Here is a 115,343-nt window from a genome sequence, read left to right as displayed (position 1 = left end):
CATATCTTAAACCTCCTTGTATAATCTAGTTGTAACATTTGATAGAAAACTATTTATCTTTCTAACGAACATTACACCTCTTATTATTTTTAATATTCTAATTTATTACTTTGCCTACGCCCCGATAGGGAATATGCATTTCATATCTTAAATAGTTTTTTATTTAAATTCCTTAAAGGAATCTAACCAAGTTTTATATAGTCTAGTATAATACTCCTGAATAGAAGATAGATGTAAACCTCCTGGGAGGTCTTTTAGAACCTATCCCCGTAAAAAAGCGTATCATTTCATCAGGTAGAATTCTATGTTTAGCTGGTTGGGTTTCCCTTCGGGAATTACCCGTGTCACAAACAAGGTTATAAGCTATCTGACAGAGTGGAAGTTCTATTCTATATCTAAAATTTAATTTAAGGAGATATATACAATGTCTAATTTTTTTTATAGTCCTGTAATAGGAATTGATGTTTCAGCTGATTTTTCATATACTGCAATACTCGCACCGAATGGTGATATTTATAAGAAGTCATTTAAAATAAAGCATGATCTCAATGGCTTCAACCACTTAGTTAATGAAATAAAAAAAGTGGAAGAAGAGTTTAACATGAAAACTGCAATTTTCATGGAGTCCACTGGCGTGTACCATTTATCTCTTTTCCACTATCTTAATAAATATTTCGATAACACATTTGTTATCAATCCACTCGTTACTAAGTCTAACAAAAATGGTGACATAAGAAAAGTGAAAAATGATAAAAAAGACGCTTTATCTATTGCAACAATAGGAAAATTTCAAAACATTAAGTTATCACAACAACTTAGCCTTGATATTTTTCTTCTGAAAAATCTTGTAAGAGAGTATTACAAACTTACAGATACTAGCTCTACTTTTAAGAAAAAATTATCCGCTGATTTAAGAGTTATTTTTCCTGGCTATAATACTATATTTTCAGATTCAACATCTAAAAGTTCAATTGAGCTTTTAAGTCAATATCCAACGCCACAATCAATTTTAGAGGCACCTAAGGAAAATATAATTAAGATTTTCCTTAATAGCTCTAAAAAGGGCATTATCTGGTCGGAAAATACATATTCCAAATTATTTAAGGTTGCTAATGAAGCTAAAATAATTGGCTTACCGTTAGACGGTTTAACCGTCAAAATAGCCAGCTCTATAACATTAATAAAAACTATTCAATCAGAGATTGATACATTGCTACAGAAAATTAACAATTTTATACAGTCTGAAACTTTTCCTGAATCTATTAGAGCTAATATTGAACTAATTGATTCAATTCCTGGCATAGGGCAATTAACTGCTATTACTATAATAGCTGAAATAGGTGATATTGATGGTTTTCTTAAGCCCAAACATCTTGTAGCTTTCTTTGGTATTGATAGCTCAGTTAATCAATCAGGTAATTTTAAAGGCGATGATAATAAAATTTCAAAAAGAGGAACTCGAATCGGTCGAAGAGCATTATATTCTGTTGCACTAGCTTCAATCCGTAACAATCGTAATGGAGTTCCTATAAATAAAGTCCTATTAGATTATTATCAAATAAACCTTAAAGGCAAAAAGCCTAAAATCGCCTTAGTCGCTATAATGCATAAAATTATAAACTACATTTTTGCTGTTCTCCGAAATCAAACTCCGTTTGAGCAAAGAGATCCCAAAATACATAAGCAAATGTTCCTGGAAAATAACTCTTTAAACAAAGTCGCTTAATTTTATTCCAATTTCTGTAACCGTTCGTGTTTTGAAACGGTTTGTTTGCCATACTCTTTTTCCAAAAACTATTTTTTTGAAAATTAACTTGACTATTATTAGCTGGTCTTATTTATTAATTTATCTAAAATAATGTTATTATTTATATTCTTGAATTTATAATTATTATTAATTGATAATTATTATCGTTATATTAATATTAGCACTTATTTCTATTGTTGTAAAGAAAGTATTTTGTTAGTTAATGGATAAATATGTGGTATATTACCAGTGTAATATATTTGAGAATTTACTGAAAATGAGCAACTTTCATGAAATTAATAATGATTAATGGAAACAGGTTATTTGCTTTGAACTGGACTAATTTATGTTGAAGAAGAGTATGAGAAATTTGAAATAGCACATAATCTGGGTAAAAAAGCGTGGGCTTTGGCTACACAACAGAAGCAATGCAGGAATGGTGTCAAGTGCAATAGTTATGCATTTTATGTCAAATAGACTTGATGATGATAAGAATAATAATGGAAAGCTTTTGGTAGGTATAAATATATTTTATATATTATTTATGTTTATATTTGCTATTACAAAAAACTTTAGATTAATGTTAATGGCGTATTTAGCGACAAATACCTTTAGAACTATAAATGAACCTATATTTAGTGTATGGCTTAATGGACATATAGACGATAAGGCTAGAGCCACTGTACTTTCTATAAATGGACAAATAAATGCCTTGGGTCAAATTTTAGGCGGTCCAATTATAGGAATTGTTGCACACGTGGATGCTGGAAAAACAACTTATGATCCATTGAACAAAAAAGAGTATCTCCTTCATAAATTAAACACAATTAGATTAAATTCTTATATAAGATTTAAATATAAGAGTATAGAAGTCTTAAATGATTATTACAAATAAATGAAATTATTTATTAAGTAAATTGGATTATGTTAAAATATAACGAACTAAATTAGAATAAAAAATATATGTTGCAAAAATAATTCTTCATAATAATTATTAAAGAATTGTAAGGATTTTAGACGCAATTGTGTATTGTGAATTGCAATATATATATTAATAATCTTGTGAAAAATGAATACTTAGAGAGATAAAAGCTTTGAGTATTCATTTTCTACTTTAAGGGGGTAATTATGATTAAACGAGAACGGATCAAAACATTCTTTTTATATGGTGTTTTCATTTGCTACATACTTTTATTAATTAAAATATTGTTTTTATCAAGAATCTCTAATTTGGATCATAGGTCAATCAATCTCATTCCTTTTTATAGTATAAAGGAATATCTATTTAGTAGCTCTGCCTCTATAAAAAAATTCGCTTTTGGTAATGTGGGTGGAAATATAGCTATATTTATTCCTCTTGGTGCATATTTGCTATTATTCAAAAATAATAAAAGAGTAATAACCAATTTATTATTTGTATTTATAGTAAGTTTGTTTGTTGAAATCATTCAGGGGATCTTTGGAATTGGAGCATCAGACATTGATGACATAATTCTAAATTGTTTGGGTGGATTAATTGGCATTTTAGGATATAAGTTTTTCTTGTTTATATTACCAGATGAGAAAAAAGTACATACTGCGATTGCAATACTATCTGCTATTGCATTGCCACGTATATTATTTTATTTATTCATAATGAAAATGAGATTCTAGATATCGTTATTAGATATTCAATAATATGCTCTATAAAAAAGAAACCCAGGAATTAACACAATCTGTAACATATATATGTTGCAAAAATAATTATTCATCATAATTCTGAAAATATTGCAAGAATTTTAGTCGTAATTGTAAATTGTGAAATGTGCATTGTGAATTGCAACATACATGACATTCTTATATTGTTAAGAAGATATATTCTTAACAATATTTATTCTTCAGAATACTAGAATATATATTCTAATATTCTGAAGAATATGCTTGTATAATACGGGTTTGAAGGCATGGAATTAAAAAAGTTATTAAGATATGATTAATATGGCAAAAAAGGTTATAGGCTAAAAAATAGGACTGTTCTCAAAAAATAATGAGAACAGTCCTATCATATTTATCAATTCAAATAACTATATCAATTTCACACTAAGTCCAAGAAACTCCCAATTAAAAAAGTCAATTATATATTGGAATCTAATAAACTTGTCCACTTATTTTGTTTGTTATTTCTTTCCACCATAGTTTTTATATGTTTTATATACTGCGTTTGCATATTGATCAGCTAGGATTGGTCGACCATATGAGTCTGTGCAACCTGGATACCAGTTTGGACCTCCATTATAATGCAATAAACCATTATATACACCACCAAATTGATCAACCATCTCCTTTATAATCAATCCACCTAATGCTACCTGATCTTGAAGATTTCCATGATCATAAGTTCGTCCATATGTTGATTTAAACTTTGCTGCATATGCATTTCTTGTACTTGGTTCCACTTGCATTAATCCATCACCAGATGAGGGACTGCCAGATAAGCCTGCACCAAAATTACTCTCTTTTTTTATAACTGCACATAATAATAATGCAAAATCTCCATTCTTACTAAATTTCTTATCTACATTATATGCATATTTCCATATGTTACTTGGAACTTCACTAGGCTTTGATACTGATGTCTCCGTTAGATTCGCAAGTTTTGCTGGATTTGTAGTTATTGTTGAATTTGTTGTTGCTGCCTTAGCAAGCATCGGCATTTCAGTTAATGTAAGTCCAATTACTAAAGTGAGAGCAACTAGTTTTTTTAATTTCTCGTGTTTCATAATACATCACTCCTTTAAATTTTAATGAAAATCCATAAGACACATTCACCCCATAGGGGAGAGTGCAACTCACAGGTATTTATTTCATGACTCTTTAGAGCCAAAAAATCATGTTAATACACTTACTTGGAATATAAAGATTTAATTTTGAAATTATTTTGATTAATAACCTCAAATTAAAACCTATATTATATAAATTCGAAAAGAGTAATTTTTTTCAGTGGGATAAATTTAGTTATTTTGCAATAAAATGTTTTTAGAGTCTAGATTAGTTTCGCATAATGTCTAGAATGGGTAGTTGATGTAATAGGATAAAAAGAATTAATATTAGAAGATGATTTAGGATAATGAATGGTGAACCTCATCATAAGTAAAAGATAGCATGTAAAAAAAGAAATATTATAAATATAAAAATAATTATAAGAAATAAATATTGACACTTGAAGGTCTAATTGTTAAACTATAAATAGTTAGAATTCTAAGTAAAGTTTAGGAGGAATTTGAATGACTAATTCTGGATACTCTGTAGAAACACCATATTCACAATTAATTAGAAGTATTGCGATAAAAATGAAACTCAGTTCTGATGAAAAAGTCAAAAAGTTAGGATTGAATTCTCAACAAGGACGTATGATAGGTTATATTTATGAACATCAAGACAGTGGTATTATTCAAAAAGATTTGGCAAAAGTCTTTCAACGTACAGAAGCAAGTATTACAAGTATGCTGCAAGGATTAGAGAAAAAAGGATATATTGAAAGAAGAATTCCTAAAGAAAATGAGAGACAAAAATATATATATGTACTGCCTAAAGGTGCTGAACTCATAGAAGATTTTAATAAATTGGTAGCTGAGGCAGAGGAAAATATTATTGCAAACTTGACGGAACAAGAGAAGGAAACTTTGTTAGCTTTGTTATTGAAAGTAGATAGAAATCTATAAGTTATTAATATAATAACTTATAACTAAAAACTTAGAATTCTAAGAATACGAATTCTAATAATACTTATTATGGAGGCTGAAATTATGAAACAAAAATTTTCAAACGAATATTATTTAGAAAGTGCACCGATTACTAAGGCAATTGCACATTTATCTATTCCCATGATGATCGGTATGTCAGTAGGTACAATATATAACGTTATTAATGCTTTTTTTATTGGACTATTAAACAATACAGATATGTTAACTGCTATCACTTTAGGACTACCAATCTTCACTATACTAATGGCTTTTGGAAATATGTTAGGGGCTGGAGGCGGAACATTTATAACTCGTCTTATTGCTAAACAAGATAAAGAGAAAGCTAAGAAGATAGCTGGATATTCTTTTTATAGCAGTATTATCATAGGAATTTTGCTTGGAATAATTGCTATAATAGCACTTAATCCTATTGTTAAGATTTTGGGGGCAGATACTTCTGCTATTATTAATTATACAAAAAGTTATTCTTTAACTATGTTTATTGGTGGTTTTGCAATTATAATGAACTTCGCATTGGAGCAAGTTGTGAGAGCAGAAGGAGCATCAAAAGAATCAATGTTCGGAATGGTTGTAAGTACAATTTTTGGTCTTATATTTGACCCATTATTTATACTAGTATTTAAATTTAATGTTATTGGAGTAGCAGTATCAATGATTTTGGCTAATATAGCTTCATCAATTTATTATATTTACTACTTGGAAACAAAAAGCGAGAATTTAAAAGGATTTATTAAGAATTTTAATATTTCCCTTAAAGATAAAATAGAGATATATAAAGTTGGGGTTTCTGAATTGTTCCTAGCTGGTTTTCTAATTATTACAACACTTCTTTTGAATAATTATTCAATTAGATATGGAGAAAGTGTAGTAGCTAGTTTTGGTATTGCCTTGAGACTTGTACAAGTACCAGAATTCCTTGCAATGGGACTCGCATTAGGAATTATCCCTTTAATTGCATATAATTTTTCTAATGAAAACTTTAAGAGATTAAAAGACAGTATAAAACAATCAGCTTTATGGATTTTAGGATTATCAGGTGGATTTGTTACTTTAGTTTTTATTTTTAGAAATGTAATTATTCGTCTGTTTTCTAATGATTCAGCAGTATTAAGTGTCGGAGTTTATATCATGGCAGCCATGCTTATTTCCGCACTTTTCAATGGATTTACTACATTATTTACAGGAATCTTTCAAGCATCAGGTCAAGGAATACCATCAACAATTATGGGAATTACACAAGGAATTCTTTTTATTCCTGTCATAATAGTATTGAATAATTTCTATGGATTGCATGGTGTTATATGGTCTATGACCATTACAGAAATAATTACCTTTTTAACTGGAGCAATACTATATATTATTTTTAATAATAAAATAAAAAATAATCAAGTAGTAGCAAACTAGGATTAATAAATATTGTGCCTAAATATAATAAGAGAGTAAGGAAAATGGAGTATCGCTTATTGCTGATACGGTGAACCATATCAGTAATAAGTGAGGTTTTTCCCGATCATTTGCTTTAAATATATAATAAGATGGGGCTGTTGCAAAACTAACATAGTTAGTTTTGTAGCGGCTCATTTTTTTAGATATAAAAAATGTGAATTCCGAAGAACTCACATTCATTGTATAATTTACTTATGCTAAAAACCAAATTACACAATAAAGATTATACTGAGATTAATGATAATTTTCAACTTATATTACCATTAAATCTAGAAAATTTAATACCATCAGATGATTCAGTCCGCTTGCTAAGCCATGTATTGGAGGGATTAGATTACACGAAGTTGTATAAGGCGTACTCTTCCGTTGGAAGAAAACCGGCAGTGGAACCTAAAATTATGTTCAAAATAATATCATATGCTTATTCTCAAAATATTTATTCAAGCAGGAAAATCGAAAAAGCATGCAAAAGAGATATAAATTTTAAGTGGTTACTTCAATGTTATAAGGCACCGGATCATGCTACAATCAGTAGATTTCGTAAAGACTATATTTCAAATGAGGTAATTGAAGATTTATTTTATCAACAAGTTAATTATTTAGCAAATCAAAATGAAATACTATTTGAAAATGCATTTATTGATGGTACTAAAATCGAAGCGAATGCTAATCGTTATACATTTGTTTGGAAAAAAACTATTTTAAAAAATGAAGAAAAAATGTTTGATAAAATTCTTGTTCTTTTAGAAAATATTAACCTTGGAGAATTAAAAAAATTTACTGTTCAGAAAGAAACATTAATAGATGATATTGATAAAATTCTTCAATGGCTTGAATATGAAAAAAAGAAAAGAAACATAGAGTTTGTTCATGGAATTGGTAAAAGAAAAACCAAAATTCAAAAGTGGACAGAGCAACTATCTGAATATAAAGAGAGAGAAGAAAAATATAATTTGAGTAAAAAAATATTTTCAAAAAGAAATAGTTATTCTAAAACTGATCCAGACGCAACTTTCATGCATATGAAAGATGATCATATGAGAAATAGTCAATTAAAACCTGCATATAATGTGCAAATCGCAGTTGAAAGTGAATACGTAACCGGCGTCGGAATATTTGATGATAGAAATGATATAGCAACATTAATACCTATGCTTAATAATATGAAAGAAAAAAATTGGTCGTAAATATCTTAATATAATTGCAGACTCAGGTTATGAAAGCGAAGAAAACTATTTATTCTTAGAATCAAATAAGCAAACTCCTTATATAAAACCACAAACTTATGAGAAGTGGAAAAAAAGAAGTTTTAAAAATGATATAAGTAAGCGCGAAAATATGAAATATGATGCTGAATCGGATTTTTATATTTGTCATAACAATAGAAAATTAATACCTACCTCTATTATTTATAGAAAATCCGCAAGTGGATACAAATCAGAAGTAACTGTGTATGAATGCGAAAACTGTGATAATTGCGATTACAAAGTAAAATGCACAAAAGCAAAAGGAAATAGAAAAATGCAGGTTTCAAAAACTTTTGTGGAAAAGCGTGAAATATCCTATAAAAATATTACAACTGAATTTGGAACTAAATTAAGAATGAATAGATCTATTCAGGTCGAAGGAGCATTTGGAGTTCTAAAAAGTGATTATGAATTCAATAGATTTTTAACACGTGGAAAAAATAGCGTTCAAACTGAATTTATTTTGCTTTGTTTTGGTTATAATATTAACAAATTACATTCAAAAATACAAAATGAAAAAACTCAGAATCATCTTCATGAATTGAAACCTACTGCCTAATTATGGAATAAATTAACTAGGCTTATTTTAGTGTGCTTAAAAATCAGAATTCTTTAAATAATTAATATTGTATTTCAAATATTTGGAGATTTGCTGGCTTAAACCGAAAAGGAGCATCGCTCCTGATTAAAATTTAATCATTTTGCGACACTCCCATTATGCTGTATAAGGAATTTTATGGTATAATACTTAATAATACGCTGAATTATTGAGTTAGTTTATGGTGTTAATTTATTGATTAAACGCGTATATAAACATACGTGGAATAAATAAGATAAAACGGTGGAAGGCGAAATATATGAAGTCTATTTTTGATTTTTTAATAAGAAAATTTGTTAAAGACCACAAAAATGTAAGTTCCCAATCAGTAAGGCAATCCTACGGGACTCTTGGAGGAAATGTTGGGATAATAATAAATTCTTCTATTCTTATTCTAGAAATTGTTATTGGTTTATTTCTAAACAGTATAGCCATTACGGCAGATGCTTTTCATAATCTAACAGATGCATTATCTTCGTTAGTTACAATATTTAGTTTTAAACTTGCAAATCGTCCGGCAGATGATAAACATCCTTTTGGCTATGGAAGAATAGAGTATATAACTGCACTTTTATTTTCTGGTGCCATACTTGTAGTAGGATTTGAATTTCTAAGAAGCTCGTTTTTACGTGTTTTACATCCTGTAACTATACCTTTTGATAAAGTAAGTTTTATTTGCATGCTGTGTGCAATACCATTGCAAATTTTTCTTAATAGATTTACAAATTATATAGGTAATGTTATTGATTCCTCTGCACTCAAAGCATCAGCATTAGAATCATTTACTGATATCTTAGTTCTATCTATGGTTACATTTTCTTTACTTATTACAAAGTTTACAACTTTTCCTATTGATGGATATATAGGATTAATTGTATCTCTCTTTATTCTCCATTCAGGTATAGAACTTGGAAGAGAAATGCTTGGTACTATAATTGGAAAAGCACCAGAAAAGGAATTTGTAGAAGAGCTAAAAAGCAGCGTAATAAGTTATAAATATATATGCGGAGTACATGATCTTGTAATTCATAATTATGGACCAGGTAGATATATGGCTTCTTTGCATGCTGAGGTTCCAAGTAATATATCGATTATGGAACTGCATGATATTATAGATAAGGCCGAGAAGGAAATTGGTAAACGAATGAATGTATATCTTTCAATTCATATGGATCCAATTAATACAGACAGCCCTGAGATTACAGCCTTAAAAGAAGTAGTTTATGAAAAGATTAAAGTAATAAAAGGTATATTATCTATGCATGATTTTAGAGTTGTTGGAAAAAGTGAAGAAAAAACTATATTATTTGATGTGGTATTGGACAAGACTAGTTTTAAAGATAGTGAAAAAAAGGAGCTACAAGCTCAAATACAAGATATCATATATAGTATTAATCCTTCTTATAGGAGTATCATTACTTTCGATAGAGAGTTTTACTAAATGATATATAAAATAAATGCTATAGATAGCCTTAAACATTGATATAAAATGTTTAAGGCTATTTATAATTCTTTGGAGACGATGCTTCTACTCCTCAATGGAGATTATATCGACATACTCTTTATAAAAAACTACCTACTCCATTAAAAAGAGCACATAAATGAGTATTGCTTGAAATATGACTTCTGATGCTGACGTTAAGTGTATCAATTTATTGTTATACATATTAAAAGTATTTTGGCAAATAATAATTTTATTATAATTTAGTTAAAACTTAAGGGAGTAGATAGTTATTATGAATATACAGTATGTGCAGGGAGATTGTTTCTTTAGAAGAATTAATAAACTTAACATTGAATATTTCATCTATTATAATTTTTATGAAGAATTATAATAGATTTACATATGAATCATTTTATAACTTATTATATGTTTATAGGAGAATAGTTTCAAATATAAATATGTACTATTAAAACTGTTTTATAGTACATATGTAAATATTTAGAGGAAGCAAGAGGTTTAAGTGGAACAAGTTTGATTACTATAACAAGTTATTTTTACGTTTTTCATCATAAAATTTTTTCCTTTCTTCGTTAATAATTTGGACTGAGTCAGGAGATGAATACCTTTCTATTTTAAAATGAATAAGGTCTAAATTTTCATTGAGTTCATTTATTTGATTTAAAATTACTTCTTGATGTTCTAAAAGTAATTCTTTTCGTGAATCTATGGTGCTAGTACCTTCCATGCAGAAATCAATATACTTTTTTATATCCTTAAGTTGCATGCCAGTATTCTTTAGACAGCAAATTGTTCTAAACAGACTTACGTCTGATTCAGTAAAAACTCTGTTTCCAGACTTATTTCTCATGACAAATGGTAGAAGTCCTTCTTTGTCATAAAAACGAATTGTATATATAGAAATTCCAAACATTTTTGATATATCTTTTATTGTATAAGTCAATTTTAAAATCCCCTTTAAAATTTATTGAAAAAAGCTTGACCTAGAGATATCTCTAGGTATTAACATGAGTATAAATCATAGGAAATTAAATTTCAAGTAACTTATACCTTCTTGGATTAATATTAAAACTGATGACTAAGGAAATACTGTCTTTGAAATATAAGTAGCGGTATAAATAATGAGATATTAATTTCTAAATGGTTAATAAATATTTAAAGGAGAGGTTTTTATGAACCCAAATAATAAAATTGCATTAGTTACAGGTGGAAGTCGTGGAATTGGCAGAAATTCTGCAATATCATTATCTAAAAAAGGAATAGATGTAATTATCACTTACAATAATCAAAAAGAAAAAGCAGATGAAGTTGTAAAAGAAATTGAAGCAAATGGTGGTAAAGCTGCTGCTATTCAGCTTGATGTAAGTAATATATCTTCCTTTGATTCCTTTGCATATAAGTTATCAGATGTTTTAAAGGATAAATGGAATAGAGAGCAGTTTGATTTTTTAATTAATAATGCTGGGATCTCAAATCACACTCCTATTTTAGAAGTTACAGAAGAGGAATTTGACAAAATAGTTAATATACACTTTAAAGGAGTTTTCTTTTTGACACAAAAACTAATTCCGCTTATTGCTGACAAAGGTGGAATTGTGAACACTTCAACAGGATTAACTCGCTTTACATTCCCAGGTTCTGGACTTTATGCTTCTGCAAAAGGTGCAGTAGAAGTTTTTTCTAGATATTTAGCTGTAGAATTAGGAGCTAGAGGTATAAGAGTGAATACTATAGCGCCTGGAGCTGTTAACACTGAATTTAGTGGAGATACTTATATTAAAAATCCAGGTTTGAAAGATATTGTTGGTTCTCATGCTGCACTAGGAAGAATTGGAGAAGCTTCTGATATTGGAGGTGTTGTCGCTAGTCTATGCACGGATGAAATGGGATGGGTTACAGGTCAACGTATTGAAGCATCTGGCGGTACTTTACTATAATTAAAAGATACTATTCTTGATCAACAAGAGATTATAAGCTTGCGTTGATTAAGAGTGTATATATGGATTCTAGAAATCCATAGTTACTCCGTTGGCATCTGTTTCGCTAAATACCGATGTAAAAGCTACAGATAATAATACTCTGATTGGACTAAAATCTATATTATGAGATTTTAGATAAAAGGAGTAATATGCGTTGACTAATTTGAAAAGTAAAGTGGCGCTGGTAACCTTTCGACACTTGATATTACGGAAGAACAATTTGGCAAATAAACATGCGGAAATATGTTTTAAAACCATATAATATATAATTCTAGTTGCTTAGGCAACTGGTATCACTATAATTTTATAATAGTTAAAAAATTAGTAGCTATCCATGAGTAATCATTGGGCTACTATTTTTTTGTTTGGAGTGATGAAGTCCAATTTGGGCTAATAACTTGATTGATAGTCATTGTTATAGATGGTAAATTCGTGAATTAACAGTAGATTGGATATACTCTAATTTCATTACTACATTTGATAAATAGCATGGGGTTTAATTAAATTTATGGTATTATATAGTATATGAGAAAATATTGGAGGAAATAAAATTGAAAAATATTATTATCATCGCCAAAGTAATAGTAGGGGCTAGACCAAATCCCTTTGGAATGGATGGAGGATTAAATATTTTTAAAAAATCTCTTTCTGAAACTCTGAAAGAAAAGTTAAATCAAAAATTGAAAGAAAAAAATATGGATTATAAAGTTCATGTTGATTCTACATATGATGACCTAAAAAATTTAATTCAGGATGAAGATACATTACTCTTAATATCTCCATATATAAAAGACAAGGTTGATATAGATGGTATAAATAAAAACAATTATTATATATTAAGAGAGACAGAGTTTAATGATGGATATGTAGAAGATATTATCACCTACCTAGAAAATAAAAAACGTTGAATGGTAAATTAGGTAGACTATTAATAATGATAGGCTCAATTTAGGGGAGTTATCCCAAGGATCTAAATATATAGTAGAAGAAAAATACAAAATTTGTAAGAATAAAAAATTGACGTATAGCTTAAGCATAACGTAAGTGATAAAATGAACCTACCAGAAAAGTCATATATTCTGGTGGGTAAAATTTTATATAGAAATATAGATATCCAATTCAATAATCAGACTTATTAGATGAATATATTTACGAATTTTCTAAAACTTTGAGTTCATATCTTCACTAGAAATCATAAATATATTTGTGGAGAAAACATTTGAAAATGAGCTGTTAAAGGTTCTTAGCTGTAGGTTGTTCCATTTTAGCTTGTCAAACTGAAAGTTGGAGCATGCTAAAGTGGATACAACCTGCTGCTTAGAACTTTCAGCGATATTTTCATAGCTTTTCGGAATCAAAATATTTATGATTTCGGTAAGTTACCACATAAATTTAGTTTTAAAGCTGTATATCTATAGTTATTGAATATTAAAATCTTTTCTCACCAATTCAATAAATAAAGACATTGCAGGGCTGATCCACTTATTCTTGTGATAAGCATAAATTGCCGTGATTTTAGCATTTAAGTCGCCTGCTTTGAGTTCTTTTAATTTACCATTTTCAAGCTCCTCCTCTATTGTAAAACGAGGCAAAAACGAAATTCCAAGATTACTCGCAACACATTTTTTTATCGCTTCAATGCTGCCAAGTTCGATTGTATTATCTAGGAATATATTTTTATCAAAAAAATAACTTTCAAGTATTTTTCGATAAATGGATTCAACTTCGTTGATGATAAGGCTTGTATTTATTTTTTGGTTAGGTGTGCTGAAATCTAATTTTTCTTGTTCAAATTGCGGTGAGCATACTAAAGCTACATCGAAATCAGAAAGCTTCACAGCATTTAAACTTTCATTTTTACTTCCCACATTATACATCAAGCCAAGGTCTATTTCACCACTAGCTAACATATTTTTTATGTCATAGCAATTGAGCGCAACCATAGAAAGTCTTACATTAGGAGCTTTTTCTTTAAACATAGCTAATACATTCTGTAATTTATAAGACATTAAAGATTCTGCAACAGCAATTTTTAATTCTCCTGTAATGTTATCGCCATATTTACCAATGCTTTCAATTTTTTTCACTGTATTAAGCAATTCATCGGCGTATGGTATTAATTCTTTTCCTAAAGGAGTTAGTACCATATTACGTCCAATTTTTTCGAATAATTTTATTGAGAGTTCCTGCTCTAACTGCTGAATTTGTGAGGTAACAGTAGATTGAGTATACCCTAATTTCATTGCTGCATTTGAAAAATTACCTTCTTCTATAATACTTTTAAAAGTTTTTAAATGTCTTATATCCATTAATTTCACTCCGATCTTTATGTTAATTCAATAATATATTGAAAAAATCGAATTGTCAATTCGAATATATTAATTTTACAAATATATAATCATCTGATAATATAAAGTCATAGAGCAGCTGCAAATCAACTTAGTAAATTTTAAGTTTTATGAAAAAAACTCTTAAATAATTAATGCGAATAAATTTTTTATATCAAAATTTGTTAAAAAAATAACAAGTAAATTTTTCAATATGGGAGGAATAAGAAATGAAAGATGTAGTAATAGTAAGTGCAGTAAGAACTGCAATAGGAGCTTATGGAAAGGCTTTAAAAGATGTACCTGCAGTTGAATTAGGTGCAATAGTAATAAAAGAAGCTGTTAAAAGAGCAAATATTAAACCAGAGGAAATTAATGAAGTTATCTTTGGAAATGTGCTTCAAGCAGGCCTTGGACAAAACCCAGCAAGGCAAGCCGCTGTGAAAGCTGGACTACCTGTAGAAATACCTGCATTTACAATTAATAAGGTTTGTGGTTCAGGATTAAGAGCTATAAGTTTAGCAGCACAAATTATAAAAGCTGGTGATGCTGATGCTATCGCAGTAGGTGGTATGGAAAACATGTCTAGTGCACCATTTTTACTTGATAATGCAAGATGGGGACAAAGAATGGGACATGGAGAATTCATTGATGAAATGATAAAAGATGGTTTATGGGATGCATTCAATGATTATCATATGGGAGTAACTGCAGAAAACGTGGCTGAGAAATGGAATGTAACAAGAGAAGAACAAGATGAATTTTCACTTTTATCACAACAAAAAGCTGAAAAAGCGATAAAGAGTGGAGAATTCAAAGATGAAATAATTCCAGTAGTAATTAAAACTAAAAAAGGTGAAATAATATTTGATCAAGATGAATTCCCTAGGTTTGGCAATACTATAGAAGCATTAAAAAAACTTAAACCTATTTTTAAGGAAAATGGTACAGTTACAGCAGGAAATGCATCTGGATTAAATGATGGAGCAGCAGCATTAGTAATTATGAGTGCAGATAAAGCTAAAGCTCTAGGAATAAAGCCACTTGCTAAAATCACTTCTTATGGATCAGCAGGATTAGACCCAGCAATAATGGGATATGGTGCATTTTATGCAACAAAAGCTGCCTTAGATAAAATCAATTTAAAAGCTGAGGATTTAGATTTAATCGAAGCAAATGAAGCCTATGCATCACAAAGTATAGCAATAGCTAGAGATTTAAACTTAGATATGAATAAAGTAAATGTTAATGGGGGAGCCATAGCTCTTGGACATCCTATTGGTGCATCTGGAGCACGTATTTTAGTAACTTTGCTACATGCTATGGAAAAAAGAGATGCGAAAAAAGGACTTGCAACATTATGCATTGGTGGAGGTCAAGGGACTGCCTTAATAGTTGAAAGAGAATAATTATAATCATTAACTAATATATGTGAAATAAATAACAAACAAGCATACTATATATGTTGCAATAATAAACTTACATTTATTATTCTAGTAAACACAGAGTTCAATAAAGGGTTAAATACAGAAATTCAATTGCAACATATATAGTTTATTATCTTTTTACCTAACCTAAGAAAGGGTGTAGAGAAAATGACTTTATTAGCAGATAAAATAAAAAGTGCAGCATTAAATTTAGGATATGAAAAGTGTGGAATCATTAAAATATCTGATATAGATGGCTATAAAGAAAGACTTGATGAACGTGTTGAACGTGTTCCAGAGTCTAAAGGTTTTTATCAAGGTCAATATCGTTTTACACAATTGCAGGAGACTTATCCTTGGGCAAAATCAATTGTAATATGTGTGAGAAGATATGGCAAATATCATATTCCAGAACATTTAAAAGGCATGATTGCAAAATACTATTTGGTTGATGCAAGAAAAGATAAGAATTCTAAAGATTTTCAAGATAGCGTAAAATTTGAAGAATATATGCAAGAGTTAGGGCTTAGAGCAGAAACTGAAAGAGGTTTTGGTCTTGTACCACTACGCTTTGCAGCTATGAAAGCTGGACTTGGAATAGTTCGAAAGAATAATTTCTTTTATACTGAAAATGGCTCATCAGTGTATTTGGATGCATGGCTTATTGATAAGGAATTAGAAGCAGTAGAAATACCAAATGTAAGACCTTGTTCTGATAAATGCAATTTATGCATGAAGGCATGCCCTTCAGCTTCATTATCAAAACCATATACAATGAATCCTATAGCATGTGTATCTTGCATAACTACATTTATGGGAAGAGATATGATTAATGAAAAATATAGAGAAGAAATAGGAAATTGGGTTTATGGGTGTGATGCTTGCCAAGATGCATGCCCTATGAATAAAAATCGTTGGCAGGAAACAGAAGAATTTCCTAATCTGCAGGAGTTAAGTGAACATATATCTCTAGAAAAAATAATCAAAATGGATTATAAATTTTTAGAAGAAGTTATGCAGCCTAAGTTTTGGTATATAGATAAATCAAGTGTTTGGAAATGGAAAGTTAATGCTATCAATGTAATGGTAAATGACTATAAAGAGCAATATAAAGAACATATACTGTATGCTTGTAATGATAGTAATCCAAAGGTACGAGAAATGGCAGAGTGGGCAATTGAAAAATTGAACTTAAAATAATTTTTTAAAACCAAAGAAGTTATTTAATGATGGTCGCTTACGCTGTGACTACTCAATAAGTGTGCACAAGTTAAGTTTACTTTATAAATTGCAATTTAATAATATATTTAAGTAATGGAGGAGAATCAAGTCCAGATTATGGATGTGGTTCTCCTTCTTATTATTTTGTTTATGCAAGAAAATTTATGATAAATGTTGTGAATATAAAGATTTATATATTGCAAAACTAATTCTTTATCATAATTCTAAGAATATTACAAGAATTTTAGCCGTAATTGTAAAATGTGCATCGTGAATTGCATTATATATAAATTTTACTAAATTGTAGTTGAGAAAAGGCAATAATGTAGTGAGATTTTTATATTATGGTTCAATAAAGTGCAACAAAGTATAGCAAAATACAATAAAATACTTGACATAAGTAAAAAGAATTATTATAATTTGACCATAGATCAATTTTGAAAGGGTAGATTTTTTATGGAGAATCAATTTTATACAATAGATAAAGTAGCAGAAATATTAGGCATGCATCATAAAACTATTAGAAAGTTTATAACAGAAGGAAAACTTGCTGCAAGTAAAGTGGGAAAGCAATGGAGAATTTCTGGTCATGATTTAAGTCTTTTTATGGAAAAGAATAATGTTAATATAAATAATAAAAAAGCAAGTGATGAATCAAGTATTGATTTTCTTACTAATGGAGAAGTTAAAGAAACCGAAAAACAAAAAATAAATGTATCTACTGTTGTTGATATAAATGATGTGGATAAAGAACAATACTTTAGAATATCAAATACTCTTATAGCAGTAATGAATTGTAAAGACCCTAAAATGGGAAAATCAACAATTAATATGAAATATGATGAAAAAGAAAACAGGCTAAGGGTTTTATTATGGGGGAATGTAAGCTTCATTGAAGAAATGCTAAATTCCATTTCTATGCTTGTGGAACAAACTAATATATAGAGGAGAGTGAATGTTTTGAATTATAAAGTGGTAAATAAAAATAATGTTAAATATATAGAATTTGCTTCTGAAGTATGGAAACTTTCTTCAGAGCAAGATGCGGTGGATTGTATATCTATTTGTATGGAAAATGACGTTTATACAATTATGTTTCATTCAAATGTATTATCTGAAGATTTTTTCAATCTTAAGACTAGGATTGCGGGTATGGCGTTGCAAAAATTTATAAATTATCACGTGAAAGTCGCAGTTATTATAGAAAATGAAGAAAAACTTAATGATAGATTTAAAGAAATGATCATGGAATCTAACAAAGGAAACAATTTTAGAACTTTTAAGGACACTGCAGAAGCTGAAAGTTGGATTTCGAAATTATGAGACTAAGGAGAAAATAGATGGAGATGGGCAAAGTATTTAAAACAAATGAAGGAAAAAATGATGTTATAAAATTTTATGATAAATTCCTTCAAAAATTGGCACTATCATATGAAAAGTTTTATGTAGATACGAAATATGGAAAGACGTTTATTATAGCTAGCGGTGAAAAAAGTAATCCACCTCTTATATTACTGCATGGCAGTGGCATGAATTCTGTAATGTGGTTAAGAGATATAAAGGAGTATTCTAAAACTTACAGAGTGTATGCTATAGATATGTTGGGTGAGCCTGGGAAAAGTGATGAAAACCGTCCTTCATTAAGTGGGTCTTCTTATGCAGAATGGCTTAAGGAGGTTTTTGAAAATTTATCAGTTGAAAGAGCAAATATTATTGGGATTTCATTAGGGGCATGGCTGGCAATAAAGTTTTCAGTAAGTTATCCAGAAATGGCATCTAAACTTGTATTGCTTTGCCCCTCTGGCGTAGGCCCACAAAAGAAATCTTTCATTTTTAAAGCTATTGCTTATGGGATTTTAGGAGAAAAAGGCATAGATAAATTATATTATAAAGTTAATGGAAATCAGCCGATACCAGAAGAAATGTTAAAATATCAAAAGCTTATAGGAAAGAGCTTCAATTATAGAAAAGAGACAATTCCTGTATTTTCTGATAATGAATTAAAGCTATTAACCATGCCAACAGTGTTATTTGTGGGAGCAAAGGATATAATGTTACATTCAGATAAGACTGCAAGGCGTTTAGGTAATTTACTTCCACATGCGCAAATAAATATTTTACCTAAGGCTGGACATTCAAATGTTAATGATGTAAATAAGATAGTAGAATGGTTTAATTTTAGTGATCAATAAATATTTTATTACATTAAAAATGAAGCAGGTGTATTTATATATATAATAATAATGAATATAAGAATACAAGTAGTATAAAAAACTTAAATTAAATTGAAAAAGTAAAGATAAACAAAAAGGCTCAGGGATTTAATAAAATGGAACCTATGAAATAGACACTAAAAAAAGACTATTTCAATAGGTTCTTTTTTTGTACAATAAAAGATAAGAAGAAATATAGTAAGGTTGTGAAAAGAATGAGTAAAAAATTATTTTCAGATGAAGAAATTAAAAGTTTATCAAAAAATAGATATGTTAAATCTGTAAGTAAACGTGGAATTACATATACAGATGAATTTAAAATATTGTTTATCGCTGAGCGTAGCAAGGGAAAACTACCTATTCATATTTTTCAAGATGCTGAATTTGATATAGATGTTATTGGAAATAATAGAATTTGGTGTGCAAGTAAAAGATGGCGTAATGCTTATAATGAATCAGGAGAGCTTGGTCTAAGAGATTCTAGAAAATTAAACAGTGGTCGTCCACTTAAACGTGAACTAACCGTTGAAGAAATAATAGCCAAAAAGGATGCAGAAATTGCTTATTGGAAAGCTGAGGCAGAACTATTAAAAAAAATCGAGCTGCAAGAAAGGCAGGTGAAAAATAGTAAACTAAGTGCATCATCAATCTTTGTAATAATACAACATATAATTTTGACATATAACTATAAAAATATGGTTTCACATTTATGCGAAGTAGCTTTAGTATCTAGATCAGGCTATTATAATTATTTAAAATCAACAGGCAAACGTAATCGTAGAGAAGAAAAGGATTTAGAATTGAAGGATATCATTCTTAAAGCATTTAATCATAGGGGCTACAAGAAAGGTTCTCGTTCTATAAAAATGGTGTTAGAGAATGAATTTAATCTTATAATAAATCGAAAATGTATACAACGAATCATGAGAAAATATAATATTGAGTGCCCAATTAGAAAAGCTAACCCTTATCGTAGAATGATGAAAGCTACTCATGAGCATACTGTTGTACCTAATATTTTAAATAGAGAATTCAAGCAAGATTTGGTCGGAAAAGTTTTATTAACAGATATAACTTATTTAACATATGGAGCATCCAATAGGGCTTATTTGTCAACTATTAAAGATGCTTCAACAAATGAAATTCTTTCATATCAGCTTTCCAATAGCCTTACATTAGATATAGCTACCGAAACTATTAAAAAGTTGATGAAAAATCACAAAAATTTACTAAATAAAGATGCCTTTATTCATTCGGATCAAGGAGTTCATTATACTAGTCCTAGATTTCAAAAACTTCTTAAAAAATATAAAATTGGTCAGTCTATGTCTAGGCGCGGAAATTGTTGGGATAATGCCCCGCAGGAATCATTTTTTGGTCATATGAAAGATGAAATTGACTTAAAAAGTTGTTCAACATTTGAAGAATTAGAAGCTTCAATTGATAACTATATGGAGTATTATAATAATTATAGATATCAGTGGGGACTTAAAAAGCTGGCTCCTGTACAATACAGAAACCAGCTCATAGCTGCCTAGCCTTTTTCAAAATGTCCTTGACATAGGAACCATTTTATAAATCTGGAGTCTTTTTTTTTACCCTATAATAATCAAAATTTATTATAGAGTTGAGCTAATAATAGTTGTTATGTTTTTATGAACATAAAATTTTATATAGAAATAAGATTATTAAATAACAAATACAAATTGATGAATAAGGTTTGGAATTAAATGGAAGTAGTGATGATGAATTTTATTAAAAGATAATAGGAAATCTTAGGCTGGCTACGGAATACTTAAAGAAATATGACTTATGGGAGCAAATTCGACCATGTATAGAGATGCTTTTCCAATAATATAGAGAATAGCTTTAAAATAGCAAAATATTTCATGAAAACCAATGATAATAATAATACGAATTTTGATGAAAAGATGGTATAATAATATTATTAGGTCAAAAAATGTATAAAATATGAATTTGGGATTGATATTAAAGAGGATTAATCATCTTGAGTCCAAGTATTAATTATATTAAAGGGGGATATTATGAGAAGTATAAAAACAAAATTAACGGTATTTTTTGGGCTGATAATAGGAATTGCATGTATTGGATTAGGCATAGTTTCGGTTATAAGCTCATTAAATGGATTAAAGTCAAATTTAAATAAGACTTTACCTAAAATTGCAGAGCAAACCGCAAATAATATTCAAGGAAGAATTGAGGGAGAATTAAATTCACTAGAGGCTATTGCCGCAAGACCAGATATAAATGATCCTAATAGCTTATTACAAGACAAATTATCGATTCTTTTAGGTGAAGTTAAGAGGATTGGTTGCAGTAGACTAAGTTATATAGATAAAGAGGGAAATCTTACAAATACATTGGGAGCAACTTCTAATGTAAAAGATAGAGAATATTTTAAGAAAGCTATGAATGGTGTAAGCAGCGTATCAGATCCGTTAATAAATAAAACTGATGGAAGTCTTCTAGTTATATATGCAGTTCCTATTAAATACAATAATGAGATTGTAGGAGTATTAGCAGAATCACAGGATGGTAATGACTTAAGCGATTTTACAGATCAGGTTAAGTTTGGACAAACAGGTGCTGCATTTATGATAAATAACAGTGGAGTAGTAATAGCCCATAAAAATAGGGACTTAGTTACTCAAATGTATAATGGGATTGAGGCGGCAGAAAAGGATACCAATTTGCAGGGGTTAGCAAATGTTGAAAAGAAAATGATTTCTGGAGAGACAGGATTGGGTGAATATCAATATGAAGGGGTAGATAAATTTATAAGCTATGCTCCAGTAAAAGAAACTAATTGGTCTGTAGGAGTTACAATAGCAAGAAATGAAATATTATCAGAATTAAGCACTTTGGAAATTTCAGTTGCATTATCATCTATAGTATTCATATTAATTGGACTTGGGATAATATACATAATTTCAAATAGTATATCTAAAGGAATAAAGTCTACATCAAAGCACTTGGAATTACTAGCAGAAGGTAATTTATGTGAAGAAGTTTCTACTAGGTATTTGAATTCAAAAGATGAAATCGGTGTTATGACTAATGCAATGAAATCAATGCAAGAATCTTTAGGAACAATGATTAAAAAAATGAAAGAAAATTCTTCAAATATTAATTCACAATCAGAAAATCTAGCATCGATATCAGAAGAGATAGCAAGCGTATCACATAATGTTGCAGAAGCAATATCTGAAGTTGCGAAAGGGACAAGCAATCAATCTGAAGAGTTAATAAATATAACAGATATTCTTGATGAATTTAGTAATAAGTTATCGAGAATGGTTAAAGAGATACAAGTTGTAGATTCGAATTCTAGAGAAATAAGTTTAATGGCAAATGATAGCAGTAGCGAAATGAAAGGATTAAATCAATCAGTAATAAATGTAAGTAATTCATTTAAAGAGTTTTATAGTAAAGTTATATCGCTTGGAAAAGACATAAACGAAATAAATGAGATTACAAGCCTTATAAATAGTATTGCAGAACAAACAGATTTATTGGCACTAAATGCGGCTATTGAAGCGGCTAGGGCAGGAGAAGCAGGAAGAGGATTTTCAGTAGTTGCTGATGAAATAAGAAAGCTTGCTGAACAATCAAAAGAATCATCTGAAAATATTAGTAAATTAATAAGTTTAATATCTAACAATGCTGATATTATAGTTCAGGAATCGACTACTATGGATGATGAAATGAGAAATCAAGGTAAAATTATAGATAATTCAATAGCATCTTTCAAGAAAATAATACAAGCAGTGGATGAAGTGATTCCTAAAATTGAAACAGTTAAAAGTTCTGCTGATAACATAGAAAATGATAAGAATGCCATTTTGAATAGAATAAATGGATTATCTTCAATTTCAGTAGAAGTCTCGGCATCAGCAGAAGAAATTTCAGCATCATCAGAGGAAGTGAATGCTTCAACAGAAGAAGTAGCATCTTCTGCACAAATGCTTAGTGATATGACTAATGAAATGATAGAAGAAGCAAATAAATTTAAAGTTTAGAATAAAGAATTCTAATAGTATATAATAGAATCTGAATTTGAGAAATCTATCTCTAAAGTTTTAAACACTTTGTTCATAGAATGAATCATTAAGATGTTCTTGAGTCTCTTAAATTAATAGACGCAAGAAATTATATATTTGATAATAATTTAATATTCTTAATAAAATGAAGCCTCACTATAATTTGGATACTATAGTGAGGCTTCATTTGTTTCAGTAATTATTATATGCTTAGATTTAGATTATAGATTTGATATATTTACTTGGATAATTGGATTTCATCTCCAACAGTAAATGCATTAATTAAACTTATGGTTGGGTCATAGTTTATTTGAGTATTTACATCTTTTTTTACATTACTAAATTCTACAATATAACCTAAAGAATCACTTGAGTCTCTGTAGAAAGTAGTGCGTTCGTTACCGTCGTAATAATCATGATCATAATAATCTTTTTTACTATTCTCATCTTTATAATCCATAAACAAACTACTTGCAAGTAATAAACTTTCTTTTTCATTTACTCCTTTTAGATAAACTTTTACGCTATTATCGTCTCTTTGAATATTATAGATTTCGCCTTTACTTCCATCAGAAAAATCAAAAGTCTTGGCATAACTTACATTATTGATAGTTTGCATGTCTTTATCATTATGTTCTTCTTTATATAAGTTTTTTTGATCCTTTGAGTTAATAGTAAAGCTTATAGGTATTAAGCTTATAGATGTTTGATCTTTTATTTTTTCATAAGTTGCTCCTTCTGCTTGATAAGTAGTTACTATTGACCTGTCATTTTCATCACTGCTAGATGAATAGCTGTTAGAATGTCTCAACGAATACATTTTATCTCCAGCTTTTAAGATAAAGGAATGTTCGGTTAATACATCATTATTTCGCATTAAAGAAGTTTCTTCCGGTTCAGTGAAAGAAAGATGAGTGCCCAAAATATCGGATTCTAACTTATTAAATGTAGAATCAAATTGAGGAATTTTAATTGAATAATCCTTTTCCATTGAATTTTTTAATGAGTCTGAAAAATCAACGTTTGCATCTAATCCAACATTAACCTTGTATTTTTGCATTACGACATCAATTCTTAAAGGACCTTTTTCAGGTAATGCAGATTTATTAAATCTATCTTCAATGGTTATAACTAATGTCTTGTCATCTGGATGCCTAAATGACGTACTTCCACCATTAAATTTATTTTCGCCATAGTTTAATAAAACATTTGCTGTTTCTCTGTCATCTTTATCAAAAGGCGTTGGGGTCTGTATTGTGATTGTAGCTTTGAGTTTATTTTTTGTCCCAACAACACTATTTAGAGTTATTTTGACTCCATTTTGCTCAACAGAATTGTTATTTCCAATTAATCCAGAGTTAACTGCATAGGACGATTGGGCTTGTACATTATCAACAGCAAAGGCAGGCATTTGAATAAGTCCGATCATTAAAGCAGCTCCAATCATGGAACTTAATAACTTATTTGTTTTTTTGTTTATCATAAAATCTCCTCACTTTAATAATTTTTTGTATTGATATAATTTTCCATAAATTCAATATAGAGTTCATTAATTTGATGTTTTTATTTCATCACTCATTTTGTACGTACTAATTTCTTTTAGCATATAACTAATATTTAAAGCAGCAGCTTTATCTTTTTCAACATTATCAAATTCTACAATGTAGCCAAGGGAATCTTTTGGATCTTTATAAAAGCTTGCAAACTTATTGTAATTATAAATAGTAGTATACTTTTGTCCCTTAACATGATTGTAGTTTAAAGAAATATTGCTTGCTATAATTAAACTTTCTAACTCAGACTGTCCTTTGCAATATACCTTTACACTATTATCATTTCTTTCAACATTATATATTGTACCTTTCAATCCGCTAGAAGAGCTGAACTCTTTTTCATAACTTAAGTTGTTTGCAGAATCATTGGTAATGTTTTTATTACTACTATCGGATATCATATCAGAGTCATCCATTGATACTTTATAAAGTATTGGAATTATACTTATATCCTTTCCGTTTTTTACAATATCATAAACTGGCAATTTAGATGTATAATGCCCAATAATTGTTCCGTCGTCTCTAATGCTATCGCCTTTAGAGCCTAATTTATAAAAATTATTATCAACTTTTAATAATATTTGTGAATCCCAAAAATCATTATTGTTATCAATATCAGCCTCATTTTGTTTAGGCTCAGTATAACTTATGGTTGTCCCCATGGAATCTGAATCTAATTGTTTCAAAGTATAATTAATTTCAGGTATTGTGCCTGAAATATTTTTAGTAAATACTTTATTAATAGAATTAGTGAAATCTACAGGTATATCCATGCCAATATTAACTTTGTAATTTGAAAGAACTACATCAACTCTTAAGTTTCCACTTTCAGGATATTCACCTTCATAATTAGTTTTTTCTAAGGTTAAAAACATAGTTTTATCATCTGCATATTGTCTAGAAGAGGTAGAGTTAAAGCCGTAATCTTTGTCACCATATGATACTTCAAAAAGCGAATTATTATGTTCAATTGCTTTAGGATCAGTGATTCCTTCAATTTTAAGAGTTACTTTTAAATTATGTTTTGTAGATAGTGCACTATTAACAGTCACCTTAATCCCATTTTCTTCTGAACTTTTATTTATAGTTATAGAATAATCTTTAATTGATGTAGCTGTATTATCTGTATAAGTAGCACTCGCGCTAGTGGTTGTAGCAGTAGCGGGTGCCGTTGTTGCTATAGTATCATCAGCAAAAGCTGACGTATAAGTTATACCGGAAGCTAACATAAATGTCATGATTCCAAATATATGACCAAGGGTTTTGATCAATTTTTTATTTATCATAAATATCTATCTCCTTTACTATAGTTTGTATGTAAAACTTTGTAAGAAATTTTGTCTTCAATGGTATTGTATACCATTTCTTCAAAATTTTCATCTTAAATTTACCATAATTCTCATAGTGAGCAACTAGAAAATAATAGATCAATATGCTACTCTATTTATTATTTATAGATAGATGTTAATTTAGATAAAATTACGGATATCACTGGTATAAATTGAAGGGATAAAAATTTTTTCTAAAAATGAACCAATTAATAACTTAATGTCTCTAATATATAGATGCATCGATAAGAATCGAAGGGAGAGAGCAAAGTGTCTGAAGAAGAACTTGTCATAAAAATCCAGTCTGGTGATATGAACGCATTAGGTGAATTGTTTGAAATATATAAAAATGAATCATTCAAATACTCATATCTTATTACAGGTAGCAAGTATACAAGTGAAGATATTGTACAAGAAGCATTTATAAGCTGTTATAAAAATATAAAAAGTCTTAAAAATCCTGAATTTTTTAAATCATGGTTTTTTAAAATGCTTACGAGAATTGCGTGGAGATATGCGAAAAAAGATAAAAAATCACTGCCAGTTGATAACATTTTTGAAAAATTAGATGAAAAAAATATTGATACTTCTATAGAGCAATATTTAAGAAAAGAGCAAAATAATAATCTTTATGCAGAAATTGAAAAGCTTGATTTAAAACAAAAAACAGTAATAGTTCTATATTATTTTAATGGTCTTACAGTTAGCGAAATTGCAAAAGTAATGGGCTGCTTTGAAGGAACGGTCAAATCCAGGCTTCATAGTGCAAGAAAAAAATTAAAAAGCAGTTTAATTAAATGTAACGATGAATATAATCATAGAAATTTAAAGAGGGTGGGACTTGATGGATAAAAATTTTGATGAAAATATAGATCAAAAAATTAGAGGAGCCTTAATTCATAAAGCAGATGATGCTTCAATATCTGAAAATATGTTTTTCAGAATTAGAAATGAAATATTAAAAGATAAAGATAATAAAGGAGTTTTTACTATGAAACATAAATTATTAAATCCAAAGACATTCATAATTGCAGGAATGGTCATTATTGCAACAACCGTAACATGTGTTGCAGCAACTAATCTTTCTGGAATATTTGGTTCATCATCTCATCTAACTGAAATTAGAACTTTTCCAAGTAAAGATAAAGTAAACGAGACTGTTGGATTTACCCCTAAATATGTTGAATCCTTTAATAATGGATTTAAATTTGATACATTTAATTATGTAAACAATGAAGTCCGTAATGAAAAAGGAGATGCTACTGAAAAATACAAAAGCGCAGATTTTGATTATAAAAAAGATGGTTCTAAAAAGGGCCAAATTTTATCCATGTCAGCTGAAAAAACAGATGACAAATCTTTTTATGGAAACATGCCAAAAAATGCTTCTGAAGTAGAATATAATGGAGTTAAAATCATATATACTAGTAGTCAATACAAATCAGTTCCAGAAGGATATAAACCAACAGACGAAGAAAAAGATTTACAAGATAAAGGGCTTCTTGAAATTGGATATGGAAGTGAAAAAGATGAAATAAAGGTTAGTCAAAATCAATCAGTTATGTGGTATGAAGATGGACTATCTTATTGCATTATTAATATGGATTATACTGAACTAAGCAAGGATGACATGATCAATATGGCAAAGGAAGTTATAGGATAAAAATAAGATCTGAGGAATTACACGACGGGCTTTGCTTAGTGAATGTGTAAAGATAGGCTACATTGTGGATATAAATTCCAAAATGTAGCCTGGTTTATTTCAATATATTATTTTGAAATTTCTTTATTCTTTATATAATCCTCCCACCAAATAGTTAATTCATAAAGTAATGGTAACAGATTTCTTCCTTTATCAGTTAAGGTGTATTCTACTCTTACAGGCATTTCATTATATTGATTTCTAATAATTAATTCATCATTCTCGAGTTCACGTAATGAATTTGCTAGCATTGTATTTGTTATTCCTGATACGTCTCTTTTTAATTGATTAAAGCGACATACGTCTTTTCTTAGTAACTGCCCTAATATATTCAGTTTCCATTTGCCTCCGATTACTTCCAATGCATCTTTTATAGGGCATTTTTCATTAAAATCTGATTCTCTCACTATATTTAAATATTTCTCTAATTCTTGTTTGCTTGCCATATCTAATCCTCCTAGGTAAGAAAAATAATACCTAATCATTAAATTCTGCGTTCTTGTTAATATAAATTTATTTAAGTACAATAATTATACCAAGTACTTTTATTTGAGTAAATATCAAATGAAGGAGAATAAATATGGTAAGTAGATAGTTAATCTAATTTAAGAAATATTTGTATTTAAAAGGAGAGATATTAAATGTCAAAAGTAGTTATTTTTAATGCTAGTCCAAGAAAGAATGGGTATAATTCAAAATTATTAGAACAAGTAGCAAAAGGTGCTGAGTCTAAAGGTGCTGAGATTATAGAATTTAATTTAAACGATGCTGGAATTCGTGGATGTCAAAGCTGCTTCTATTGTCGTACCCATGATGGTTGTGCTATTAATGATTATCTTAAACCAATGTATGAGGCTATTAATGAAGCAGATGCCATTGTATTTGGTTCTCCAATCTACTACTATCAAATTACAGGTCAAGCAAAAGTTTGGTTAGACCGTACATTTCCATTGATTGACCATGATGGAAACACCATTACACCTAGACAGCCAGGTAAAAAGGTAGTAACAATATTTACTCAAGCTAATTCAAATCCTGAAGTAGGTGCAGAAGGTATTAAATATGTTACTAATATCTTCAACACATATGGCTGGAAATCAGAGGATAATATTCATGTTTGTGGAGCTGAACTTGTTCCTGATTTAACAGCGTTAGAGGAGTTATCTTTAAGAGCATTTAAGGCTGGGGAAAATCTAGTTGGATAAAATCCTAGAAAAATATTATAGATAATATAGGAAATCAATATAAAATTTATAAAAAATAAAGCGTAATGAAGATAGAACATTTAGAGATAATTGTTCTATCTTTTTTTAATATTTAAACATAAATATTAAAAAGTCTTTTTTAATGTATCAAATTGCTTAAAGAATTCCATTATTTCTTGGAGCGGTTTTTGCTGTCCACTTAGAAACCATTTTCGCCAAACAGCATAAACGCCTGCTGACATGAAAGTTGTCCAGTATTCACCACTATCAGGAGCATAAAATTTGTTTATTTCTTCTATAAAAATCTGCTGAATAATTGGTTCATATCCACGGTCAACAGATGAAAGTAAATCATCACTAAAGGTACTGAAAAACTTTAATTGGATATCAAATTTATCAGAGAAGGATGGATTTTGATGAATCGTATAAAATACAGCTGCAATCTTTGGTTGATAATACTCATACAAAATCTGCTCGAGATCGTTAAAATTTCGGTAAAAAGCCATGCGGCTTACACCTGCCCGTTTACAAACTTGTGAAACTGTTAATTCTGATAATTTTTCTGTTGCAAGCAACTGCAGCATAGCTATTGTTATAAAATCCTTTGTATCTTTTTTGATTGCTTGTGAGTGATTTGTTGCTGCCATTACAATACCTCCCTTATTGTCACATATGATCGTCTATGTGTTGATTTCATCTTGATAATAGTATATTCTAATTGCGCAGAGGTTACAAGTGAAACTTTAGTGAGGGGGATTTATTATGGAAAAAGAATTAGTTTTAGTAACAGGCGGAAGTGGCTTCATTGCCGTACACATAATATTAAAGCTTTTGAAACGGGGATATCGAGTTCGTACAACACTTCGTACATTGTCACGCCAAGATGAGGTTAAGTCAATGCTTGCAAAAGGCGGAGCAGTTGATTTTGAAAATCTTGAGTTTATACAGACAGATTTGACAAGTGATATAAACTGGATAGAGGCTGTAACTGATGCAAATTATGTTATTCATGTGGCATCACCAACACCAGCCACACGTCCTGATGATGGTGATGAAATGGTGAAAATGGCAGTTGATGGTACACTGCGAGTAATGAAGGCAGCGAAAGCGGCAGGTGTTAAACGTGTAGTCCTAACTTCTGCTTCAGGGGCAGTGCTTTCAGGCCATAAATCTCATCCGGAAATTTTCACAGAGGAAGATTGGACTGACTTGTCAGGCAATATTGATGCATACCAACGTTCAAAAACTATGGCAGAGCTTGCAGCTTGGGAATTTGCAAAGAAAGAGAATATGGAACTCTCAGCTGTTAATCCTGTGGCGGTCATGGGACCTGTACTTGGACAGGATTTTTCCCACTCTAATCAGATTATTCGTGCGATGCTAAAGGGGGATATGCCATTCCTCTTAAATATTGGATTTGATTACGTTGATGTGAGAGATGTTGCAGAATTACATTTGCTTGCGATGACATGTCCAGAAGCAGCTGGGGAGCGATTTATTGCTACTACAGGTGAAAATCTGACATATAAAGAAGAAGCGAAAATTTTGCAGAGATATTTAGGAAGTACAGCAAAAAAAGTATCTACTAAGGCACTGCCGGATTTTATGATTAAATTTATGGCAATTTTTAAAAAGGATTTACGTATGCCAGCAACGTTTTTAGGACAAAACACAGCTTGTAGCAATGCAAAAGCTAAGAAGTTACTTGGGTGGCAGCCAAGACCAGCAGAAGAAGCAATCGTGGCAACTGCAAAAAGTATGATTGAACTTGGATTAATTGATAAATAGACATTAAAATTATACTAAGTTTCTCTATATATCAGGCAATCATTAAGTATCTTCCCTTAGGCAAAAATAGCACTTGACAGCGATGCGGTGAACAGTATCGTAAATAAAGGCGAAAAAACAGCCCAGAAGCAATATATTACAATGCTTCTGGGCTGCTTTATATTAAGGAATATTGGTGATAAGCAGAAAGGACCGACACTTGAGTTACAAAAAAGAGCATCAAGCTTTTCAGGCAGGTTTTATTACAAGTATAATATTCATGGTGATAGGAATTATTCCAGCTTTGTTTCTAACCAACAAGGTGATGGAGGACAACAAAATATCAGCAATGACCGACAATGAATCAGAATAAAAAAGATGAGTAGTTCTATTATTTGCTGATGTTACGGAGAAATTCATCATAAGCAAATAATAAGGCAGAGAATATTTGGTATTAGAATTACTTTTTTATTAAATGCAACTTTTAGTTGTCAACTGTGTTATATTTAGGTGGTAGAAATATGATAATATTGTAAGTATACTAATACCAGGAGGGGTTAAACTATGAGTTTTCAGGAACAATTGCAAACACTTAGAAAAGCAAAAGGTCTATCGCAAGAAAAATTAGCTGAATTCTTAGGCATATCAAGACAATCAGTTGCAAAATGGGAAGTAGGACAGTCCTATCCAGATATAGCTAGATTAATTGCATTAAGTGAGTTCTTTAAAGTAAGCATTGATAAATTAGTCAATGATTATGAAGAAAATTGTAGGTTATCAATAGAAGAAAATAAAGTTAATAATATAAATAGAAATATAATTGATTTTCTATGTAGGGCTAAAAAAGCTACGTATGCTGGAAATGGTGGAGAGTGTAAATCTTCAAGACCAAATTCGCATGATTTAGAATATGTAGAAGGAAACTTAAAATATATTGATACCTATTTAGGTGGAGAAAGATTTTCAGGGGAAGAAGGTTTGTGGCAAGATGATATTCCATTTTGGTCAATGAATTATACTGGAAGAGTTTTGGATGAAAGATTTTCAGGTAGTTTTTTAAAGGAAGCTTTGAGTTTAGTAACTGAAGAGAATCCATATAGAGGTCCTATTATTTATCAAAATGGACAGTATAAATATCATTGCATTATAAATGGTGAATTTAAGTGGTTTCAAGGGCATGAGGAAATATATTTTGGTAATATTAAAGTTTATGAATGTTATTTTCATGGAGGATCAATTAAATAGTTAAAACAAGGAGTAATATTATGATATTAAACAGAAATGATTTATGTTGGTGTAAAAGTGGAGTGAAGTATAAAAATTGTCATTTAGAATTTGATAAGAAATTAAGTGACTTAAAAAGAAAAGGACATATAGTACCAACAAGAGATCTTATAAAAACAAAAGAGCAAATTGAAGGAATAAGAAAGAGTGCAGAGGTTAATAATGGTCTTTTAGATTTGATTAGTGAAAACATCAAAGAAGGCATGACAACAGAGCAGATAGATAAATTAGCATATGATTATACTATATCAAAGGGTGGAATTCCAGCAGACCTTAATTATGATGGATTTCCTAAAAGTATTTGTATATCAATAAATAATGAAGTATGTCATGGAATACCAAGTGACGATGTTGTCCTTAAAAATGGGGATATTGTAAATGTGGATGCTACTACTATATTAAATGGATATTATTCAGATGCATCAAGAATGTTTATGATTGGTGAAGTAAGTGAAGAAGCTAGGAAATTGGTTCAAGTAACTAAAGAATGCGTAAATAAAGGACTGGAAGCAGTTAAACCTTGGGCATTTTTAGGAGATATTGGAGCAGCGATTCAGGAACATGCAGAAAATAATGGCTATTCAGTAGTTAGAGAATTTGGAGGACATGGAGTTGGTTTAGATATTCATGAAGATCCATTTGTTTTCCATTTTGGAAAAAGAGGAACAGATATGGTTTTGGCGCCTGGAATGGTGTTCACAATTGAACCAATGATAAATGCTGGAAGTCATGAAATATTTATAGATGAGGATAATGGATGGACTGCATTGACAGCTGATGGTTCTCTTTCAGCACAATGGGAACACACAGTTCTTGTAACAGAAGATGGGGTAGAAGTTATTTCAAAATAATTATGTAATTTGATTTATTAGTGGGGTTGTCTACAGTTTCAAAGTAGTAACCAATCATGAAGGAAATTTGCTATTTAGATAAGCTAATAGATGAGTTAGCAAAAGAAAAAGCAGCAGATAAACCATTTAAAGTATATACTTTCCCAGTAAATATGAGCGGATTTTCAGGGCTCCCTTGTAGGGTGATTGCTGAAATAGAGTGGTGTGAGAGGATGGAAACAAAATAATTGTTTTCATCCTACTCGATTTACTATAATTTATTGGCTATAGCTTATTTTTAGGTTATAGTAATTAACTTGATTGATTATTTTCAGTAGCTTTCATTTCTTTATTAAGGATTTTAAGAATCTTTTTAATATCCAATACTGCACCTCCTTTAATAAAATACAGTTTACCCGTAAACACCATATTATAAACCAATTCCAAACCTCTTATTTCTCATACATTGAATAATTGTTACTTTAATCTCTCATCAAAACATAATTGAATTTTAATACCAAATGGGTCTTCAACAATACCATATGCTTTACTAAATATATTACTGGCTAATGGTACAATTATTCTAACTCTTTCATCTGCAATTAAGCTATTGTAGAATTGTTGGATTTCCTCCAAATCAGCACTTTGAATACATAGAGAAGTATTATTACCAGCTTGGTACTTTTCATTAGCATCCATTGGATTTTCATTAAGCATAATTTTAGTCTTACCTATTTTTAAAACAGAGTGAGAGATGTGATTTTTATTTTCGTCATTAATTTCTATTGATTTATCCCCCATCTTTACCAGGTCTGAATATGTTATAATCATTAACTGTTCTGCATTAAAGTGTTTCTTGTAAAAATTAATAGCATCTTGTGCTTTTCCATTCATTGAAAGGAAAATAGCAATTTCTAGCGTTGTACTCATAATATTAATCTCCTTTGTATAATAAATTAGATATCAATGACTATATTATTGATATAATTAGAGTATAATACTCAAAGGTGTCAAAATATGAAACCTTTATTCAGGAAAATTTTAAAACGGAGGATATATGAAAAAATCAGAAAGATTAAACCATATGATGATGTATTTGAATGACTTAGATTACTTTAATTTAAGTGATTTAACAAATAAATATAACATTTCAAGAAGTACAGCTTTACATGACATTGCTTCATTAGAAGAATTGGGAATGCCTATTTATGCAGAGCAAGGTAGGTACGGAAGATATGTTATATTGAAAAATAGATTATTGTCACCTATTATATTTACCATAGATGAAGTATACGCTTTATATTTTGCAATGCTCACACTGAAAGCCTATGAGTCTACGCCTTTTCATTTAAGTATAGAAAAATTAAATGAAAAATTTGAAAACTGCCTATCAGGAGAACAAATAAAAGAAATTAATAAGATTAAAAAGGTCTTAAAATTTATAAGGAAAACTATCCTTCTATGAAAATAGAATTAGGTACAAAGACAATTATAAAGGGATTTTTTAATGTGGGTGAAGAAGAATTCATATCTAATTATTTCCTTAGGTACGGTACGTCTATTAAGTCAGTGAAACCACAATCATTAAAATCTATTATTTATGAAAAAATCAAAAAGATTCTAAATCATTATGAAGAAATTTAAGACTTATATATACTAAAATATTAATTTGATTAAAGCCCTAATTTATAAGTTTTATATTGAGGATATTAAAAAATTATGGGCGATAATTCAGATTTCTCATTAAGGTAATTTACAATCTGTAGATTTGACGTAGTAAATTATAAAAATGTTCTTTGAAAATTGAGTGATATAGCTTTTACAAGATATGTTATAATCGATTTGTAATGGTAAATTATTGCAATAAAACAAAATTTATATTTCGAATTGATTTAGAGGTGATACATATGGATATTACTATTGAATTTGGGGAAGTAAATGATATTGATGAATTAGAAAATTTTTATAATGATTTAAATGATTATTTGGCAGATGAAGTAAATTATCCGGGATGGATAAAGGGTATATATCCTGTAAGGCAAAATGCAATTGATGGCATTAAAAACGGAAATCTTTATGTAGCAAAGCATAATGGAACAAGCATTGGTTCTATTATTTTAAGCCATGAGCCTGAACCGGCATATTATAATGTTAAATGGGGATTTGAGTATGACTATTCAGATGTTTTTGTTATACATACATTTGCTGTTCAGCCAAGATTTATGAAATGTGGTGTAGGTAAAGCACTAATGGACTTTGCTGATAAGCATAGTGTTAAGTCAAAAGTTAAATCAATTAGATTGGATGTTTTTGAAGGTAATATGCCTGCCATTAGGCTTTATGAAAAATGTGGATTTGAATATATTGATACTGTTGATTTGGGCCTTGGAAACTACGGATTGGATTGGTTTAAACTGTATGAAAAATTAATATGAAATAATATGTATAGTCCTATATAGTATTTGTTGAATATTTTCCATATAGTTATGAATCAGTAAAATTAAATAGCAAATTTTAAAATCGTATTATTCAACATTGGATTTACGATTTTTTTTACACAATTCTAAAAAAAGAAGTAATAAAGGTTTTATTACTTTCTGACTATGGGAGGATCATATTATAAGTAGAAAGTGATTTTATTGAATATTTGAAAGTAATTGGTATATAATTAGATTAATGTGAATAAATGCAAATAAACTCGCTATGGATTTTGAGGGGATAATTATGTATTATAATACTAAATTCAAAATTATTAATATAACAATATCAATAATAACTATTTTAACAGCAATATTTTCTATTTTGAAACCTAATCTAAGAATGATTATTATGCCAATTGTGCTTATGTTATTAGGAATACAACAATTAATAATGGGTATTAATTATTTCAAGTTAAATAAGAAAAAAGAATATACCTTATTAATAGGAGTTAGTATATTTTTGTTCTTATGTTCAATAGTTTCAATTAAACTTATAAATTCCTAATATTATTAGGAGGGGTTTTTAGTGAAAATTTCAGAGAAATGCTTTAAATATTATAAATAAAGAAAATTACATAAGTGAGGATGTATTATGACAAAACATAAGATTTATACAATGAGTGTAGCAAGTGTCTACCCCCTTTATGTTATGAAGGCAGAGAAAAAGGGACGTACAAAAACAGAGGTTGATGAAATAATCCTATGGTTGACAGGATATAGCAAAGAAGAGCTAGAAGCTGAGCTGGAAAAACAGGCTGATTTTGAGACTTTCTTTGCAGAAGCTCCTAAAATGAATCCTTTACGAACTTTGATTAAAGGAGTTGTCTGTGGTGTTCGAGTGGAAGACATTGAAGAACCAACTATGAAGGAAATTCGCTATTTGGATAAGCTAATAGATGAGCTAGCAAAAGGAAAAGCGATGGATAAAATTTTAAGAAAATAATTATTAAAAGCGAAGAAACACTGATTTTATATGAGAAATATAAATAATTGGTGTTTTTTGTTGACCTGATTAATTTTGAAACATCATGTAATGTATTTTTAGTTAGTATAAAGGTTAGTGAGGTTATGTGAAATAAGTTATATAAAAATGTTAAGAAGAAGATTTTGCATATAAATTATTTCTTTTGTAGAAATAATGTGCCATCACTTTGAAGTTCTCCATATATTATATCCGCTAAATTAGATATATTTTGAATTTTAAGTTGAGAATATAACCAATCTTCGCTTAAATTTAATTCTTTCAAATTATGTTTAACTATTTTTCCGTCAGAAATTATTTCAGATGGTAAGTATTTTGGTGTAGGAATATTAATGTTCATATCAGATTTAGTAATTTGCTGATCTTGTGGCTTTTTCATTACACTTAAGTTTCCATTGGGCTCTAATATAGCATATTCTACTTCTTTAATAGAGAATATATTTTGTTTCCTAAGTAGCATTAATAAGTCATCTAAATTAACACGATTAGATGTTAAAGAAGCTTTTAAAATTACCCCTCTTTTTATAATTATTGTAGATTGACCATCAATTATTTGTCTTAATTTACTGAATTTTAAGCCAATGTATTCAACTAAAAGAGTTAATACACACCAAAAAATTAACCCTATAAAATCATCCCAAAAAGGTTCTTCGGTTTCACGAATCATATTAGCTGCTATTGAGCCAATTGTGATTCCAGTAAAGTAATTAAAAAAAGTTAGATGACTCATTTGTTTTTTCCCTAATATTCTGGTTAAAACTAGTAATGTTATAAAAAGTATAAATGTTCTTAGTAAGACGTCAGGTGTGTTTGTTGGGATCATTGGTATTACCTCCTAAAGTTATAGTGAAAATAATATTTATGCAAACAAAATATTGAAGTATAAAAAGTAATAAATATAAATGGATTATTGACTATTAATAACGTTTATATTCAAATAAATAGTCAATTATAATGATTAATGCATAAATTGTCCACATATTAAAAAAATGTATATAGAAAATTGATATTATTAGATGTGTGTAATATTGAGCCATATGTAGATTTTGCATAGCAATTAATAAAAATAGATTTTTGAAAATTGAATAATAGGATATTCAAAAGATATGTTATAATTATCCATAAATAAATTAAAATCATAAGTGGGTTTAATTTTTTATAGACTAGAATACTATATTGCTTGGGCAAGATATTTATCGAATCCTAGAGTTAACTGTTTTCGAGGTGAGAAAATAACAACACATGAGGAGGCTATATCAGAGGCTAAAAAGAAAAGTGAAGATGACTCTCATATTGCTGTTTTATTGAATGATGACGAGAATTTAATTGGAGAATTATTTTATTTTTATGAAGAACCAGACACCTATTCCATAGGATGGAATTTTAATGAACAATATGAGGGAAGAGGATATGCTGGCGAGAGTGCGAAAGCTTTATTTCAATACCTTTTCAACGAAAAAAGAGCTAGAAGATTATATGCATATGTTGAAGATGATAACTATCGATCACAAAAACTGTGTGAAAAATTAGGGATGCGTAAAGAGGGATGTTTTTTAGAATTTATTTCGTTTATAAAAGATGAAAATGGAATTCCTAAATATGAAAATACGTTTCAGTACGCATTACTGAAAAAAGAATGGGAGAAACAACAAATTTAATTCTGTTACAATTAATGTAATTTGAAACATAAAACTAAAAATGATATAATTAAAAATAAAATAAGAAAGCGGTGATAAATTTGGATAAAATATCGCTAGATAAAGAAACGATCCTTAATGCAACAGAAGAAATAATTCGCCGTTTCGGACCAGATAAAGCGAATATAACTGACGTGGCAAAATTATTAAAAGTAAGTCATGCTGCAATTTATAGATATTATAATGGAAAAACAGATCTATGGAACGCTGTTACCGAGCGTTGGCTTACACGTTTGCATGCTCCGTCAAATAACATATTAAAAGAAGATAGTCCTGCAGATGTTAAACTTAGTAATTTACTCGAAAGTTTTGTTGAAGCTAAGCATAACAGTGCTATTAATGATCCGGAAATGTTTGCGAACTACATAAAACTAGCTCAGAGATCAATGGAAGTAATAAAAAATGGTATAGAAGAGGGAATTAATTCTATTGAGAAGGTTATAGTGCAAGGAATTACAGAAGGTATATTCTTTACAGAATCTCCTTATCAAGAGGCGAGATCTGTATATCTTGCAACCAGCGTTTTTATTCATCCAAACACATTTGAAGATCCTGACAGAAAACAAAACATAGAATCTGTTATAAATCTTTTAATAAAAGGACTTAAGAATTCCAATAAGTAAATATTTTATATAAGAAATGGCCGACTATTATCGGCCATTTCTTATATGGTTATCTAAATCACAGTCACATTAAAATGTAAATTAATGCAAATCATACAATTTATTTCTTATTATTTTCCCCAGGTAACCTGCAATGGATTTCTATCTACCAAACGTTTATACGTGTATTTTGGAAAGCCGACCATAAGTCCTGCTGTAACCTTCATATTTTCTGGCAAATTCAAAATATCAAGTAATGGCTTATAACCAGAAGCAGCACAAGCGTCAAAAAATCCAGTAATGCAACTTCCAAGTCCCATTGAAGTCGCATAAAGTTCAGCATATGCTAGAGAAAAAAGCGTACTGTCATGTCCCATTGATGAAGAATTTTTATGAACTATTGGTATTACTAGACAAGGAGCATTACGTAATACAACATCCTCACCAGTCTCACGATAGTGTCTTACATGATTGGTAAATGGTGCTTCTAATGGTGATCCAGCATAAGGTGGGTGTTTCAATGCCTCTTCTAACCAATCAATTGCAACCGATGTGATTTTGCGTAATGTATCAGGATTATCAATTACATGATAGGAAACTCCTTGTGAATTACCACTTGTTGGCGCAAATCTGGCAATATTTAAAAGCTGTTCTATCTTTTCTCTAGGAACTGGTTTATTTTGAAATTCCCTAATAGAACGTCTGCTGCGGAGAAAGCGAGATGCAGTATCTTCGTCAAGAACTGGTGTTTTTTCTAGTTCTACTTGATTTGCTAAAGGCGTTTTTACATTGTCAAGTGCTGCCCAGTGACAAACAGCAACACAGTGACCACATGCGATACAAAACTGTCCTACTACCTTTGGTCCATTTTCATCCATACCTATAACACCAGTTGGACAGACTTTGGAGCAGCTTCCACACTTAGTACATTTAGATTGATCAACCTGTATCAAATTTCTATTATCCTTTTCCATATTATAATTCCTCCCCTTGAGATGATTATATAATTTAATCACGAGTTACAAGTACTTGATGATGTAACTTGTAATTGAATTTTATCATATAATAAAGCTAATTACAAGTTTATAAATATGTAACTTATAATTAGTTATGCCAGCTCCACATATAATTTGAATATATAAAACACCATCAGCCCTGTCTTTACTAATAAGGTAATTTTCATAATAGTAGATTTCTTATTTTTTGCGATAATCAAAAATTTAAAAATAATTTTTTAAAGTAGTTTTACTTTGAAAATTGAACAATGTGATGTTTACCAAATGTGTTATAATTGTTTTGCTGAAGTAAATTTATGTAAAACAATGATACAATAAAGCTTCATTGGAGTAGCATATAAATTTTATTTATTGGAGGAATAGAAAAAGATGAAAATAGGTTTTTTTGATTCAGGTATTGGCGGTATCACTGTATTATATGATACGTTAAAAGTGTTACCTAATGAAGATTATATATATTATGCAGATACATCAAATGTTCCATATGGACCAAAACCAAAAGATGAAGTTAAAAAGTATATTTTAAATGCTATAGATTTTATTGTTGAACAAGGAGTTAAGGCAGTAGTTATTGCTTGCAATACTGCTACAAGTGTAGCAATAGAGGCGTTGAGAAGTAAATATAGCATTCCGATTATTGGTATGGAGCCTGCAGTAAAGCCTGCCATTGAAAAAAACAAAGATATGAATAAACGAGTATTGGTAACTGCCACTGCTTTGACGTTAAAGGAAGAAAAATTACATAATCTTATTTATAAATTAGATAACGAACATGTTGTTGACTTACTTCCTCTTCCAGGATTAGTTCAATTCTCAGAAAGACTTGAGTTTGATGAACAAATAGTATTACCGTATCTTAAAGAGGAGTTATTTAAATTTGATTTAAATAATTATGAGGCTATTGTTTTAGGGTGTACCCATTTTTCTTACTATAAGGATATGGTTAGAAAATTAGTGCCTTCAAATGTTAGTATAATCGATGGAAACATTGGCACTGCAAAAAATCTTAAAAGAATTTTGAAAGAAATGAATTTATTAAATGAAGGGCATGGCAACATCACTTTCTATAATTCAGGAATTAGAGTCGAGGATAAAGCAGCATTAGATAGATATAACAGACTATTTGAAAGAATGGATAATATCAACCAATATAATTAACTTACCTATGCAAAGGTTCATACCTGTGATTTTGGAGATGAATGCAGATTAACAGCCAGTGATGATTTTTATGTTGCCGATTTAGGCACTTCCCAAGGTAATGTAAAAATAGGTGCAATGATTTGCTATGACAGGGAATTTCCAGAAAGCGCAAGAATTCTTATGCTAAGAGGCACTGAGATTATTTTAGTACCAAACGCTTGCCCTATGGAGATAAACCGCATTTCACAGTTGAGATCAAGAGCATATGAAAATATGGTTGGTATTGCAACTGTAAATTATCCAAAAGGTAAACCTGACTGCAATGGCCATTATTCTGCATTTGATGGGATTGCGTACAGACCTTCCGACTTTGGTTCAAGAGACACGCTTATTTAAAATGAATGGTGTGTTTTTTTATGCTCAAAGTTTTTAGGAAATGAGGGGGGACAATTTGTAAAGTCCAAGTTAAAACCGCCACCCCATATTATATAGTAAATAACTCATAAAATAAATCCTAAAATTTTATGTTAATGTTTTATTACTTAAATAAAAATAACATCTACAAATGAATTTATTAAATCAGTCGGATCATCTAATCCTTTTTCTGGTTCTAGATGCCCAGTAGAGTTAAGCTCAACAAGACCAAGAATAAATGAAGATACCATTGCGGTTAATTGTTTCGGCGATTTATTAACAGTACATTTTTGTTCATGAGCTTTTTCCAAACATTCATACAAGAGTGCAAATACTTCAATGGCTGAAATGTGCAGGGTAGGATATTGCTCCTTATTCCATTGCTTGCGGAACATTAATGGATAATGCTCTTGATTCTTTATACCAAAATCATAAAATGCATATAAGACTTCATAAACAAGTTTTTTTGGATCATTTATTTCTCCAATTAATTTTGAAATACGGTTTTTTAGCGTATCAAAATTTTCAATTACAATGGCTGCAAGTAAATCATCTTTATTTTTAAAATATACATAAACTGCACTTCTAGATAAATTCGTTTCTTTTCCAAGGTCACGCATACTAACCGAATCAACACCACCTGTATCAATCATTTGCCTTGTGACATCAATCAATTTTTGTTTTGTATCATTACTATTTTTCATATGAACCTCTTTTACCAATATATTTATAAATAATTTTACAACACTATATTGACACCGTCAATGTTAGGGATTATAATAAATTCAAGTTGACAGTGTCAATGATAAAATATGTTAACGTTACTTGCAAAGAAGGAGTGTTATTATGTTAAATGAAATTAATTTAAATAAAAAAACAATTATTATAACTGGGGGGAACTCAGGATTAGGTTATGAATGTGCTAAAAACATTGCTAAAGCTAATATTAATAATCATGTTATACTAGCTTGCCGTAATGCAGCTAAAGCAAATGATGCAGTTAATTCACTAATTAAAGAAACAAACAATAACAACATAACTTCTTTGGAACTTGACCTTGCATCCTTAGAATCAGTAAGAAATTTTGTGAGCAAATTTTCAAAATCAAATTATCCACCACTATATGCTTTAGTTTGCAATGCAGGATTAATTATGGTTGATAAAACTCATTATACTAAAGATGGCTTTGAAAGTACCTTTGGAATAAATCATCTTGGACATTTTCTACTATCCAATATGCTGCTAGAAAAGATGACTGATTCAGGTAGAATAGTCTTTGTTAGTAGTGGAACTCATGATCCATTACAAAAAACAGGGATAGCTGAGCCTGTATATAAAAATGCAAGATTATTAGCTTATCCTAAGGATGCTCATGAAAGTAAAAATATGATGACAATTGGTCAACGTCGCTACACAACTTCAAAATTATGCAATATATACTGCGCATATGAGTTATCCGAAAGAATAAAAGAACAAACTAATAAAAATATTACAGTAAATGCTTTTGATCCTGGACAGATGCCAGGTACAGAGTTTTCACGCACTTTTCCTCCTTTAATGAAATTTGTTTGTGATTATATTCTCCCTATTTTTACTTTAGTTCGTCCAAGTGCTAATACTGCTAGCAAATCAGGTAAAGCATTAGCATTACTCATAATTAATCCTGAGCTTAATGAAATTACAGGTAAATATTTTAAAGGCACAAAGGAGATAAAAACTTCGAAGCTTTCCTATAATAAAGAAAATAGAAAAGATTTATGGAGGACAAGCATTGAATTATCAAAACTAAATAAAGATGAAACAATATTAAACTTAGACTAAGAATAATTCATAGATTTCAGCTTATATATGTAAGATGAGGAAAATATCATGGAGAAAAAAGGACGTACAAAAAAAGAAGTTGATGAAATCATTCGCTGGTTGACAGGATATAGACAGGAAGAGCTAGAAGCACAAATGTAAAAACAGACAGATTTTGAGACTTTCTTTAGGGAAGCTCCCACAATGAACCCTTTAAGGATCTTGAGTAAAGGGGTTGTCTGCGGTGTCCGAGTGGAAGATATTGAAGAACCAATTATGAAGGAAATTCGCTATTTGGATAAGCTAATAGATGAGTTAGCAAAGGGAAAAGCGATGGATAAGATTTTAAGAAAATAATGATTAAAAACGAAGAAACACTGATTTTATATGTAAAATATAAAATCAGCGTTTTTTTGCCAGATTAATACTCAAATAAGAAATAATTATGTATATATTCAAAGATGTTGAATAACACATATATTTATGTTGACTTATTATTGGTATCTTTATAACGAAGTCCATCGATAACAATGGACATTAATTTATTGAATCGTTCGATATCCAAATCACCTTTACGCTGCTCTATAGCAAACAGAAGACTCATCATAAGGGTAATTAAATCCTTTATATCTATATCTTCACGTACAGCCTTGGTTTGCTGAGCACTGGTGAGGAGAGTAGCAAATGTTGACTGAAAATCCTGTAGCACATCAAAATCTGTCATTCCGGTATTTAAAGCATCTTTTAACGCCTTGTTAGTAAATCCATCTTCTATGATATGTATAAAGAAATTAAAAAAAGCTTCACCTGGATCAATATTATTAATTAGAGACTTAGCTCTTTTTGTAAGCTGCTGTTTATAATTAATATTTACTGCCTCAAATAGTGCTTCTTTGTTTGGAAAATGGCGGTATACTGTACCAATGCCTACACCAGCCTGACGAGCAATTTCACTTATAGGAATTGACGTCCCTTTTTCAGAAAAAATCTTATATGCCGCATCAAGTATCTGCTCTCTATTTTGTTTTGCATCCGCTCGCAAGGATTTTGAATTATTATCATCAGGCTGCGGAATATTCTCTGTCTTGTGTACAGAGCACTCTTTATTTGTCATCCAGATAACCACCTTTCTTTTTTATTTTACTTCAAAGTTTGAATATTGACAACGGAATCACCATTCCGTATAATATTTAACATAAGCGGAATGTGAGTTCCGTTTAGTTAATATTAAAAGGCGGTGTGTATTATGAATGAAGAAAATAAAAATATCAGAAGTCCAAGGGAAATATTTGAACTTGCCCAAACTATGTTTCTAAATAAGGACTTGAGCAGTTTTTCTGACTTATTTGCAAGTGATGGTATATTGGAATTGCCGTTTCATATTCAAAAATCAATGAGGTTAATTCAGGGACGTGAGAATATTCGTAATTATCTTGCGATGATGCCAGCTGCACTTTTAAAACCAATAGGATATAAATCCATGACAATACATGAGACAAGCAATCCTGAAATTATTATAGCTGAGTATGATATGTACGGTGAAGTTACGGCTAATAACAAGCCTTTTCAGAGGAGGTATCTTCAAGTTGTTGAGGTTCGTAATGGCGAAATTATAACTTTACGCGACTATTGGAATCCAATTGATACATTCGAAATACTTGATCGTTTGCCTGAGCTTTGTACTATTCTTACACAAAAGTAAAAGTGATTATTATAAGGAGAGATGTAAAATGTCAAAGGTTGTTATTTTCAACGGTAGTCCAAGAAAAAATGGGTATACCACAAAATTGTTAGAACAAGTAGCAAAAGGAGCGAAATCTAAAGGGGCCGAAATAATTGAATTTGATTTAAATGATTCTGGAATTCGTGGTTGTCAAGGATGTTTTTACTGCCGTACACATGATGGTTGCGCGGTTAAGGATTATCTACAGCCAATGTATAAGGCTATTACTGAGGCAGATGCTATTGTATTTGGTTCTCCAATCTATTATTACCAAATTACAGGTCAAGCAAAAATTTGGTTAGATCGTACATTTCCAATGGTTGGAGATAATTTTGCACCGAGACATTCTGGTAAAAAGTTAATAACGATATTCACTCAAGGTAGCCAAAATCCTGAAATGGGTGCGGAAGGCATTAAATTTGTTAATAATATGCTTGCAGCATATGGTTGGAAATTAGAGGATAGTATTCTTTGCTGTGGAACTACTAATTTTCATTCAGAAAAGCTTGGAAGGTATGATTCTAATTTAGAGCAGTTTGAGGAACTATCTTTGAGAGCATTTAAGGATGGAGAAAATCTAGTTAGGTAAATTTCAAACACACAATATCATTATTAATCAATAAAAATAAAGAATAGATTTTAAAGTCGCATTATTCAAATGAATTTGCGATTTTTTATTCTTTAGTCGCTTGCGATTTTGTTCACTCTTTTTCAAATTCAAGTTTTATATTTTGAATAAAAGCAAATAATAAATCAAGACCAAGTATAAATGCTAAGAAAAAAGTTATAGTTGACAATTAGTCTAATTAGACTATAATATGTAGTGATGTTAGTCTAATTAGACTGATGATAAATAGAAATGTATTGTCAATATCCGTTAATATATTAAATAAGTAAGTATTTAACATTTATTGAGAACTGTAAGCATTTCATAATAAAGATTAAACAAAAGAAAGGATGAAAAAAATGATTAAATCGTTTTTAATGATAGGACAGTCAAATATGGCTGGGCGTGGATTTATTCATGAGGTACCCCCAATTTATAATGAAAGAATACAAATGTTGCGTAATGGTAGATGGCAGATGATGACGGAGCCAATTAATTATGACAGGCCTGTTTCAGGAATAAGTCTTGCCGGTTCATTTGCAGATGCATGGAGTCGTCAAAATCAAGAAGATACTATTGGTTTAATTCCTTGTGCTGAAGGTGGAAGCACACTGGATGAGTGGGCTGTAGACGGAGTACTTTTTAGATATGCTGTAACTGAAGCTAAATTTGCTATGGAAAGTAGTGAACTCACAGGAATTCTATGGCATCAAGGAGAAAGTGATAGTGTTAATGGTAACTATAAAGTATATTATAATAAATTACTTTTAATTATTGAGGCTTTTAGAAAAGAGTTGAATGCTCCAGATATTCCAATTATTATTGGTGGATTAGGAGAATTTTTAGGTAAAGAAGGATTTGGGAAAAGTTGCACTGAATATAAATTCATTAATGAAGAGTTACAAAAGTTTGCTTTTGAACAAGATAATTGTTTCTTTGTTACAGGATCAGGTTTAACTTCTAATCCTGATGGTATTCATATTGATGCAATTTCTCAAAGAAAATTTGGTTTACGTTATTTTGAGGCCTTTTCTAATAGACAACATGTATTGAAGCCATTAATTAATGAAAATGAGCTGCTGAATTTAAATAATGCTAGAACACATACTAAAAATGAAAAGATATATATAAAAAGTATGGAGTTTGCATTAGGAAAAATATCATATGAGGAATTTGTATCTCAATTCATGCAAACCAACAATGATTAAATCTTATAATTATGAAATAACAGTTAATATAATTTTGATGAAGAGCATAAAGAAGGTGTTTTTTTGATACCATTACTAATTTTAGGTTTATTAAAACAAAACCCTGGTTCTTATGGATACGAATTATTAGCCTTAATGGAAGAGAGACACTATAAATATATAGCAAATTTCACCAAAGGTTCATTCTACTACAATCTTCAACAATTAGAAGAAAAAAAATATATTAAAAAAGTTAACAAATTAGATAATACTAGAGAGACTAATAATTACATTATAACTGAACTAGGAGATAAGGAATTTGAAAAATTAATGTATAAGTATGGATCTAAGACAGATTATATAAACTTATCGTTTTATGCAGCAATGTTGTTTGCTGATGAATATAAAAGCGAGGATCTAACAAAACTAATAGAAATACAAATTGAACAAACTAAAAAGAAAATTTCCTTATTAGAACAATCTCTTGAGCATGATGAAACTATTCCTACATATTTTAGAAAAATGTTGGAAAATTCACGTTCTCATCATTTAGTAAATGTAAAGTGGTTTGAAGGACTATTAGAAGATATAAGAAATGAAAATTAATATAAAATCATAATTTATTTATTCTTTAGAATACTAGAATATATATTCTGATATTCTAAAGAATATGCTGGAATAATGCGGCTTTTAAAGTTACAGCCTTTATCCCATTCATAATAAAGCTAATCGTTTTTTCAATATTATATTCTTTATCATTCTTACTAAAATAGCAATATTGAGCACAACTATATACTGATGAGGAAATTAGTTTGACTAATATATTTGTGTCTTTAGAATCTAACTCATTTCTAGCTACCATACTATTTAATATTTTTTCGATAAGATTGTCTATTTTATATTTTAATAAATTATCTACAGTAGAAGCTATAGATGTAGAATCAATTTTACGCTTTTGATAAAATGAAATATTGTATTCATAAAGGAAGAAAATAAGTTCCTTTATAATCTCTTCATTTAAATCTGTAGCATTTAAAATTTCTATTGGTAACATTTCTTCAAAACAATCTATAACAAGTTCTTCCAATAAAATATACTTATCTAAATAGTGAGCGTAAAAAGTTGCTCTATTTATAGTTGCCTTTGTTGTAATATCTTTAATTGTTATGTATTTAAAGTCTTTTTCCTCAAGTAATTGAATAAACGACTCTTTAATCAAATTTTTAGTTCTTACTGCTCTTGGATCTTTTTCATTCATAATTTATCATTAATCTCCTTTGACAAAACAACAGATTTAATAAAATGTTGTTTATACAACATAGCTAAAAATCTATTGGTTGTAGCTTTATGAGTAATCAAATATTATATTAACATACACTTATATTTTAAACAACACATGTTTAATAGGAGGAAATATAATGAAAATTTTAATGATAGGTAGAGGCGTAATTTCAACACAATATGGATGGGCTTTAGAAAAAGCAGGTAATGATGTGACATTTTATGTGCGCCAAGGAAGAATCAATCAGTATGGTGATATAGTGAATTTAAAAATATTAGATGGCAGAAAGAACAAAAAAGGTGATTTAGTAAATACCGCTTGGAAAATTAAAATGATAGAAGAATTGTCATCTAACCATGATTTTGATTTGATTATGATAAGCGTAAATCATAATCAATTAAGTACTATAATAAATTGGTTAGAACCACTTGTTAAAAATTCAACTGTTCTAATATTTAATAATATTATTAATGAGCCTTTAAACTCAATTGGATCAATTCCTAAAGAACAAGTTGTTTGGGGATTCCCAGGAGCTGGCGGATCTTTTATAAATAAAAACACGTTAGATGGTGGGTTCATGAAAAACATATTTATGGGCTTCATTGACAATACTACTAATAAAGCTAGATATGATATGGTAACTCGACTATTTAAAAATGCAGGTTTTGGTATTTCTGAACAGAAAGATATGCGTAATTGGCTATGGTTTCATGTAATTACTAACGCAAGCATGATGGCAGCAGCCTCAAAAGTAGGTTCGCTTAATAATCTATTTGATTCTGCAAATGCCCTTAAAGATTTTGCTTTAATATTAAGGGAACTTACACCATTGATGGCAGCTAAGGGCTCTAAGGTTAGTACAATAATAAATATCGCAGTGAATTTACCTGCAGGTATTGTGGCTTTTGTAATGAAATTAGCATTAGCTGAAGGTAAGCTGCCAAGAGAAATAATGAGAAGTGCTAGTGGGAGTGAAAATCTAAAAGCTGAAAGTAATGTAATATTTGTGCGCGATACTCTTGCTGAAGCACGTAGACTTGGGATATCACTTCCTAGGCTTGAATCTTTAGAGTCACCTATTTATAAATAATTTTAGTGCTTTTTAAACAAAAATAACTAGACAGTTTTTTGGTTCATGTAAATTTTAAATTGAGGTATAAAATGTTTGAAGGATATGACGAAACTAAAATACCTGAATACTATAAATCTGGTAATCCTAATCAAGAATTAGATACGGCCGATTTTCCGTATTATATACTTGAATATAAATACGTATTAATAGAAAACACTGGAACTATTAAAGAAAAGAGCCTCTAATTGGTATGATTCATCTATATTACTTATTTATAAATTCAGAAATTGTCTTTGCCATATAGTCATCACTTTGCCTCATCCCACCTTTAGCCCATTCGATTAATACATTATATAATCCACCGGCCATATAATCAATCCAAAATTTATGCTGATCTGGAAGAAGTGAATCTTTGCAGAGAATCCTTTGGGATAGTTCATAAAAAGATTCAATACATTTTTCAAGAAGTATGTTAATTAAATTGGAATTAATTAAATTAGAAATTAACTTCTCATGTTTTCTAAAATAGGAAAAGTATAAGCGTAAATTCTCATAATTGTCTAGTTTTTCTTTCTGCATTACTTCCTTAGAATATTCTTTTAAGAGTTCATCAATGTATGTGGTAATAATATCTTCCTTTATATTATAATTTCTATAAAAAGCCATTCGAGAAACTCCAGCTTTTTTTGCTATTTCTGTAATAGAGATTTCTTTAAAATTCTTTTTTTCCATTAAAATCATAAGTGCAGTGAAAATACTTTCTTTTGTTATTATATTTTGTATATTAGCGGCTTTATTTACCATAACAATATCCTTTCTTTTGTAACGTTTGCTCTATCTTCTATTGAAATATTCTTTTGCCCCAATTATACTATACTCAAATAAGCGTTACAATTGTAACGGTGAAATTTGAGGAGGATATTATGAAAATTTTATATTTCACAGCAACAGGAAATAGTCTATATATAGCAAAAAGCCTTGGAAGCGATTATTATTCAATTCCTAAATTAATAAAAGAAGGTAAATATGATTTTGAAGATGAAAAAATTGGGATTGTATTTCCAATTTATAATAGCGGAGTTCCTAAAATAGTTGAAGAATTTTTAAATAAAGCAAAATTTAAGGGTAAATATATTTTTGGAATAGCAACTTATGGAATGTATGCTGGTGCAGCAACAAGACACCTTTTGGAAATTGGTAATAGAAATAGAATTGAATTTTCTTATATTAATGAGATAGTTATGATTGATAACTACCTTCCAGGATTTGATATAAATAAGGAGCTAGAAAAAGAACCTAAGAAAAAGATAGAAGAGAACTTAGAAAAAATAATTAAAGATATTAATGAAGAAAAGAAATATATTAAAAAGCATTCTTTTATTTCTAGTGGTCTTAGAATACTAAGTGAAAAAATATTTTATGATGATGAATTTGAAAAGAATTTTACTGTAGAAAATACTTGTACTGGCTGCAAAACTTGTGAAAAAGTGTGCCCTGTAAATAATATAAAAGTAGATAAGAAACCCGTATTTATGAACAATTGTCAGAGATGTTTGGCATGTACTAATAATTGTCCACATAATGCAATAAGAGTTAAAAAGGAAAAAAGTAAAACTAGATTTATTAATCAAAATGTTACATTGAAGGAAATAATAAATGCAAACAATTAATTTGTATTCTTCCATTATTTCCTTTCTAATATATTATATGTCATGACAATTATTATGACTTATAATTAATTATATATCAAACAATAATAACAATAAAACAGGTGAAAATCAAAATGTCTTAGACAATTAGGGAGGCTTTAATGTGAAAAGAAAGATAATTTTAAATCTGGCAATAAGTCTTGATGGATATATAGCTTCAGAAGATGGTGGATATGATTGGATAGCTGGACATGGAGATAATACATTAAATACTGAAAATAAATTTGATTTTGACAAATTCCTAGAAGGTATAGATATAGTAGTTATGGGTAAAAATTGCTATGACCAAGATATGCATAATGATTATAAAAGTAAAAAAGTATATGTAGCAACATCTCAAAAACTTCAAAATCAAGATAATCTTCATTTTATTAGCGGAGATATTGTTAAAATAATACAAGAAGAAAAAGAAAGGGACGGTAAGGATATATTCCTATTTGGAGGTGGAGGTCTTGTAGACAATTTTATCAAAGCCGATATTATTGATGAATTTATAGTGGGAATAATTCCAATTATACTGGGCAAAGGAAGACCTTTGTTTTTAGAAAATAATCCAACAATAAAGCTGCATTTAGATGAAGTTTTCGTAGAGGATGGTATCACCATTTTAAAATATATAAAAAGAAAAACAGAAGATTGTTAATTGAAGATAAAAAACTATGAAGAGAGTTTTTAGATGTTATATTTACAAAAACAGCTTTTTATTGTAAAATGTATTAAAAGCAATGAAAAGAAGAGTAGATAAAATAATTCGTTTTCAGAGAGCTCTAGATGGTGGGATTGAGCAATGGATTTTTATTGAAGAAGGTCTTGGAGCTGCACACTGAGTCTATTTTATCCGATAGCTAGTAATCCGTAATACTCTCTCACATATAGGTGGAAGATAACGGCTACGTGCTCTTGGACAGGGTACCCATTGAGGGTATAAATTAAACTAGAATTCAGATGGGGATAAAAACCCAGCATGAATCAAGTTTTACTTAATAGAGGTAGGATGTGACGGAATACCCCGTTATAGGTATAGAGTATCTCATTTTTGATGTACTTGAAGAGGTGTATACGGCAACGCATACATAAACTGAGGTGGTACCACGAATTTATAACTTTCGTCCTCAAGATTAGAAATCTTGGAGGTGAAGGTTTTTTTTATTTGTATTAAGGCAATATCAGAAGAATAACAAGTAAATCCGCTTTCTTGCCTGATAAAAAACTTAAGGCAAAATTGAAAGTGATATTTTCTTTTATATGCCTAAATTAATCAATAAATAAGTAAAGGTGGTAACAAAAATGTATGAGCAATATGAAAATTTAAATGAATTAGAAAATATAATGACAAATGCAAATGAATTTATAGTGGAGAGAATAAAAAAGTTAAATAAACTTAGTGAGTTAGGAATAAATCCATATCCTTATAATTACGATTTTAACAAAAAAACTTATACAAAAGAGATATGTGATAATTTTGATACTATTGATGAAAGTAAAGTATTTTCTTTAGCAGGAAGAATAATGTTTCTTAGAAGAATGGGAAATGCAACTTTTGCTAACATAGTAGATGAAAGAGGAAATATACAAATATTTTTTAGTAAAAAGTTAATTGGAAATGAAAATTATAATGTTTTAAAATTAATAGATGTCGGCGATATTATTGGGGTAGAGGGAAGTGTATTTAAGACTCAGACGGGAGAAATAACTATTAGAGCAAACAAATTTGAATTGTTATCTAAATCAATAAGAACCCTTCCTGAAAAATATCATGGAATTCAAGATTCAGATTTAAGACAAAGACATAGATCTTTAGATATGATAATGAATTCAGACGTTAAGGAAAGATTCATAAAACGTTCTAAAGCAATTACTGCAATTAGAGAATATTTGAATGATATGAATTTTATTGAATGCGATACTCCTGTACTTGATACTAAATATGGTGGAGGAGAAGCAAAACCATTTAAAACTTTTGTTAATGATTTAGATTGTGAAGTATATATGAATGTCTCTCCAGAATTATATTTGAAAAGACTTATTGTTGGAGGAATAGAAAGGGTTTATACATTTGCAAGATCTTTTAGAAATGAAGGAATTGATAGAACACATTATCCAGAATTTACTCTAATGGAATGTTATATGTCTTATGCAGACTATGAAGATATGATGAGAATTATGGAAGGAATATATGAATATGTGTTTATGTCTGTTAATGGCTCTACTAAAATAAAATATGGTGAAGAAGAAATTGATTTTAAAGCTCCATGGAAGAGAGAAACTATGTGTAATCTTGTAAAACAAGATACAGGTATTGATGTAGAGAATTTAACTAAAGAAGAAATTATAAGTAAAATAAAAGAGAATTCTCTTTTGATTGAAGAGCAAAATGAAGGTTTAAATATAAATGAAGTTTCTAAAGGAGAATTAATAACAAATCTTTTTGAAGCATATAGCGAGAAGAAATTAATACAACCTACTTTTGTTATAGACTTTCCAAAAGAATCATCACCACTTTGTAAAGTTCATAGGGAAAATCCAGATCTAATTGAAAGATTTGAACCATATGCCTATGGAGTAGAGCTTGGAAATGCTTATTCAGAATTAAATGATCCATTAAGGCAGCGTATATTATTACATGACCAAGCTGAAAAATTAAGAGGAGGACTAGAAACAGCAAGTCCAATGGATGAAGAATTTGCTATAGCTATTGATACAGCAATGCCACCAACTGGAGGTCTAGGTATCGGTATTGATAGAATGATAATGTTTCTAACTGGATCAAATACAATAAAGGATGTTATTGCATTTCCTTTAGTTAAAAGATAAAAATAAAAATAGAATGACTAGATAAATATTATTAAAAGGAATACTTAGAGCAATAAGAGCTTTGGGTATTCCTTTTTTATTTTTATGAATGTACTAAGCTACTAAGTAATAGGGCACAAGAATTTTCATAAGGCTTTGTAAAATTTAGAGAGATATTTAAAACAAGCTCAAAACATTTATTCAATATTCTTATATGGTAAAGAATATATATTCTCCACCATATTTATTCTTCAGAATACTAGAATATATATTCTAGTATTCTGAAGAATATGCTGGAATAATGCGGGCTTGAAGGTTGTTGGCTTAAAAAAGTTCGATTTTTATATGATTTAAGATAGGAAAATACGTCTTAAATATTAGTAGAGAAAAATTTTAATAGAGTAATAAAATTATGGAATGCATTTGTTAAATGATTAGGGGTGAAATAAAAATTGAATTAAAAAGAGAAAAGACTTTTGTAAAAAGCAGATGGCTCTGTAATTTTTATTATAAAGTTGGATTGATAGCAATGGTTATTTTTTCAATAAACGTAGGTAGCGTCCTATCTTTGCATTACATTTTATGGGTATAGGTTTAAGATAGTGGAAACAGTTTGTGAATTTTATTAGCATTGATATTATGAAAAAAGTAAATTATTGTATCAACGCATTAAGATATTCGTAGTTATTTGGAGATATTGTCCGTTGTTAGTGGGCTCATCTATTTTTATTTTTAAAAATAACTTTGCATGAATTGGGAGTACAAAAAAGAAACCGCCATTTCTGGCGGAAGAGTATCTATCGATTCTGGTTTCTACATTTAGCTGGGAGTTTACCTTACCATAGCAGGATACTATCAAAGAAACCAGATTAGAGTTTTATTTTACTATATTAAAAGTTCCTTCTTTTCTAGGTGCTGCTTTAGTTTCTTCTTTACTGTTATAGCCCAAAACAGCAGTACCAAACACCGCATAATCTTCAGGAACACCTAGTTCTGTAAGTACGCTTTTAACTTTAGGATCTTCTCCAGTAATAGCTAATATATGAATCCAGCAAGATCCAATATTAAGTGAATGAGCAGCTAAAAGCATGTTTTGAAGTGCAGCAGCACAATCAGATTCCTTTGTAGGTAAAGTTTTATCATAAGATGTAATGACTATTGTAGGTGCATTATAAAATGGATTAAAATTAGGATTTTCACCCATTTTTCTATATTGTTCTATAGACGACTTTAACATAGCTTCTTTTATTGCAGAAATTAGTTTTTCAATCTTTTCTTTATTTTGAACTGCTGTGAAATGCCAGCCTTGTTTGCCCATAGCTGTTGGAGCAAATTGGGCAGCATCTAAAACAGTATTTAAGTCTGCATCAGAAATTTGATTTTCTTTATAAGTTCTTATACTTCTTCTTGTTAAGATATTTTGAATTATTTCATTCATAGTTTTTCTCCTTTCAATTTAAAAGACATTTTAATTTAATCTTTATATTTACTAAATGGTAATAAATATATAAGATTTTTGCTTAATAAAAAAACATCATCACCTTTGACTAATACATAAATTAAATTTATAATTAATCTATCAAAATTTAAATGTAATTTATAAAGTAATATAATGATATCAATATGTATATCATATGTCTAATTAATATTTTTCATTGAATCAATAACTAAAAGTTATAGATTGTTATTAATGCTTTATAACTTAAAATATTATAAATTAAGGAGTGCATTTATGAACTGGCAGCAATTAGAATATTTTAAAACTGTAGCGGAAACACAGAATTTCACATCAGCAGCTAATTTGCTTTCCGTAACACAGCCAGCCTTGAGTAAAGCTATTTCAAAATTAGAAGAAGAGCTAAATGTACCATTATTTGAAAAAAATGGCCGCAATATAAAATTAACTCGTTTTGGCAGTATGTTTTTAATACATGCTAACGCTGCAATAAATGAGATTAGTAAAGGAATTCAGGAATTACAGGATATAATTAATCCTATGGCAGGCACAGTTTCCATGTCTTCACTTTACACTATTGGAACACATTTTATTCCTTCGATTATAAGTGAATTTTTGAAGGAAAGTCCAAATACAAAATTTGAATTTGGGATTCAATCAACTTTTAATATTTTAAAAGGCCTTAAGGATGGTAAGTTTGATTTTGGTTTTTATGATGAATTTGAAGATATTAAAAGGTATGAAGAAATAGAGTCAGTTCCTATAAAAAATGAGGAGCTTGTTCTCATAGTCCCTAAAAATCATCATCTTGCTGATAAAACAGAAGTATTTCTAAAAGGCTTAAAAGAAGAATCGTTTGTGTTTTTTTCAGAAGGAATCAAAGGAAAAATGTGTTCTATTTTCGAAAGCATTGGTTTTGTTCCAAAAACATCTATAGAATATAATGAAAGCAGTATGGTGGTAACAGGTTTTGTTAGTGCAGGTCTTGGTATTTCTATAGTTCCTAACACCCCAAATTTAATAACAGAAGAAGTATCAGTATTAAAAATAAAAGAACCCAACTGCTATAGAACTGTGCATATGGGATGGTTGAAGAATGGATATATGACTCCTTCAGCTAAAATATTTAAAGATTTTGTTATTGAGGCCTCCTCAAAAATCGATATTTAATAAGATTTGCATTAAAGTATAGTTATTAGACGTACGGTGAGCCATGTCATAAATAAAATACAATTTTTAATTATTCATATAATTGGATGTGCTTTAGTGGCTCCAAATTAGGCTGGTAATAATTGGATTGCAATATTGTTAAGGGGGAGGAGAATTTCTTATGGAAATACACAATCATAATTTAAATATTCATTATTCATCACCAGATTATATATGGGATAAATTAGCTGAATTATATTCTGAAATGCCAGGATGGAGTGGTTTTATTGATGGAATTCCTCATTGGTATGCACAAGATAATGGCAAAAGAATAATTACTGCTTCAGTTGAACCTAGTGGGCTGCAATTCTATGCTGAAATGCAACAAGAAGAATGGGATAAATGGCTTGAACTATTTAAGATGAATGGTTCAGCAACATTAGGTTTTGAAATAGGGGAACCAGAAGATGGATTTGAGTTTCATAGCTATAGTTAATCAGTTTTGAAAAAGAGTGCAACGAAGGAAGTATTGGAGATATTAATGATAGTGATTGGACAGTAAATGCAGGTGCTTTTACGATGTTGAGTCCAATAGAAAAAGTATAAAATACGGGATAAATAGTATCAAAGAGATTATAGTACAAGATAAATGAATCTAAAACCCAAATATGATGAGTTAAAATTTTTAGTCCTTGACTTTCTGAGAAGAATTGTTGAGGACTTTATTTATTTGCAGTCTAATACTTTGACTATACTTTATAAAAGAATGGTTAAACTTAAAGAAGAAAAACATTCCTAGTATAAAATTTATAACAAGTTACATATTTAGTACATTGTAATTTATGGTGGAGTGTGGTGTATTGACATCATAAGTTACAGAAATATATTAATGTAACTTGTAATGCTTGATCAGAACTTTAACAGAGTTTGAGCAAGTAATTACGATTAGCCATAACTATATTGGACATAGTTTGGGTGATTGGACATGATTTTTTGTTTAAAATGAAGCAACCATTAAAAGGTTTATATCTAAGATAAATAAAAAATATGATATGACAATGGATAAATTAAGTGAGGAGAATATGAAAGCTCCTTCAAGGAATAGCTAATAATAGTGATTTTTGATAATAACTATACAAAATAATTATATGGATCATATTGATTATAACAAATAAGGAGGTAATTGAAATTGAAAAGTGTTATTTATTATTTTACAGGAACAGGAAACAACTTACAGGTAGCTAAAAAAATAGCTGAGGCATTACCGGATTGCAAGTTGGTATCCATGGGTAAAGGTGAACATGACAGCAATGAAGTGTATGATTATATCGGTTTTGTATATCCTACATATGCCTTGAATTTGCCACGAAGAGTAACACAATTTATAAGCGAAATGTCGCTTGAAAAAAGTAAAAACGCATATTTTTTTGCTGTGACTGGATGCGGCAATATAAGTGGTGTTGCGTCAACTGTCCCTGCCAAAATTTTAGCAAAAAAAGGTGTGACACTTAATTTTGCAGAGAAAATTATTATGGTTGAAAATTATGTCGCGATGTATGAAATGAACGAGAGAAATCCAGAGAAATATCAAATTGCTACTGATAATATACCTGCATTAGTACAAAAGATAGTAGCTAAAACACAGCAGCCAGTGGGTAAGGTGAACGAGCCCCTTAATATATCGACTGCTATTGGTCAAAAATTAATATATGCTAGAAAAGACAAAGGTTTTAATGTTTCCGATGCTTGCACAGGCTGTAGAACATGTGAGGCAGTTTGTCCTGTTTCCAACATAGTAATGAAAAACAAAAAGCCTAGTTTTAAGCACAATTGCGAACAATGTATGGCGTGCGTTCAATGGTGCCCAAAGCAGGCTATTAACTATAAGAATAAGACACAAAGCAGGGGACGTTATACTAATCCTAGTATTAGTCTGAAAGAATTAATAGACGGCAATAAATAGACAAGTAAGAATTAAAACTGAGATATATTTTGAAAAATTAAGATTAAAATATGATTGAATATTTACTTATAAAAATCTAATAAGAAATATATTGATATCGATTTTTGATATATAATAATTCGCGGTAACTTAATGAGTTACCGCGAATTTTAAAATACACTAATATTCCTATTCCAAACCAGTACAGTTGGACTTAGACAGTAAAATCAGTGGAAAAAGCAAGCTCTTTTTGTGCTTCAAGTTCTTTAAGACGATCAGATAGTGCTTGATGAATTGAATCATAGGCATCACTACCGAGAGTAATTCTTTTTGGAGCCTCTTGCTGGTCTACACTGTCAATCATAGCTTTGACCATTTTGGCTGGATCGCCAATAGAAACAATTGATTCATCTTAAAGGATACGCGTTTTTAATATAAATAATAAGAAACTTTATTTAGGAGCATTTGTAGGAAAAGCAGGCTGATGGAATAGGTAAAGTAATAGAATGGATTAAAAAAATTATACTAGTGCCTTTGCAATGGAAGAGTTAGGAGAATCAAATAATATGAGTGTTTCAAGTCTTCATCATAAGTTCAAAGAAGTGACTACCATGGGACCATTACAATATCAGAAAGAGCTTCGTCTTCATGAGGCAAGACGTTTTATGTTAAGAGAATCTTTGGATATAACGAGTGCAGCAATGGTAGTTGGTTATGAAAGCTCATCTCAATTTTCTAGAGAGAATATAAGCGGCTTTTTAGAAAGCCACCACTTAGAGATATAAGAGATTTGAGAAAAGGTCTTGGAACTGACATATTAGAAAATGGTATATGAATGCAAGATAATTAGTAAAAATAGTGTTTTTTGAAAATTGAACAATAGGATACTTGTAATATATGTTATAATTAGGAATACATTTGTTGGAATTGGGTTACGAGAATATTTTTTGAACTACTGGGGGGATTTGTATGCAAATTAATTCTACAGCAATTAATTTTATATCAATACTTATTAAGTTTATTTGTATCGCAGTGGTAGTAGCGATAGTAATAGCAATGATTAAAGGTGTAAAAGAGCTTCGGAAATCTATAAGTAGAAATAAACAAATGGATAAAGAGCTAGGTCATATTTTAAATGAAGTAGATAAAGAAAAGAATGGGAATATAATTATTAAGATTATAACAATAATTATTAATATGATATTTTGTTTGATATTTCCATTAAGTTTGCTTGGAGCAATGGTTTCACCTATGGCATTTGATTCACCAGGTTCGACGGAAAGCATATATACATGGATGTTTTTCCTATCCACCCTCTCACTTCCAGCAGTCATATTAATATCAGTAATAATATCATTCTTTCTTTTATTCAAATCAAAATTATATAATAAAGCAATTATAGTTAGCTTAGCACCAATAATTTATTTTGCTGCTATGTTTCTTCTTTTTAACACATAAAATTTTTTGGTTAAATTCTTTTTATATTGTGAATTTGTACAAATTGACGCAATATAAGAAATTGTTATGGAGAAAATATATGAAAAAGAAAAATATTCAAAGAGTAAGTGCTTTAATTATATTAGCTCTTATTATATTTTTATTTAGACCTGCATATACACCAAGTATAAATAGAAGTAAAAGTATTAGTAAATTAGTTAGTATTAGAGTTGGAGGTCAAAATTAGACATTTTATATTATATTAGATTACATATTAACGTAATTGAGGTGAAAGTTATGTTTAAATGCCCGCATTGTAAATTTAAAACCATTACTTTTTGGAAAAAAGTTGGTGGTGATTCTCGTTTCACAGAACGTATCACATGTCCATATTGTTTTCGTAAAAGTAAACTGCCATGGTGGAGCTTTTTTGCACAAATGATATTCTTTGCTTCTGCCATACCTATTTTTGAAGATAGTAACTTTCGTTTAATAAGTGCTTTTGGGATTGTGATTTACTCAATGATTGTTATTGTCGTAATACCTGCATTTTTTCCATTAAAAAAGTTAAAATGATTAAGTAAGTTTCAATATTATAATCATACTAATAACAAAAAGTTACTTAAAAAGTGCTGCAATTGTAAATTTTAAATTACCAATCATAAAGGGAGTGGGGTAAAAAATGAATCGAAAAAGTATAGAAAAATTAATTATCAAGGGATTGATATTAGTTGGAGTTCTAGCTATATTTCCAATGGGTGCAGATGCTGAATGGAAAAAAGATAATAACGGATGGTGGTATACAGAAGGAAGCTCATGGTCAAGTGGCTGGAAGTTTATTAATAATAACTGGTACTATTTTGATAGCAACGGATATATGAAAACAGGTTGGGTAAAAGATAAAAACAATTGGTATTATTTGTATGATAGCGGAGAAATGGCTAAAAATACTAGTGTTGGCGGTTATGAAGTGAATGCTGATGGAGCATGGATTCAAATGAAAGAAAACAATTCGTCCAGCAATATTGTAAATTCAACAGATGTTAACAATAACAACACTACTGAAAATATTGATCAAGCTGTAAGCAAAGCCATAAAAAGTAGAGGGACAAATTATCTAAGGGGAGAAGCGGCTACAGAAGGGCACATAGTTTTAGATGTTGAAGAAAAAGATAATATCGCGAAAGTTTACACTATTTCAAGTTTTGGTTATTTTGGCTTTGAAAATGGGATTTTCACAGAAATAAGTGGAAGTGGAGCTATTCCTACGGTAATGATATTTTCTAAAAATTCAAATGGTGGTTATTCATTAATCGAATATAAAGAACCTGAAGATGGAGAAGAATGTGAAAATTCTATAAAACAGATGTTTCCAGAGAAGTTATGGGACAAGGTTTTAAAAGGTCAGGAAAGCTATTCGCAGCTTGCAGAATCAAAAGAGAATGATGCTAAAGAATACCTGAAACAAATTGGTAGAATTGCTGATGTGAGCTCAAAATATGTTGAAAAGAAACGTCCTAATATTAATGTTACAGCAGAAAATAAACTATTTGTATACTGGGGGAAGAATGATTCATTTCTAAATCACTGTCCTTATTGGATAGGAACAAAAGAGCGTATTGAAAATGGTGTAAGGCTAATTTATGAAACATCTCAAAGTAAAAGCGCTGATGGATATGATGTAATCACTTTTAAAGAAACGAAATCAGATGGAACAGTTGTTGAAGAACGTAGCTATAAAATAGTAGGAGATGAACCAGAGCTTCAATAGAAATTGTAGGATTCTCTAGTAAATAATAAGCTTGTAACACTATATAATAATTTTTAAAGCAGAAATTAAAAGTGGATTTTACAGAAATATTCTATAACTTACTCGTTATAGTAAATTAATGGTCTTAATATAGAGTATTGGGGTGTATTATATGAGTAAAGCTTTACTCTTTAACAAAGTTATTTATTCAATATTTTTTATATGTACAATAATTACATGTATTATTGTTTATAGCAACATAGATAATGGTATGGCTTCAAAATTTGTGATTGGCTATGCTGTGTTTGCTCTATTTATGTTATTGTATGTGCCTATAATTACTTTATTTAATGCAAGAAAACTGAAATGGGATCATCTTAGAAAAGTATTAATTAAATTTGTCATTATGTTTGCAACATTTTTTGCACTTAATTGCGTTTTCGATTACATCTTTAAAAGTCCTAATGTGGACCTACTTAATGCTGCTTCTCATGCAGTGGGTTTATCTTTTGGTTTAGCTTTTGTAGATGTTACATTTTTAGAAAGAAGAAAAAAATAAGGATATGCACTTTTCTGTTTCGATTGCTACATATACCTATGATTGCATTAAAGATAATTGTCATGAGAAACTGCTAAAATATAATCCCTAATGTATTTATTGCATATATATTGCAAAAATAATTCTTCATCATAATTCTAAAAATATTGAAAGAATTTTAGCCGTAATTTTGAAATGTGCATTGTGAATTGCAACATATATATATAAATTTAATGAGCTATTATCGGACTCATTAATCTTTTGAAAAATGTTTATGGGAAAGTTGTTTGCTTCTCCGCGATGCTTCGGGAGAAACAAACATTTCCTGCAAGAATAAGGTGCTGCCTGTTTTAAACGTGGCTAGAAGTTTCACCGTACCTGGATGGTATAGTGATTTTCTTTTGTTTTACAACAATTAGTTTAGTTTTTGTCCTATTTCCTCAGCTTGGTTAAAAATTTCTTGTTGACTAAGAATATCATCCTTACTGTGCAAGTTTCCTGCGATGATATTACCTGAATTCACCATTTGACTATAGTCGCCAAAAATTTGACTAAGATATTCTGTAACATTTTTAAATGCTTCAGCAGGTGCACCGCTACATGTAACAGTTATATACTTTTTTCCTGGTAAAAGTCTTGTGGTATGATTGGATTCCACAAAAAACGTAAATAGTCTATCTAGGAAATTTTTTGTATAACCGCTCACGTGCACCATATAGACTGGTGTTCCAACTATAATGCAATCAGCATCAGCTATCTTAGGTAAAAGTTCAGTCATCTTGTCGTTAATAGAACAATATTCCACTTTATTTGCTTGACATAAACCACAAGCCCTGCAGCCTTTATTATCAAGTTCTGCTAAATTATAAGTTTCAACTTCATGTCCATTTTTCTTAATGCCCGAACAAATGGCATCAACTATTTTTGAAGTATTTCCGTCCTTTCTTGCACTGCCTACAAAAGCCATAACTTTCATTTTTATTACCTCCTAATATCAATTCAAAATTAAAAGAGTATTCGAACCAGCATGACATGCCAAGATGATAGGCTAGTACCGGTTCAAAGACTAAATTAATTATAAATGTTACATAACAAGAATATTTGCCTTTTTCAATTATCTTTTTGCCTTATTCTCCAGATCTTTATTATTTCTCAGCCACATTAGAAAACTGAGGGTGTTAAACCAGCAGTATATTCTTCATTAATATAAGGAAAGCCCGCAAGCTCATAGGCAGCAGGCATGATAAAGCAGTGATTGGAGTCTCTTTTTTGTGGATCAAAAATCATATCAATCACTATAAACTCAAAGCTATATTTTAGATTAATATATTTTTGGGCTTCGTCTGTATAGTCTTCCTATATCTTTTCTAGGGGGAGCTCCATAAAAAGCGCTGTAATCTCGGCTAAATTGAGAATTACTAACATAACCTACCATTCCGCTGGCAGTGGTCACATCCATGCGTTGGGACAGCATTAGACTCCTCGCTTCATGTAGACGCAGAGCTTTTTGATATTGCATAGGGGACATCGAAGTGACCGCTTTAAAATGATTATAGAAAGAGGATTCACTCATATGTGTCAGTTTGGCTAAGTCTGAAACTTTAACTGCCTGAGAAAAATTTTTACGAAGCCAAGCTATTGCTTCTGACACTTGATGTACTCCTGAGTCTGCAAATCCCATGGCTGCAACATGAACTCCAGCAGAACTGCGAAGTAGGCGAATTAGAATTTCATCCATAATCAGTGGTGCAATGAATTCTACATCTCCTGGTTTCTGCAAGCACTCCAAAAGCCTTATCATTGCATCAATAATGCTTATATCTGCATTCATAACATGTCCAGCACGCCACTGTTTTATTTCAGGCAGACCATGAGAATATACTTTCGGAACAATCTCAGCAATCCTCTCGGGATTAAGATCCAGCCTTATAATAAGGAGAGGCTCAGATTTAGTTGCCTTCATAGTTTGCAGAGAAATTGGCAGAGTGATTGGATTCATTAACATTTGTGATTTATCAAGCTTGTATGTCTCGTGACCTATTGAGATAGACCTTGCTCCTTGGGCAACAATACTTAAAGAAGGTAAATAGAAAGTCTTTGGACAATCTATCTCTGTTCCTGAATAGCGAACGATAGACAGACCAGAGATTGGCAGATCTAAAACACCATCCTGTGGAGCAAAGGTATATAGCAGGTGTGCTAATCGAGTCATTTTTGTTTTGAGTAATCTTTCAATGTCATCCGATTCTGGAATTACATACTCACGATATACATTCATGATTTGAAAACGCTCCTTATTATATAAATTTCATTATCATATTTCTAATTTAGATTATAAATATTTAGTTATCTATTTAAATATAATAGCAGTTTATCATTGAAATTTATATAGAATGTTTGGGACATCTTCGAATGAAAAATATCGAATTAATTAGTAAGATTCATTTATACTGAAAGTATACGTATCAAGCTAAAACGTATACTTTCAGTTTACATTTAGTAAAATATTGATTTGTGCTTAATTTAACGATTGGGAATGAGTTCGCTTACATTTATTTGAGGATTGTGATAGCGACCTCTCTTAACAGTAGCTTTTTTATATTGTATAGATTTTTGCGGGCACCATTGCATACAAGCAAGACATGATTCACATTGATGCTCCCATTTTGGTTTTCTATCGTGCATAACTATATTATTTGCGGGGCAGATCTGAGAACATAAACCGCATCCTATACATTTTTCATCAGTCCAGAAATTTTTTCCCATACCTTTTGGCCTAAAGGTAGCAGTGTATAGTAAGTTGTAAACAGAACTCATAATAGCATTAGACTTATATTTAATATGTTGCTTGCTTTTTATAGCAAGAGCTATTGTACTTATCTGTTTTTCTTCATCGTTGAAAAGTTTATTTTGCTCCTCTTCAGAAACGGTAGGAAACATCAGCTGATCACTGCCAGGCATAAATACACAAAAAGATGAAGCTAAATTAATGTCTTTTTTGTTTAGTATTTTTTTTATTTGATTAAGAGCAGCACCTACCATTCCTCCACAAGTTGCTATAGCAAAAACATAGGTATGTTTACCAATAGGCAAGGTTTCTATAAAATTTTTTACAATCACAGGTAGTCCAAAATTATATACTGGAAATACAAAACCTATTTTATCTGATTGAGTGTCTTTTGATGTTGGAATGCTTTTTTTAGAGATTTGTATTATCTTAGTATCAGTTAATTGTTCGCTTAAATTCTTTGTTACTTTTAAACTATTTCCTGTAGCGGAAAAATAATAAATTGTTGTACTCATAGTTGTATCACTCCTTGATTTTCTTTGGTACGTTTATTATACTTAGATCATATATATAGCACAAGTACGCAGAATATACAGACTAAGTATATTTAAGCGTACTGACTTTTTAAAACCAAAGGAGAATAAAATAAATGATAGACATAACATTTAAGGAGTATCAAGAACAAATAAAAGATGTAAGAATTGATAAAAGTTGTGGGACATATAAAACATTAGAGATTTTCCAAGGAAAATGGAATATTCGAGTGCTCTTTGAGTTAATGAAATGTGATTCTATTCGTTTTGGTGATTTAAAAAAACAAATAGGAGAAATAACTAATACAATGCTCACATCTACACTTCGAGATCTAGAAAACAAGGGCTTAGTTGATAGAACCCAATTTAACGAAATTCCACCACATGTTGAATACTCACTATCTCAGGCAGGAAAAGATTTATACCTTATTTTTGTTGAAATGATGCGATGGAATAATAAGCATCAGTAAGCACATATTTATAACAACGTTTAATTAAAGATTGTCAAATTGGGTACATATTATTGTAAACGGGAATGCATACCGTTAAAGTATGATCATTCCACCAATTTAGGCAACTTATCGATGTTTTTATGCAATATCTTCATATTTACGAAAGCAAATATAATTCCTATTGTTACCCAGATAGAAATTTCAATAACAGAGTATCCCAAGATATTCTGAGCAAGTTTTAAAATATAGCAACATGGAATAACTGTTAGCCATGCTGTTATTTCACCAGGGACATAATGACGGTAGGATAATGGTAATAATATAATATGAAATAAGATCAGATGAACGATATTTGCTACAAGTAAACCGTACCACAAACCATAAGATCCACTAATATTGCCAATCATAGTAGCTATAATCCACAAAATCAATTCTTCAAATACACCTATTGCGAATCCAGCTGTATTTTTTGTGCCTCCAAAGGGAGTTATAGCTAGAGATATATATTGTTTTAAATTCTTTTTGCACCAGTGCTTTGCCATAATAATCTCTTCCATATCGTGTACAATAAATAATAAAGGAAAAACCCATACAAACCATTTTAATTCATTCATTTTTCATTCCCCCTTTGTTATTTATTTTACTCATTTACTTTAATGCTTCAAACATCAATATCTAAGTTTTTATGCACTTAAACTACAAAAATTATACAAAGTGTTGTTTATCTATATAAACTTCTTTAAAATAATGGTATGGAGGAACTGCATATGAATGAAAATGATTTGCGTGTTATAAAGACAAAAAGAAACATAGAAGAATCTTTTATTTATCTACTTGGGCAAAAAGACTTTTACAAAATAACAGTACAAGATATATTGGACAAGGCTTTGATTAATCGCTCTACATTTTACAAGCATTATACAGATAAATACAAACTAGCTGAAACTCTTTGCAATGAAATATTTGACTTGCTAAAAACTGGTGTAAAAGATCGATTTGACTGTGATAATGTAGAAGATGCAATTATGGTTATAAAACCTTTATATCATATATTATCTGTTAGACGAGAAGAAATTTTAGCTCTTTTTACAATTCATACAGATACGATTCATCTGTATGATGATATGTCTGATTTTTTAAAGAGAAGTTTTTATGACCAATATAAAACAAAAAATAAAAAGTCGCCTAAAATTTTAGATTATTTATCAGAATTATATGCAGCACTTGTTATGACTGCAATTAAGTGGTGCCTACAAAATGATGGATATGAAGAATTGACTAGTCATGCTCAGCTTGTTTTAAAATTAGGAGAAGTGTTTGATTATCCATGTAAATGAATAGTGCTATATAGAAAAAACAGATAATCTATTAAAGTAGATAAGTTACGAGGAAAAATAGATGATTAGATATAAAATTGACGCTGGCAATAAGCAGAAGAAGCTTTTGTCAGCGTTATAATTTTATTTTACTATATTAATATGGACTTCCTTTTTAGTAATAGATTTATATTTTTTCTTCAACTTTATTTCTAAATAAAAACGATTTACAAGCACCACTGTATTCTAATATTCTTTAGAATATGCATTGAATAATGCAGGTTTTAAGGCTATAAACTTCAAAAAAACATAGATTTTTACGTTAATTAAATCAGGAGAGAAAAGTTTTAATTCAATGGATGGGAATGGTTGTGCAATATTATGATATATTATCTTCTGCGCTAATTCTAGGAAAAGTAATGTTAAAAAATGTTATAATAGAAATGAAATTACAGCATGTTTATAAGATCTGCTGCTGGTCGTATATCATGAGCAAAGTATAAATATGATGGAACTGAGAGGGAGTTATGAATAAATTAGAGTTTTTAGGAAGAGGGTCAGGTTATCACATTAAAGAAGGAAATACTGCTGCCTATATAAGAAAAAATGAAACATTTTTACTAATAGATTGTGGCGAAACTGTATTTAAAAGGATTTTGGAAAAAGAATTACTTAAAGGAATTAAAGAGATACATGTATTAATCACTCATATGCATTCAGATCATATTGGTTCATTAGGTGGATTTATAGGATTCTGCTATTGGAAATATAAAATAGTTACTAATGTTTATTTTAATGAAAAAGAAAAAATAAGTATGTTTTTAGAACTTCTCGGATTAAAAGAAGGTGAGAGTTTTATTGTAGATAATGCTGATAATAAGAGAATTGACTCATTGGGATTGAAATTTTCAGCATCTATAACTAAGCACGTTAAGACATGGAATACTTATTCCTATAAATTAGAGTTTGATAAAGAAAATGATATTTTTTATAGTGGAGATACATATGAGACAAACTTTGATTTAATTCCTTATCTAGAGTCGGGAAATTTAGTTTATCATGATGCGTGCATTAATGATAATGAAGAGAATGTACACACTTCATTAAGAGTGTTGAGTGAAAATATTCCTATCAAATATAGAAATCAAGTTTATTGTATTCATATTGATGGAGAAAATTTTATTGAGGAAGCGCAGAAACAAGGGTTTAATGTAGTTGATCTAATATAATCTAGGAAGAGTTATATGAATTATAGAATATATTTGTGTGAATATACTAATTTTTCAGGTGAGGCGTGGAGTTCATGGAAATAGCAATTAGAGTGGTCAGCCATAAATGAAACTCGTGATAATTATGTTGAAAGATAAATGTGATTTATGTATTGATTTTAATGAAGTAATGGAGGGATAAATAATGATTCAATCAATTGTACATATTGCTTTAGTAGTGAAAGATTATGATGAAGCAATAGAGTTTTACACAAAAAAACTTCATTTTGAATTAGTAGAAGATACATACCAACCAGAACAACAGAAAAGATGGGTAGTAGTATCTCCGCCAGGTTCAAGTGGAACAACAATACTGCTTGCAAGGGCATCTAAGCCTGAACAAGAGGATTTTATAGGAAACCAAGCAGGGGGAAGAGTTTTTCTTTTCTTAGGAACTGATGATTTTTGGCGTGATTACAATGAAATGAGAGAAATAGGAATAGAATTTGTGAGAGAGCCTAAAGAACAGGATTATGGAATTGTTGCAGTATTTAAAGATCTATATGGTAACTTGTGGGATCTGGTTGAGTTTAACGAAAATCATCAAATGTTCAAAAGAGTTAAATAAATCACAATTTATCTACTTTAAAAATAAGAGAATTATAAAAGAACACAGATAATCTATAAGCAGAACTAGCTAAGTTAAGAGGAAAAAACAGATGATTAGGTATACAATTAACGCTGGGAATAAGCAGTAGCAGCTTTTGCCAGCGTTATAATTTTATTTTACTATTACAGTTACTTTCTTTCTAGGTAAAGTTTTGGGGGATTTTCTTCCACTAAAGCATAGATCAGCTTTACGATTATTATTTTATTTCTAAGCAAAAACGATTCACAAGCATCACTGTATTCTAATATTCTTTACCATAAATATGGTGAAGAATATATATTCTAAGCCATATTTATTCTGAAGAATACTAGAATATATATTCTTCAGAATATGCTTGAATAATGCGGGGTTGAAGGCTGCAACCTTAAGAAAACATAGATTTTTACGTTATTTAAAATAGGAGAACATGTTCTAATATCAGCAGAGAAAAGTTTTGAGAGTATAAATAAATTTATGGAGCGTGTTTTTAAATGATTGAGGATGAAATAAAAATTGAATTGAAAAAGAGATAAGACTTTTGTAAAAAGCAAATTGCTTTAGATAATTAAAAGATTTGCCTATAATGATAGCAGTGTCTGGGAAAATATTCATATAAGAAGCTTATTAAGTATAAAATATTAGAATACTATATCATATATAAAAAGGAATGACTATTTATGAAAATTTTAATAGCACCTATGGCAGCAATGGCGGAGACAAGTGGCCCTTTTTCAAGAGCAGCAGCTTTATGTAATAAATTAATAGAAAGAAAACATGAAGTTGCGTTTTGCGCGGCAGAAGATATAAATTATAAAAAAATAGAAAATGTAAAAAATTATTATGCGCCAATTCCATCACCATTTGGAATGCCTATGTCTTTGGGAAAAAGAATGTTTAAAATTGGACAATTACTTGGAATTCAACAGAAGAAAAAGGTTAATAGTTATGAACAGGTGCTTCATTTTGTTGGAGCAATTACGTACAAGCATTTTTCAGAAGATGTGTCTTGTATAAGAAAGGCAATACTAGATTTTAAGCCGGATGTGGTATATGCCGAATTTAGAATTGCGGCTATTGTTGCTTCAAAACTTGAAAATATTAAAGTTGTTACAGGATTCAGTTATCCTGCTTCGAAGTATTTTGCCTCTAATCCTGAATATAGCACAGGAGTTAAAAGATTTATTCAAGAAAATAAACTACCTCCAATCGAATCAGCACTTGATATATTTAATTGGGCCGATCTAAAAATAGTTCCAAGCTCTTATGAGTTAGAACCCATTAATGATGAAAATTTAGTTTTTACAGGTCCATTTTTTGTACCTAATTTTAGATCAGAAGATCATAATAAAAATAAAATTATAGCATACATGGGCAACGGGACAATTTTACCAAAGAAAGTTATATACACTTTAACGCAAGCATTTGAGCAAACTAATTTTCAAATATATATTGCAACAGAACAAGTGAAACCATACAAGAAAAATAATATTAATGTAGATAAAAGATTTGATTTTAGTAAACTTATGCCAGAAGCCATAGCTTATATGAACCATGGTGGTCAAAATAGTATTATGACGGGTTTAATATATGGCGTACCTCAAATTGTATGCCCTGGAAATGTATTTGAGAGAAAGTATAATGCGGCTTCAATATCTAATTTGAAGGCAGGTGTCTCATTAGAAACAAATATTTTTAATGCAGAAACGATTAAGAAAATAGTCAATGAATTTAGTACAAATAATATATATGCAGATAATTCTAAGAAAGCAGGAGAAAAATTATTAAATCTAGGAGGGACAAGTAAAGCAGTACAGGCTATAGAAAATATAATATAATTAACAATATTTTTAAGTATTAGTATAGCAAAATGAAAGATATAATTATTTGGCTGATTGCGTCTGTTATCATATTATTATAAAAAATTATGCAATTTTAATCTGATTTTAATCTTTCTTATATTTTAGATTAATTTTCTCTAAGTATTATATAAACATGATAAGTCAATACAAAGTTTTGGAGGATGATTAATATGGAAAGAAATGAAATGATTAAAATTTTAATGGAAAAGACCAAAGTAAGTTATGAAGAAGCAGAAGCAGTGTTGCAAGAATGTGACTTTGATCTTTTAGATGCTATAATTTATTTAGAAAGACAAGGAAAAGTTGAAAATAATGGAGCCAATACAATTATAGAAGTGGCTGTAGATAATAATGAAGAAAATAAAAAAGAAAATGAGGAAAATCATAAAAAGAAAAGTGGAGGCATTGGAGAAATTATTGGTAGAATGTTTAAGTTTATAGGGAAGGTTATAAGCAAAGGAAATGAAAACTATTTTGAAATGAAAAAGGAAAATAAAAAGCCAATAAGGATATCACTTACGATAGCAGCGTTATTGTTAATAATCGGGTTTTGGCCTGTTTCAGTATTATTATTAGTTGGTTTATTTTTTGGATATAAATATTCAATAGCAGGCCCTGATATTAATACTGATAAGGTTAATGATATTTTGGATAAAGCTTCAGAATCAGCAGATAATATAAAAAGTGATTTTAAAGAAAGCTATAAAGGATAGGATTAATCTAATGACAGCACTAGAGGTTTTGAAATTATTCGAAGCCTCTAATTTTGTGTATATAAAAGCATTAGATTAAATGGTATAATTTATCAGATAGCCATGGATATGGAGGGTTACTATGGAAGATTATAAGCTTGTAGAAAAATTAAAAAACGAAGCTAATATAAGTTATGAAGAAGCCAAAAGTGCGCTAGAAAAGTCGAACTGGGACATTTTAGATGCGTTTGTTTATTTAGAAGACATAGGTAAAGTTCAAAAGCCTTCTGTTAATATCTTTTATACTAATGAATATAAGGAAAATCATAAAAATGGCGTGATAACTAATAATAAGGATTACGGGAATAATTATAGTAATACAAAAGAGGATAATACCTTTGAAGGAATTTTTGTAAAAGTATGCAAAATAATAGACATATGTAATAATATTTTCTTTGAAATAAAGAAAGGTAATAAGGTATTTCTTAGGATTCCAGTTACAGTGATTATACTTTTATTAATATTCTCCTTTGGTACTGTCATTCCTTTATATATAGTAGGACTTTTCTTTGATCTTGAGTTTTCACTATCAGGAAAAAGGAGAGAAGTGAAGAAGATTAATCATGTATTTAAGTTAATATCAGAAAATGTAAAAAAGGTAAAAGGTAAATTAAAGAGGGGATTTAAAAATGGTTAAAATTTTAATTGTTGAGGATGACGAGAAACTTGCAAGATTTGTAGAGTTAGAATTGTTACATGAAGGATATGAAATATTAAAAGCGGATAATGGAAGATTAGGTCTTGAAATAGCTGAAAAGGGTGAAGCAGATTTAATACTTCTTGATATAATGATTCCACAAATAAATGGATTAGAAGTATTACGTAGAATTAGAAAAAATTCAGATTTGCCTGTTATAATGCTTACTGCAAGGGATGCTGTTATGGATAAGGTATCTGGACTTGATGCAGGAGCAGATGATTATATAACAAAACCTTTTGCAATAGAAGAGTTATTAGCAAGAATAAGAACAGCGCTTAAAAGAAGAACTGTTATTGAAAAAAGAGATACAGACATAATAAGCTGCGGATTATTGTCTTTAGATAAGATGAGACATAAGGTAATGTATGATAATACAGAAATAGAATTAACAAACAGAGAGTTTACTTTACTAAAAATTTTATTGGAAAATAAGAACATAGTATTAACTAGAGATATACTAATGGAAAAAGTATGTGGCTATGATTATATTGGAGAAACTAATGTAATAGATGTTTATATAAGATTTTTAAGAACTAAAATAGATGATGTATTTAAAACAAAGATAATAACCACAGTACGTGGAGTAGGATACGTTATAAAAGATGAATAAGGTTAGTAAATCAAAAAATGTTACATCTATTGCAATAAAATTGAATTCTGTTTTTGTAAGAAAGCTATTTTCGAAGTTTCTTTGGATTGATATATTTTTAATACTCTTTCTTATTGGATATTGGTGCATTGATTTGGAAATTAATTTCTATGGAGAATTTTTGTTAAATGCCAAAAGAACATTTATCTTTTTTCCAATAGAAAGTTCCACATATACAGTAGTTTTTGATAACGGTAAAACTATGATTAAAGATGCAAGTAGTTATTTATATATAATTCAAAGAGTGGTTAATTCTATAGCTATTATAGAGGGAATATTTTTATTGAAAGAAATCATCTTTGGAACAATGAAAATTAGAAGGACGCTAAAACCCCTTGATGAAATAGCTCAAACTGCAAGCAGACTTAGTAATATGACCTTTGATGAAGAGAAGTTTCAAAATCTTGAGGAGGCCATCTCTAAAATTAGCCCTGTAATCTCAGATGAAAGAATATATACAGGGGATAGTGAGCTTCATGGATTAGAAGAGGCAATAAATAATCTTTTAGAAAGAATGAGAGATTCTTACAAACAACAAGCAAGGTTTGTTTCTGATGCATCCCATGAACTTAGGACTCCAATTTCAGTAATTCAAGGTTATGCTAATATGCTGGATCGTTGGGGAAAAAATGATGAAAGTGTATTAAATGAGTCTATTGAAGCCATTAAAAGTGAATCTGAAAATATGAAAAATCTAGTAGAACAGCTATTATTTTTAGCTCGAGGGATTAATGGTAAAACACAGATTAACTCTAAAGAGTTTTTACTAAATGATATGATGAATGAAGTTCTTGAAGAGTCGAAGATGATTGATGAAAAACACATATATGAATACTATAGTTCAGAAGAAATAATAGTTCAGGGTGATATTGGTTTACTTAAGCAGGCAGCTAGAATATTAATTGAAAATGCAGCTAAGTATACTGAAGAAAATGAAGTTATAATGCTAAAAACAGGAATAAATGAAAAAGGGGAACCTTATCTTTCAATTCAGGATAATGGTATAGGAATGGATGAAAAGGACATACCACATATATTTGAGCGATTCTTTAGAGCTGACACAGCAAGAGTTAGAAAGAACGGTGGTACTGGGTTAGGATTATCTATAGCAAAATGGATTGTTGATGGACATAAAGGATATTTCTCTGTACTAAGCAGAAAAGGAATTGGTACTAGGATAACAATATTTTTACCTGTCAGCTCGATAAATTTTTAATTGAAAGTATAAGTGAAGAAGAATACAGAAGAAGATATTTTAAAAATAAATCTAGATAATAATATTTAAATTAAAATATTGTTAACCATAATATATACGTTGCAAAAATAATTCTTCATCATAATTCTAAAAATATTACAAGAATTTTAGCTATAATTGTGAATTTTGAGATGTGCATTGTGAATTGCAATATATATGAAAACAGAACAATTGTATATTTACAAAATATGTTATAATTGGTTTATAGTATATTTTTAGGAGGATATTAATATGAAAGTTTTATTAATCTACTCATCTATACATCATGGTAATACTGAAAAAATAGTAAGGGCAATGGGCGAATCTATAAATGCTGATATAATAGAAACAAGAAATTTAAAGATAAATACATTAAATGAATATGATCTAATAGGTTTTGGTTCTGGAATATATTATGGGAAGTTACATAAAAATATTCTTGAGTTAATTGACAAGTTACCAACTTTGTCTAATAAAAAAGTATTTGTTTTTTCTACGAGTGGACAGGGTAAAGTTAAATATAATGATTTTGTTGAACAAAAGCTAAAAGAAAAAGGGTTTAATGTTGTTGGTAGTTTTGCATGCAAGGGTTATGATACTTTTGGACCATTTAAATTAATCGGTGGAATCGCTAAAGGCAGGCCAAATGATAAGGATTTTCAAAATGCAAAAGATTTTGCTAAAAAACTTATATCTTTATAATATTTTATCATTATTTACGAGCAAAAATAAATAACAGATTGAAATATCGCATTTAGAAAATGTGGTATTTTTTTATGCAGCTTTAAAGTGGGACAATGCAAGTAGGATTATTATATTTATTATAAAGGATTAAGAGATTTATAGACAATTATTTATAGGAATGGTAAAATTTAATATATTATTAATATTTATTAAGTTTTAGGGGATATAGGAGAGAAATATGAAAAAATTAAAATTAACAAAAGTAATAGCTATTACATTAGTAGCAGCTTCAGTATTGGCATTAAATCCGATAGGAGCAAATGCAGAATGGAAAAAGGATGCAAAAGGCTGGTGGTATACAGAAGGAAACTCATGGGCTGAAGGTTTCAGAGTAATAGATGGGTATTTATATTTTTTTGATTCACAAGGCTATATGGATCATGGTAAGCCAAATGATTTTGGAGATAAAGTTGGATTAAATGATGATGGTCAATTTACAAATGTCACAATAAATGGAGCATGGGCTTTTTGCAAATTATCAGGTGAAATAGTAGCATATCTAGGTTCTGACAGCAATGTAGTAATTCCAGATAAAATTGATAATGTTGCAGTAACAGGCATAGGTAATAAGGCATTTTATAAACACAATAATATTAAAAATATAATTATTCCTAATAGTGTGACAAATATAGAAGACTCTGCATTTTATGGCTGTGCAAATTTGGCAAGCTTAAATATTCCAGCAAGCGTTCAATCTATAGGGGAAAAAGCATTAATAGGTTGTAGTAGCTTAGCAAATATATCTGTAGATGATAATAATATAAGTTATAAAAGTGTTGATGGAGTGTTATATAGTAAAAACGGAACTAATATACTATGTTATCCGGCTGCAAAAGTAGATAAAAATTATACAATTCCCAGTGGTGTAATAATTATAGGAAATAGTGCGTTTAGTAAATGTACAAATCTAACAAGCATAGAAATTCCTGATAGTGTAAAAACTATAGATTACAGAGCATTTGAAGGGTGTACAGGCTTAACAAAGATAAAAATTCCTGATAGTGTAACAAGTATAGTAAATAGTGCATTTATTGGATGTTCAAACTTAACAAGTGCAAACATTCCAAGTGGTTTGACATCTATAGAACCTAGTATTTTTGCAGGTTGCACTAACTTAACAAGCATGACAATTCCTAACAGTGTAACTCAAATAGGAATGAGTGCATTTGGTGGATGTAAAAATACAAACTTTTATGTAAAGAGTGAAGCAATGAAACAACTTTTACGTAGATCTGGTGTAAATCAAAATAAGATTGTAGTAAGCGTTTAGTCATAAACAATAATTAAATAAATAATTTTATAGAGTGGTTTAAAAGCTGCTCTATTTTTATAAGCAAAATTTCTATTTCACATATAGATAAATAGTATATAACCTAGACTTGTGCAATAATCCACCGAAAGTAAAAACATTGTTATTTCACAGGACTATGAAAATTTCGCTGAAAGTGCTAAATTGTAGGTTGCACCACTAGTGCTTGCTCCCAATTTAATTGTGACAAGCATTAGTTGAACAACCTACAATTAAGAGCTTTTAACAGCTCATTTTCAATGCCTGCTGCATAAAAATGTTTCTACTTTCTAGTATGGTATTTATTGCAAAGTATAAATAAAATTCTTTATCTATTAGAGTATTTATTAGGTAAGGTATAAAATGCTATTTAAAAATTTCGAAGTGTGGTATTTACAAGATATGTTATAATAAGTGAAAGAAAAAATAGTGATTTGTGGAGGAGAAAGACGATGGTTAGGGTTGCTACTATAGATGATATTTTAGAAATAGAAAAGATATATAATGAGATTTTGGATTATGAAGAACAAACAGTGTCTTATACAAATTGGCAAAAGGGGATTTATCCAACAGTTGATTATGCAAGGAGTGCTATTGATAATAATACAATGTTTGTTGGTGAAGACGAAGACGGAATATATGGATGCGTAGTACTTAATAGCATTCAACCCAAAGAATATGACAATATTTCGTGGATTACAAAGGCAAAACCAAGCGAAATTATGGTCATTCATACTTTGTGTATTCGACCTTCTGCAAGTGGCAAAGGTAAAGCAAAAGTAATGATGGAATTCATTGAAAAATACTCAAAAGAGCAAGGATATAAAGTTATTCGCCTTGATACTTACGAAGGCAATATCCCAGCTGCAACGCTATATCCTAAGATTGGATATGTTTATGTAGGTACAACAAAATTTCATTTTCAAAATGTGATATGGGAAGATTTGAAGTGTTTTGAAAAATCATTATAGGGCTGACTAGAGATTGATTAAGCAAAGGTGGGGATTTCTATTTTTCCAGATTTTATTAAGCATTATGATTTAATACGTTCAATACTTCGGGACGTTTTTTTATACGGATGTTTTTCAAAAGGTGACTTAGAAAGTAAAAATCATGGGAGCTCACGAAAAGTTAGTTATGAGATGCGCCGAATTAAACAATATATAGAGAAGGATTTTATTAAGATAGATAAAGATGGCAAGAATAAACTTTTAAGTTTAAGCTATGATGATATATCAAATACGAAAAACTTTTTAGTCAATACATATTTAAGCAAGAGTTTTACTAAAGCTGATATTATCTTATATTATTATTTGCTTTTAATTTTAAATTATAAAAATAAACCAATGGCCTTTTCAGACATTGAAAATGAGCTGGTAAGTGAAGAATTAATTGATTATGGAAATATAAGTAGTAAAACCATAGAAAGAAAGCTTAATGAATTAGCAAATTCTATGGAAATCGTATCAGTTAAGAAGAATGGACGGGTTAAAGAGTATTACATTTCAGAGGATATACTAAAAGAACTTGATAATGAAGAAATTCTAAAGCTTTATAATATAGTGGATTTATATAAAAATATTATTTTTCCTAATGTAAGTGGACATTATTTTTTTGATACACTAAGGGATTATTTAGAATTTGAACGAAATGTAATACCAAAGGATAAGAATTGTTTCCAATATAAAAATCTGCATTTTCATCCTGTAATTGAAGAAGAATTGATTTTAAAAGTTATGAGAGCAATTGAAAATAGGAATGAGATAAGATTTAAAAATGATTGCAAAACCACTCGTGTCAAAATGTATGATAATGAAGTGATTAGGCCTTTTAAGCTTAGATACGATGTTGAATGTGGAAGGTTCTACGTGTTTTCGTTTACTAGCACTGGAAGATGTATTAGTGCAAGGCTTGATAGGAAAGATGATATTGAGGTTTTAAAAACAAGATTTAATTATGAGGAATATGAGGAAAAGTATAAATTAGCTATGGAAAAAAGTTTTTCAAGTGTGCCTCATAACACTGATACTCCATACGAAGAAGTTGAATTTGAAGTTAATATTGATTCTTTATATGAATATTATATAGTTGAAAAGATAAAAGGGGAGCTTGGGGATTGCACTTTTGAGAAGATAAGTGATACTAAATATTTATTTAAAAAGATAGTAAATGATTCTTGTGAAATGATTCCGTGGATTAGAAAATATGGTGGCTATTTAAAGGTTATTTCACCTAGATATCTTCATAAGAAAATAAAAAAGGATTGGGAGGATATGCTAAATAATTATGGAGTTATTTCATGAATATAAAAATAAATATTTTCATTTAGTGTTTAGAATTTTAAATCTAGCAAAAAATGGACTTTATAAAGATGAAATTATAAGGCTTATTGAAGACGAGGAGTACGATGAAAAAGTAATAGGAAAAGACTTTAAAACTTTTGAAGGAATGCTTTTAAATCAATATGGTAAAGAGGATGATTTTAATTTTTTGGAAGAAAGAGAAGGCAAATATTATAGTATTTTAAATAGTGAAAATGGTATACCTCTTAAAGTCAGATTTTCAAAGCTAGAAAAATCCTGGCTTAATGGAATGATTAAGGAACCAGTAGTACAAGCTTTACTTGGAAAAGAAACCTTAAAAAAATTAGAAACAGCTTTGACAGATATGAAAGAAAAGGGAAGTAATCAAATAATAGAATTTACAAATAAAGTACAAAATGGATTTGATATTGATTTAGAGAAATTAAGTAAGGATTTCTATACTATTTTAGAAGGCATAATTAATGAGAAGCCTATATTATATTCTAATGTAGATAAAAACGGCAATGAATATAATAACCAATTAGCAATTCCAATTAGAATTGAGTACTCATTAAAAGATGATAAATTTAGAGCATCCCTATATTCTTTAGATGAGAAGAGATCTATATTGGTTAATTTGCATACATTAAAGGAAGTTAAAGTAGCCAATAATGTAGATTCGAATATAAAAAGAAAAGATGTTCTTAAGAAATTAAAGGAAAAGAAATACTCAGAAGTTCCAATTACAATTGAACTTGAAGATATTAGGGGAGCTATGGAAAGGTGTTTCATGAGTTTTTCTTCATTTGAAAGAAATTCTAGAACCATTTCAAAAAATAAATATGAAATAGATATTTATTATTATACCTTCGAAGAAGATGAGGTTATAAGGAAAATAATGTCCTTAGGTCCATATGTTAAAGTAAAGGCGCCTAATAGGGTTAGAGAGATTATTATTGATAAGATTAAAAGAGCATTTATGTATGAAACAACTTAAGGTATGGAAAATATAAATAAGTTATCTTAATTATATATAATCAAGAAATAGAGCTGGAAGTTAAAAAGACTTCGGGCTCTTTTGTTTTACAGTATATATGCTACTTAAGTGTATTTAGAGTATTTTATTGAGACAGGCGTTTAACATTTTATTGGTACTAATGGATTATAATTCAAAAGATGCAAAGTTTTTGTCTGTAAGAAAATTATAGAAATAATATAATAAGTATTGTAGTCGAGAGGACAAAGCAATAAGGAAGTGAATATTTAAGTTACTTCGTTTTAGGGGTGGTAATATTGGTTCGAATCCAATTGCATATTTTAATATGTATAGTAGAAGGGATAACACACCACCAGAATACTTAAATAGCTTTTTTCTCCATATTTCATAGAGATTAAAATTAGATGTGGCAGCGCATATTTGAGTTACTTCGTAAAAGGAAAATTATAATTAAAATATTAAGTTAAAGGAATGGTTTAAATTTAGAAATAAACAATACAAACTTAATGCTTTAGTAAGATTAAAATAATTCCTAAAGTAACTTTATTTCAGAGAGAAGAGTGATACCATTGGGCTAGCTAAGTGTAAACAACTCAGGTAGATTTACTCCACAATCTAATTAAATTAAGGGAAGTGCATGAAGGTGTTACTTCGGAGTAAAGATAATTGCAATAAAAGCAATGAACACTTTTAGGTTTTCTCCCTTATTGTTTTAAATTTTTTCTTCACAAGTAGGACGCAAAGGATATAAATCAATTTAATTAAAATTGATTTGACATGATGATAAGAGTATTAGTATGGTGCAACTCCATAAGTCATCTGAAAAATATAACTTCATCATTGAAAGGAGCAAATTAAAATGTCAAAATTTAATTTTTTTAGAAACACAACAGTAAATACAGTAAATAAGGAAGGCCATGTGGCTTTTAAAATGGAACTGAAGGAAAAATTAATAACTGAAGTTTTAACAAGTTTCTTTAATGAAGGAAAGTTTTATGGAGATAATTCTTTAGAAATAGTTAACGATTTAAGAAATGTTATTAAGATAGATCCGAAATTTGTAGCAAATTTGGCCATATATGCTAGAAAAGAAATTCATTTAAGAAGCATTTCTCATGTTATGGCTGCAGAGCTTGCTCATGATGTGCAGGGAAAGAAGTATGTTAGAAGAGTTCTAAGTGAAATAGTTGAGAGAGTAGATGATATGGCGGAAATTTTAAGTTATTACCTAAATGTATATGGCAAACCAATTCCAAATTCACTCAAGAAAGGGTTAGGTGATTCTTTCATAAGATTTGATGAGTATTCTCTTGCAAAATACAATAGATCAAAGGAGATTAAACTTAAGGACATAGTAAATTTAGTTCATCCAAGACCAAGCACAGGTAAGCAAAGCGATATGTTTAAGAGATTACTTGAGGATAACCTAGAAACACCATTTACATGGGAAACAATGCTTTCAAGTGAGGGCAATAACAAGAATACTTGGGAAAAATTAATTGATAGCAATAAGCTTGGTTATATGGCTATACTTCGTAATTTGAGAAACATCATTAAAGCTGAACCAGATAATATAGAAAAGGTATATGAAATTTTAGAAAATGAGAATAGAGTTAAAAATAGCAAGCAGCTACCTTTTAGATATTATTCAGCATTTAAAGTATTATCAAATGAAGGTCTTGGAACATCAAAAATTTATGATACTCTCGAAAAAGCAATTAGATTTTCTACAGACAACATAGAGCGACTTAGTGGTAAGACTTTTATATCAGCTGATGTATCAGGTTCTATGAGAAGTACGCTAAGTAGAAAAAGTGATACTACTTGTGCTGAAATAGGTACTGTTCTTATGGCGATTGCAAATAGCATTTGTGATGAAGCTATAACAAGTACTTTTGATACAAGATTTAAAATAACTCCATTTGCAGCTACAAATGGAATTATAGCTAATGCAAATTCTATAAGGGTTACAGGCGGAGGGACAAATCTTTCATTGCCAATATATCATTTGTTAGATAATAAAATTTATGTTGATAGAATAATAATTCTATCAGACAACGAAATAAATTATGGATATGCTAGAGTATGCCAAGATTTGATAAATCAATATAGAAAGCAAGTAAATCCTAATGTCTGTGTACATGCAATTGACCTTTTAGGTTATGGTACACAGCAATTTAAAGGAGACAAAGTAAATATAATTGCAGGATGGAATGAAAAAATACTAGAATTCATACCAAATGTAGAAAACGGTCTTAGCAATATAAAGGACAAGATTGAAGAGTATTATTTTAAGGAAAAATTAGAATCAATTATATAGACAAAAATAGTAAGGGGAAGTGTATATTTAAGTTACTTCGATTTTAACGATAGATGTCACCGGTTCGAACCCGGTCTTATAATTTGGAAAGATTATAAGTAGCTCAGGTGGTAGAGCACTAAATACTTAAATAGTTTTTCTCCCCTTAATTTTAGAGGAGTAATATTTATGATAGAAGTTAAAGGGAAATATAATACTGCAAAAGTATTTACAGATAATATAGAAACAGAAGCAATTGAACAATTAGAGGAATTATGCAATCAGCCTTTTGTAGAGGGCTGCAAGGTTAGAATAATGCCAGATACTCATAAAGGGGCAAGCTGTGTTATTGGATTTACAGCTGATTTGTGTGATAAAGTCATTCCGAATATTGTAGGAGTCGATATTGGATGCGGGATGTTAACTGTAAATTTAGGAAGAGTAGATGTTGATTTAGAAAAGCTAGATGAGATTATCCATAAATATATTCCATCAGGAATGAATGTACATGAAGGAAGAGTGGTTAGATTCCCAGAATTGCAGAATTTAAAATGTTATAGGAGCTTGAAAAATACTAAAAGAATTGAAAGAAGTATTGGCACCTTAGGCGGGGGAAATCACTTTATTGAAATAAATGAGAGTGCTGATGGAATAAAGTATCTTGTGATTCACTCAGGAAGCAGAAATTTAGGAACACAAGTGGCTAGTATTTATCAAAATCTTGCAATAGATTTATGCAGTGGTAAAGGTGATTACTTTGTTAAAAGAGAAAAAATAATTAGTGAATATAAAGCTGATGGACGTAGAAAAGAAATCCAGAAAGCTTTAAAAGATTTAGAAGCACTATATAATGACCTAATGCCAAGCTACCCAAAAGAGTTGTGCTTTTTAAGTGGAGATTATAGGAAGGATTATCTACATGATATGAATATTTGCCAAGAATATGCTGTCTTAAATAGAAACACAATGGCAGATATAATTTTGAAAAAGCTGCTTGGAAAAGGTTTTGATGAATTTGAAGCATTTTCTACTACCCATAATTATATAAACTTAAAAGACAACATAATTAGAAAAGGAAGTATTTCCGCCTATGAAGGAGAAAAAGTATTAATTCCCCTTAATATGAGAGATGGAAGCATAATTGCAATAGGGAAAGGTAATCCAGATTGGAATTACTCAGCACCACATGGGGCAGGCCGTATTATGAGCAGGACTAAAGCTAAGGAAAAAGTCAATTTGGAAGAATTTAAGGCTTCAATGGAAGGGATTTTTACAACTTCAGTTACAGAAGCGACAATTGATGAAGCTCCAATGGTGTATAAGCCTAAGGAAGAAATACTTGAAAATATTTCTGAGACTGTTGATATTATTGAAATAATCAAACCAATTTATAATTTTAAAGCTCAAGGGTAATTAGAATATTTAAATCACTGATTTCAAAATTATTTTTTCTAAAATAAGTTAGGAGTTGATGATAATGATTTGGAGAGATGACGCCTTGTAACGGAGGCGATATAATGTCAAGAAGTTATAAAAAAACATCGGTTTATCAAGATGGATATGGATTAAAGTCTTTATATTGGTATAAGAGGTCTGCAAATAAGAAGGTCCGCAGAACCACTGAAATTCATAGTGGAAAATCATATAGGAAGGTTTATGATACTTGGACATTCCGTGATTACGTTTTTAGAGAAACTTTAAATGAATATAAGATTGAACTTGAAAGAGATCTTAAAAGTTGTCTAATATTTTATGGAAGTTATGATAATTTTCCTAATTATTATAAAAAAAGGCTTGATGATAAAGATTTTAGGTTATGGAAAAAGATTTATTATTGGAAATAATTATTTTAGCATTACCTTATGTGTATAATGTAATGCTAAAATGCAATTTATAAGTATCATAGATGAAGTGTATAGATGAATAATAATTTATTGGATTACATATTTAACTGTTGGGAGGGACTGAGTATGGATAAAGTAATACAAGCTCAATTAAGAGATATAGAAGAAAAAAATAATGTAAAAATACTATATGCAATAGAGTCAGGAAGTCGTGGCTGGGGATTTGAATCTAAGGATAGTGATTTTGATGTGAGATTTATTTATATACATCCAGTTGAATGGTATTTAAGTGTATTTGAAGGCCCTGATATTATAGAAATACCTGTAGATGAGGTGTTAGATGTTAATGGATGGGATCTTCGAAAAGCCTTAAAACTAATGTACAGGTCAAATGCATCTTTATTAGAATGGCTATCATCGCCAATTACCTACAGGCAAAATCAAGAGCTTGTAAAAGAATTAAGACAGGTGGCAGAAAAGTACTTTTCACCAATATCAGTCACATACCATTATATAAATATTGCAAAGAAAAGCTTTGATGGATTGGAAGGCTTAAATAATGTTAACATCAAAAAGCTTTTTTATGTTATTAGGCCAATTTTATCATGTATGTGGATAGAGAATTTCAATACAATTCCACCTATGAATTTACAAGCAATGATGAAAGAAGTTAAAATGGATGACAAAGTCAAGACGATAATAGAAGAACTTGTTACTATCAAAGCTGATAGGATAGAGTCAGACACGATAAAACAACCTACAGAATTAATGGAATTCTTAAGAGACAAGCTAGAATATTATTATAGTTATGCAAAAAATATTAAAACTGAAAAAGAAAGAGATTCTAGTATCCTAAATGAATTTTTCCATAAGACTATTAAAGAATATAGCGGTGATATAGAATGAATAAAGTAACAAAGGAAATTTTAAATAAAGAGGAATATAAATTTATACATTCAAATGAAAACTTAGGAGAAAACATAATATACTTAACACTTTCAGGGTCAATTGGATATGGTACTAATATAGATAATAGTGATGTAGATTTACGAGGAATTACAATTGAAAGAAAAGAAAATATATATGGATTTCAAAGTTTTGAACAATTTGAAGATACAGCAACTGATACTGTTATATATGGACTTAGGAAATTTGTTTCATTAGCATTAAAGGGAAATCCTAATATTCTTGAATTATTAGGTACTAAGGATGAGCATATTATATATATGAATAAATATGGTGAGGCATTACGTAAAAATAGAGAGCTGTTCTTATCAAAAAGAGTTATACACACTTTTGGTAATTATGCTACTGCACAATTAAGAAGACTGCAAAATGCCTTGGCAAGGGATGAGTATCCGAAGGAAGAAAAGGAGAAACATATACTTAATACAATAAATAATCAAATGAATCATTTTTCATCTAATTACACAGAGTTTCCAAAGGGGAGTATAAAATTATATATTGATAAATCTGATAAAAAGGAAGCAGAGATATTAATGGACATTCATATAGATAAGTATTCTTTAAGAGATTTTAAAAGTATATACTCAGAAATGAGTAATATTGTTCACGATTATGATAAGCTTAATCATAGGAATAGAAAAAAAGATGAGGGGAAGCTTTTAAAACATGCTATGCACTTAATAAGGCTCCTAATCATGGGAACAGAAATATTAAAAACTCATGAAATCAACACCTATCGAGAGAAAGAATATGATTTATTAATGGATATCAGAAAAGGCAAGTATAGTTATGATGAATTGTTTAAGTTAGTCGAGTTATATGATTTTAATTTTAAAGAAGCATCAGTTAATACTACATTGCCTAAAGAACCTGATGAGAGGCAAGTTGAAGAATTATTGATTTCTTTGTATGAGAGATATTATAATGGTACAAGAAAAATTATTAAGTAGATTAGTTTAGGAGGTAAAATTCTATGGAAAAATACACAAGAGAAGAATTGGTAGATGCACTAAAAGTTGTATCGTCAACTATTAATAATTGTGAAAAAGCGCAGCTAAAATTTGCAGAAGGTACCTCACAACATACACTTCTTAAAAATAGGTTAAAAGCTCTATACATTTCAAAATCGTTAATAACAGATGAAGTTATTATGAATAAATATACAAAAGAAGAATTAATAGAAGCACTACCACCTGTAGTTTCTATTATCAGCAAATGTGAGAAGGCTCAGCTAAAATTTGAGGAGGGGACATCTCATCATACTCGCCTTAAGAATATCATAAATGCAATGTATATTTCAAAATTTTTAATAACAGATGAAATTAATAAAAGAGATAGCAAGATTTGATATTATTTTCATATGGTGGAGCCATCTGTAAAGTGTATATAACAAATAAAAATGTTTATTGAATTAACTAATGTGTTACCTTAAATTGTGTTATAATAGGAATATATTTACAAGGGTGAATATCAAATAGAACTTATAAAAGCACAAAGTTAGGGGAGAAATAAATACATGAAATATATAAACAATTGCAAAACAGTAGACAAACTGAAAAATATAATTTTAATAGCAATTATTTTCAGTAGTTTTTTTATTATTTCATCTAATGTACAAGCAGCTACTATTACAAATAATCAAACATCAAATTCTAAAATCGGATGGACAATTGATGGAAAGAAGATTAAATCAGGTAGCTTATCAACAGACTATAATACTGAACAAGTGCTAAATGATATGAATAAGTTTCAGTTGAATACCTTAAATATACCTGTAATGATAGATGTAGATAATATTTCTTCAAGTAGTATGATAGTTGATAAAATAAGTGAAGAAAAGGCAATTAATTTAATTAAACAATTGAAGAATACAAATACCAATATAAATGTAATATTAGAGCCATATCCTTGGATAGAGCAGGGCACAAAGGCTGAAACTGAATGGAAACCGAATAACATGAATGCTTTCTTTTTAAATTGGAAGACTAATGTATTAAAGACATTGATAACTGATATTGCAGTACCATATAATGTAACAGCCCTAAACATAGGAAGTAATCTAGTTAACATGGAATCAGAAGAAAACAATTGGTGTGATACGATAGATTATGTTAGAACATATTATAAAGGATTTGTAACATACAGAACAAATAAATGGGATACTGCTTCATGGGCTCCTGACAGTGTTACTGCATATAATAACAAGTTAAATAATAAGTTATTTTCAAAAGTAGATTTTATTTCTATAGCAGCTTATTTCGAACTTACAAAGAATCCTACAAATACAGTTGAAAATCTTACAAGCGCAATAGAAAATTCTCAGATAGATTTTAATGGACAAGTTAGACACCAAAATATAAAACAAGAAATAAAAAACTTCTATGATAAATGGAATAAGCCTATTTTTTTTGGAGAACTTGGCTTTCCTAAATTTGATTATGCATCATACGAGCCTTGGAATTGGAATCCATATAAGAATAATAATATTAATAACGTTGAGCAAGCTAATTGTTTTGAAGCCTATAGAAGAGAGTTCCAAGATGAACCTTGGTTTTTAGGATTTTCTATATTTGCAGTGGGTGAACAAAGCAATGACAAACATTATTATCCAAGTCAAGAAAGTACAGAAGTTATAAAAAAATGGTATAGCAATGGAAAATAAATTATTCCGTGCAGTTATAAAAATAAATAGTAAATTGAAGTATCGCGTATCATATGATATGTGATACTTTTTGTTATAGATTCAATCAAATCTGAAGTTCAATAATGTGGGCTGTTAAAAAATGCTATAATAGAAATATAATTGCAATAAGTTTATAGAATCCGCTTCTATGGCATGTAATAAAAAAAGTTATTTTTTTATTACTGCAATGTTAGTTATAGCTAAATGTTATTTGAAGATTTAATAGTACGGAGTCTATAGTGAGAAGCTAATATATTACGAATGGGGGAATTTACATGAAAATATTAGTTTATGGAGCTGGTGTTTTAGGAAGTTATTTGGCTCATGTATTGATACGCGGAGGCAATGATGTTACATTGCTTGCTAGAAACGAACGTTTTAAAGAATTGAAGAATAATGGACTTGTTATTCGCCATTATATACAGTGTAAAACTACCACTGACAAAGTAAAAGTAATAGATTTTCTTCCTTCAAATGAAGTGTATGAAATAATATTTGTAGTAATGCAATATACACATTTAAATTCAATATTACCATGTCTTTCAAATAATAAAAGTTCTAATATTATATTTGTTGGTAATAATGCAGATCCCCATGCAATTAAGAATTATATGCTAAAAAATAGCTGTAATGAAAAACATATTGCTTTTGGGTTCCAAAGTACTGGCGGAAGACGTGAAAATGGAAAAGTTATTTGCGTGCGTATAATCGGACAAATGGAGTTAGGTGGATTAGATGGTAACTTATCATGGAAAAACATTATAGATAGGGCTTTTAAAAACACAAAATATAAATTAACTTATTTTGATGATATGGATTCGTGGCTTAAAAGTCATATTGCTCTAATTATGCCTCTTTGTTATGCTTCATATGCATGTGATGGAGATTTACATAAAGTAGCTAAGAGCAAAAAACTTTTAAATCAAATTATTAAAGCAATCGATGAAGGCTATAAAGTATTAGAATCACTTGGCTACTCCATTTTACCTAAAAATGAAGAAAATTTTGTTAGAAATAAATCATATATGTTCTATCTATTATTGAAAATTATTATGATAACACCTATGGGAAGGCTAGCAATAAGCGATCATGCTATGTCAGCAGTTAATGAGATGTTCATGTTGAGTGATGCATTCAATATATTAAAGCAAAAATCAAATATTTCAACGCCAAATTGGGATGAACTCCAAAGTCATTTGGAAAAAAATCGTAACAAAGAAACATGTATCAATTGATAATAGATATGGGGGGATTGGCATGAAGAAAAAAATACTTTTAATAACACCTGAGAATGAGGAAATAAATAGATTTAGAAAAAATCAATTTAATAATTTTATTCAGATAACTATGCCATACTTAGCAGCTTTCATAGATGAAAATAAATATGAAATAACTCTAGTTGATGAATATAATCAAAGAGTTCCTTTTGAAGAAAAATTTCATCTGGTTGCAATAACGGTAAACACATCAAATGCTGCCCATTGTTATGATATATCGAAGAAGTTTAGGGATAAGAATATTAAAGTTGTAATTGGAGGTCCTCATGCAACATTATTACAAGAAGAGGTAAAGAAACATTGTGATTATATAATGGTGGGAGAGGGCGAAATTATATGGCCAGAATTTTTAGAAGATTTCTATGAGGATAAAGCAAAACCAGAATATATTTGCGAAGAAGTACCTAATCTAAAAAATATGCCAATAGCAAGAAGAAATCTAATTCATAAAAGATACTTTACAAAAGGGGCAGTTATTTCTTCGAGGGGATGTCCTTATAATTGTAGTTATTGCAATTTAAAGCAAATTTATTGTGAGCCGTTTAGAACAAGGCCTATTAAAGAAGTTATTTCTGAGATAAAGACCATGAAAAGTAAGTTTTTTGTATTTTGGGATGATAATTTCTTTGGGGATATAAATTTTGTGAAAGAATTACTGTTGGAATTGAAAAAACTTAATAAAAAGTGGGCAGCACAAGTAACGCTAGAGAGATGTAAAGATGATGAATTATTAAAATTAGCTAAAGAGGCTGGCTGTGTATACTTCTTTGTAGGAATAGAATCTTTTTCACAGGATAGTTTGGGAAGTGTAAACAAAGGTATAAATGATGTAGATAAATATAAAAGTATGATAGACAAAATTCATAATAATGGAATTTGTGTACAAGCTGGAATAATATTTGGATTTGATACAGATAAAAAGGATGTATTCAAGAAAACTCTTGATGCCTGCAATGAGCTAGGAATAGATGGAGCAACTGTAAGTATATTAACTCCTCTGCCTAAAACACCAGTATATTCAAAGCTAAAAGAAGAAAATAGATTAATAACAGAGGATTGGAGCTATTACAATGGAAAAACTAGAGTAGCTTTTATTCCTAAAAATATGAGCGCAGAAGAGCTGTTTGAAGGCTATATGTGGTTTAGGAGAGAGTTTTATTCTTTAAAATCTATTTATAAGAGAATAAGAAAATCTAAAACAAACATATTATATAACTTAATTGTAAATTTAGGATATAAGATAAGTCTTAACGGTACAAAAAATAATTTTTAGTATATTAGAGAATTCTTTAAAGTAACTGGTTTATATGAATTATGAAGTTTGTTATAATTTAAACTTTAAATTATTCATATATCAATTGGGTTAATAATGAAAAGATAGGATTTAGAATTATAAATGAAATATATTTTTTATAATTAAACAGAATGGTATTTATAAGATTTACTATCATTAGCTAAAAGATAAATTGTAATTTGTAGGGTAGTTTAAACTGCTAAATTATTTAGAAATAAAGAGGTGCAATTATGAAAATACATGATAAATGCTTGCCGTGTATGGTCAACCAAGTTATTAAAGTAGCAAATATTACAGGGGTTAACAATAAGGAAGAGTTATTAAAGGAAGTTTTTACATATCTCAGTAAAATGTATTTTGAGGCAACTACACCAGAAATTATTGGAGAAATTTTTGGCATGATAAAAGAACATACTAATAATCAAGATCCATATAAAGAAACTAGAAATTACTATAATACATTATTTTCAAAACTGTTACCTGAATTTGAAAGGAAGATTGAGCAAGCTGAAAATTCGTTTCAATTAGCAGTAAGGTATGCCATTGTTGGTAATATCATAGATTTTAATCCTATTCACAATACATTATTAGAGGATATATTTGATTATTTTGAAAAAATGGAACAGTTAGAACTTGCAATAGATGATTCTAAAGAGCTAGCGGAAGATATTTTAAATTCAAAAACATTATTATACTTAGGTGATAATTGTGGAGAAATATGTATGGACAAGATTCTTTTGAAAAAAATAAAGGAACTAAATCCTAATGTTAAAATATTCTTTGGAGTACGAGGTAAACCTGTTGTAAATGACTCTATAGCTGAAGACGCATATGCTGTAGGAATTGATGAATATGCAGAGGTTATTGATAATGGAGATGGTTCTCTTGGGACTGTTTTAAAAAAGACAAGTCATGAGTTTAAAGAAGCCTATAAAAAGGCGGATGTAGTAATTGCTAAAGGGCAAGCTAACTATGAATGTTTGAGTGAAGAAAAGAAAAATATCTATTTTCTGTTAATGACTAAATGTGATGTGATTGCAAATGATATTGGTGCTCCGGAAAAGAAAATGATTTGTATGAAAAACAAATTTTAATTACAGGAGGTGTGTCATGAGTGGTTTAATAGTGCAAATAATCCCAGTGATTATATTTAGAATTTTAGTATTAATCTTATGTGTGCTAGGAATATATGCTCTTGTCTTATTAATTAAGGCTCTAAAGATCTATATTAAAAAGAATTCTTAGTTCTATACATAAATAAGACAAGCATTAATCAAGAAAGATTTAAAGATATCAAAATGAGAGTTTATCAGCTTTGAGATAAAGGATAAAATAAATTTATATACTAATGATGGAGAACAATGAGGAAAAGTCGCTAATGCAATTGATGAGGAATTAGTTAGTGATGTTTTATTATATAAAAGCAGATATGTAAGGAGAAAGATATTATGGAAAATAAAAATGGAAATCTATTAATGGCTCCACTATGGCTAATGTATCCTGAAATTCCAAATGGAAGCATTGGATGGAGAATGGGATATGGTGAAGGATATGCTATAGATTTTTACTTATGGTTTAATAAATTAGAAGAGGATGAGAAGAAAAAGTATAAAGAAATGTTTCCAGAGCCTAAAAGATGGGAAAGAGAAGATAATATTTATGAATACAATAATTATTGGACATACACTTGGCAAAAAGATGGCAAGCCTGAATATGATTTAAATAACCTTATTTCAGATTATAAAGATGGAAAGAACTTGGAATATATTTATTTCTGGGGGCATCATCCTAAAAAAGATGGCGGGATTACAAAGTCTTGCTTTAGCCAGTGGTGGAAGAGCAGGTTCAATATTGGACATACTGAATATTTATTTATGGAACAATATATGATGGCAGAAAAAGCTAGATTTTTTGGAGACAAAGAAATAGAAGAAAAAATTATGAATAGTTATGATCCTAAGGAAATAAAGAGCTTTGGACGTAAAGTAAGAGGTTTTGATGAAGAAATTTGGAATAGAGCTAAATATTCAATTATCATAAATGGAAATTATAATAAGTTCATGCAAAATGAAAGATTAAAAACATTTCTTCTTTCCACAGGGGATAAAATATTAGTAGAGGCAAGTCCATATGATAATGTATGGGGAATACAGATGTCTGAGGAGGATGTTAATATCAAAAATCCAGAATTATGGCGCGGGGAAAATTTACTCGGATTTGCGTTAATGGAAGTTAGAAATGAAATAAAAAGAGTATGTAAAAATAGCAATATGATTGATTGGGTTTCGTTGAATAATAGATATAGTTAATGTAGTACAGATAGATGGTATATTTATTTTATAAAGCAAATTCTAACCAAAGTTTTTATTGACAAAATATAGGTTAGGGAATATACTGATAAAAAAGTAATCATATAAAATTAGTATGAATTAAAAAATAAATATAAGTATAATATATGCTTAATAAAAATAAATAAGAAATGATTGACTAGAAAGCTAGAGATCGTAGAAATTTAGGGTGGTTAAGTCTTTTTTAGACTTTTCCTGCTTAGGGATTTTTGCGGTCTTTTTTGTTTTATTTTAGGCAATAGGCACTATCAAAAAAATTATTTGGCTGTGGGGATGTGTTTATGGATTTACAAAATTTTATTAAAAAGTTCCAGATACCTGAAGTAGCTTATCCGTTCATCAACAAGATATTTACTAAAAAAGAAATTGAATTTGTAGATAAGATGGACAAGGATACATTTACTAAGAAGGACATAGAGAAAATTATAGATGAAAATTCAGAGGCGTTTATAAAAAATAGCTATAGAAGAGGTATTATTTCACTTGTAGATGAAGAGACATCTACATATAAAATAGCAAATTTTTATAGTAGATTAGATATTTTTTCAATATCTGAGCAAGAGGTTTATAGAAGCATTCCAAAGGCAGATCAACTTTCTATGGATGCCTGGTATTTTAAAGCTTATTATGATGGGTTAGACCCTGATTTTAGTGTAAGGCCTACAGAGGATGAAATTTTACCACTTAACAAGGTGTTAGAATTCATTGACACTCAGGATAGACCTGTTTATCTAAATTACTGCGATTGTAGAAGCCTTAGAGGAGAATGTGGAAAACCAACTAAAACCTGTATTACGTATAGAAATGGAATTAATACATTTGCACATAGAGGTTTATCAGAAGAAATAGATAAAGAAAGAGCAAAAGAAATAGTAAAAAATGCTGATAAGAAAGGTCTTATGCATACAGTTAATTCAAATGGTATATGTAATTGCTGTGGAGACTGCTGTTATTTATTTAGAAGCCAGGCAAAAAGAAATAGCAGTGGATTTTGGCCAAAAACAAATCAAATCATTGAATTTAATTCACATAACTGCATTAAGTGTGGTGCTTGTATAAAAAGATGCCATTTTGATGTATTTACTAAGGTTGATGGAATCATAAAAACAGATATTTCAAAATGCGTAGGTTGTGGAATTTGTTCAAATTCGTGTCCTACAAAGGCACTTAAGTTACAGGAAAGAAAATAACATGCTTGAAGATACACCGTATATTTTGCGTTAGTAAAGAAAGTGATTTTGTTTATATAAGGAGCGATTAAATAAATATTGAGAGTATTGAGTTTGGTTCAAAAAGTTTAGGCATACGGTTTGATATATTTTGAATGTGATTAAATTAAAAGAGAGGGATTAAAATGAGTTACGAAGCATATAAAAATAATCAGTTAGGTTTTACTACAAGACAATTACATGCAGGTTATAATCCAGCAGAACATTATAGATCAAAAGCAGTTCCAATTTACCAAACAGCAGCTTTTGAACTTGGGGATTTTGAGAGATGTATTAGATTATTTGATTATTCTGAAGAAGGTCATTCTTACGTAAGATTTTCAAATCCAACTAATACGGTACTTGAAAGAAGATTAGCATCACTTGAGGGAGGAATAGAAGCAATTGCATTAGGTTCAGGAATGGCAGCAATATCTAATACTTTTTTGAATATCGCAAAATCAGGGGATGAAATAGTAGCTGTTAATACTTTATATGGAGGAAGTAGAACCTTATTAAATAACATTTTACCTGATTATGGAATTGTTGGGAGGTTTGTAGATGATGAAAATGATATAGAATCATACAGAAAAGTAATTACAGAAAAGACAAAGGCAATTTATATTGAAAGCCTTGGCAATCCTGGTATGAATATAATCGATATTGAAGCTGTGGCTAATCTAGCTCATGAACATGGAATACCATTAATTGTTGATAATACTTTTGCAACACCGTATTTATTACGACCATTTGAATATGGAGCGGATATTGTTTGCTATTCTGCAACCAAATATCTTGCAGGTCATGGGACAACAATTGTAGGAGCTGTAGTTGAAAAAGGTGGTTTTAATTGGTTGAATGGGAAATTCCCTCAGTTTGAAAAATTTTATGATGAATACAAAGATACGATAGGAAAAGATATTTTAGATAAAACAATGTTTACTAAGAGACTTAGAATCAGATACTTAACTGATTTAGGTGCACACTTAAGCCCAACTAGTGCGTTTTATTTATTGCAAGGAATTGAAACTTTATCTTTAAGAATGAGAGAACATGCAGCTAATGCGCAAAAGGTGGCTGAATTCCTTGAAGGTCATCCGAAAGTTCTTTCAGTGGCATACCCAGGACTTAAAAGTAATAAGTATCATGAGTTAGCTAAAAAATATTTTCCTAAGGGTCCAGGCGCAATAATGTCTATAAGATTAAAAGGTGGAATAGAGGCAGCAAGAAAAGTCCTTGAAGAAGTTAAAGTATTTGATTACATGGTAAATGTGGGAGATGCAAAATCACTTATTGTACATTCAGCAACATCAACTCATTTTGGACAATCTAAAGAAGAAAGAGAAAAAGCGGGAGTATATGATGATACTTTAAGATTATCAATAGGTATTGAAGAGGCAGAGGATTTAATAGCAGATCTTAAGCATGCGCTTGATTCAATAGATGAATAGAGAATATTAAATAATCAATATTTTTCTATAAGCAAACCTACGTTCTGGGAACATAAGTTTGCATGAAAATATGTTATATGATATAATTACTGGAAGAAAAGAGGAAAGTTCCTAATAATTAATGATAGACTAAGCAATCAAAGATAGATGAACAGTTACAAATTTTATTCAATAATTACAATAATAATTTTGAATATGTCGTATATACTTACAAAGATAGGAATTATATATTATTATCTATTAAGCCTAAGCACAATTCAAGGTATCTTTGACTTAGGAGCCGTATAGTATTTTTTTAGGAACGTTAATACTTTTAATCTTTTTACCAAAGGTTTTATAAGAACTTAAAAATTTTAGGAATTATACTTTTTCAACAAGGGAAGTGAGAATATGTGGCAAAATATTATAGATTATTTTCAAAAGGACATGAATAATTATTTGCAGGCAATAGGGCAACACTTAGAAATAAGTTTACTATCCTTATTTGTAGCAGCGATTGTTGGGATTCCCTTTGGAATATTATCTACTAAAAATAAAGTTTGGTATAGATGGGTGACGACCTGGTTTAATACTCTTAGAATTATTCCGAGCTTAGCTGTTCTTATAATATTTATTCCTATTGTAGGAACAGGTGTTAAACCAGCACTTATTGCATTAGCGTTACTTGGAATACCACCAATATTATTAAATACAGCACTTGCCTTTAACACAATTCCTGAATTCATGATAGAAACTTCAATGGCAATGGGAATGTCAAAAGCGCAGAGTTTTTGGAAGGTAAAGGTGCCATTAGCTGCACCTCTTATACTAACAGGAATTAAAACTGCAATGGTTGAGATTATTGCTAGTGCTACCCTTGCTGCTTATATTGGTGGAGGGGGAGTTGGGAACATTATTTTCACTGGATTAGGACTTAATAGAGCAGATTTACTTCTAATAGGTGGTGTTACTGTAGCAATTCTTTCAATGCTTGCAAATGTAATTATGTTAGGTTTGGAAAAATATCTGCTTAGATATAAGTATATTAATTCGAATATATAGTTTTAAGTCGCCTAATCATTATAGATTAGTGAAAGTATTAAAGAATCATATATGAGCTTTAGATAAGCTCATTAAAAGACAAGTAATAAAGATTAATTTAGATTGGGGAGTGATAATTATGAATAAAAATATTAAAAGAATCATAGGAACGTTATTAATTACAGTTACACTTGGAGGGCTTGTTGCTTGCGGAAATAGCAAAAGTTCAAGTGGAGATAAAAATACAATTCGTATAGGGTCAAAGGACTTTACAGAAAATTCAATAGTAGGTGAAGTTTATGCATTAGCTCTTGAAGACAAAGGTTATAAAGTAGAAAGAGTACCTAATATAGCAAGCTCAGTTATTCATACATCGCTTGTAAATGATGAAATTGATTTATATCCAGAATATACTGGCACTGGATTATTGGCGATTTTAAAGAAGGATTTAATTACAGATCCAAAGCAAGTTTATGACACAGTTAAATCTGAATATGAAAAGCAATTTAATTTAGAATGGCTTGACTATTCGCCTGCAAATGATGGACAAGGGTTAGTAATTCGTACAGATGTAGCAAATAAACTTGGAATCAAAACTATTTCTGATTTACAAAAACATGCAGGTGAAATCAGATTTGCATCACAAGGTGAATTTGATAAAAGAGAAGATGGTATTCCAGGATTAGAGAAGGTCTATGGAAAGTTTGATTTTAAATCTACAAAGGTATATGACAATGGTTTAAAGTATGAAGTATTAGCGAATAATGAAGCAGATCTAGCACCAGCATCTACAACAGAAGGCCAATTAGTAAAACCTGAATTTACCTTATTAGAAGATGATAAACACGTATGGCCTCCATATAATTTAGCACCAGTAATTAAAAAATCAGTATTAGATGCTCATCCGGATATTGCTGATATTTTAAATAAAGTTAGTGCAAGCTTAGATACTAAAAAGATAACAAAATTAAACGCAGAAGTTGATGTAGATAAAAAAGAATACGAAGAAGTAGCTAAGGAGTATTACGATTCTATTAAATAATAGATAGAAGGAGATATTCAAGATGAGTATAGCAATAGAGTTTAAGAATGTTTATAAACAATTTAAAGGAGCAGCATATAGCGCAGTTGATAATGTAAGTCTAAAAATTGAACATGGAGAATTCATTACAATTTTAGGATCTTCAGGGTGTGGAAAGACAACACTCCTTAAGATGATTAATCGATTGTATGATCCACATAAAGGAAGTATTGAATTTTTTGGTGAGGATATTAGTAGTAAAGATCCAGTAGAGTTTAGAAGAAAAATAGGTTATGTAATTCAACAGGTTGGGCTGTTTCCACATATGACCATAGCAGGTAATATAGCAACTGTTCCAAAGATACTTAAGTGGCCTAAGGAAAAAATAGAAGCTAGAGTAGACGAATTACTTGAACTTGTTGGGCTTGAGCCAAAGGAGTTTAGAAATAGATATCCAGCCCAATTATCTGGTGGACAGCAGCAACGTGTAGGACTTGCCAGGGCTTTAGCAGTTAACCCTGATGTAATGCTGCTTGATGAACCTTTTGGTGCTATTGATGCAATAAATAGAATAAATCTTCAAGATGAGTTATTAAAGATTTATAATACTTCAAAGAAAACATATCTGTTTGTAACTCATGATATTAATGAAGCATTTAAACTTGGAAGTAAAGTGTTAATAATGGATAAAGGAAAGATACAGCAATTTGATACACCAAGAAATATCGCAAAAAATCCAGCAAATGATTTTGTAAAATCACTAATTAAGGCACATGAAGGTAAATAACAAGTCCAAAGCTGGCATGGATATTTTTCATTAGGCGAGGAAGTAGATTGGCTTCATAGTGGGACTATTAAGACAATCTGCCGACGAAGGATGGTGGAAAATATGCTGGCAGATGAACTTGTTATTTTCTTGATTGTGCCCAATCCCGCGAATGGGCAGGAAGTATTTTGGGAGGATTAGAACTTTATGATTGACTATTTATTAAAATATCCTGATAAATTATTAAAAGCCTTTGTAGGACATATAGAAATTGTATTAATTACTTTAGTGATTTCTATAATATTAGCAGCATTATTAACGATATTAGTAGCTTATTCAAAAATAGCATCTAAATTGTTGGTTAATATATTTGCTATGATATATTCAATTCCTAGTTTAGCATTATTTGCGATTTTAGTGCCAATAACAGGGCTTGGCAAAGTTACTGCAATTATAGTTTTAGTACTTTATAATCAGTACATATTACTAAGAAACACAATAGATGGGCTTAATAATGTGGATGCTTCCATTGTAGAAGCAGCGACTGGAATGGGAATGAGCAAAAGCCAAATATTATTTCAAATCAAGTTACCTTTAGTTACTAAGCCAATCTTTGCAGGAATCCATCTTGCAGTAGTATCTACAATAGGTATTGCTACAATTGCAGCCTCTATTAATGCTGGTGGGATTGGAAGCGTCTTATTAGACGGACTTAGAACAGTAAATACAGCTAAGATACTATGGGGAACCTTAATGTCAGCAGGCTTAGCTATAGTAGTAAATGCAATACTTAATGTGATTGAGAAAAAGATTACTTAAAGCCATATATATTGCAAAAATAATTCTTCATTATAACTTCAAAAATATTGCAAGAATTTTAGCCCTAATTATGAATTGAGAATTGCAACATATATATACCTTTGAGAAATTATATTTTTAATAAACAATATCATATAATCAAAATGGGACTTTGCGTATTAAAGTAAAAATATCAAAGAACTTAGAAAGATCTGTTAAAATTATTTTATAATTTTGATAGATTTTTCTTTTTTTATACGAATTAATATATGTAAGTACAAACTTACTAAATGCAAGCTTGCATTATGGGAAGAGGTAGAAAATGAAAGTGAATGAAGATAATTATATTAAGGAATTGAGAAATAGGAATGAAAAAGCCTTAGATTATGTTATTGATAATTATGGTTGGATTATAAAATCTATTGTAGGAAAGCATCTATATGGGATCAATAGTGTTCAAGAAGAATGTATAAATGATATTCTTTTAGGGATTTGGAACAACATAAATAGCTTTGATGAAAGTAAAAATGAATTTAAAAATTGGGTGGCTGGTATATGTAAGTTTAAATGCACTGATTACAAACGAAAATATTTAAAAGACTTACAACATGAAAATATAGATGATTTAAATATCAGTGAAGATGGGGTTGAGTCAAAGAATTTAGAAAATGAATTAAGTAATGAAGTAGAATCGCTGCTTGGATGTTTAAAAGAGAAGGATAGAAATTTGCTTTATAAGCTATATGTTGATGAGATGAACATTAATGAAATAAGCAACGAATATGGAATGAAAAAAGAAGTTATATACAATAGATTATCTAGGGCGAAAAAGAAAATAAAAGATATTTTTAATATTGATAATAGAAGAGGTGTTAAGCATGAAGAATAACATATATAGTCTGCTTAATGAAGCAAACATCGATTTAGATGAATACAAAAAAGAAGATTTTAATGATATTGAAAAGGAATCACTTAAAAAGAATATTAGGAAATCTATAAGAAAGAGTAGAAAACAAAATGTTGGAAGAAAAGTAATAGCTGCAGCTGCAATAATAGCAGTACTAGTTGGTATGTCTTTTGGAAATACAGGAGCTTACGCCATATCAAAAATAAATTTATTCAGCGAAAGTATTTCAAGTTTCTTAGGAATAGAGAGGAATTTAGAAGATTATAATACAGTAGTCAACAAATCTGTTATAGACAATGGAGTAACAGTTAAATTAAATGAGGTAGTGTTAGATGATAATGAACTGCTTATATCTACTGATATAAGCTCAGATAGAATTTTAAAAGAATACGAATCTTGGGATAGTGAAATGACTCTTTATATAAATAATAAGAAAGTTAAACTTACAGGAGCAGGCGGTGGTATGGAAAAAATAGATGATAATACTACACAAGCAGTAATTGGGTATGATTTAGGTTCAATAAAAGACATGGATTTAAGTGGAGATTTAAATATAAAGATTGTATACTCCAAAATGATGGTAAATTATACTGATGATATAAATGGAACTTGGAAGTTTGAATTTAAAACTAATGGAGATAGGCTGAAAATTGATACTAAAACTGTAAAGCTTGGTTATGGATTTAATATTGAGAATGGAGATAAATATATATTAGAAAAGTATACAGATAATGCTTTAGGACAAAAAATATATGGTAAAATAATTAATAATTCAATCGAGAGAGGAACATACGCTATTTTATTAAAAGGATATGATGATTTAGGTAATAAAGTACTATTTGACTTAACAAAGGGAACAAAAGATGAGTTTTTACTAAAATACGAAAATGTATTAGTTGGAAATATGAGTGAAAAGGCAAGTAAATTAATTCTGACACCTTATGCAGTAAAAATGCCAGAAGAAGGTGGTGAGGAACCTAAATTTGATGAATATAAAAAAGTTGGAGATGAATTTACAATAAATATTAAATAAAAAGATAATGAAGGAGAACCAAATCTAGATAGAGGAGGTTCTCCTTTTTAAGTAATATCTATTTAGAAAATAATCTAAATAGATATTGACTTTGAAGATAAGAATTGATATATTCTATTTAGAAATATTTCTAAATAGAATATAAAAGGGAGATGATAATTTGGAGTTTCCAGAAACTTTTAAAGCATTGTCAGATCCGGTTCGGCGAGAAATTTTAGTAATGCTGAAAAGTGGTAAAAAATCAGCTGGGGAAATTTCAAAGGAATTTGATATGACAGGTGCAACAATTTCATATCATATATCTCAATTAAAAAAAGCAGGTTTGGTTTTAGAGACAAAATACAAAAATTTTATATATTACGAAATCAATGTATCGGTATTTGAAGAAGTAATGCTTTGGTTTTCGCAATTTAGGGGGAATGAAGATGAAAAAAGATAATATTTTATGGATTACAACTATTATTTGTTTTTTGCCATTGATTCTTTCATTTGGAGTATATGATAAATTACCTGAAGTAGTGCCTATTCATTTTAATTATGCAGGTGTTCCAAATAATTATGTGCCAAAAGCAGTTGGAGCGTTTGGAATGCCGGTTTTAATGGCAATAATTAATATTTTTATACACTTTAAGCTTAATAACGATCCAAAGAAAATGAATTCACCATCTGCATTGAAGTATTTAGGAAAGTGGTCTGCTCCAATTATTTCAGTCGTATTAGTACCAGTAACCTTATTTATTGCACTTGGATATAAAATTCCTATTCAAATTATTACATCAGTAGTCGTAGGAGTTATTATCGTAGCGGTTGGAAACTACTTACCAAAATGCAAGCAAAACTATACTGTTGGTATTAGATTACCATGGACATTAAATAGTGAAATGAATTGGAATAAAACTCATCATATGGCAGGATATCTTTGGATATTTGGCGGTATTTGCATGATAATCTTAGGCTGTATACAGATGAAAAGTGCTTTATTAACTTTAATTATTTTATTAGTAGTTGTAGCAATTCCATGTTATTATTCATATTGGTTATATAAAAATTGGGTATAATAAACTACTTTTTCATAAATAGTATATGTAATATAGTGTATCTGCAAAAAAAATTAGAAGCATACATGTAGTTGGTTTACATAAACATATGTATGCTTTCTTTTTTTACATTAAAGAAAGCATACACTATATGGATATTCAATTTAGGCTGATATCCACGTAAGTTCAATTCTCATTGTGGAACCCTATAGTATGTATTCAATCTTATATTAGCTTAACAGTTAAATTATTCAACTGTTCTCTAATATCGTCAGTGATGTTTGAATCGGTAACTATAGCATCAAATTCATTTATAGTTGCAAATTTATAGAGACTATCTGTATTAAATTTTTCTGTTTCAACAAGCAAAAATGCTTCTTTACTTGTTGAAACTATAAGTTCTTTAAGATTACCATCTTCTAACATAGAAGTACCTACGCTGTTAGTAATTAAATTTACACCGGAACTTCCTAAAAAACCTTTATTAAAAGTATATTTAGATATGCTCTTAATTGCTTCTGAGCCTAAGACTCCGCCGCTTCTATTGTCATATACACCACCTATGCATATTAATACAACGGTTTCATTGTTATTGAAAAGCGGTGGAATTATAGACATATTAGTTATCAAAGTTATTTTTTTTGTGCTATTAGCTATTAGTTTTGCTAATAAAAAATTTATGCTTGAGGACTCTAAAAAAATAATATCTCCATCCTCTATAAGTTCAAAAGCTTTCTTAGATATTAACTCTTTGCTATTTAAGTTAACTGTCATTCTGGTAGTTATAGAGCTTAATTTAGAAATTTTTCTATTTAATATAGCTCCACCATAGGTCCTTTGAAGATCTCCATTTTTCTCTAACCTTTGTAAATCCTTTCTTATCATACCTTCTGAAACATTAAATTGTTCACTTAGTTCTTTAACTTTCACTCTACCATGTTTATTAAGTATATTTAAAATCTGTTCTAGTCTTTCTTCAGTAAACATTTAGGCACCTCACCAATCATTATCGTTTAGTATTGTTGTTGATTAATATTATAACATTATTCTTTTAATTTATAAAATATATTGAATAGATATTTAAAAAAGTATATAATGATAATAATGATTAACAAATGATACTAAATGATAAAAAATAAAGTTGATTGATGAACTATTTTAAAAAAGATATAATTTAGCGTTATAGGGTAATGCCTAGCGTCATATTTTATATATTTAGGCATCTTCAAAGAATAGCTGCAATGTTAGCAATTTTTGAAGGTGCCTAATTTAATTGGTATTAAAGAAAGAGTTTATAGGGAAAAAAGCATACATAATAGAATTTTTGGCTATTCTAAAATTGTAAGTCCCCACTTCTTCAACTCTATAAATGCAGTTTCTAAACTCTTACCTTTTTCAGTTAATTCATATTCAACTTTTGGAGGAATTTCTGGATAAACTATTCTTTTAACTAACCCAAATTTCTCTAGTTCACGTAGTCTAAGGGAGAGCGTTTTGGGGCTTATCCCATCTAAAGAGCGCAACAAATCTCCAAATCTAATTTTTCCATCTATCAATAAATCTCTTATTATTAGAAATGTCCATTTACTACCTATAATATTTATTGCTGCCTCAATAGGACATTTTTCATTAGGATTTCCTCGTTCAAGTTTGATTTCTGACATAAATAAAACTCCTTTCAGCCGTTGATTTTTCACTATACTTACTTTTTTGAAATTATATAAAAAAAATATCACTACTTTTCAAAGTATAGTATAGATAATATAATGAAAATAAGCAAGAGATTTAAATAAAAAGGAGATTATAATTATGAATACTTTTAAAAATTATACTTTAAAAAATACGAACTTAAAGAATAGAATTGTTATGCCACCAATGTGCATGTACTCTTCGGATGAGACTGGTATGGCAAATGATTTTCATTACACTCATTATGTTAGCAGAGCCATTGGTGCAGTAGGTCTTATAATACTTGAATCTACAGGAGTTGTTGAAAATGGAAGGACAACAGACAATGATTTAGGGATTTGGGATGACACGCATATAGATGGACTGAAAAAAATTGTTAATGGTGTTAAAAAATATGGTTCTAAAATTGCAATACAATTAAATCATGGTGGAAGAAAATATACAGGAACAGCTAGTCAGGCTGTAGCTCCAAGTGCAGTTAAATTTGATGAAAGAAGCACATTGCCTAAGGAATTAACTAGAGATGATATTAAAGAAATTGTATTAAATTTTAAAGAAGCAGCGAAAAGAGCAGATAAAGCGGGATTTGATGCTATAGAAATACATGGAGCACATGGTTATCTAATACATCAATTTCTATCACCATTATCAAATTTAAGAAAAGATGAATATGGTGGTGATATAAAGAACAGAATCAGATTTCTAAAAGAAATATTGGAAGCTGTGACAGAAGTATGGCCAAAAGAGAAAGCAATTTTGCTTAGAGTATCAGCCTATGATTATAAAGAGGGTGGAATAACGCTAAATGATATGATTGAAATTATAAATGAAATTAAAGAATATATTGATATAGTGCATGTAAGTACTGGAGGATTAATTCCAGTAGAAATAAATGTATATCCAGGATATCAAGTAAATTATTCAAGCATAATAAAAGAAAAGTGTAACATTCCTACAATAGCTGTTGGATTAATTACAGATATTAATATGGCTGAGGAAATAATATCGAATGGCAGGGCAGATTTAGTTGCAGTTGGCAGAGAGCTTTTAAGAAACCCATACTTTGTGTTAAATGAAGCAAAATCTAGAAACATAGATTTTGATTATCCAGAACAATATAAGGGTGCTTTCAAATAATACTCTGAAGATGGAGAATCTACGTTATACTAGTCAATGTATTTTAAGCACATAAAGTTATATACCTAGCAAAGTTTATGCGCTTATTATGAATATAAAAAACAAGGTTGGAAGCTTAAATTTTAAGCCCAACCTTGTTTTGTATAGTATTTTTTTAGATTATACCAAGCCTTTAATTGTTCTATTTTTATGAAATAAAATCATCTTTTTAGTAAGATTATTTTTGAGAAATACATTTTCTAGGGCAAGCTAATTGGCAAGCTCCACAGTCAACACAAGCAGATTCATTGATTCTTCTTTTCTTATCCGTATCTTCTGTAATGCATCCAACAATGCATACTCGCTCGCAATTTGCACAACCCACACAGTCAGATTTACTGATTATTCTAGGCATAATTTTCTCCTTACATTTAGAAAACTATAATGTTTGCTTACAAGATGTAACTGTAATTTCTAATGTTCTTGTTAAGAATGGACACTTTTCTTTCATTAGATTAAAATTATCTCCATCTTTTAAGAATTTAGCAGTTCCTTCAATTAAAAATCCGGTTCCCATATAATTGTATCCCATCACTTCTTTACTACCAAGAGTTAATTTAACGTTAGGATTAGCATTAACATTTTCTTCTGTTTTAATCATGGCAGCTGCAGGGATTAAGATTTTATTTCCTTCTGCAATGATTAAGTAACTGTTCCATGTATTAGCGACATGAGCTTCGTTATTTGAACAAGTTACAATAGAAACCACTCCCTCATGATTTAATACCTCAAAAAATTTTTCTGTAAACATTATATATTCCTTCTTTCCTTTTAAAATAAAGATATGCATTATCGTCGATAACTGTTATCTATAATTATAATATTATTATTTCTTTTGTTTGTCAATATAAATATTTGGCAGGGAACATATGCTTCATACCATATGATTATCTTGAATGGGGATAAATAATAGGATATTATTAATAAAAGACTATAAACCAAAGGAGTATAAAAAATGAAATTTTCAGTAGGAGTAGAATATGCAATACATTGTTTATTATATATGGTAAAACTAGAAGAAGGTAAATCAGTGGGAATAAGAGACTTGGCAACATTCCAAGGTATTTCAGAAACTTACTTATCTAAAGTATATGCAAAATTAAGCAAAGCAGGAATTATAAAATCTATACCTGGTGTAAAAGGTGGCTATGCATTAGCTCGTAGTGAGGAAGAAATAACATTTTGGGATATTGTTGAAGCAGTAGAAGGAAGCGAATCATTCTTTCAATGTGCGGAAATTAGGCAAAATAATATATTGGTAGATAAAGATAATCTGCCAGATACACATACAAAATGTCCATGTTTAATAAAAGTTGTAATGTCAGAAGCAGAAGATGAGATGAGAAAATACTTAAGAAAAAAATCGTTGGCTTGGTTATACAATGAAGTATATAATAAAAAGCTTCCAAAAGAGGTTGAAAAAGCAACAATTGAATGGTTTAATAATAGCAAAAAGTGATTTAAGTAGTAAAAATTAAGAATATAATGGATTTAATACTACTCTCATTTAAAGGTTATATGGTGAAGCAAAAAACTATAACCATACTTTTAAATTTAACTGATCTATAATACTATATATGTTGTAATTGGATTTCTACATTTTGGTTTTCACTTAGGCCTTACCTAACTGAAATTTTAAATGTAAATTTATTATTGCAACATATATATTCATATTTTCTATAAAGTTAATAATGAAGATATGTTAGTAATTAATTTCTAACTTTAATAAACCTTCCTACATTAACTTTTTTCAAGATAATTAGGAAGGTATAAATTTCTTATTTTAGTATTAAATGTACTAACTATTATTTTTAAATGTAGGTAGTTGTGTTACTATTTATAAGCTATAACATACGGATGCTTGTGTATCTAAGACACTGCCGATAAATTTAGCAACTTCTAAGTGATTTGGATGAATAAGATATTTATCTAAATCTTCTAATGATGCAAATTTTGTAATCAAAATTATATCATAATTACTTTCACCAGGACGAATATTTATTTCTGCCTGTATGTCTATCAGAACTTCTATTTTTCCTCTCATGCTTAGAAGAATTTCTTGAGTTTTTTTAATATTATCAGCATCTCTATTCTTTAATTTTAATAATAAATTGTTTATAACCATATTATTTTACCTCCTAAAATATTTAATGTAGTTTGTGCGATTTCATGACCATTGATTTAGAAAACAATTTTATTCATGATATATAAGCTATTACGAGTAGCAAGGACTACAAAGTTATTGATACTAATCTAGTGATTACTAAATAATACAATATGTCTATGTTGAATTATTTAGTATAGCGCCTTTATAGACTATATAGTCCTTATTATTCCGCCATCAATAATATGCTCACTACCAGTGATATAAGATGCTCTGTCTGATACAAGAAATGCAACAAGTTCAGCGATTTCTTCAGGTTTTGCTGGACGACCAAGTGGTATGCCGCCAAGGTTATCCATTAATTCTTGACGAGCGCTATTATAGTCAATTCCGGAATTTTGTGCCATTCTTTCAATAAGACGCTCAGCAGCTTTTGTTTCTGTAAAACCTGGAGCAACTGTATTTATTCGTATTCCATCTCCACCAAACTGCGTAGCTAGATTCTTGCTGTAATTTGTTAGGGCCGCTTTAGCAGCAGAGTATGACATAGTCATTATCCCAGGAAGTCTCCTTTGAATAGATGATATGTGAATTATTACGCCTTTCTTTTGTTTAATCATAGAGGGCAGAAAACCACGATCTAAGCGTACAGCTGAAAAAAGATTTTGGTTAAAGGCTTGCAACCAATCGTCATCACTTAAACTTAATGCTCCAGAAGTGGAGGATGAAGAACCACCTACATTATTTATTAAAATATCTAATCCACCGAGTCTTTCAAGAGTCTCTTTAATGATTCTCTCAGTACCCTCTGGTGTGCTAACATTTGCTTGAATGAACCCTATAGAATCTGGCAAATCATTAGGCATAGTTCGTGCAGTTGTTATTATTTTTGCACCCGCATTAAGCAAACGATCAACAATTGATCTACCAATACCTTTAGTTCCACCTGTTACAAGTACGCGTTTACCATCAAGTTCTTTGTTAATATCAAATGATAAAGTATTTTGCATAATTAAAAATACCTCCCTTTAAATAAGTTTATCTACTTAATCAGTATAATTAAGTAAACTTGACAACATCACGTCAAGTTTTGGAATGGTATTTATTTACTTAAGCAAAATCATTATAAGGAGATAGGTAATATCATATAATTTAATACTTTCATCTTTTGGAAATTAGGTAAATAGGAATTCTAGTCTGATAACATTATGTAATATTATGTGATTTTATTTTCTCAGTTATACAGTGGATTATATTCATTTTGATTCAGCGATTATAACTTGACATGATGTGGTCAGGTTATGCTTGTTATAGTTAGAAAGATCGATTATATGAAATAATTATTAGAGAATAGGATTATAAAGGAGAGATATTATGAATATGAAATTACAAGAACCTATTGAAACTTATTTTAATACATCCAATAAATCAGATCCAAAGAAATTTATATCAATTTTCACTGAAGATGCAATTGTAATTGATGAAGGTCAAGAATATATTGGGTTAGATAAAATACGAGAATGGAGTATAAAGCACCACTTTGCAGCTAAGCTTGAATTAAAGGTTATAGATATTAGTGAAAAAAATCTTATAACAATTGTTAAAGCTAAAATAGATGGTGATTTTGATAAAACTGGACTTCCAGATCCTCTATTATTAGATTTTCATTTTACTATATTAAAAGAAATGGTGGCTAGGTTAGAAATATTGTTTCCCCAAAATATATAAATCAAGTAAAACAATATAATGAAGGAGAGAATTGTATGAATAATTTTATTAAAGTTAATTCTGAAAAATGCACTAAATGTGGTCTGTGTGTGAAAATATGTAGAGGAACATTGGTGATGAGTGATTTAGGACCCAAAGTAGACAGGGATCTTTGTATTGAATGTGGTCATTGCGTGGCTGTTTGTCCCAATGGTGCTTTAGACAGCACAAAAACTCCATTAGATAATCAAGTGCAAATTCAAAAAGAAAAGTTAATGGATTCAAATATTGCGGCCACTTTTCTTAGATCAAGAAGATCTATTCGAGCATTTCAGAAAAGGGATGTATCTCGAGATATAATTAGTGAACTTCTTAATATAGCTAGATTTGCACCAACAGCTTGCAATTCTCAAGGACTTTCGTATCATGTTATTGATAATCATAAGATTCTACATGAAATTACTTCGATTATAGCTGACTGGACGGAGGAATCTATAGAAAATGGTGTGTTAAAGAATTCGCCGTGGGTACAGAATACTGTTTCGACAATAGCACAGTATCGTAATGATAACAAAGATACAATATTAAGAGATGCTCCATGTTTAGTGATTGCAACAGCTCCAAGAGAACAAAAAGAACTTGGTCGCGACAATACACACTTTTCATTAACATATGTGCAATTATATGCACAAACATTAGGATTAGGAACCTGTTGGTCAGAACTATTTGAATATTGTTCTATGGCAGAATATGAACCTCTTTTAAGATTGCTGAATATTTCTAAAGGTAGGGTAGTAACGGGTGCGCTATTAGTAGGATATCCACTTTATAATTTTAAAAGACTGGTAGATAGAAATCCTTTAGAAATCACATGGCAGTAAAGAGTAGCGATTTCTAGGAGTGAAATGTTTTAATTTATAAAAATAAACTATTCCCCTAAACTTTATTATACCATATGAAATTTTTAGTAGGAGTATAATATGCAATACATTGCTTATTATATATGATAAAACTAGAGGAAGATAAATCAGTGGGAATAAGATATTTGGCAACATTTTAAGGTATCTCAGAAACGTATTTATAAAAGGTATATACAAAATTAAGCGAGTCAAGAATTATAAAATCATACCTGGTGTAAAAGGTGTTTATGCGTTAGCTCGCAGTGCAGAAGAAATAACATTTTGGGATATTGTTGAAGCAGTAGAAGGAAGCGAATCATTCCTTCAATGTGCATAAATTACGCAAAATAATATATTAGTAGATAAAGATAATTTGCATATACACATACAAAATGTACATGTTTAATAAAAGTTATAATGTCAGAAGCAGAAGATGAAATGAGAAAATATTTAAGAAAAAAATCATTGGCATGGTTATACGATGAAGTATATAATAAAAAGCTTCCTAAAGAGGTTGAAAAAGCAACGATTAAATGGTTCAATAATAGCAAAAAGTAATTTAAGTAGTAAAAATTAAGAGTATTAACAGAGTTAGTATGATTTGCATCTATCATGAAACCCACTAAAATCTAGAATTTAGATTTTAGTGGGTTATTTTAATTCGACGTGAATTCACAAAGATAAAATATTTCCTAAAGGTTACCACATGATGAATTCATACAAATAAAGCCTTAAGAAAATAGTGAAAAATATAAATTCTAATGATATTAAAGAATATGCATATCTGAGTAATAAAAAAGTTTTGTTATATTAAGAAAAAATATGGCAAAAAATCCGAATAAAAAGAAAATAACTTTCAGATAATGTTTACATTGGTAAAAAAATATGCTATCTTACAATTAGAGATGCCATTTTAAAATAATAATGAACGGGGGAAAAGAAATGATTCATATAAAAAAAGATTTAACTAATATGCTGCTAATGTTAATACTATTTGTTCTGGTATTTATTTTGAGTAAGTTATTCCTGTATTTGGAATCAATCTTATGTATTATTGGAGTTTTAGGAGCAATCTTTTTAATTATATTACAATGTTGCAAATTTAAAGAAAATAAATCTATAGGTAGAAATGTTGCAATTGAAAAAATTAAAACTGGTAATTTGAAATATGATGAAAATAAGGATTTAAGTTCAGATGAAAGATTTATTATCGATGAATTTATTAAACTTGTAAAGGTTTTTAAAAGTTATGTTGCTGAAATATCAGCCTTGGGTGATTCAGTAATAGATACTGCAGATGAGACCGAAGAGTTATCAAAAACTTTAATGAGCCTTAACGACTTAGTAGCTGAAGGATCTCAGCAACAAGCAGGTGAAACAGAAAGTTGTATGAATTTAGTAGAAGGATTATCACTTAAATTTGAAGATGTTAACAGTGCAATGAAAGTTATAGAGAATAGGATTCAGCTATTAGAAAACGCAAGTTTGCATGGCAGTACAAATGTAAATGATACTTTAACTAAAAGTTCTGAAACTAGAGATGCTTTTACCAATGTTTCTAATAGTATAGGAATGCTAAAATTAAAATCTAATAATATTAATCAAATAGTTTCAGTAATTACAGAAATAGCAGATCAGACTAATTTATTAGCGTTAAATGCATCTATTGAAGCAGCAAGGGCTGGCAAAGAGGGTAAAGGTTTTACAGTTGTTGCAACTGAAGTTAGAAAGTTAGCAGATAGAAGCTTTAAATCAGCTTATGAGATAAAAAATATTGTAAGTGAAATAAATATGGAAATTGATTCAACTGAAACAATAATTAATTCCACAGAAGATAAGTTGAATTTGCAGCTTGAATCTGTGAAGAATGTTAATAGTGCTTTTAATAATATAGATCATTGTATTATCGAATGTACTAATCAGTATTCTGCGGTAAAAGATAGTATGGATAAGTTAGAGCAGTTAAAAAATTCAATAATTGATGATATTACTAATATCGCAGCTATTTCAGAGGAAACTGCAGCCTCAACAGGAGAAGCTGTTGAGGTAAGCATGCATCAAAAGAATTCGATGATTATTTTATCGGATATTGCTAAAAAGTTAAAAAGTAGGATAGATAGTGTAGAAAGTCAAATAGCTCACTACAATGTTGAATGTGATAAGAATAGAGAAAAAAGGATTGGTTTTGTGACAATATTACCGGAAAGTGATCCATATATGATAAATATGATTAAGATAGCTAAAGAAACCGCTAAAAAATATGGATATAAGCTTGTGGTTAGGTATCCACAAAACTATTTGAAAAGTAAACCAGAAGAACAGGTAGCTATAATCAATGAATTGACAGAAAAAGATGGTGGCATTGATTATCTGATAATACATCCATGGGAAGCGAAGCTTATTAGTCCGATAGTTAATGAGTTAAGTAAAAAAGGAATGAAAACTATTTGTGTAGATGGTGACTTACATGGAAGTAATAGATTAGCCTACATTGGGACAGATAATTATAAAGCAGGTGTTAGTGTAGCGCAAGCAATAATAAAGGTAGCTAAGGGAAAGGGAAATGTAATACTTAGTACTATTAGAAAAAGTGAAATAGCTGACATAAGAATAAAAGCAATTGAAGAGTACTTGCATACTCATTCAGATATTAGAATAGTTGATGTTGAAATAAATAATTGTGATATAAATGAAAGATTTAGTTATCTAAAAGATGCTTTAAATAAGTATTCTGACGTTAAAGTTATAGCTGGATTGGATCTACACTTTATAAAGGTTGCTGAGCTTTTAAAGAAATCATCTAATTCAATGGATAAAAAACTTATAGGATTTGATAATACGGATTATAATATAAAAGCTGTTAAAGCAGGAATAGTGGACATTTTAATTTCTCAAAGGCAAAATTTATTTGGACAAGTAGCTCTAAAATCTATATTTGATTATGAAAGTGGAGCTAAAGTTAAAGAAGTAGAATTGCTAGATACCTACCAAATAACCAAGGTTAGTGAGGGTTATTAAATAGTGAAAAAATCATTAAATTTTGCATAGCGATGCATTTATGAAAAAAATAAACATAATAAATGAAAAAAATGAAAAAAATATTCAAAAACTGTTTACGATTGTGAAAAAATGTGGTAAAGTAATATTAAGGTTAGTGAGATATTTTAAATTAAATACCTCAATGCTTAAATATAATCAAGAGGAGGAGTTTTATGAAAAATTATGATGTTGTTATAGCTGGAGGCGGCTTTTCTGGTTCAATAGCTGCTATAGCAGCTTCACGAGAAGGTGCTAAAACATTGGTAATTGAAAGCAACGGTTTCCTTGGTGGAACGCTAACAGGTGCAGGCGTTGGCCCGATGATGACATTCCATGCTGGTGATAAGCAAGTTATTCGTGGAATCACAGATGAATTAATAGAAAGATTAAAAGAGTCAGGTAAATCTCCAGGTCATATTTTAGACTCTAGCATGTATACGTATTCCGTAACGCCATTTGATGCTGAAGCAATGAAATACGAAATTGAAACAATGCTATTAGAAAGTGGTGGAGAAGTTTTATATCATACTATGCTTGCTGGTGCTCAAATGAGTAATGGGAGGATAGAAAGTATAAAGATATGTAATAAGGCTGGGGTAAGTGATATTAAAGCTAAAATATTCATTGATGCGACAGGGGACGGTGATCTTGGAGCATTTGCAGGTATTCCTTTTACTAAAGGAAGAGAAAAGGATGGAGCAGCTCAGCCAATGACTTTGAATATGAAAATTAGAGATGTGAATATGGAAAAATTAAAGGAATTTATAAAAAAAGATCCTGAGAATTTCGCCAGAATTCATAAAGATGTTACTACTATAGACAAGGTGCCAAGATTATCAGTAATAGGATTTGTTAAGGAATTTAACGAAGCAAAAGAAAAAGGTGAGATATCAATAAAAAGGGAAGATGTACTTTTCTTTGAAACTAATAATCCAGGAGAGATTATAGTTAACACTACAAGGATATTAGGGTGTGATAGTACTGATCCATGGAGCCTAAGCAAAGCTGAAATAGAGGGAAGAAAACAGTGCAAGGAATTGGAAGCCTTCTTTAAGAAGTACCTTACTGGATTCGAAAATGCTACTTTCATACAAAGTGGTCCATCTATAGGTGTAAGAGGTTCAAGACAAATTAAAGGTTTGTATACTTTAACTGCTGAAGACCTACTTAATAAAGAAAAGTTTGAAGATACAATAGCTCATTCAGGATATCCTATTGATATACATAGTCCTGATGGAGAGGGCACCGCGAGTAAAATGCTTGAATGGGGAGATTACTATAACATTCCACTTAGAATTTTAGTTCCGGAAAATATAGATAATCTTATTGTTGTTGGAAGATGTGTTTCTGCAACTTTTGAAGCACAAGCAGCAATAAGAGTAACGCCTACAGTAGGTGCTATAGGACAAGCTGGAGGTACTGCAGCAGCAATAGCAGCAAAGAAGATGATTTCAGTACAAAATGTTGATGTTAAGGAAGTACAAGAAAGATTAGTTGAAAATGGTTCATATTTAGATGTTTAAAATTATTATAAAAAGTTAACTACTAATTAAAAAATAAATTTTTATATTTGGAGGTTTTAGAATGAGTATACAAGCAATCGGTATTTTAGTTGTATTCTTAGTTTCAGTTATTTTAATGATGACAAGAAAGTTACCGACGATTTTGGTATTGCCACTAATGGCAGTCATATTTGCATTAATTGCAGGAATTCCAATAATGTCAAGTGATCCTAAAGAATTTACAATTACAGCCAATGTATTAGAGGCTGGTTCAATGAGAATGTCTTCAGCTATTGCTGGCTTAATATTTGGTGCATGGTTTGGGCAAATATTAAATAAGGTTGGTATAACAAAAACTATTATAAGAAAAGCTGCAGAACTTGCAGGTGATAAACCAGTTATTATTGCACTTACTTTTTTAATCGCAGCATCAATAATATTCTCAGCAGCAAGTGGTTTAGGAATGGTAATTCTTGTGGGAACAATCATTATACCAATAATGCTGACAGCAGGATTAAGTCCACTTGTAAGTGCATTAGTGCTTTTGTTTGCTAATGCAATAGGAGTAACTTTCTATGTTGGTGGTTGGGCAATATACAAAGATGTATTAAAATTAACTACAGAACAAATAGCAAACTATTCTTTAATACCTGCAGTACCACTTATAATTGTAGCCGTAGTTACTATTCTTTATTATAACAGTAAAGGTGCAAAATTAAAAAAGGCTTGGTCAATGCCATTAAATAATGAAGGGCAATTAGGAAATAATATGAATGTTAGATCAATAGCACTTATTAGCCCAATTATTCCAGTAATATTTGCCTTTACATTAAAATTATCAATAGTTCCTTCAGTTGTTTTAGGTATTGTAATAACATTGATACTTGCAACACCAAAGAGACCAGTACATGTTTTATCAAGTGCCTTAATTGAAGGTATTCAAGACACAGCAGGAGCTTTAGCTTTATTAATTGGTATAGGAATGGTATTAAATGCCGTTATGGCAGAACCAGTTGCAGCGATACTTAAGCCAATGATTGAAACTATAATTCCTCATAGTCCATTAACATATATACTTGTATTTACATTACTATCACCATTAGCTATATATAGAGGACCTTTTAATATATATGGATTAGGAAGTGGAATAGCAGCATTACTTGTAGCAGCAGGAATGAATCCAGTAGCTGCAATGGTTGCATTACGTGTAAACAGTAATCTTCAAGCAGTTTGTGATCCAACGAACTCTCATAATGTATGGGTTTCTGATTATACAAAGACTGATGTAAACGAAATCTTAAAGAAAACTATTATTTGGCTGGTTATAGCAGTAGGAGTTTCTATGGTTGTTGCAAGTTTTGTAGTAACATTGTAATAATATATATTGAATGGAATACTTAAGGTGATTCCATTCAATATATTATCAAGGGGAAGAGAATATGGAAGAATTGTTTGATGTCTTAGGAAAATTAAATGATAGAACATTAGCTTATGCTGAATTAAAAAATGATTTACTATTTCAAAAGATACCTAAAGATAAAATAGAGTATTATGTTGACGATTCATTATTTTTAGGAAAAATTGAAGCAAAAAAATATTTGGGGAAAGATCTGAAAAAACTATGCGAAGATAATGGTGTTAAAATTGAAATAGTAAAAAAATCAGGAACATTTTATGGAGTGAAATTTAGGGCAGAAATAAGTTTTTCGAAGAAAGAAAATATTATAAAAATATATGAAAACTCTTTAATTGATCTTATGAATACATGCAATAAGGTGGATTTTTTTAAAGAAAAGTTAAGTTACGAGGATGTATTTAATATGCATCTAGCTCATGAATTTTATCATTTTCTTGAATACAAAGAAAAAAAACCAACAAATGAACTTT

119 protein-coding genes, 4 pseudogenes and 1 other annotated feature (2 of these 124 only partly in view) are annotated in these 115,343 nt (G+C 29.6%); of the genes and pseudogenes, 95 read left to right on the top strand and 28 right to left on the bottom strand.

The window, feature by feature from the left end; all coding sequences use genetic code 11:
- Nucleotides 1-3: the 5' end (the start) of a 2-oxoacid:ferredoxin oxidoreductase subunit beta gene (locus KEC93_RS18420; RefSeq protein ID WP_077869439.1), read on the bottom strand. The gene continues 846 nt to the left of window position 1, outside the view; the window shows 3 of its 849 coding nt (coding positions 1-3); the start codon lies at nucleotides 1-3; its stop codon lies beyond the left edge, outside the window.
- Nucleotides 4-424: 421 nt separating this feature from the next.
- Here KEC93_RS18420 and KEC93_RS18415 point away from each other — a divergent pair, with 421 nt between their 5' ends.
- From KEC93_RS18415 to KEC93_RS18405, 3 genes and pseudogenes are all read left to right on the top strand, one after another.
- Complete coding sequence (locus KEC93_RS18415; protein ID WP_111944665.1) at nucleotides 425-1,726, top strand: IS110 family RNA-guided transposase; 1,302 nt, start codon at nucleotides 425-427, stop codon at nucleotides 1,724-1,726.
- 454 nt (nucleotides 1,727-2,180) lie between these two features.
- Nucleotides 2,181-2,501 (top strand): annotated as a pseudogene (locus tag KEC93_RS18410) (MFS transporter); the annotation flags it as partial.
- A gap of 374 nt (nucleotides 2,502-2,875) precedes the next feature.
- Nucleotides 2,876-3,400 (top strand): VanZ family protein, encoded by a 525-nt coding sequence (locus KEC93_RS18405; protein WP_077870020.1) that lies wholly within the window; start codon nucleotides 2,876-2,878, stop codon nucleotides 3,398-3,400.
- Nucleotides 3,401-3,903: 503 nt separating this feature from the next.
- On the opposite strand, the gene KEC93_RS18400 is transcribed toward KEC93_RS18405, so the two are convergent.
- Nucleotides 3,904-4,506 (bottom strand): transglycosylase SLT domain-containing protein, encoded by a 603-nt coding sequence (locus KEC93_RS18400; protein ID WP_012058483.1) that lies wholly within the window; start codon nucleotides 4,504-4,506, stop codon nucleotides 3,904-3,906.
- A 504-nt stretch (nucleotides 4,507-5,010) separates the two neighbouring features.
- On the opposite strand from KEC93_RS18400, the gene KEC93_RS18395 reads away from it, so the two are divergent.
- The 4 genes and pseudogenes from KEC93_RS18395 (at nucleotide 5,011) to KEC93_RS18380 (ending at nucleotide 10,222) form a co-directional block, all read left to right on the top strand.
- Nucleotides 5,011-5,448, top strand: a complete 438-nt coding sequence (locus tag KEC93_RS18395; protein WP_012059807.1) for a MarR family winged helix-turn-helix transcriptional regulator — start codon at nucleotides 5,011-5,013, stop codon at nucleotides 5,446-5,448.
- An 84-nt stretch (nucleotides 5,449-5,532) separates the two neighbouring features.
- Nucleotides 5,533-6,894: an MATE family efflux transporter gene (locus tag KEC93_RS18390; RefSeq protein ID WP_012059806.1), complete on the top strand. Its 1,362-nt coding sequence runs from the start codon at nucleotides 5,533-5,535 to the stop codon at nucleotides 6,892-6,894.
- A gap of 236 nt (nucleotides 6,895-7,130) precedes the next feature.
- Nucleotides 7,131-8,742, top strand: a pseudogene (locus tag KEC93_RS18385) (IS1182 family transposase).
- A 298-nt stretch (nucleotides 8,743-9,040) separates the two neighbouring features.
- Nucleotides 9,041-10,222 carry a cation diffusion facilitator family transporter gene (locus KEC93_RS18380; protein WP_077870058.1) on the top strand — a complete coding sequence of 394 codons (1,182 nt, stop codon included), beginning with the start codon at nucleotides 9,041-9,043 and terminating at the stop codon, nucleotides 10,220-10,222.
- 541 nt (nucleotides 10,223-10,763) lie between these two features.
- On the opposite strand, the gene KEC93_RS18375 is transcribed toward KEC93_RS18380, so the two are convergent.
- Entirely contained in the window at nucleotides 10,764-11,186 is a 423-nt protein-coding gene (locus KEC93_RS18375; protein ID WP_012059804.1) for a MerR family transcriptional regulator, read from the bottom strand.
- A 229-nt stretch (nucleotides 11,187-11,415) separates the two neighbouring features.
- Between KEC93_RS18375 and KEC93_RS18370 the strand changes: the two genes are divergently transcribed.
- Nucleotides 11,416-12,180, top strand: a complete 765-nt coding sequence (locus tag KEC93_RS18370) for an SDR family NAD(P)-dependent oxidoreductase (RefSeq protein ID WP_039770045.1) — start codon at nucleotides 11,416-11,418, stop codon at nucleotides 12,178-12,180.
- 593 nt (nucleotides 12,181-12,773) lie between these two features.
- Entirely contained in the window at nucleotides 12,774-13,130 is a 357-nt protein-coding gene (locus KEC93_RS18365) for a hypothetical protein (RefSeq protein ID WP_039770043.1), read from the top strand.
- Nucleotides 13,131-13,640: 510 nt separating this feature from the next.
- On the opposite strand, the gene KEC93_RS18360 is transcribed toward KEC93_RS18365, so the two are convergent.
- Nucleotides 13,641-14,531, bottom strand: a complete 891-nt coding sequence (locus KEC93_RS18360) for a LysR family transcriptional regulator (RefSeq protein ID WP_077869983.1) — start codon at nucleotides 14,529-14,531, stop codon at nucleotides 13,641-13,643.
- A 248-nt stretch (nucleotides 14,532-14,779) separates the two neighbouring features.
- On the opposite strand from KEC93_RS18360, the gene KEC93_RS18355 reads away from it, so the two are divergent.
- The 7 genes from KEC93_RS18355 (at nucleotide 14,780) to KEC93_RS18325 (ending at nucleotide 23,450) form a co-directional block, all read left to right on the top strand.
- Nucleotides 14,780-15,958, top strand: coding sequence for an acetyl-CoA C-acetyltransferase (locus tag KEC93_RS18355; RefSeq protein ID WP_077869982.1), 1,179 nt, complete (start codon nucleotides 14,780-14,782; stop codon nucleotides 15,956-15,958).
- Nucleotides 15,959-16,144: 186 nt separating this feature from the next.
- Entirely contained in the window at nucleotides 16,145-17,176 is a 1,032-nt protein-coding gene (locus KEC93_RS18350; RefSeq protein ID WP_077869981.1) for an epoxyqueuosine reductase, read from the top strand.
- Nucleotides 17,177-17,653: 477 nt separating this feature from the next.
- Nucleotides 17,654-18,142 (top strand): helix-turn-helix domain-containing protein, encoded by a 489-nt coding sequence (locus KEC93_RS18345; protein ID WP_023974163.1) that lies wholly within the window; start codon nucleotides 17,654-17,656, stop codon nucleotides 18,140-18,142.
- Nucleotides 18,143-18,157: 15 nt separating this feature from the next.
- Nucleotides 18,158-18,520 (top strand): DUF4180 domain-containing protein, encoded by a 363-nt coding sequence (locus KEC93_RS18340; protein WP_023974162.1) that lies wholly within the window; start codon nucleotides 18,158-18,160, stop codon nucleotides 18,518-18,520.
- Between the two features lie 17 nt (nucleotides 18,521-18,537).
- Nucleotides 18,538-19,389, top strand: a complete 852-nt coding sequence (locus tag KEC93_RS18335) for an alpha/beta fold hydrolase (RefSeq protein ID WP_077869980.1) — start codon at nucleotides 18,538-18,540, stop codon at nucleotides 19,387-19,389.
- 236 nt (nucleotides 19,390-19,625) lie between these two features.
- Nucleotides 19,626-20,948: an IS3 family transposase gene (locus tag KEC93_RS18330; RefSeq protein ID WP_077870076.1), complete on the top strand. Its 1,323-nt coding sequence runs from the start codon at nucleotides 19,626-19,628 to the stop codon at nucleotides 20,946-20,948.
- Nucleotides 20,949-21,455: 507 nt separating this feature from the next.
- Nucleotides 21,456-23,450, top strand: a complete 1,995-nt coding sequence (locus KEC93_RS18325) for a methyl-accepting chemotaxis protein (protein ID WP_077867867.1) — start codon at nucleotides 21,456-21,458, stop codon at nucleotides 23,448-23,450.
- Between the two features lie 259 nt (nucleotides 23,451-23,709).
- On the opposite strand, the gene KEC93_RS18320 is transcribed toward KEC93_RS18325, so the two are convergent.
- Nucleotides 23,710-24,954, bottom strand: a complete 1,245-nt coding sequence (locus KEC93_RS18320; RefSeq protein ID WP_039771615.1) for a DUF4179 domain-containing protein — start codon at nucleotides 24,952-24,954, stop codon at nucleotides 23,710-23,712.
- Between the two features lie 66 nt (nucleotides 24,955-25,020).
- Entirely contained in the window at nucleotides 25,021-26,310 is a 1,290-nt protein-coding gene (locus KEC93_RS18315; protein WP_039771617.1) for a DUF4179 domain-containing protein, read from the bottom strand.
- A gap of 312 nt (nucleotides 26,311-26,622) precedes the next feature.
- Here KEC93_RS18315 and KEC93_RS18310 point away from each other — a divergent pair, with 312 nt between their 5' ends.
- Nucleotides 26,623-27,204, top strand: a complete 582-nt coding sequence (locus KEC93_RS18310) for an RNA polymerase sigma factor (RefSeq protein ID WP_012059792.1) — start codon at nucleotides 26,623-26,625, stop codon at nucleotides 27,202-27,204.
- A complete protein-coding gene (locus KEC93_RS18305; RefSeq protein WP_039771619.1) occupies nucleotides 27,197-28,015 on the top strand; it encodes a hypothetical protein in 819 nt (272 codons plus the stop codon). Before KEC93_RS18310 ends, KEC93_RS18305 begins: the two co-directional genes overlap by 8 nt.
- Before the next feature lie 107 nt (nucleotides 28,016-28,122).
- Here the strand turns inward: KEC93_RS18305 and KEC93_RS18300 are convergent, their stop codons facing one another.
- Nucleotides 28,123-28,500: a winged helix-turn-helix transcriptional regulator gene (locus KEC93_RS18300; protein WP_023974155.1), complete on the bottom strand. Its 378-nt coding sequence runs from the start codon at nucleotides 28,498-28,500 to the stop codon at nucleotides 28,123-28,125.
- 195 nt (nucleotides 28,501-28,695) lie between these two features.
- Here KEC93_RS18300 and KEC93_RS18295 point away from each other — a divergent pair, with 195 nt between their 5' ends.
- The gene (locus tag KEC93_RS18295; protein WP_077867866.1) at nucleotides 28,696-29,259 is read left to right on the top strand and encodes a flavodoxin family protein; all 564 of its coding nucleotides are present in this window, start codon (nucleotides 28,696-28,698) and stop codon (nucleotides 29,257-29,259) included.
- Nucleotides 29,260-29,384: 125 nt separating this feature from the next.
- Here the strand turns inward: KEC93_RS18295 and KEC93_RS18290 are convergent, their stop codons facing one another.
- Nucleotides 29,385-29,906, bottom strand: coding sequence for a TetR/AcrR family transcriptional regulator (locus KEC93_RS18290; RefSeq protein WP_023974153.1), 522 nt, complete (start codon nucleotides 29,904-29,906; stop codon nucleotides 29,385-29,387).
- Nucleotides 29,907-30,021: 115 nt separating this feature from the next.
- On the opposite strand from KEC93_RS18290, the gene KEC93_RS18285 reads away from it, so the two are divergent.
- The 4 genes from KEC93_RS18285 (at nucleotide 30,022) to KEC93_RS18270 (ending at nucleotide 33,388) form a co-directional block, all read left to right on the top strand.
- Nucleotides 30,022-31,047, top strand: coding sequence for an SDR family oxidoreductase (locus tag KEC93_RS18285; RefSeq protein ID WP_012059787.1), 1,026 nt, complete (start codon nucleotides 30,022-30,024; stop codon nucleotides 31,045-31,047).
- 543 nt (nucleotides 31,048-31,590) lie between these two features.
- On the top strand, nucleotides 31,591-32,271 hold the full coding sequence (locus tag KEC93_RS18280; protein ID WP_012059786.1) for a DUF5680 domain-containing protein: 681 nt from the start codon (nucleotides 31,591-31,593) through the stop codon (nucleotides 32,269-32,271).
- A 20-nt stretch (nucleotides 32,272-32,291) separates the two neighbouring features.
- Entirely contained in the window at nucleotides 32,292-33,161 is an 870-nt protein-coding gene (locus KEC93_RS18275; RefSeq protein ID WP_039771630.1) for a methionyl aminopeptidase, read from the top strand.
- Between the two features lie 56 nt (nucleotides 33,162-33,217).
- Nucleotides 33,218-33,388 carry a DUF2200 domain-containing protein gene (locus KEC93_RS18270; RefSeq protein ID WP_139357387.1) on the top strand — a complete coding sequence of 57 codons (171 nt, stop codon included), beginning with the start codon at nucleotides 33,218-33,220 and terminating at the stop codon, nucleotides 33,386-33,388.
- 64 nt (nucleotides 33,389-33,452) lie between these two features.
- Here KEC93_RS18270 and KEC93_RS26765 read toward each other — a convergent pair whose 3' ends face one another.
- Both KEC93_RS26765 and KEC93_RS18265 read right to left on the bottom strand, forming a co-directional pair.
- Nucleotides 33,453-33,581 (bottom strand): hypothetical protein, encoded by a 129-nt coding sequence (locus tag KEC93_RS26765; RefSeq protein WP_274597753.1) that lies wholly within the window; start codon nucleotides 33,579-33,581, stop codon nucleotides 33,453-33,455.
- Between the two features lie 36 nt (nucleotides 33,582-33,617).
- Entirely contained in the window at nucleotides 33,618-34,070 is a 453-nt protein-coding gene (locus tag KEC93_RS18265; RefSeq protein WP_039771632.1) for a VOC family protein, read from the bottom strand.
- 127 nt (nucleotides 34,071-34,197) lie between these two features.
- Here KEC93_RS18265 and KEC93_RS18260 point away from each other — a divergent pair, with 127 nt between their 5' ends.
- The 5 genes from KEC93_RS18260 (at nucleotide 34,198) to KEC93_RS18245 (ending at nucleotide 36,563) form a co-directional block, all read left to right on the top strand.
- The gene (locus KEC93_RS18260) at nucleotides 34,198-34,605 is read left to right on the top strand and encodes a helix-turn-helix transcriptional regulator (protein ID WP_337250452.1); all 408 of its coding nucleotides are present in this window, start codon (nucleotides 34,198-34,200) and stop codon (nucleotides 34,603-34,605) included.
- On the top strand, nucleotides 34,602-34,784 hold the full coding sequence (locus tag KEC93_RS26855; protein ID WP_337250451.1) for a hypothetical protein: 183 nt from the start codon (nucleotides 34,602-34,604) through the stop codon (nucleotides 34,782-34,784). The genes KEC93_RS18260 and KEC93_RS26855 overlap by 4 nt, the downstream gene beginning before the upstream one ends.
- Nucleotides 34,785-35,047: 263 nt before the next feature.
- Nucleotides 35,048-35,575 carry a GNAT family N-acetyltransferase gene (locus KEC93_RS18255; RefSeq protein ID WP_077867865.1) on the top strand — a complete coding sequence of 176 codons (528 nt, stop codon included), beginning with the start codon at nucleotides 35,048-35,050 and terminating at the stop codon, nucleotides 35,573-35,575.
- 289 nt (nucleotides 35,576-35,864) lie between these two features.
- The gene (locus KEC93_RS18250) at nucleotides 35,865-36,125 is read left to right on the top strand and encodes a hypothetical protein (RefSeq protein WP_017210375.1); all 261 of its coding nucleotides are present in this window, start codon (nucleotides 35,865-35,867) and stop codon (nucleotides 36,123-36,125) included.
- Between the two features lie 87 nt (nucleotides 36,126-36,212).
- Nucleotides 36,213-36,563: a DUF2200 domain-containing protein gene (locus tag KEC93_RS18245; protein WP_023974146.1), complete on the top strand. Its 351-nt coding sequence runs from the start codon at nucleotides 36,213-36,215 to the stop codon at nucleotides 36,561-36,563.
- A gap of 175 nt (nucleotides 36,564-36,738) precedes the next feature.
- On the opposite strand, the gene KEC93_RS18240 is transcribed toward KEC93_RS18245, so the two are convergent.
- Entirely contained in the window at nucleotides 36,739-37,425 is a 687-nt protein-coding gene (locus KEC93_RS18240) for a YetF domain-containing protein (protein ID WP_077867864.1), read from the bottom strand.
- A gap of 319 nt (nucleotides 37,426-37,744) precedes the next feature.
- Here KEC93_RS18240 and KEC93_RS18235 point away from each other — a divergent pair, with 319 nt between their 5' ends.
- Both KEC93_RS18235 and KEC93_RS18230 read left to right on the top strand, forming a co-directional pair.
- Nucleotides 37,745-38,260: a GNAT family N-acetyltransferase gene (locus KEC93_RS18235; RefSeq protein WP_077867863.1), complete on the top strand. Its 516-nt coding sequence runs from the start codon at nucleotides 37,745-37,747 to the stop codon at nucleotides 38,258-38,260.
- A 71-nt stretch (nucleotides 38,261-38,331) separates the two neighbouring features.
- The gene (locus KEC93_RS18230) at nucleotides 38,332-38,922 is read left to right on the top strand and encodes a TetR/AcrR family transcriptional regulator (RefSeq protein WP_242960303.1); all 591 of its coding nucleotides are present in this window, start codon (nucleotides 38,332-38,334) and stop codon (nucleotides 38,920-38,922) included.
- A gap of 110 nt (nucleotides 38,923-39,032) precedes the next feature.
- Here the strand turns inward: KEC93_RS18230 and KEC93_RS18225 are convergent, their stop codons facing one another.
- Complete coding sequence (locus KEC93_RS18225) at nucleotides 39,033-39,875, bottom strand: nitroreductase family protein (protein ID WP_077867862.1); 843 nt, start codon at nucleotides 39,873-39,875, stop codon at nucleotides 39,033-39,035.
- Nucleotides 39,876-40,286: 411 nt separating this feature from the next.
- Between KEC93_RS18225 and murI the strand changes: the two genes are divergently transcribed.
- Nucleotides 40,287-41,075, top strand: a complete 789-nt coding sequence (gene murI / locus KEC93_RS18220; protein ID WP_077867861.1) for a glutamate racemase — start codon at nucleotides 40,287-40,289, stop codon at nucleotides 41,073-41,075.
- Nucleotides 41,076-41,192: 117 nt separating this feature from the next.
- Complete coding sequence (locus KEC93_RS18215) at nucleotides 41,193-41,453, top strand: carbon-nitrogen hydrolase family protein (protein WP_077867860.1); 261 nt, start codon at nucleotides 41,193-41,195, stop codon at nucleotides 41,451-41,453.
- Between the two features lie 146 nt (nucleotides 41,454-41,599).
- Here KEC93_RS18215 and KEC93_RS18210 read toward each other — a convergent pair whose 3' ends face one another.
- Nucleotides 41,600-42,175 carry a TetR/AcrR family transcriptional regulator gene (locus KEC93_RS18210; protein ID WP_077867859.1) on the bottom strand — a complete coding sequence of 192 codons (576 nt, stop codon included), beginning with the start codon at nucleotides 42,173-42,175 and terminating at the stop codon, nucleotides 41,600-41,602.
- 142 nt (nucleotides 42,176-42,317) lie between these two features.
- Here KEC93_RS18210 and KEC93_RS18205 point away from each other — a divergent pair, with 142 nt between their 5' ends.
- Both KEC93_RS18205 and KEC93_RS18200 read left to right on the top strand, forming a co-directional pair.
- Nucleotides 42,318-43,292, top strand: a complete 975-nt coding sequence (locus KEC93_RS18205) for an SDR family NAD(P)-dependent oxidoreductase (RefSeq protein ID WP_077867858.1) — start codon at nucleotides 42,318-42,320, stop codon at nucleotides 43,290-43,292.
- Nucleotides 43,293-43,343: 51 nt separating this feature from the next.
- Nucleotides 43,344-43,628, top strand: a pseudogene (locus KEC93_RS18200) (DUF2200 domain-containing protein); the annotation flags it as partial.
- A gap of 124 nt (nucleotides 43,629-43,752) precedes the next feature.
- Here KEC93_RS18200 and KEC93_RS26850 read toward each other — a convergent pair.
- Nucleotides 43,753-44,385 (bottom strand): TetR/AcrR family transcriptional regulator, encoded by a 633-nt coding sequence (locus KEC93_RS26850; RefSeq protein WP_077867857.1) that lies wholly within the window; start codon nucleotides 44,383-44,385, stop codon nucleotides 43,753-43,755.
- A gap of 132 nt (nucleotides 44,386-44,517) precedes the next feature.
- Between KEC93_RS26850 and KEC93_RS18190 the strand changes: the two genes are divergently transcribed.
- The 4 genes from KEC93_RS18190 to KEC93_RS18175 all read left to right on the top strand — a co-directional run bounded on the left by KEC93_RS18190 (nucleotide 44,518) and on the right by KEC93_RS18175 (nucleotide 47,394).
- Nucleotides 44,518-44,973 carry a nuclear transport factor 2 family protein gene (locus KEC93_RS18190; RefSeq protein WP_039771647.1) on the top strand — a complete coding sequence of 152 codons (456 nt, stop codon included), beginning with the start codon at nucleotides 44,518-44,520 and terminating at the stop codon, nucleotides 44,971-44,973.
- A gap of 28 nt (nucleotides 44,974-45,001) precedes the next feature.
- Entirely contained in the window at nucleotides 45,002-45,583 is a 582-nt protein-coding gene (locus KEC93_RS18185) for a flavodoxin family protein (RefSeq protein WP_039771649.1), read from the top strand.
- A gap of 377 nt (nucleotides 45,584-45,960) precedes the next feature.
- Complete coding sequence (locus KEC93_RS18180) at nucleotides 45,961-46,809, top strand: sialate O-acetylesterase (protein ID WP_077867856.1); 849 nt, start codon at nucleotides 45,961-45,963, stop codon at nucleotides 46,807-46,809.
- A gap of 63 nt (nucleotides 46,810-46,872) precedes the next feature.
- On the top strand, nucleotides 46,873-47,394 hold the full coding sequence (locus KEC93_RS18175) for a PadR family transcriptional regulator (RefSeq protein ID WP_023974134.1): 522 nt from the start codon (nucleotides 46,873-46,875) through the stop codon (nucleotides 47,392-47,394).
- Between the two features lie 55 nt (nucleotides 47,395-47,449).
- Here the strand turns inward: KEC93_RS18175 and KEC93_RS18170 are convergent, their stop codons facing one another.
- Nucleotides 47,450-48,046 (bottom strand): TetR/AcrR family transcriptional regulator, encoded by a 597-nt coding sequence (locus KEC93_RS18170; protein ID WP_077867855.1) that lies wholly within the window; start codon nucleotides 48,044-48,046, stop codon nucleotides 47,450-47,452.
- A gap of 160 nt (nucleotides 48,047-48,206) precedes the next feature.
- Between KEC93_RS18170 and KEC93_RS18165 the strand changes: the two genes are divergently transcribed.
- Nucleotides 48,207-49,160, top strand: coding sequence for a ketopantoate reductase family protein (locus KEC93_RS18165; RefSeq protein ID WP_039771654.1), 954 nt, complete (start codon nucleotides 48,207-48,209; stop codon nucleotides 49,158-49,160).
- 71 nt (nucleotides 49,161-49,231) lie between these two features.
- The gene (locus tag KEC93_RS18160) at nucleotides 49,232-49,387 is read left to right on the top strand and encodes a hypothetical protein (protein ID WP_017210387.1); all 156 of its coding nucleotides are present in this window, start codon (nucleotides 49,232-49,234) and stop codon (nucleotides 49,385-49,387) included.
- Between the two features lie 19 nt (nucleotides 49,388-49,406).
- Here the strand turns inward: KEC93_RS18160 and KEC93_RS18155 are convergent, their stop codons facing one another.
- On the bottom strand, nucleotides 49,407-49,946 hold the full coding sequence (locus KEC93_RS18155) for a TetR/AcrR family transcriptional regulator (RefSeq protein ID WP_017210388.1): 540 nt from the start codon (nucleotides 49,944-49,946) through the stop codon (nucleotides 49,407-49,409).
- A 119-nt stretch (nucleotides 49,947-50,065) separates the two neighbouring features.
- Between KEC93_RS18155 and KEC93_RS18150 the strand changes: the two genes are divergently transcribed.
- From KEC93_RS18150 to lysS, 3 genes are all read left to right on the top strand, one after another.
- Nucleotides 50,066-50,812, top strand: a complete 747-nt coding sequence (locus KEC93_RS18150; RefSeq protein ID WP_077867854.1) for an EFR1 family ferrodoxin — start codon at nucleotides 50,066-50,068, stop codon at nucleotides 50,810-50,812.
- A gap of 142 nt (nucleotides 50,813-50,954) precedes the next feature.
- Nucleotides 50,955-51,494, top strand: a complete 540-nt coding sequence (locus tag KEC93_RS18145; protein WP_077867853.1) for a dihydrofolate reductase family protein — start codon at nucleotides 50,955-50,957, stop codon at nucleotides 51,492-51,494.
- 73 nt (nucleotides 51,495-51,567) lie between these two features.
- Nucleotides 51,568-51,968 (top strand) — a binding site (T-box leader).
- Between the two features lie 170 nt (nucleotides 51,969-52,138).
- A complete protein-coding gene (gene lysS / locus KEC93_RS18140; RefSeq protein WP_017210391.1) occupies nucleotides 52,139-53,665 on the top strand; it encodes a lysine--tRNA ligase in 1,527 nt (508 codons plus the stop codon).
- An 856-nt stretch (nucleotides 53,666-54,521) separates the two neighbouring features.
- On the opposite strand, the gene KEC93_RS18135 is transcribed toward lysS, so the two are convergent.
- Entirely contained in the window at nucleotides 54,522-55,082 is a 561-nt protein-coding gene (locus KEC93_RS18135; protein ID WP_077867852.1) for a nitroreductase family protein, read from the bottom strand.
- Between the two features lie 294 nt (nucleotides 55,083-55,376).
- Here KEC93_RS18135 and KEC93_RS18130 point away from each other — a divergent pair, with 294 nt between their 5' ends.
- The 3 genes from KEC93_RS18130 (at nucleotide 55,377) to KEC93_RS18120 (ending at nucleotide 58,212) form a co-directional block, all read left to right on the top strand.
- On the top strand, nucleotides 55,377-56,270 hold the full coding sequence (locus KEC93_RS18130; protein ID WP_077867851.1) for a LysR family transcriptional regulator: 894 nt from the start codon (nucleotides 55,377-55,379) through the stop codon (nucleotides 56,268-56,270).
- Nucleotides 56,271-56,430: 160 nt separating this feature from the next.
- Nucleotides 56,431-56,745, top strand: coding sequence for a hypothetical protein (locus KEC93_RS18125; protein ID WP_077867850.1), 315 nt, complete (start codon nucleotides 56,431-56,433; stop codon nucleotides 56,743-56,745).
- A gap of 693 nt (nucleotides 56,746-57,438) precedes the next feature.
- On the top strand, nucleotides 57,439-58,212 hold the full coding sequence (locus KEC93_RS18120; protein WP_077867849.1) for an EFR1 family ferrodoxin: 774 nt from the start codon (nucleotides 57,439-57,441) through the stop codon (nucleotides 58,210-58,212).
- Between the two features lie 193 nt (nucleotides 58,213-58,405).
- On the opposite strand, the gene KEC93_RS18115 is transcribed toward KEC93_RS18120, so the two are convergent.
- Complete coding sequence (locus KEC93_RS18115) at nucleotides 58,406-58,567, bottom strand: hypothetical protein (protein WP_241394833.1); 162 nt, start codon at nucleotides 58,565-58,567, stop codon at nucleotides 58,406-58,408.
- Between the two features lie 163 nt (nucleotides 58,568-58,730).
- Between KEC93_RS18115 and KEC93_RS18110 the strand changes: the two genes are divergently transcribed.
- From KEC93_RS18110 to KEC93_RS18090, 5 genes are all read left to right on the top strand, one after another.
- Nucleotides 58,731-58,976, top strand: a complete 246-nt coding sequence (locus KEC93_RS18110; protein WP_236892022.1) for a helix-turn-helix transcriptional regulator — start codon at nucleotides 58,731-58,733, stop codon at nucleotides 58,974-58,976.
- A 184-nt stretch (nucleotides 58,977-59,160) separates the two neighbouring features.
- The gene (locus KEC93_RS18105) at nucleotides 59,161-59,649 is read left to right on the top strand and encodes a hypothetical protein (protein WP_023974123.1); all 489 of its coding nucleotides are present in this window, start codon (nucleotides 59,161-59,163) and stop codon (nucleotides 59,647-59,649) included.
- A gap of 79 nt (nucleotides 59,650-59,728) precedes the next feature.
- A complete protein-coding gene (locus tag KEC93_RS18100; RefSeq protein ID WP_171786177.1) occupies nucleotides 59,729-59,875 on the top strand; it encodes a hypothetical protein in 147 nt (48 codons plus the stop codon).
- 435 nt (nucleotides 59,876-60,310) lie between these two features.
- Nucleotides 60,311-61,399: a cell wall-binding protein gene (locus KEC93_RS18095; RefSeq protein WP_077867847.1), complete on the top strand. Its 1,089-nt coding sequence runs from the start codon at nucleotides 60,311-60,313 to the stop codon at nucleotides 61,397-61,399.
- Between the two features lie 151 nt (nucleotides 61,400-61,550).
- Nucleotides 61,551-61,937, top strand: coding sequence for a hypothetical protein (locus KEC93_RS18090; protein WP_077867846.1), 387 nt, complete (start codon nucleotides 61,551-61,553; stop codon nucleotides 61,935-61,937).
- Nucleotides 61,938-62,331: 394 nt separating this feature from the next.
- On the opposite strand, the gene KEC93_RS18085 is transcribed toward KEC93_RS18090, so the two are convergent.
- From KEC93_RS18085 to KEC93_RS18075, 3 genes are all read right to left on the bottom strand, one after another.
- Nucleotides 62,332-62,883 (bottom strand): flavodoxin family protein, encoded by a 552-nt coding sequence (locus tag KEC93_RS18085; RefSeq protein WP_242960300.1) that lies wholly within the window; start codon nucleotides 62,881-62,883, stop codon nucleotides 62,332-62,334.
- A 354-nt stretch (nucleotides 62,884-63,237) separates the two neighbouring features.
- The gene (locus tag KEC93_RS18080; protein ID WP_077867844.1) at nucleotides 63,238-64,194 is read right to left on the bottom strand and encodes an AraC family transcriptional regulator; all 957 of its coding nucleotides are present in this window, start codon (nucleotides 64,192-64,194) and stop codon (nucleotides 63,238-63,240) included.
- A 245-nt stretch (nucleotides 64,195-64,439) separates the two neighbouring features.
- Nucleotides 64,440-65,219, bottom strand: coding sequence for an EFR1 family ferrodoxin (locus KEC93_RS18075; protein ID WP_077867843.1), 780 nt, complete (start codon nucleotides 65,217-65,219; stop codon nucleotides 64,440-64,442).
- Nucleotides 65,220-65,353: 134 nt separating this feature from the next.
- Here KEC93_RS18075 and KEC93_RS18070 point away from each other — a divergent pair, with 134 nt between their 5' ends.
- Nucleotides 65,354-65,707, top strand: a complete 354-nt coding sequence (locus tag KEC93_RS18070; protein WP_023974115.1) for a winged helix-turn-helix transcriptional regulator — start codon at nucleotides 65,354-65,356, stop codon at nucleotides 65,705-65,707.
- Between the two features lie 86 nt (nucleotides 65,708-65,793).
- On the opposite strand, the gene KEC93_RS18065 is transcribed toward KEC93_RS18070, so the two are convergent.
- On the bottom strand, nucleotides 65,794-66,303 hold the full coding sequence (locus KEC93_RS18065) for an HXXEE domain-containing protein (RefSeq protein ID WP_077867842.1): 510 nt from the start codon (nucleotides 66,301-66,303) through the stop codon (nucleotides 65,794-65,796).
- 153 nt (nucleotides 66,304-66,456) lie between these two features.
- Here KEC93_RS18065 and KEC93_RS18060 point away from each other — a divergent pair, with 153 nt between their 5' ends.
- The 34 genes from KEC93_RS18060 to KEC93_RS17895 all read left to right on the top strand — a co-directional run bounded on the left by KEC93_RS18060 (nucleotide 66,457) and on the right by KEC93_RS17895 (nucleotide 101,361).
- Nucleotides 66,457-67,026, top strand: a complete 570-nt coding sequence (locus KEC93_RS18060; protein WP_077867841.1) for a TetR/AcrR family transcriptional regulator — start codon at nucleotides 66,457-66,459, stop codon at nucleotides 67,024-67,026.
- A 506-nt stretch (nucleotides 67,027-67,532) separates the two neighbouring features.
- A complete protein-coding gene (locus KEC93_RS18055; RefSeq protein WP_039771705.1) occupies nucleotides 67,533-68,234 on the top strand; it encodes an MBL fold metallo-hydrolase in 702 nt (233 codons plus the stop codon).
- A 184-nt stretch (nucleotides 68,235-68,418) separates the two neighbouring features.
- Nucleotides 68,419-68,841, top strand: coding sequence for a VOC family protein (locus tag KEC93_RS18050; RefSeq protein WP_077867840.1), 423 nt, complete (start codon nucleotides 68,419-68,421; stop codon nucleotides 68,839-68,841).
- A gap of 698 nt (nucleotides 68,842-69,539) precedes the next feature.
- The gene (locus tag KEC93_RS18045) at nucleotides 69,540-70,697 is read left to right on the top strand and encodes a glycosyltransferase (protein WP_077867839.1); all 1,158 of its coding nucleotides are present in this window, start codon (nucleotides 69,540-69,542) and stop codon (nucleotides 70,695-70,697) included.
- A 194-nt stretch (nucleotides 70,698-70,891) separates the two neighbouring features.
- Nucleotides 70,892-71,434: a UBA domain-containing protein gene (locus tag KEC93_RS18040; RefSeq protein ID WP_039771710.1), complete on the top strand. Its 543-nt coding sequence runs from the start codon at nucleotides 70,892-70,894 to the stop codon at nucleotides 71,432-71,434.
- Between the two features lie 121 nt (nucleotides 71,435-71,555).
- Nucleotides 71,556-72,110, top strand: coding sequence for a UBA domain-containing protein (locus KEC93_RS18035; RefSeq protein WP_023974104.1), 555 nt, complete (start codon nucleotides 71,556-71,558; stop codon nucleotides 72,108-72,110).
- Nucleotides 72,103-72,783, top strand: a complete 681-nt coding sequence (locus tag KEC93_RS18030) for a response regulator transcription factor (protein WP_039771712.1) — start codon at nucleotides 72,103-72,105, stop codon at nucleotides 72,781-72,783. Before KEC93_RS18035 ends, KEC93_RS18030 begins: the two co-directional genes overlap by 8 nt.
- Nucleotides 72,776-74,038, top strand: coding sequence for a sensor histidine kinase (locus KEC93_RS18025; protein WP_077867838.1), 1,263 nt, complete (start codon nucleotides 72,776-72,778; stop codon nucleotides 74,036-74,038). Before KEC93_RS18030 ends, KEC93_RS18025 begins: the two co-directional genes overlap by 8 nt.
- A 270-nt stretch (nucleotides 74,039-74,308) precedes the next feature.
- The gene (locus tag KEC93_RS18020; protein ID WP_077867837.1) at nucleotides 74,309-74,758 is read left to right on the top strand and encodes a flavodoxin family protein; all 450 of its coding nucleotides are present in this window, start codon (nucleotides 74,309-74,311) and stop codon (nucleotides 74,756-74,758) included.
- A 220-nt stretch (nucleotides 74,759-74,978) separates the two neighbouring features.
- Nucleotides 74,979-76,070 carry a leucine-rich repeat domain-containing protein gene (locus KEC93_RS18015; protein ID WP_077867836.1) on the top strand — a complete coding sequence of 364 codons (1,092 nt, stop codon included), beginning with the start codon at nucleotides 74,979-74,981 and terminating at the stop codon, nucleotides 76,068-76,070.
- A 470-nt stretch (nucleotides 76,071-76,540) separates the two neighbouring features.
- Nucleotides 76,541-77,059 (top strand): GNAT family N-acetyltransferase, encoded by a 519-nt coding sequence (locus KEC93_RS18010; protein WP_077867835.1) that lies wholly within the window; start codon nucleotides 76,541-76,543, stop codon nucleotides 77,057-77,059.
- A 27-nt stretch (nucleotides 77,060-77,086) separates the two neighbouring features.
- The gene (locus KEC93_RS18005; RefSeq protein WP_077867834.1) at nucleotides 77,087-78,391 is read left to right on the top strand and encodes a helix-turn-helix transcriptional regulator; all 1,305 of its coding nucleotides are present in this window, start codon (nucleotides 77,087-77,089) and stop codon (nucleotides 78,389-78,391) included.
- Nucleotides 78,375-79,388: a WYL domain-containing protein gene (locus KEC93_RS18000; RefSeq protein WP_077867833.1), complete on the top strand. Its 1,014-nt coding sequence runs from the start codon at nucleotides 78,375-78,377 to the stop codon at nucleotides 79,386-79,388. The genes KEC93_RS18005 and KEC93_RS18000 overlap by 17 nt, the downstream gene beginning before the upstream one ends.
- Before the next feature lie 859 nt (nucleotides 79,389-80,247).
- A complete protein-coding gene (locus KEC93_RS17995) occupies nucleotides 80,248-81,708 on the top strand; it encodes a TROVE domain-containing protein (protein ID WP_077867832.1) in 1,461 nt (486 codons plus the stop codon).
- A 168-nt stretch (nucleotides 81,709-81,876) separates the two neighbouring features.
- Nucleotides 81,877-83,100, top strand: a complete 1,224-nt coding sequence (locus KEC93_RS17990; protein ID WP_077867831.1) for an RtcB family protein — start codon at nucleotides 81,877-81,879, stop codon at nucleotides 83,098-83,100.
- A gap of 104 nt (nucleotides 83,101-83,204) precedes the next feature.
- Nucleotides 83,205-83,531: a hypothetical protein gene (locus KEC93_RS17985; protein ID WP_077867830.1), complete on the top strand. Its 327-nt coding sequence runs from the start codon at nucleotides 83,205-83,207 to the stop codon at nucleotides 83,529-83,531.
- 126 nt (nucleotides 83,532-83,657) lie between these two features.
- Nucleotides 83,658-84,437, top strand: coding sequence for a nucleotidyltransferase domain-containing protein (locus KEC93_RS17980; RefSeq protein ID WP_077867829.1), 780 nt, complete (start codon nucleotides 83,658-83,660; stop codon nucleotides 84,435-84,437).
- Nucleotides 84,434-85,447 (top strand): nucleotidyltransferase domain-containing protein, encoded by a 1,014-nt coding sequence (locus KEC93_RS17975; protein WP_077867828.1) that lies wholly within the window; start codon nucleotides 84,434-84,436, stop codon nucleotides 85,445-85,447. Before KEC93_RS17980 ends, KEC93_RS17975 begins: the two co-directional genes overlap by 4 nt.
- A 23-nt stretch (nucleotides 85,448-85,470) precedes the next feature.
- Complete coding sequence (locus tag KEC93_RS17970) at nucleotides 85,471-85,845, top strand: hypothetical protein (protein WP_077867827.1); 375 nt, start codon at nucleotides 85,471-85,473, stop codon at nucleotides 85,843-85,845.
- 168 nt (nucleotides 85,846-86,013) lie between these two features.
- On the top strand, nucleotides 86,014-87,159 hold the full coding sequence (locus KEC93_RS17965; RefSeq protein ID WP_077867826.1) for a glycoside hydrolase family 113: 1,146 nt from the start codon (nucleotides 86,014-86,016) through the stop codon (nucleotides 87,157-87,159).
- A 296-nt stretch (nucleotides 87,160-87,455) separates the two neighbouring features.
- Complete coding sequence (locus KEC93_RS17960; protein WP_077867825.1) at nucleotides 87,456-88,415, top strand: ketopantoate reductase family protein; 960 nt, start codon at nucleotides 87,456-87,458, stop codon at nucleotides 88,413-88,415.
- Nucleotides 88,416-88,437: 22 nt separating this feature from the next.
- The gene (locus KEC93_RS17955; protein ID WP_077867824.1) at nucleotides 88,438-89,730 is read left to right on the top strand and encodes a B12-binding domain-containing radical SAM protein; all 1,293 of its coding nucleotides are present in this window, start codon (nucleotides 88,438-88,440) and stop codon (nucleotides 89,728-89,730) included.
- Nucleotides 89,731-89,981: 251 nt separating this feature from the next.
- Nucleotides 89,982-90,845: a damage-control phosphatase ARMT1 family protein gene (locus KEC93_RS17950; RefSeq protein WP_077867823.1), complete on the top strand. Its 864-nt coding sequence runs from the start codon at nucleotides 89,982-89,984 to the stop codon at nucleotides 90,843-90,845.
- 354 nt (nucleotides 90,846-91,199) lie between these two features.
- The gene (locus tag KEC93_RS17945) at nucleotides 91,200-92,060 is read left to right on the top strand and encodes a riboflavin biosynthesis intermediates N-glycosidase (protein WP_077867822.1); all 861 of its coding nucleotides are present in this window, start codon (nucleotides 91,200-91,202) and stop codon (nucleotides 92,058-92,060) included.
- A 320-nt stretch (nucleotides 92,061-92,380) separates the two neighbouring features.
- Nucleotides 92,381-93,289, top strand: a complete 909-nt coding sequence (locus KEC93_RS17940; RefSeq protein WP_077867821.1) for a 4Fe-4S binding protein — start codon at nucleotides 92,381-92,383, stop codon at nucleotides 93,287-93,289.
- Between the two features lie 164 nt (nucleotides 93,290-93,453).
- Entirely contained in the window at nucleotides 93,454-94,758 is a 1,305-nt protein-coding gene (locus KEC93_RS17935) for an O-acetylhomoserine aminocarboxypropyltransferase/cysteine synthase family protein (RefSeq protein WP_077867820.1), read from the top strand.
- 390 nt (nucleotides 94,759-95,148) lie between these two features.
- Nucleotides 95,149-95,799, top strand: coding sequence for an ABC transporter permease (locus tag KEC93_RS17930; RefSeq protein ID WP_039771740.1), 651 nt, complete (start codon nucleotides 95,149-95,151; stop codon nucleotides 95,797-95,799).
- A 118-nt stretch (nucleotides 95,800-95,917) separates the two neighbouring features.
- Entirely contained in the window at nucleotides 95,918-96,820 is a 903-nt protein-coding gene (locus KEC93_RS17925) for a glycine betaine ABC transporter substrate-binding protein (protein ID WP_077867819.1), read from the top strand.
- Between the two features lie 22 nt (nucleotides 96,821-96,842).
- Entirely contained in the window at nucleotides 96,843-97,586 is a 744-nt protein-coding gene (locus KEC93_RS17920) for an ABC transporter ATP-binding protein (RefSeq protein ID WP_012059712.1), read from the top strand.
- Nucleotides 97,587-97,772: 186 nt separating this feature from the next.
- On the top strand, nucleotides 97,773-98,384 hold the full coding sequence (locus KEC93_RS17915) for an ABC transporter permease (RefSeq protein WP_077867818.1): 612 nt from the start codon (nucleotides 97,773-97,775) through the stop codon (nucleotides 98,382-98,384).
- 301 nt (nucleotides 98,385-98,685) lie between these two features.
- Nucleotides 98,686-99,252 carry a sigma-70 family RNA polymerase sigma factor gene (locus KEC93_RS17910; protein ID WP_077867817.1) on the top strand — a complete coding sequence of 189 codons (567 nt, stop codon included), beginning with the start codon at nucleotides 98,686-98,688 and terminating at the stop codon, nucleotides 99,250-99,252.
- Nucleotides 99,242-100,303, top strand: a complete 1,062-nt coding sequence (locus KEC93_RS17905; RefSeq protein WP_077867816.1) for a DUF4179 domain-containing protein — start codon at nucleotides 99,242-99,244, stop codon at nucleotides 100,301-100,303. Before KEC93_RS17910 ends, KEC93_RS17905 begins: the two co-directional genes overlap by 11 nt.
- 160 nt (nucleotides 100,304-100,463) lie before the next feature.
- Nucleotides 100,464-100,742, top strand: a complete 279-nt coding sequence (locus KEC93_RS17900; protein WP_077867815.1) for an autorepressor SdpR family transcription factor — start codon at nucleotides 100,464-100,466, stop codon at nucleotides 100,740-100,742.
- Nucleotides 100,729-101,361 (top strand): SdpI family protein, encoded by a 633-nt coding sequence (locus KEC93_RS17895; protein WP_077867814.1) that lies wholly within the window; start codon nucleotides 100,729-100,731, stop codon nucleotides 101,359-101,361. Before KEC93_RS17900 ends, KEC93_RS17895 begins: the two co-directional genes overlap by 14 nt.
- Nucleotides 101,362-101,565: 204 nt before the next feature.
- Here KEC93_RS17895 and KEC93_RS17890 read toward each other — a convergent pair whose 3' ends face one another.
- Both KEC93_RS17890 and KEC93_RS17885 read right to left on the bottom strand, forming a co-directional pair.
- Nucleotides 101,566-102,327: a DeoR/GlpR family DNA-binding transcription regulator gene (locus tag KEC93_RS17890; protein ID WP_077867813.1), complete on the bottom strand. Its 762-nt coding sequence runs from the start codon at nucleotides 102,325-102,327 to the stop codon at nucleotides 101,566-101,568.
- 341 nt (nucleotides 102,328-102,668) lie between these two features.
- Nucleotides 102,669-103,004, bottom strand: a complete 336-nt coding sequence (locus KEC93_RS17885; RefSeq protein WP_023974071.1) for a winged helix-turn-helix transcriptional regulator — start codon at nucleotides 103,002-103,004, stop codon at nucleotides 102,669-102,671.
- Between the two features lie 145 nt (nucleotides 103,005-103,149).
- Between KEC93_RS17885 and namA the strand changes: the two genes are divergently transcribed.
- The gene (gene namA, locus KEC93_RS17880; protein ID WP_023974070.1) at nucleotides 103,150-104,166 is read left to right on the top strand and encodes an NADPH dehydrogenase NamA; all 1,017 of its coding nucleotides are present in this window, start codon (nucleotides 103,150-103,152) and stop codon (nucleotides 104,164-104,166) included.
- Nucleotides 104,167-104,383: 217 nt separating this feature from the next.
- On the opposite strand, the gene KEC93_RS17875 is transcribed toward namA, so the two are convergent.
- Nucleotides 104,384-104,560, bottom strand: coding sequence for a 4Fe-4S binding protein (locus tag KEC93_RS17875; RefSeq protein WP_023974069.1), 177 nt, complete (start codon nucleotides 104,558-104,560; stop codon nucleotides 104,384-104,386).
- Nucleotides 104,561-104,584: 24 nt separating this feature from the next.
- Nucleotides 104,585-104,956, bottom strand: a complete 372-nt coding sequence (locus KEC93_RS17870) for a pyridoxamine 5'-phosphate oxidase family protein (protein ID WP_023974068.1) — start codon at nucleotides 104,954-104,956, stop codon at nucleotides 104,585-104,587.
- A gap of 204 nt (nucleotides 104,957-105,160) precedes the next feature.
- On the opposite strand from KEC93_RS17870, the gene KEC93_RS17865 reads away from it, so the two are divergent.
- Nucleotides 105,161-105,664, top strand: coding sequence for an Rrf2 family transcriptional regulator (locus KEC93_RS17865; RefSeq protein WP_023974067.1), 504 nt, complete (start codon nucleotides 105,161-105,163; stop codon nucleotides 105,662-105,664).
- Between the two features lie 378 nt (nucleotides 105,665-106,042).
- Here KEC93_RS17865 and KEC93_RS17860 read toward each other — a convergent pair whose 3' ends face one another.
- Nucleotides 106,043-106,330: a Dabb family protein gene (locus KEC93_RS17860; protein WP_077867812.1), complete on the bottom strand. Its 288-nt coding sequence runs from the start codon at nucleotides 106,328-106,330 to the stop codon at nucleotides 106,043-106,045.
- A gap of 191 nt (nucleotides 106,331-106,521) precedes the next feature.
- A complete protein-coding gene (locus KEC93_RS17855) occupies nucleotides 106,522-107,319 on the bottom strand; it encodes an SDR family oxidoreductase (protein ID WP_023974065.1) in 798 nt (265 codons plus the stop codon).
- A gap of 364 nt (nucleotides 107,320-107,683) precedes the next feature.
- On the opposite strand from KEC93_RS17855, the gene KEC93_RS17850 reads away from it, so the two are divergent.
- The 7 genes and pseudogenes from KEC93_RS17850 to KEC93_RS17820 form a co-directional block, all read left to right on the top strand.
- Nucleotides 107,684-108,037, top strand: a complete 354-nt coding sequence (locus KEC93_RS17850) for a nuclear transport factor 2 family protein (protein WP_077867811.1) — start codon at nucleotides 107,684-107,686, stop codon at nucleotides 108,035-108,037.
- Nucleotides 108,038-108,072: 35 nt separating this feature from the next.
- Nucleotides 108,073-108,897 (top strand): nitroreductase family protein, encoded by an 825-nt coding sequence (locus KEC93_RS17845; RefSeq protein WP_077867810.1) that lies wholly within the window; start codon nucleotides 108,073-108,075, stop codon nucleotides 108,895-108,897.
- Between the two features lie 122 nt (nucleotides 108,898-109,019).
- Nucleotides 109,020-109,473, top strand: a pseudogene (locus tag KEC93_RS17840) (Rrf2 family transcriptional regulator).
- 384 nt (nucleotides 109,474-109,857) lie between these two features.
- Complete coding sequence (locus KEC93_RS17835; protein WP_172462702.1) at nucleotides 109,858-111,933, top strand: substrate-binding domain-containing protein; 2,076 nt, start codon at nucleotides 109,858-109,860, stop codon at nucleotides 111,931-111,933.
- 194 nt (nucleotides 111,934-112,127) lie between these two features.
- The gene (locus KEC93_RS17830) at nucleotides 112,128-113,477 is read left to right on the top strand and encodes an FAD-dependent oxidoreductase (RefSeq protein ID WP_077867807.1); all 1,350 of its coding nucleotides are present in this window, start codon (nucleotides 112,128-112,130) and stop codon (nucleotides 113,475-113,477) included.
- A gap of 61 nt (nucleotides 113,478-113,538) precedes the next feature.
- Entirely contained in the window at nucleotides 113,539-114,831 is a 1,293-nt protein-coding gene (locus tag KEC93_RS17825) for a Na+/H+ antiporter NhaC family protein (RefSeq protein WP_077867806.1), read from the top strand.
- A 64-nt stretch (nucleotides 114,832-114,895) separates the two neighbouring features.
- Nucleotides 114,896-115,343, top strand: partial view of a hypothetical protein gene (locus KEC93_RS17820; RefSeq protein ID WP_077867805.1) — the 5' portion only. The gene runs 224 nt beyond the window's last position; 448 of the gene's 672 nt are visible here — the first part of the coding sequence; it begins with the start codon at nucleotides 114,896-114,898; its stop codon lies off the right edge, out of view.

Origin of the sequence: Clostridium beijerinckii (assembly GCF_018223745.1) — a bacterium.
GTDB classification, from domain to species: Bacteria; Bacillota; Clostridia; order Clostridiales; family Clostridiaceae; genus Clostridium; species Clostridium beijerinckii.
The sequence above is the reverse complement of the archived record's forward strand: the minus strand, read 5'-3'. Positions and strand labels throughout refer to the sequence as shown.

Bases quoted from the DNA above. Each gene is read 5' to 3' on its own strand.
- KEC93_RS18270 (WP_139357387.1), top strand. From the start codon at position 33,218: ATGAAGGAAATTTGCTATTTAGATAAGCTAATAGATGAGTTAGCAAAA.
- KEC93_RS18300 (WP_023974155.1), bottom strand. From the start codon at position 28,500: ATGGCAAGCAAACAAGAATTAGAGAAATATTTAAATATAGTGAGAGAA.
- KEC93_RS17890 (WP_077867813.1), bottom strand. From the start codon at position 102,327: ATGTTTACTGAAGAAAGACTAGAACAGATTTTAAATATACTTAATAAA.
- KEC93_RS17990 (WP_077867831.1), top strand. From the start codon at position 81,877: ATGATAGAAGTTAAAGGGAAATATAATACTGCAAAAGTATTTACAGAT.
- KEC93_RS18315 (WP_039771617.1), bottom strand. From the start codon at position 26,310: ATGATAAATAAAAAATTGATCAAAACCCTTGGTCATATATTTGGAATC.
- KEC93_RS18255 (WP_077867865.1), top strand. From the start codon at position 35,048: ATGGATATTACTATTGAATTTGGGGAAGTAAATGATATTGATGAATTA.
- KEC93_RS18415 (WP_111944665.1), top strand. From the start codon at position 425: ATGTCTAATTTTTTTTATAGTCCTGTAATAGGAATTGATGTTTCAGCT.
- KEC93_RS18275 (WP_039771630.1), top strand. From the start codon at position 32,292: ATGATATTAAACAGAAATGATTTATGTTGGTGTAAAAGTGGAGTGAAG.
- KEC93_RS18320 (WP_039771615.1), bottom strand. From the start codon at position 24,954: ATGATAAACAAAAAAACAAATAAGTTATTAAGTTCCATGATTGGAGCT.
- KEC93_RS18065 (WP_077867842.1), bottom strand. From the start codon at position 66,303: ATGAATGAATTAAAATGGTTTGTATGGGTTTTTCCTTTATTATTTATT.
- KEC93_RS17860 (WP_077867812.1), bottom strand. From the start codon at position 106,330: ATGGTTATAAACAATTTATTATTAAAATTAAAGAATAGAGATGCTGAT.
- KEC93_RS17940 (WP_077867821.1), top strand. From the start codon at position 92,381: ATGGATTTACAAAATTTTATTAAAAAGTTCCAGATACCTGAAGTAGCT.
- KEC93_RS17935 (WP_077867820.1), top strand. From the start codon at position 93,454: ATGAGTTACGAAGCATATAAAAATAATCAGTTAGGTTTTACTACAAGA.
- namA (WP_023974070.1), top strand. From the start codon at position 103,150: ATGAATACTTTTAAAAATTATACTTTAAAAAATACGAACTTAAAGAAT.
- KEC93_RS17885 (WP_023974071.1), bottom strand. From the start codon at position 103,004: ATGTCAGAAATCAAACTTGAACGAGGAAATCCTAATGAAAAATGTCCT.
- KEC93_RS18170 (WP_077867855.1), bottom strand. From the start codon at position 48,046: ATGAATGAAAAAGATCCAAGAGCAGTAAGAACTAAAAATTTGATTAAA.
- KEC93_RS18100 (WP_171786177.1), top strand. From the start codon at position 59,729: ATGAAAAAGAAAAATATTCAAAGAGTAAGTGCTTTAATTATATTAGCT.
- KEC93_RS18350 (WP_077869981.1), top strand. From the start codon at position 16,145: ATGACTTTATTAGCAGATAAAATAAAAAGTGCAGCATTAAATTTAGGA.
- KEC93_RS18070 (WP_023974115.1), top strand. From the start codon at position 65,354: ATGATAGACATAACATTTAAGGAGTATCAAGAACAAATAAAAGATGTA.
- KEC93_RS18390 (WP_012059806.1), top strand. From the start codon at position 5,533: ATGAAACAAAAATTTTCAAACGAATATTATTTAGAAAGTGCACCGATT.
- KEC93_RS18040 (WP_039771710.1), top strand. From the start codon at position 70,892: ATGGAAAGAAATGAAATGATTAAAATTTTAATGGAAAAGACCAAAGTA.
- KEC93_RS18295 (WP_077867866.1), top strand. From the start codon at position 28,696: ATGTCAAAAGTAGTTATTTTTAATGCTAGTCCAAGAAAGAATGGGTAT.
- lysS (WP_017210391.1), top strand. From the start codon at position 52,139: ATGTATGAGCAATATGAAAATTTAAATGAATTAGAAAATATAATGACA.
- KEC93_RS17850 (WP_077867811.1), top strand. From the start codon at position 107,684: ATGAATATGAAATTACAAGAACCTATTGAAACTTATTTTAATACATCC.
- KEC93_RS18150 (WP_077867854.1), top strand. From the start codon at position 50,066: ATGAAAATTTTATATTTCACAGCAACAGGAAATAGTCTATATATAGCA.
- KEC93_RS18185 (WP_039771649.1), top strand. From the start codon at position 45,002: ATGTCAAAGGTTGTTATTTTCAACGGTAGTCCAAGAAAAAATGGGTAT.
- KEC93_RS18360 (WP_077869983.1), bottom strand. From the start codon at position 14,531: ATGGATATAAGACATTTAAAAACTTTTAAAAGTATTATAGAAGAAGGT.
- KEC93_RS17865 (WP_023974067.1), top strand. From the start codon at position 105,161: ATGAAATTTTCAGTAGGAGTAGAATATGCAATACATTGTTTATTATAT.
- KEC93_RS17970 (WP_077867827.1), top strand. From the start codon at position 85,471: ATGGAAAAATACACAAGAGAAGAATTGGTAGATGCACTAAAAGTTGTA.
- KEC93_RS17920 (WP_012059712.1), top strand. From the start codon at position 96,843: ATGAGTATAGCAATAGAGTTTAAGAATGTTTATAAACAATTTAAAGGA.
- KEC93_RS18010 (WP_077867835.1), top strand. From the start codon at position 76,541: ATGGTTAGGGTTGCTACTATAGATGATATTTTAGAAATAGAAAAGATA.
- KEC93_RS18015 (WP_077867836.1), top strand. From the start codon at position 74,979: ATGAAAAAATTAAAATTAACAAAAGTAATAGCTATTACATTAGTAGCA.
- KEC93_RS17925 (WP_077867819.1), top strand. From the start codon at position 95,918: ATGAATAAAAATATTAAAAGAATCATAGGAACGTTATTAATTACAGTT.
- KEC93_RS18325 (WP_077867867.1), top strand. From the start codon at position 21,456: ATGAGAAGTATAAAAACAAAATTAACGGTATTTTTTGGGCTGATAATA.
- KEC93_RS18355 (WP_077869982.1), top strand. From the start codon at position 14,780: ATGAAAGATGTAGTAATAGTAAGTGCAGTAAGAACTGCAATAGGAGCT.
- KEC93_RS18180 (WP_077867856.1), top strand. From the start codon at position 45,961: ATGATTAAATCGTTTTTAATGATAGGACAGTCAAATATGGCTGGGCGT.
- KEC93_RS17830 (WP_077867807.1), top strand. From the start codon at position 112,128: ATGAAAAATTATGATGTTGTTATAGCTGGAGGCGGCTTTTCTGGTTCA.
- KEC93_RS17835 (WP_172462702.1), top strand. From the start codon at position 109,858: ATGATTCATATAAAAAAAGATTTAACTAATATGCTGCTAATGTTAATA.
- KEC93_RS18290 (WP_023974153.1), bottom strand. From the start codon at position 29,906: ATGGCAGCAACAAATCACTCACAAGCAATCAAAAAAGATACAAAGGAT.
- KEC93_RS18050 (WP_077867840.1), top strand. From the start codon at position 68,419: ATGATTCAATCAATTGTACATATTGCTTTAGTAGTGAAAGATTATGAT.
- KEC93_RS17875 (WP_023974069.1), bottom strand. From the start codon at position 104,560: ATGCCTAGAATAATCAGTAAATCTGACTGTGTGGGTTGTGCAAATTGC.
- KEC93_RS18335 (WP_077869980.1), top strand. From the start codon at position 18,538: ATGGAGATGGGCAAAGTATTTAAAACAAATGAAGGAAAAAATGATGTT.
- KEC93_RS17870 (WP_023974068.1), bottom strand. From the start codon at position 104,956: ATGTTTACAGAAAAATTTTTTGAGGTATTAAATCATGAGGGAGTGGTT.
- KEC93_RS18020 (WP_077867837.1), top strand. From the start codon at position 74,309: ATGAAAGTTTTATTAATCTACTCATCTATACATCATGGTAATACTGAA.
- KEC93_RS17980 (WP_077867829.1), top strand. From the start codon at position 83,658: ATGGATAAAGTAATACAAGCTCAATTAAGAGATATAGAAGAAAAAAAT.
- KEC93_RS18160 (WP_017210387.1), top strand. From the start codon at position 49,232: ATGTTTGAAGGATATGACGAAACTAAAATACCTGAATACTATAAATCT.
- murI (WP_077867861.1), top strand. From the start codon at position 40,287: ATGAAAATAGGTTTTTTTGATTCAGGTATTGGCGGTATCACTGTATTA.
- KEC93_RS18260 (WP_337250452.1), top strand. From the start codon at position 34,198: ATGAAAAAATCAGAAAGATTAAACCATATGATGATGTATTTGAATGAC.
- KEC93_RS18240 (WP_077867864.1), bottom strand. From the start codon at position 37,425: ATGATCCCAACAAACACACCTGACGTCTTACTAAGAACATTTATACTT.
- KEC93_RS18345 (WP_023974163.1), top strand. From the start codon at position 17,654: ATGGAGAATCAATTTTATACAATAGATAAAGTAGCAGAAATATTAGGC.
- KEC93_RS18090 (WP_077867846.1), top strand. From the start codon at position 61,551: ATGAGTAAAGCTTTACTCTTTAACAAAGTTATTTATTCAATATTTTTT.
- KEC93_RS18110 (WP_236892022.1), top strand. From the start codon at position 58,731: ATGGAAGAGTTAGGAGAATCAAATAATATGAGTGTTTCAAGTCTTCAT.
- KEC93_RS18280 (WP_012059786.1), top strand. From the start codon at position 31,591: ATGAGTTTTCAGGAACAATTGCAAACACTTAGAAAAGCAAAAGGTCTA.
- KEC93_RS18030 (WP_039771712.1), top strand. From the start codon at position 72,103: ATGGTTAAAATTTTAATTGTTGAGGATGACGAGAAACTTGCAAGATTT.
- KEC93_RS18045 (WP_077867839.1), top strand. From the start codon at position 69,540: ATGAAAATTTTAATAGCACCTATGGCAGCAATGGCGGAGACAAGTGGC.
- KEC93_RS26855 (WP_337250451.1), top strand. From the start codon at position 34,602: ATGAAAATAGAATTAGGTACAAAGACAATTATAAAGGGATTTTTTAAT.
- KEC93_RS17945 (WP_077867822.1), top strand. From the start codon at position 91,200: ATGGAAAATAAAAATGGAAATCTATTAATGGCTCCACTATGGCTAATG.
- KEC93_RS18095 (WP_077867847.1), top strand. From the start codon at position 60,311: ATGAATCGAAAAAGTATAGAAAAATTAATTATCAAGGGATTGATATTA.
- KEC93_RS17960 (WP_077867825.1), top strand. From the start codon at position 87,456: ATGAAAATATTAGTTTATGGAGCTGGTGTTTTAGGAAGTTATTTGGCT.
- KEC93_RS18125 (WP_077867850.1), top strand. From the start codon at position 56,431: ATGGAAATACACAATCATAATTTAAATATTCATTATTCATCACCAGAT.
- KEC93_RS18135 (WP_077867852.1), bottom strand. From the start codon at position 55,082: ATGAATGAAATAATTCAAAATATCTTAACAAGAAGAAGTATAAGAACT.
- KEC93_RS18395 (WP_012059807.1), top strand. From the start codon at position 5,011: ATGACTAATTCTGGATACTCTGTAGAAACACCATATTCACAATTAATT.
- KEC93_RS17855 (WP_023974065.1), bottom strand. From the start codon at position 107,319: ATGCAAAATACTTTATCATTTGATATTAACAAAGAACTTGATGGTAAA.
- KEC93_RS18305 (WP_039771619.1), top strand. From the start codon at position 27,197: ATGGATAAAAATTTTGATGAAAATATAGATCAAAAAATTAGAGGAGCC.
- KEC93_RS17915 (WP_077867818.1), top strand. From the start codon at position 97,773: ATGATTGACTATTTATTAAAATATCCTGATAAATTATTAAAAGCCTTT.
- KEC93_RS18085 (WP_242960300.1), bottom strand. From the start codon at position 62,883: ATGGCTTTTGTAGGCAGTGCAAGAAAGGACGGAAATACTTCAAAAATA.
- KEC93_RS18380 (WP_077870058.1), top strand. From the start codon at position 9,041: ATGAAGTCTATTTTTGATTTTTTAATAAGAAAATTTGTTAAAGACCAC.
- KEC93_RS18285 (WP_012059787.1), top strand. From the start codon at position 30,022: ATGGAAAAAGAATTAGTTTTAGTAACAGGCGGAAGTGGCTTCATTGCC.
- KEC93_RS18105 (WP_023974123.1), top strand. From the start codon at position 59,161: ATGCAAATTAATTCTACAGCAATTAATTTTATATCAATACTTATTAAG.
- KEC93_RS17950 (WP_077867823.1), top strand. From the start codon at position 89,982: ATGAAAATACATGATAAATGCTTGCCGTGTATGGTCAACCAAGTTATT.
- KEC93_RS18130 (WP_077867851.1), top strand. From the start codon at position 55,377: ATGAACTGGCAGCAATTAGAATATTTTAAAACTGTAGCGGAAACACAG.
- KEC93_RS18400 (WP_012058483.1), bottom strand. From the start codon at position 4,506: ATGAAACACGAGAAATTAAAAAAACTAGTTGCTCTCACTTTAGTAATT.
- KEC93_RS26850 (WP_077867857.1), bottom strand. From the start codon at position 44,385: ATGACAAATAAAGAGTGCTCTGTACACAAGACAGAGAATATTCCGCAG.
- KEC93_RS18370 (WP_039770045.1), top strand. From the start codon at position 11,416: ATGAACCCAAATAATAAAATTGCATTAGTTACAGGTGGAAGTCGTGGA.
- KEC93_RS17825 (WP_077867806.1), top strand. From the start codon at position 113,539: ATGAGTATACAAGCAATCGGTATTTTAGTTGTATTCTTAGTTTCAGTT.
- KEC93_RS18250 (WP_017210375.1), top strand. From the start codon at position 35,865: ATGTATTATAATACTAAATTCAAAATTATTAATATAACAATATCAATA.
- KEC93_RS18025 (WP_077867838.1), top strand. From the start codon at position 72,776: ATGAATAAGGTTAGTAAATCAAAAAATGTTACATCTATTGCAATAAAA.
- KEC93_RS18035 (WP_023974104.1), top strand. From the start codon at position 71,556: ATGGAAGATTATAAGCTTGTAGAAAAATTAAAAAACGAAGCTAATATA.
- KEC93_RS18080 (WP_077867844.1), bottom strand. From the start codon at position 64,194: ATGAATGTATATCGTGAGTATGTAATTCCAGAATCGGATGACATTGAA.
- KEC93_RS17955 (WP_077867824.1), top strand. From the start codon at position 88,438: ATGAAGAAAAAAATACTTTTAATAACACCTGAGAATGAGGAAATAAAT.
- KEC93_RS17905 (WP_077867816.1), top strand. From the start codon at position 99,242: ATGAAGAATAACATATATAGTCTGCTTAATGAAGCAAACATCGATTTA.
- KEC93_RS17995 (WP_077867832.1), top strand. From the start codon at position 80,248: ATGTCAAAATTTAATTTTTTTAGAAACACAACAGTAAATACAGTAAAT.
- KEC93_RS18155 (WP_017210388.1), bottom strand. From the start codon at position 49,946: ATGGTAAATAAAGCCGCTAATATACAAAATATAATAACAAAAGAAAGT.
- KEC93_RS18205 (WP_077867858.1), top strand. From the start codon at position 42,318: ATGTTAAATGAAATTAATTTAAATAAAAAAACAATTATTATAACTGGG.
- KEC93_RS18225 (WP_077867862.1), bottom strand. From the start codon at position 39,875: ATGGAAAAGGATAATAGAAATTTGATACAGGTTGATCAATCTAAATGT.
- KEC93_RS18190 (WP_039771647.1), top strand. From the start codon at position 44,518: ATGAATGAAGAAAATAAAAATATCAGAAGTCCAAGGGAAATATTTGAA.
- KEC93_RS17965 (WP_077867826.1), top strand. From the start codon at position 86,014: ATGAAATATATAAACAATTGCAAAACAGTAGACAAACTGAAAAATATA.
- KEC93_RS17895 (WP_077867814.1), top strand. From the start codon at position 100,729: ATGAAAAAAGATAATATTTTATGGATTACAACTATTATTTGTTTTTTG.
- KEC93_RS17975 (WP_077867828.1), top strand. From the start codon at position 84,434: ATGAATAAAGTAACAAAGGAAATTTTAAATAAAGAGGAATATAAATTT.
- KEC93_RS18115 (WP_241394833.1), bottom strand. From the start codon at position 58,567: ATGGTCAAAGCTATGATTGACAGTGTAGACCAGCAAGAGGCTCCAAAA.
- KEC93_RS18165 (WP_039771654.1), top strand. From the start codon at position 48,207: ATGAAAATTTTAATGATAGGTAGAGGCGTAATTTCAACACAATATGGA.
- KEC93_RS18075 (WP_077867843.1), bottom strand. From the start codon at position 65,219: ATGAGTACAACAATTTATTATTTTTCCGCTACAGGAAATAGTTTAAAA.
- KEC93_RS17985 (WP_077867830.1), top strand. From the start codon at position 83,205: ATGTCAAGAAGTTATAAAAAAACATCGGTTTATCAAGATGGATATGGA.
- KEC93_RS18245 (WP_023974146.1), top strand. From the start codon at position 36,213: ATGACAAAACATAAGATTTATACAATGAGTGTAGCAAGTGTCTACCCC.
- KEC93_RS18210 (WP_077867859.1), bottom strand. From the start codon at position 42,175: ATGAAAAATAGTAATGATACAAAACAAAAATTGATTGATGTCACAAGG.
- KEC93_RS17910 (WP_077867817.1), top strand. From the start codon at position 98,686: ATGAAAGTGAATGAAGATAATTATATTAAGGAATTGAGAAATAGGAAT.
- KEC93_RS18215 (WP_077867860.1), top strand. From the start codon at position 41,193: ATGATTTGCTATGACAGGGAATTTCCAGAAAGCGCAAGAATTCTTATG.
- KEC93_RS18000 (WP_077867833.1), top strand. From the start codon at position 78,375: ATGGAGTTATTTCATGAATATAAAAATAAATATTTTCATTTAGTGTTT.
- KEC93_RS17930 (WP_039771740.1), top strand. From the start codon at position 95,149: ATGTGGCAAAATATTATAGATTATTTTCAAAAGGACATGAATAATTAT.
- KEC93_RS18330 (WP_077870076.1), top strand. From the start codon at position 19,626: ATGAGTAAAAAATTATTTTCAGATGAAGAAATTAAAAGTTTATCAAAA.
- KEC93_RS18060 (WP_077867841.1), top strand. From the start codon at position 66,457: ATGAATGAAAATGATTTGCGTGTTATAAAGACAAAAAGAAACATAGAA.
- KEC93_RS18055 (WP_039771705.1), top strand. From the start codon at position 67,533: ATGAATAAATTAGAGTTTTTAGGAAGAGGGTCAGGTTATCACATTAAA.
- KEC93_RS17845 (WP_077867810.1), top strand. From the start codon at position 108,073: ATGAATAATTTTATTAAAGTTAATTCTGAAAAATGCACTAAATGTGGT.
- KEC93_RS18265 (WP_039771632.1), bottom strand. From the start codon at position 34,070: ATGAGTACAACGCTAGAAATTGCTATTTTCCTTTCAATGAATGGAAAA.
- KEC93_RS18405 (WP_077870020.1), top strand. From the start codon at position 2,876: ATGATTAAACGAGAACGGATCAAAACATTCTTTTTATATGGTGTTTTC.